The organism is Allocatenococcus thiocycli, assembly GCF_921292965.1.
Classification (GTDB): domain Bacteria; phylum Pseudomonadota; class Gammaproteobacteria; order Enterobacterales; family Vibrionaceae; genus Vibrio; species Vibrio natriegens.
Window position 1 is genome coordinate 1 of the sequence record NZ_CAKLCK010000047.1, and the last position, 115,343, is coordinate 115,343.

Below are 115,343 nucleotides of genomic sequence, written 5' to 3' on the forward strand. Positions count from 1 at the left end.
ATTAGATTTAAATATCATTCCTTATTCACACTATTACATACGCAGTTGACTACTAGAATTTCGGTTGCAGTACGAGTAAGCAATGTAATCAGGCTGAATACAATAGAGATAATATTAATAGATGTGCTCGATTGTTAAGCCGAAACAAAGGGAGTGAAGAAATGACTGACTATTACGGTACACCAGAAGCGGATGTAATCTCTGATTTCGAAGGTGGAGATGATCTGTTCGTTGGATATGACGGAGATGATGTTTTTGTTGGTGGCGGCGGCGATGACCTATTGATCGGCGGGGCTGGTAATGACCACTTGGTTGGTGGTGCAGGTAACGATGTTATCAGAGGTGGTACAGGTGATGACTACCTGTCTGGTGGCCATGGGGATGATATCCTTTATGGGTTGCAGGGCGATAACACGCTAAATGGTAGCACCGGCAACGACGTACTGGTTGCTGGCTCTGGTAACAACTTTATGGTTGGTGGGGAAGGCGATGACGTATTTGTATTCACCGATAATTATGATGGACACGGTGAGGCAAAAGTTGCTGACTTTACTATCGGTGAAGATCTGATTCGTATTAATAGCTGTTCAGTGAATGATTTCTCTGACTTGTGCTTTAGTTACGATAATGCGGGTAATGCAATCTTTACCGATGGCGCTGACTTAACGGTTAAGCTCGTTGGTATTACTGAGGCAGACATCACCACTCATGGTGCAGATTTATTTGTTTTCTAAACATTAAATAGGCAACCAATCCAGGCGTTAGGCAAAGTCGCCTAGCGCCTGCATTGTCGATTAAACGGAAGTTGTCGTGCAAAAAACAGTTTTCAAAGAGGTGCGTCAAAAGCTATTCACGCTTATAGGCTTGCTGGTTGGATTTAGCCTCTTCATCAACTTACTCATTCTTTCTATACCCTTGTACATGCTGCAAGTGTATAACCGTGTCCTCTCATCATACTCAATAGACACACTCGCTTTACTTAGCGTCATTGTCGTGGCGGCGCTTTTTACTATGTCTATTATTGATATCGCCCGTGCTCAGGTGAGTAAATCGTTTGGATACTGGATGGATACCAAACTGTCTGTGTTTATGCTCAAGCGCAGTATCCAATATCAGTCTCATACTGGCACAAGTTTTACTTCTCAAGTACTCAGAGATATTCAAAACATTAAAGGCTTTTTAAGCAGTCAAGCGCCTTATCCTCTGCTGGATGCCCCTTGGACGCCACTCTTTATCTTATTTGTTTATCTGTTACACCCTTTGTTGGGTCACATCGCATTAGTCGGGTCGATTGTGCTTTTGGGGCTGGGCATTCTCAATGAAGTTTTAGCCAGAAAAGTAATTCAAGAAAGTGAAGTGAAAGCGCTCTCCCAAATCAATGATGCCGAACTGGCAACACAAAACTCTAACTCGATCCTTGCGATGGGCATGATGAATGCGTTTTTAGAAAAATGGCAATCACGTATGACTCAGGTCAACTCGTTAGAAGAGAACGTGGCAGGAAAAACCATTTATATAAGTAACTTGTCCAAATTCGTGCGTAGCACATTACAAGTTTCGCTACTTGGTGGTGGAGCATGGTTGGTGATTCAACATGAAATTACCGCCGGAGCAATGATCGCCAGCTCTATTCTGATGAGCCGAGCGTTAGCGCCGATGGAACAAGCGATTGGCACGTGGCGGGGCGCGATGTCTGCCAGAAACTCCTATCAACGTTTAAAGGATATCGACGCTGTCATCAAGCTCGATGAGTCTGATATGCCATTACCTAAACCGCAAGGTAACTATGAACTCATCGGGCTCACTTACCGGCACTTTGGCGCAACTGAACCAGTACTTTCGGCGGTTTCATTGTCAATTCCCGCAGGTGTTTCGGTTGGCTTGATTGGCCCTTCCGGAACGGGTAAGTCGACATTAGCGCGGTTGATGCTCGGAAACATCAAACCTTCAGCAGGTAAGGTGACGTTAGATGGTATGGAGGTATCCACCTGGGCGGCGGAAGATCGCGGTTCTCATTTCGGATACCTGGCGCAAGAAGTCGAGTTATTCCCCGGGACCATCAGGGAGAATATCGCACGTTTTAAAGATGAAGACCCAGCCAAAGTGATTTGCGCTGCACAACTCGCCGGATGCCATGAGTTGATCCTCAAAAAGAACAAAGGCTATGACTTTGTTATCGGAGAACGTGGCCGTGGTTTATCCGGAGGTGAACGTCAAAGAATAGCACTTGCTCGGGCCATATATGGTGAGCCTTCTATTGTGGTATTTGATGAAGCTAATGCGAACCTAGATGGAGAAGGCGAGGCCGCATTTCAACGCCTGATAGCACATTTAAAACAGCAAGGAACGAGCATTATCGTGATCGCTCATAATGCGAGTACGCTAAGGCAGATGGATCGGCTACTTTATTTGTCGGATGGGAGAGTGAAGTTATACGGCGCTCGGGATGAAGTACTGAAACGCTTAATGGGTAAAGACAAAACGGATATACCGAGGGTGACAAATGAGCAATCAACTGCCAACAGTCAATAAACCATCCACCGACAGTGTTTATCGCTTTTCTCCCGAGCTCCAACTGAGTTTCAAAAAACCTATTCTGTTGGCGGTTATTGCCACTTGCGTTTTTTTGGGCGGTGTCGGTTTTTGGGCAGCAACAGCGAAACTGGAAAGTGCAGCCATCGCCTATGGGGATTTTTCGGTGCTGAGTAATCGACAAGCCATCCAACATTTAGAGGGCGGGATCATCGAAAAGCTGTTTGTTCAGGAAGGCGATTTGGTTCAAAAGGGTCAGCCATTGATTCAACTGTCCAAACATCAGGCAATGGCGAGATTAGACTCATTGAGCGGACAGTTTATTCACACTCTCGCTAAAGAGAATCGTCTGAGCGCAGAGTTGGATGAACTGCCTTCAATTGTATGGTCTGACGATCTTAACAATCTACCTCGTGTTGAAATCGTGCGAGAAGCACAGCTGGTGCAAAGTAAAATATTTGAAGCCAGACAGCGTTACTTTCAAAGTCAGCTAGGGATCATTGAACAAAGTATTTCCGGTGCAAATTTAGAACTGCAAAACCTTCAGCAAACTAAAGTGATTGAAAGAGAAAGATTAAACTTTATTGAGGAAGAGATTGCGAGTAATCAAGCCTTGGTACAGAAAGGCTTCTCCGGCAAGTCAACTTTGCTCCAGCTAAAGCGTCTCGCGGCCGAAGTGAGAAGTACGCTTAGTCAATTGGACCGACAATCTCTTACGGTGAATAAACGGCTAGAAGAAAACCAATCTCAGGTTGAAGAGTTAAAATTGGAACGGCTGAATGAAGTTGTTGAAGAGTTAAGAGACACCCAGAAAGAAATTGTCAGCATTCGAGAAGAGTACCGTTCTGCTCAGGACGTAGTAACCAGAACGTCTATCAATGCACCAATCTCAGGCCGTGTGGTCAATATGCAGGTTTTTACCGAAAGGGGGGTTATCGGTTCGGGAGAAACGCTGCTAGAACTGGTACCTCAAAATGACCAATTACTGGTAGAAGCGAGAGTGAATCCGCAGGATATCGATTTAGTGAACCCAGGCCAGCAAGCTCGTATCAGAGTAACCGCATTAAATGCGAGAAACTTAGCACCTCTGGACGGAACGGTTCTGACCATCTCTGCCGACAAGCTCACACAGCAAGATCGCGAAGATTTCTATCTGGCCAGAATTGCTGTTTCTCAAGATGACGTCGAAAAATACCATTTAACCTCGGGGATGAATGCAGAAGTACTTATTCTCTCTGAGCCGCGCACACCGCTGAGTTATCTCGTTAAACCTATCACAGATAGTATGAATAGAGCATTTCGAGAAGATTAAGTACCGCAAAAGACGTTTTGACTTCAAACTGGTTAGTATTCGGCCAGTCTGTTCCGAATCCTTGCTGTTTTTGTATCATTTAGAGAGGCTGAGTCGGACAAGTTGTAGATTTTTTTGCTATTGTTGCCTGCTCGAGAAAGATTTATCAGTAGTTCAATAGCAGGAAGTTGAGAATGGAAAAAGTGCAGTTGGTCGTCAGTTTTCTACTGGCCCATAAAATGCTGTTTACCACATTAATTCTTATTGCCGCGTGGTTAACGCGTCGGACCATTCTCTCTATGATTCGTGGTGATCACACGCTCCTTTCTGAGAAGCAGCGCAGTTGGATGTCGAGAACGAAAAATGGCACCTTTACCATCACGCTGTTGATTCTGTTCGTTCTTTGGCAGTCCGAAATCAGTGAGTTTGCATTAAGTGTGACTGCGATTGCGGTGGCGATAGTCGTGGCCTCAAAGGAGATCATTCTTTGTTTTACGGGGTCTATTCAGCGTGCCAGTTCACGCTCTTTTCGCGTGGGGGACTGGATAGAAGTCGGGAAATTATGTGGTGAAGTGATCGACCACAATATGATGGCTACCGTGATCCAAGAGATCGACCTTCATCATGGTCAGTATCATTACACCGGGAAAACGGCGACTTTACCAAACAGTATGTTTTTTACTTATCCGGTAAAGAATCTGAATTTTATGAAGCGGTATGTTTATCATAATTTCTCGGTAGTTGTGAGGGACTTTGTTAACTTATATCCACTCTTAACGCCATTAACAGAGAAAATTGACGAACATTGCAGTTACTTCAGCGACGTTGCACATCGTTATAACGCGATGATTGAAAAACACGCTGGTGTCGACCTGCCGGGCGCAGAGCCGCATATTCATATTTCTAGCAATGCGACTGGTGAGCAGATTGTTCACGTCATGATTTTTTGTCCAACGGATAAAGCGAATCACTTGGAACATTTGATTCGTCAAGATTTTATGGACCTTTATGAACAACGCTTCCCGGTAGAAACTCAATAGCTTTTTAAGCGCTGTTTACCAATAAAAACGAAAACAAAACCCGCTATTTTGATAGCGGGTTTTGTTTATTTAGTTGAACTTACTTTTAAGCATCAGGAATAAGAAGTAAGTACTACCTATAATTGCGACTAAAGTGCCGGCGGCGACTTGGCTAGGATAGATGGCTATCTGGCCCAGCCAATCAGCCCAAAGCATTAGTGTCGCACCAATTAAACTTCCGACCAGCAATTGCTCTTTTACCTTTCTGGCGCCCAGCATCATCGCCATGTGAGGAGCGACCAGACCAACAAAAGAAACGGGGCCGACTGTAGCCGTTGAAAATGCGCAAAGTAGGGCCACAATGGTCAGCATTATTGTATTGGCAACTGAAGGGTTAAGTCCTCTAGCATTAGAAAAGGCGCGGCCAATAGAAATGAGTGTTAACCAGCGTGAAATTGCGAATACACCGGCGAAAAGGATCATGACCGCGATGGTCAACATGACCGCCGTCTGGGAGGTAACACGATAAATCGAACCTGTTAACCACAGTAGGATCTTATAGCTTTCACCAGAGCCTTGAGCCAAAGCAAATTGAACTAACGCTTCTAGCAGAGCAGAAAGCGCAATACCCGACAATACGAAGTTCGAAGGGTTAAACTGGCTTCTTTTACCAATTAGAAGCAACAACAGCAAGACCGTCAAACTGCCTAAAAAAGCCACGCCCCAGTTGAATGACGCAAGCAATGATCCGGACATCACGCCAGTGATTATGATCGCAAATGTCGCACCAGAAGAAACACCGAGAATATCTGGGCTGGCTAACGGGTTATAGACAATACGCTGTAAAATGATTCCCGCAACCGAGAGCGCGATGCCGACAGCGAGCGCAGTAATCATGCGAGGCCAGCGCAGTTGCCATTGAAACTCTCCTGGTAGTGCAACTTGAATACCATTCGCTCCATGAGTAATCAGTGAGTAGACCAGCATTCCAGCAAAGCTCATGATGATTAAGCTCGCGACCGTGACTTTTGATAGCTGCGCTTTGCCCTGACTCATCGAAAGGTTGAGCTGATCCGTTGCGGTGAGCTTTTTACGAGTAAACCAAATTAAAGCAGGTGCTCCGATTGCGGCAGCTGCAACGCCACTCGGAATTGTTTCTTCCAGCCATAAGCTTAATGAGATGGCGAGTGAATCGGTAACAAGTAACAGCGTTGCACCCAATAACAGGCTACTTAACAGTTCGTCACGAGGCGTTCTTGCGCCCATCGCACGAGCAATATTCGGGGTCAGTAAACCAATAAAGCTGATGATGCCGACAGCGGTAATGGACACTGATACGAGCCAGATTCCCATGACCATTAAAGCGCCAAATGCTGGGAGTACGGCTAGCCCTCGTGCGGCAGCACCTTCCTGGCCGAGTTTTAAGAGTGTTAATATTCGCGGTGCAATCAGAACAATAATGAGTGCGATTGAAGAACGTGGTAGCAACCACTCAAACCATTCCCAACTGTATTGAGAGAGATCCCCGGCACCCCACATGAATATATTCTGCGCGAACTGAGCATTTAGGATGATAATCGCGGTCGCAACGGATCCAAGCAGTATGTTAATGACCATGCCTGATACCACGAGAGGTAAGCCGGTCATATTTCGAATACCCGCGATAGAAATGATCAATCCAAACGCGATAAGTGCGCCTGCCATTGCGGCTAAAGCGGAGTAATCTGCCACCCAATCTACAAACCAGATATTCACCACGACCAATGCTAGCCAGGCACCAGAGGAGGTGCCTAGTGTCAGAGGAGAGGTTAAGTGGTTCTGCGTTAGCTGTTGCATCAAACTGCCGGTTAGTCCAAGCATTGCACCGACGAGTAGGGTGATACATAGCCTCGGCAGTTGAGACTGAAGAAAGAAAACGTCACGAAACTCACTGGCGAGATCTGCTTGAATCAGTAGCCCCCACTGCGCGCCTAATGACAAGCTTGTGTCTAATTGCAGGCTAAAAATACTGAGCAACAGAATCAGTGCTAAGTAACCGATGTAATGTTTTATTCTCATTGTTCTGGTGCCAACTCAATTAAACTATCAGTGATGGCTTCAGCCATGTATTGTAAAGACATTGCCCCACCATATGCCCAAACGGCTCTGACTGAATTAACTCTGTGCTTTTTCACAAAAGGCATGGCTTGCCAAAGAGGGGAGTCCTTTAACTTGTCTTCTTGTGGAAACGGCTGCACATATAAGATGTAGCTGTCTTCAAGATTCTGCAGACGATTAATGCGATCTTGTTTCACGCCCCAAGCTTTAGGTGACTCATGTATCGGGTTGTTTAAGCCCAGGTGTTTAACCACGTAATCTGTGGTTGAGTTTTCCGTAGACAGAAACACCGTATTCGGCGTGGAAAAGCGCATGACGAGTACTTCAAGCGGATCGGGATAATGCTGGTGGAGACGTAAACGCATTTGTTCAAACGATTGATCTAAAGCGGTTAGTTTTTCTTCGACAAGATCTTGCTTATCCAACAGTTTTCCCAACGTACGAAAATGACGGATTGCCGTTTCAGCGGCCGCTTCGTTTTCTGAAAAGTTTGGCAGATAAATCACAGGCGCTATTTGAGACAATAATGGAATGAGATCCTGCTGTGGTGACGCAGCCAAAATGACATCAGGGTTCAAGCTGGCGATTTTTTCTAAATTCGGTTCAGCGCGAGTGCCAATATCTTCAATGGTTTCTGGCGCATAGGGATTGACTACCCACTGACGATAGCCCGATAAGTTCGGTGCAGCTATCGGCTCAACGTCTAGCGCAAGAACCTGCTCGAGTATATCCCAGTTTAATGCGACCACCCGTTGCGGTGTTTGCGCAAAAGAGTGACTGCCATAATCGTCACTAATGGTAATGGCAGCATGAGCTTGAGAAAGCATTCCCCCGACAATAATGGCAATGGCAGCAAGGCGCTGAAGTAAATGTCTGACTAAGCGCATACAACGGCTACCTTACGGCTGGCAAGGGTGTCTGCCGGAGTCGGATGATCGATCAGTGTGATTGGTGACTCATAGAGTTCCGACAAACGTGCTTCGTCGAGAAGCATGTCTGCTTTACCTTCAAAAGCGATTTGCCCTTTCTTTAGAGCAACGATGTGAGTGGCGTAGCGAAGCGCCAGATTCAAGTCATGCAAAATAACAATGATCCCGACATTCTCCGTCTTATTTAACTCTGACAGTAATGCCATCAACTGAAACTGATGGTGCACATCTAGCGCAGAAGTCGGTTCATCGAGAATCAAAATCGGTGATTGCTGAGCAAGCAACATGGATACCCAAGCGCGTTGACGCTCACCACCGGATAAATCATCTGCCAGAGCCTGAGCGAACGGCGTGACCCCTGTACGCTGCATCGCTTGAGAGATGATCTGTTTATCTTCCGCGTTCCAGCGACCGAGCGCCCCGCGCCATGGGAAACGCCCCAAACGAACCAATTCTTCTACCGTTAACCCTGCCGAAGCCGGAAGTTTTTGCGGCAAGTAGGCGATTTGTTTTGCCAGTTCTTTAGTTTTGAGAGATGAGAGGTTTTGACCGTTGAGCTCGACAGATCCTTTGTCTGGTGACATTTGCCCGGAAAGCAAGTTAACCAAGGTCGATTTCCCTGAGCCGTTATGCCCAAGCACCACGGTGAGTTCATTGGTTGGGATATTGAGTTGATCGATACCGAGGATTTGACGTCTACCTCGAACGATCTGAATATTAGATAGTTGAAACATGGATAGGTCCAAGATGATACTCCCCTCATCAGAGGGGAGTTGGAAGAACAATTACCAGCGGTAGTTAGCGTTTAGCATCACAGAGCGAGACTGACCGAAGTAACAGTAGTAATCGCAGCCAGAGATAAACTCTTTGTCCAGAATGTTGTTCACATTAAGCTGTGCCTGCCATTGTGAAGAAATGTCATAAGTCACAGATGCGTCCCAAAGTGTCACAGATGGAACCGTTAGATCCGAGCTCGCCGGGTTGTCTTTAGATTCATCCACGTAACGAACACCTGTTCCAACGTTCAGGCCAGGAATTAGGCGGTATGCGCTGTAATCTACCCACGCAGACGCCTGATGCTTAGGAATAAGCCCCGCTTGTTGGGTGCCCTTGCCGTAAGTCTCGTCAGTTTCTGCTTTAGTGTAGGTGTAGCTAGCCAGTAATTTAACGTCGTCAGTTAACTGAGCAGTACCTTCAACTTCGACACCAGTTGATGTCACTTCACCAGTCTGAGTTGCCACCCAAGTTGATGGGTTAGTTACCAGTGCATTTTTCTGCGTGATATCGAACCATGCGATGTTAACGAAGCCATCCATAAAGCTTGGTTCATATTTCACACCCACTTCAACTTGCTCACCCTCAAGTGGTTTGTAGAGCTTACCGGTTGCTGTGTCGATGGTGCTGATCACTTCAAACGATTGAGAGTAGTTGGCGTATGGAGAAAGGCCGTTGTCCGCAAGGTACATTAGGCCAGCGCTCAGAGACAGTTCGCCATCATCGCGAGACTCATTCTGATCGACGCTTGCACCTTTACCACTGTTTTCTGTTTTCACCCAATCGTAACGGGCGCCAACATTACCAATCCATTGTTCGTGGAATTTAAGTTGGTATTGCGAGTACATACTGGCCTGATACTTGTCGATCTCGCGCTTGATGTTGTCCGCGGAGTCCAGTGGTGTGTAGTTTCCGTAGCTTGGATTAAATGGGTTTACGGTACCAAATGAATAGTTGTCTTGTTCGTCACCCTTCGTGTTGTGATATTGCAGATCAACACCGACCAACACCGTGTGCTCGGCATTGTCCGTCATCCAGTTACCAACCGCATTGTTGTCGAAGGTGAAACTTTGGTTTTTGCCGTCACGGAATACAATTCCACGATAGTAAAGCGAGTCGTCGTTTAAATCCCAGCCTGGAGATGGCATGCTGTAAACGCTACGCAGGAAGAGCTCGTTAGAACCGTAGTTTGCGTTCTGCGAGAATGTCCAAGTGTCGTTTATATCGTGTTCAAGCAAGTAACCAAGTGAGATTTGAGTACGTTCATACTTGTCGTAATCTGGCTCACCTAAGTTAGTTGATGGATCGATCTTGCCGTATTCCGAGTCGACGAGCGTACCTGCAGCTGGGAAGAATGGGTTAGTTGGCACACCATCATCCTTTAGATAGGTCGCCATCAGGGTCAGCATGGTACGATCTGAAACATCGATTTCCAGGCTCGGAGCGATGTAGAAACGTTCATTTTCTGTATCGTCCAGTTCACCATCCTGACTGGTCATCAAGCCAACCAAGCGGTAACGCATCGTACCTGAATCATTAGCTTCGTCAGCAATGTCAAAGCCTATTGACTGATGATTGTTGTTGCCGACTTCAACCTTTACTTCACCTTGTGGTGTGAACGTTGGCTTTTTCTGAACGGCGTTTACTACGCCACCTGGTGCCGATTCACCGAATAGTATGGCTGATGGGCCTTTTACGACTTCAACGCTTTCCAAACCGTATGGTTCAACGAGCCAGGTGTAGTAGCCGTCACGGAACAAACGGTTGCCGTTCAAGTAAGTAGCTGCATCGAAGCCACGTACTTTAAACCAATCTGTGTCGTTATCAGCGCCATACGGCTGAGATGTGACACCTGATGTGTAGCGTAGCGCTTCATCTAGCTTTTGTGGTGCTCGAACGCGCAATTCATCTTCAGAGATAATGGAAACGCTGCGTGGTGTTTCTTTGGCTGGCGTTTCGACTTTAAGTGCTTGTGTGGTGACTGTGATGGTTTCCATCTCAGTTGAATCATCTTGTGCGTGTGCCATAAACGAAACCACTGCAGCGGGCGCGATAGCACAAACCAACGCTTTACGAACAGCGATGGCGAGAGAGTTATGATTTGTCATTAATACATTCCCGACAATTATTTTAAATAAAAAACTTAATTGTAATTATTATCATTTAAACTATTGTTTGCGTATTTTACTGACTTTTGCATCAAAAGATAGTAAAACGTCTGCAAATTTGATCGATCTAACCAAAGTAGTTGTTATGTTTAATTGGTTTGAAAAACTAACCCAACCGTTTCCCCTGCATGAAACCGAAAAGCCACCCAAGACCTTGTTTGGCTTTTGTCGTTTCTATACGCGTGGATTTGAAGTGCCGCTTATTATCATGGCGGTGTTTAGTGCGCTGATTGCGATCACTGAAGTCACCCTGTTGCGCTACATGGGTGAGCTAGTCGATATATTGTCTAACCAGGATCGTGCTACTTTCTGGCAAGATCAGGGCGATCAGATGTTGATGATGCTTTTCCTGGTTGTCGTCGTCATGCCGGCATTAGGCTTTGTACATTCGATGGTGATGCACCAAACACTGCTGGGTAACTACCCAATGTCGATTCGCTGGCTGATTCACCGTTATTTACTTAAGCAAGCAGTTGGTTTCTTCCAGCGAGATTTTGCAGGCCGTGTTGCAACAAAAGTGATGCAAAGTGCGTTGGCAGTTCGAGAAACGGTGATGAAGCTGCTGGATGTACTGGTCTACATCAGTGTCTATTTTGTGTCGATGATATGGATGATGGGTGAGGCAGACGGTTTGCTCATGCTACCTATCGTTATCTGGCTTGCATTGTATGTACTGATCCAGCTCTACTTCATTCCGAAAATGAAGCGCGTGGCGACTGAGCAGGCGGATGCGCGCTCTGTGATGACAGGACGTATTGTCGATTCTTACACCAACATCTCTACGGTTAAGTTGTTTGCCCATTCTCAGCGCGAACTTGAATATGCAGAAAGCAGCATGAAGCAGTTCTTGGTTACGGTATACCGTCAGATGCGAATGGTGACTTGCTTGCTGTTTAGTGTCGATGCGATCAACTACTTACTGCTGTTGTCTATTGGCGTGATTTCCGTTTATTTGTGGCTGGATGCGGCAGTAACGATTGGTGCGATTGCTATTGGTATCAGCATTGCGCTGCGTGTACAGGGCATGTCGAAATGGATCATGTGGGAAGTCAGTACCCTGTTTGAAAATATTGGTACCGTTGTAGATGGTATCAGCACGATTTCGAACGACGTTGAAGTGAAAGACGTACCGAATGCAAAGCCGTTGCAAATTCGACAAGGTGAAATCAGCTTCGATCACGTTGGTTTCAACTACAGCGAAGAAAAAGCCGTATTTGACAATCTGAACCTGACGATAAAACCGGGCGAGAAAGTCGGCATTGTTGGGCGTTCTGGTGCGGGTAAGTCAACATTGGTTAACTTGCTATTGCGTTTTTACGACGTGAATACCGGCAAAATCTGTATTGATGGACAGGACATCTCACAGGTAGAGCAAGAGTCTTTGCGTCAGCACATTGGAATGATCACTCAGGATACCTCTTTGCTGCACCGCTCAATCAAAGAAAACATTCTATATGGTGATCCAGCAGCCTCTATGGAATCCGTGATAGCCGCGGCAGAGAAGGCACATGCGCACGAATTTATCCAGACTCTGAAAGATGAGCAAGGTAATGTTGGCTACGATGTTGAAGTCGGTGAGCGTGGCGTAAAACTGTCTGGCGGTCAGCGTCAACGTGTCGCTATTGCGCGTGTACTTCTTAAAAATGCGCCGATTCTTATTATGGATGAAGCAACGTCTGCACTGGATTCTGAAGTGGAGTCTGCGATTCAAGAAAACCTTGAAGTATTGATGGAAGGGAAGACAGTGATTGCTATTGCTCACCGCTTATCGACTATCGCTGCGATGGACCGTTTAATCGTGATGGATGATGGTCAGGTTATCGAACAAGGCTCGCATCAGGAGCTTCTGCAACTTAACGGAGTTTATGCTCAGTTGTGGAAACACCAGACCGGTGGCTTTCTGACAGAGTAATATTGGGTGATGTGGAATCACATCAATCTCGTGGTTAAAAAGGGAAGCGCAGGCTTCCCTTTTTTATTCCAACAAACATGCAGTGGCACACTATATATCCCGCTGAGGTGGAGCAATTTATGATTCATCTCTATTTTTTATTATTTATAAATTGTCGTTTGACGATGGTTGTCCACAATGGCGGTTATCCACGTGCAACAGAAGATTGCCGGGAATAACAATAATTACAAAGCTGCCATACTGGAAGAAACATGAAAATCAAACCCCTCCCACCTTTAAATAGCCTAGTGGCGTTTGAAGCGTCGGCTCGACATTTGAGCTTTACGCTCGCAGCTGAAGAGCTCAATGTGACTCAAGGCGCAATCAGCCGACAAATTAGACAATTAGAAGAGTATTTAGGTAAAGCGATGTTCACCCGTGCCAATCGCAGCATCAACCTAACGCCGACAGGTCTGCAATATTATCAATCGATCAGTCAGTCTTTACTCGATATCGCGCAAATCACCGGAGAAGTGAAAAAGTGGCAAGGGGAGCAGAAAATTACCGTCGCTACGACCAATGCAATGGCTGCTCTGTGGCTATTGCCAAAAGTGGCGGAGTTTCAAAATGAGCATGATGATATCGATATACGAATTCTGGCGTCTGATAACGTACTGGATTTAAGACGCCTAGATTGCGATATCGCACTGTTTTACTGCAAAACACCACCCGCCGAAATGGAAGTGACAACGCTTTTCTCTGAAGAAGTTTTTCCGGTTTGTAGCCCACTGTATTTAGAAAAGATTGGTCAACCGACTGAGGCTGAAGAGATCTTTAATAAAACGCTTCTTTATCTCGAAGAGTCGCAAAGGGATTGGGTCAATTGGGAAGAGTGGTTTGCAGGCGTAAATTTACCGAATATTGTGCCTCGTAACCGAATGAACATTAATAACTACCCTATGTTGTTGCAAGCAGCTATTAATGGTCAGGGTATTGCCTTAGCTTGGGGCTCATTAGTTGATGACTATTTGCAAAGCGGTGCGTTGGTAAGGCCTGTCGAGCATGTTCTGGCAACACCATCGAATTTCTGTATGTTGGAGCCTAAAGACAGAGGCTTAATCCCAGCGAGTGTGAAACGCTTTCGCGGTTGGTTGTTGCAGCAATTGCCGGATGAAGTCGGTGATCGGGGATTAGCAGAAACAGTCGAATCGTCCAACTCTTAGACACAAAAAGTAATAGATATAAAAAGTGGGAGCATAACTCCCACTTTTTGTTTTCAGCCCTAAACCACCTACTTGAGTAGGTGGTTATCATTAAACCGGCTTTGCTACGTTAACGCTGGTTTCTGATCAAGCGTTGGATTTTTAGCAGCCGTTGAATCAGCGGTTATGGTTTGCTGAATCGCTGTCTTACTTTCTACAAGTGGCTCTACTGGTCCATCAAGCTTGGCTTCTTCCGGGTGGACGTGCTCTGGCAACATCGCCCATGGTTTCGGTTCACGTCGAATACTATGAAATAGCGTCAAACTCATTACCGCAATAAATATTGCAATTGGAAAGCCTGCAATGATTGACGCAGTTTGCATTGCTTTAAGTCCTCCTGCGTACAGCAGTACACCAGCTATCGCTGCGATCATTATTCCCCAAAGTACACGAATGGATTTGGGAGGTTCACTGTCACCTGCCGCATCTAAGGTACAAAGAACCAAAGTTCCTGAGTCAGCGGAGGTAATGAAGTAGGTACCCAGCAGCAAACACGCTAATACACTCAGTATTTTGCCAAACAGACCGGTATCCAGGTTATCGAACAACGTAAATAATGCGCGAGTGGTATCCGCTTTCGTTGCTTCGAGAATGACTCCGCCCGTAAATGTGTCTGGTGGCGTTTGGCCAGCTTCTTGAGCTGCAACCACTTGAGTTTCATACGCTACGCGAGCATCTTGCTCAACTTTCAGTGCGGCACCACCGAAAACTGAGATCCATAAGAAAGTGATTAGTGTTGGTACGATTAAAGCGCCACCTATCAGTTCACGGATCGTTCTTCCTTTAGAAATTCGCGCGATGAACATGCCAACAAATGGCGCCCAAGTCATCCACCATGGCCAGTAGTATGCTGTCCACCAGTTTTGCCAACCTGAGTCGTTTTGGGCGTCACTCCATAAGCTCATGCCAACAATATTTTGCACGTAAAGACCGGTGCTCTCTAAAAGTGTGTTCAGAATGTAGCGTGTTGGACCAATGTAAAGCACAACAAGTACCAGCAGCAAAGAGAGCAACATATTCCATTCAGAAAGACGACGAATTCCTTTACCGACGCCAGACAGGACTGAGGCAACCGCACAGGTACATAAAGAAACGATAATGATCAGTTGTGTGCCTAACCCGATATCTAAACCAAATGTTTGATTTAGCCCCGAGTTGATTTGAATCACGCCCATACCAAGGGTTTGGGAGATACCAAAGGCCGTAACTGCGACTGTAAGAATATCGACAGTATGGCCGATTGGACCATAAATACGGTTGCCAATAAGGGGGTACAGAATAGATCGTAAGGTAAACGGCAGATCTTTACGGTAAGAAAAGTAGGCCAAAGCAAGCGCAACAATAATAAAAACTGACCAAGGGTGTAGTCCCCAATGGAAGAAAGTCAGTTTCATCGATGTCGTGGCAGCCTCATTGGTTAAACCCTGCGTGAAAGGGTTGTCCGCGTAGTGCCACATTGGCTCAGCGACTGACCAGAAGATCAAACCAATCCCCATACCGCCAGAAAACAGCATAGATACCCATGACAGGTAACTGAACTCGGGCTTTTCGTCGTCTTTACCCAATCGAATATGCCCATAGCGGCTAATCATTAAATAGAGCAGAAAACCGACGACTAAAGAAACGAGTCCGATATAAAACCATTTCATATTCTGCAACAGAATACCGGAAATAGATTCGAAATATTGACCCGCTTGGTTAGCTAGAATGGCGCAGAAAAGTACAAAACCGATGACGATGATCTTAGATGCGATCGTCACAGTCGGATTGAGTCCTTTTAGTATCCCTGTTGTTGCTCTCATAGGCGTCCCTCACAGTGTTTTTTGTATGCAGCGTTATCGTTTGTTGTTTTATTGTTAATTTTTCTGGGAGATTAGAGAGAGCTATGCGTTGTTTCAACTGATTAATACTCATCAATTAATGATTTTTAGTCATGCCATTAATATTTGTGCAATTTTTAAAGATGCATTCTTGTTCCAGATCAATGCATGAATGATAAAAACTCATCCATACCCTCCAAAAAAGTCGTTTGTTTGTTGCTGGTTTGTTAATCAGAATCAGCTCCATTGACACAACACGATGTTGTCCGCAATGGATGCAACTCGACTTTCGGAGATAAGAATATGAGCAATGTCAACCAAACCCTAATTCCTGTTGAACTCGTCGATAAGGTTCTTAACCCAATCAGTGAAGCGACTGGGATGCCAAACGATGCCTACATAAATGAAGACTACTTTACGTTTGAACGTGATCAGGTATTTGGTAACACATGGGTATGTATTGGTTTTGCCTCTGACCTTCTTAAAGACGGTTACGTGATGCCGATAGACTTCATGAACCTGCCGCTGCTAATGATGAGAAATCGTCAGGGTGAAGTTCAGGTCTTTCATAATGTGTGTAGTCACCGTGGCATGAAGCTAGTACATGAGGCAGGTGAAGTGCAGGGCATGATTCGTTGTCCTTACCACTCATGGACTTACGATCTAGACGGTAACCTAAAAGGTACGCCACATATTGGCGGTATCGCACAGCACAAAGATGACCGCTTTAAGTGCGAGAAGCATGGGTTGAAGCCACTGCGTTCAGCAATTTGGATGGACATGGTGTTCGTAAACCTTTCAGGTGATGCGCCAAGTTTTGAAGAACATATCGCACCGCTAGAAGAACGTTGGAAGCCATTTTTAGGCGAAGACGGTATGGGTCTTTTGCGCCGTGTGAACATGGGCGGCAATCTAGAGATCGAAGTAAACAGTAACTGGAAGCTGGCAGTTGAAAACTACTGTGAAGCCTACCATTTGCCTTGGGTTCACCCGAGCTTGAACAGCTACTCGCGCCTGGAAGATCACTACAACATCATGTTTGAAGAGCGATTTGCAGGCCAAGGCAGCCTTGCTTACAACCTGTCGGATACCGCTGGTACGCATTTGCCTAAGTTCCCTAGCTGGCCAGAAGACAAACTTCGCCATGCAGAATACGTTGCACTATTCCCGAACGTATTGTTAGGCATTCAGGCTGATCACGCGTTTGCGATGATGATTGAACCAATCAGCGCTGGTAAGAGCATTGAGCATCTGCGTGTTTTCTATGTCGGTGATGAAGCAACCAAAGACGAATTTGCAGCTTGCCGTACTGCCACGGTTGAATCTTGGCGTGTGGTATTCGGCGAGGACATCGGTGCTGTTGAAGGTATGCAGCAAGGTCGTCACTCACCAGGGTTTGGTGGCGGTGTGTTTTCTCCAGAAATGGATATTCCAACTCACTTCTTCCAAACATGGTTAGCAAAACAAGTTAAATCGGCAATGGAGCAGTAGTATGACTCATTACCTAAATTACATTGATGGTGAGTGGTGTGACTCAGAGCAAACCCTCACGGTTATCAACCCAGGTACAGCGGAACCGTACGCGACGATAGCTGAAGCTAATATTGCTGACGCTGATCGTGCGATGGCAGCAGCTCGTCGAGTTGTGAATCAAGGGCTCCTTTCGGATGTTCGTCCAGCAGTAAGAACTGAGTGGATGCTAAAAGCGGCGGCGGCTATTCGTGAAATGGTCGATGAAGGCGGGTTAGTGGCGTGTCGTGAAAATGGCAAATCACTACAAGATGCGAAAGATGAGTTCATCGAATCGGCACGTTACTTCGAATACTACGCAGGCATGGCGGACAAACTAGAAGGTACTTCAATCCCACTGGGGAAAGATTATGTCGACTTCACTCAATATGTACCGTTTGGCGTAAGTGTACAGATAGTTCCTTGGAATTTTCCGGTATCCATTTGTGCGCGTTCGCTCGCGCCCGCTTTGGCTGCCGGAAACGCAGTAGTGATTAAATCGCCAGAGATTTCACCACTGGCAATGACCTTACTGATTAAAGCCATCGAAAAAGCCGGTTTTCCGAAAGGCACCATTAACTTGCTTTGTGGTAAAGGCTCAGTGATTGGTAGTCACTTAGTGCAGCACCAGGAGGTCGACCAAATCGTCTTTACTGGTTCGGTTCCAACTGGCCAGCGAATTCTAAAAGATTCGGCGCACAGAGCAACGCCATCGGTAATGGAACTGGGTGGTAAATCTGCGGCTATAGCGCTGAAAGATGTCAATCTGGACTTACTACTGAAAAGCGTTCAGGTCGGTATCTACTTTAATGCCGGTCAGGTTTGTTCGGCTATGTCTCGATTGCTGGTTCACAAAGACCGCTATGAAGAAGTGAAAGCCGCAGTGGTATCAATGGCTGAAGGACTTTCAATTGGTCAAGGCGAAAGCCAGCCTGATATCACACCGTTGGTTTCTGCTGATCAGCAAGCACGAGTGCTGGAAATGATCGAGCAAGCACGAGCAGATGGCGCGAACATCCTTACAGGTGGTTATGCCCCGGATTTGTCTGGCTACTTTGTCGCGCCGACAGTCATTGAAGCCACTCCAGACATGCGTATTGCGCAGGAAGAAGTGTTTGGTCCTGTACTGGTGATCATGCCATTTGAAACCGAGCAAGAAGCTGTGGCAATGGCCAATGGTACAGAGTTTGGCTTAGTTGCCGGCGTATTTGGTGAGAGCATGAACCAAACCTTGTGCGTTGCTCAACAGCTACGTGGCGGACAAGTGTTCATTAACGAGTGGTTTGCTGGTGGCATAGAAACCCCATTTGGCGGTGTTGGGCTGTCCGGTTTTGGACGAGAAAAAGGGCAAGAAGCGATTTATAGCTATGTCCATACGCGCAACATCGCTATTCGTTTGCAGCAATAGAGCGACGCTTAGCCGACGTGTAACAGATTTCTTCGCCTCACACCTTCTTGGATTTCAGACCACAAGATGGTGTGAGTGCGACGAAACTTTCACTTTTCTATGAGTAAGTAGTGAACAGGCACGGGAAATTGGAACAAGGTAGTTGGAGAAAAAGTGATGAAAAAGTGGCTCTGTATTATTTGTGGCTTAATTTACGATGAAGCACAAGGTTGGCCTGCTGATGGGATTGCTCCAGGAACGGCATGGGAAGATGTGCCGGATGATTGGTTATGCCCAGATTGCTTGGTTGGAAAGGCTGATTTCGAAATGATTGAAATCACGGGTGATGTGATTGAAGAAGAGGCTGTTGCGCCTGTTTTATCGGGTACGGGTTCAACGCCATTGGATCAACCACTTCCTCCTTCAGTGAGCCAGCCAGTCTTTTCGACGGATCCTATTGTCATTATTGGCAGTGGACATAGTGGTTATCAGTTGGCTTCGGCGCTTCGAGCTCAGTCTGCCAATGTTCCAATTACCGTCTTTACCTGTGACGATGGTGCTCTGTACAGTAAACCAGCGCTTTCGAATGCTCTGGCAATGGGCAAAAATGGTGATGCACTGCAAACGGAAAGTGCATTGGAGTGGGAGAATCGTTTAAATATTCGAGTTTACCCACATACCCGTGTCGAGCATATTGATCGCGCTAACTCAACATTACACACATCGATTGGTCAGTACCGTTATAGCCGTCTGGTGCTAGCGACGGGAGCATCACCTATTGAAATTCCTATTGAAGGTGACCGTTCGTACGTGGTTAGCGTCAATGATCTGGTTGATTACCGTCATTTTAGCTCTCAACTTCAAGGCAAAAAGCGCATCGCTATTCTGGGTGATGGCTTAATTGGCTGTGAGTTTGCTAACGACCTGATTGAAAGTGGTTTTGAAGTCAGTGTCATTGGTTTAGGGCAGTGGCCAATGGAGCGCATGATTCCACAGCCGTTGGGCGAATCACTACAAAATGCCCTAAGTGAACGTGGCGTACAGTGGTTACTGCAAGACAGCATTGCGAAAATTGAGCCAATGGCTGACACCAGCGCGGAACTCCACCTGACGAGCGGGAAAAAGATCACCGCGGACTTGATCCTGAGTGCTGTGGGGCTTAAACCTAATGTTTCTCTGGCTGAGCAAGCAGGGCTGGAAATTGGCCGCGGCATTAAAGTAAACCAATTTGCCCAGACAAGTGATGAAAACATTTACTCGTTAGGGGACTGTGTTGAAACCGAACAAGGCTGGCAGCCGTATATTGCGCCTATCAACCAAATGATTCCGTCTTTGGCGAAGAGCCTATTGGGTGAAATGACGCCTATCACGTTAACGCCAACACCAGTGATTGTGAAAACACCGATTCTTCCGTTAACCATCTTCCCTGTCTCACCTAATGCACAAGGACAGTGGCACATAGAAAAGCAAGGTGAGGAATTAACAGCAGCGTGTTACTCGGTGGAAGGTTCAATGATTGGATTTGCACTGCTAGGTAGAAAAGTCCAGTCTCTGCGCTCGCCTTGGCTCGAACAATTATCACTAAAACAATCTGCGGCGTAACGGAGGCCGACAATGATTCATTTACCAAACGATGATGCAACATGTGGCTGGTATCACGCGCTACCAAAAACGCCAGCAAAACCTTCGTTGCAAGGGAATATAAATGCAGATTACGTGGTATTGGGCGCTGGGTTTGCGGGCCTTGCGATGGCGAGACGTTTAGCTGAGCATGAACCTGATGCACGAATTCTCTTGATTGATGCGCAGCGCATAGGTCAGGGAGCCTCAGGGAGAAATTCTGGATTTGTGATCGACTTACCGCATAAGTTTTCTTTAGAGCATCCGGACCCAGCTCATAAGCAGAAGTTACTGGCGTTAAACCGTTCTGCGATCGGTCAATTAGATTGTTTGATCAGCAAATACAATATTGATTGCCAGTGGTCAGCAAAAGGTAAATATCAGGGCGCGGTTGGAGAAAGGGGCGAGGCTTATCTCGATCACTTTGAGCACTTGATGAAAGACTTGGGCGAACCGTATTTCCACGTGGATCGAGCAGAACTTGCAAAAGTACTCGGTACAAATTACTACAGCCGAGCCATTTACACTCCAGGTGGTTATTTAATGCAGCCAGCAGCTCTAGTTCACGGCTTGGGTGAGAGCTTGCCTGATAACGTAGAAGTGCTAGAAAACTCTCCTATTCGCCGCCTGAGTAAAGAGAATGACAATTGGGTGTTGCATGGCGATAAAGGCTCAGTTCGCACACCAGAATTGTTACTAGGAACCAGTATTTTTACTCGAGAGTTTGGCTACCTGAAAAATCGACTGCTTCCGGTGTGATGACGTTCGCGAGCTGGACACGTCCTCTGACGGACGCCGAAATGCAGCGTTATGGTGGTGAATTGAACTGGGGGCTGACTCCGGCTGATCATGCGGGGACGACGCTTCGTATGACAGCGGATCGCCGAATACTGATTCGTAATACTTACAAACATGTACCTAAGTATGGCTCAAGTGTCAGTGACAAAATGAGGCAGAGTATTCAAGAAGATCATCGTCAAGTGTTCTTGGCCCGTTATCCAGAACTTTCCGATGTACCTTTTACTCACACGTGGGGCGGCGTTTATGCCATCTCTCGAAACTTCACCAATTTCTTTGGTCAGCTCGACAAAGGGGTGTATGCCAGTGCTTGTGACAATGGCGTTGGGGCCGCATGGGGAACAATTTCCGGCACTTTACTTGCGGATTATGCAGTAGGGGCGACCTCCAAATTGCTGGATGACATTCAACAAGTAACCGGTATGCCTAGCCTGAATCCGCCAGAGCCGTTTTTGGGTATGGGAGTGAGGAGTCGTATTCAATTAGCTAAGTGGCAAAGCCGGAGTGAATTATGAAGCAAGTAAAACTCGTAGATAGCAAAACACTCGACTTCAACGTGCGCGGTGATACTCCCGGCATGGCTTATGTAGCAAGAGCTCTCAGCCCGGAGATTTCACCAAATATTGGTGTTGGTTTTGCTAAGTGGGAAGGCGCAGAAGTTGCGTGGACGGTACTTTATGATGAAGTGGTTTTCGTCATAGAAGGGTGTTTTGAACTGACCGCAAATGGAGAAACCCATTTTGTTCGCCCCGGACAGATGCTTTGGATTCCTGAAGGTACCGAGTTAGTTTATGGCGGACACGCGTTATTTGGTTATGTTGTACACCCGGGAAACTGGAAGGAACTGCACGGTATCGAATAAGACGATCAGAGGTTTGTAGGCATGACTTTTCCTGTTTTTAGGCTGCTAACCTGAGAACTAATGTTGAGTTTCGATTAAAAAGGGAAGCCTGAGCTTCCCTTAAATCTTTATATCACGCGAGGGCACAAGATTTTATTTGAATTCAAACTTGCCTTGCATGACTGCCCAGTGGCCAGGGAATGAACAGAAGAAAGAGTAGTCACCGCCCGCGGTCATTTTTTCTGTGCTGAACGTGATGCTTGTACTTTCTCCGCCACCAATGATGTCCGTGTGGGCATAAACTCGCTCGTCATCTGGCTTAACGTAGTTATTATCAGCGCCTGCATTCATGCCGTCGGTACCAACTGCCTGAATATTGGCTGTATCTGCAATAACAACGTTGTGACCCATTGACTGCGCCGGCATTTTACCAGTGTGGTTCAGAGTCAACGTTACTTCGCTACACGTTGCCGGGACACTCAGAGTTTTGGTAGAAAACTGCATCATATCGTTAGCATCCAGAGATACTTCACACTCGGCACTGGCTTGTGCGCCAAAGCTTACTCCAACAAGTGCAAAGGTTGCTGCTAATAAACGTAAAGACATATAACACTCTCCATTTTATATTTTTGGCTGACTGGTTTCATATGAACCAATAGTTCTCATTATCAACGAGTTAATAGCGTAAAACTGTGCTGTGAGCGGTACGTTGACACTTTGTTGCAAACTTATACTCATTCATCTCTATGATTGATCATATGACGCATTGCGAGTGGAAACTGCACAAAATAAGAGACAGATAAAAAATAGCAGGCGATTTGGTATTAAGCGAAAAATGAAAAAAGCTCAACCATTAGGCTGAGCTTATTGTGAAGAGCAGGTGTGTTATCGAGTTTGTTTCAATTCTTTCAGCACATCGTGTAGCGAAGGGACGATAGAATGACCGAATTGGCGTACTTCGTCACATGGCTCTACCAAATCTGGGATCTGATAAGTCGACATATTAGCGGCGACAGCGGCACGCACACCATTGTTTGAATCTTCAAAAGCCAGGCACTTAGTCGGTTCAACATTCAGTCTGTTGGCAGCAAGTAAGTAGATTTCCGGGTCAGGTTTACCATTGCTTACTTCACAGCCTGTCGTCAGGTTGTCGATATATTTGCTCAACCCTGCCAGTTCAAGTTTGATCTTAGCGACATCCTTAGCTGTCGATGTCGCAACGGCGATAGGCAAACTCTGCTCTTTCAGCCATTCTAGCAGTTCAACGACGCCCTCTTTTACAGGAATCGCCTGGTGCTTGACTACAGCGTTGTAACGGGTTCGCCATTCTTGATGCAGGCGGTCCAGATCATTTCCATAAGCTTTGCGGAAAATGGCTTCAATACCTGCGGCATTACGCCCAATGATTGACAGGTATACTTCCTTGTAAAAAGGAAGTTGTTGTACTTTGCAGGCTTCTTGGAACACGCGCATACAGACACGCTCAGTATCAAGAAGCAAACCGTCCATATCAAAAATAGCAGCGTGATAATTCATTACTTTGCCGGTTTGTTGAGTGATGGGGTATTCTGACATAAGTCACACTTTATTTCTCGCGAATTTAAACTGGTCGCGTGTTTACAGCATTGATTCTGTCCTTCAATCATGCAGTTTCCTTTGTGAAAATCAGAGATAAATTACGAGTAAAAAGCAGAATTCTTTAGTAGCATGTTACAAAAGATTTAAATTCAGTTGATTAGGGAAGCAGGCAATGGAAAAACAACGTGTAGCATTTATTGGTTTGGGTGTAATGGGCTACCCAATGGCAGGCTATTTAAGTAAAGCTGGCTACGAAACCAAAGTATACAACCGCACAAAAGCAAAAGCTGACCAGTGGGCAGAAGAATACAACGGTGTTGCCTGTGAAACACCTGCACAAGCGGCAGAAGGATGTGACATCGTATTTACTTGCGTAGGCAATGATGATGACGTTCGTAGTGTGGTTTATGGCGAAGAAGGGCTTCTGGTTGGTCTTAAGCCGGGCGCTGTATTAGTCGATCACACCACGACTTCCGCAGATTTGGCTGTCGAACTGGCGGACGCTTGCACTAAGGTTGGTAATCATTTTATCGATGCCCCAGTTTCTGGTGGTCAGGCGGGTGCTGAAAATGGTGTCCTAACCATCATGTGTGGCGGTAATTCGAATGTCTTTGAACAGGTTGCGCCTGCGATGGATGTCTACGCAAAACAAATTACGTTGCTGGGTGAGAATGGCCAGGGGCAACGATGCAAAATGGTCAATCAAATTTGTATTGCCGGTATACTGCAAGGCTTGAGTGAAGCTCTGCTACTGGCTCAAAAATCTGGTTTAGATATTGAACAAGTTGTCGAAACACTGAAACATGGTGCCGCTGGGTCATGGCAAATGGAAAACCGTGCCAAGACCATGGCGCAAGATAAATTCGACTTTGGCTTCGCGATTGACTGGATGCGCAAAGATCTAGGGTTCTGCCTTAAAGAAGCTGAGCGTGTTGGTTTGCAGCTTCCGTTAACCCAAATGGTTGATCAACAATACGCTGACCTACAGCTTGACGGTCTTGGGCGTATGGATACCTCGGTACTTATCAAAGCCGTGGCTAAAAGTTAGGGTCTGTTGACCTTTCGAGCTGATTTTTGCAGCAGTTTGTGGGTTCTTTATGCAAGGCAGAGGCTTTGAAATGTAGTTTACCTACCTGATAAGCCGATAACGTAGTAGAAAGGAGCCACAAACGCTGCCCGAAGGGTTCGGCTAAAAGCATTTTACTCTTTGTTGAGAGGTGTTTTGCTTAGAATTACTAGGCTACAAACCTCTCGCCACGATTAAAATGCTTTTGACTAGGCGTCCCCATCCGAACAAAATTTAACCACGAAAGGTTAACAGACCCTAGTAATAGATAAACAACTCTTGAGTATCGAAGAGCTTAAAGAAGTCGAAGCTAATCATACTTATCTCCTTACGAATTAGAGGTGCGTAATGCGCCTCTTTTTATTGGTATTAACTCAGGGCTTGTAGGGAAGATTATTATGGATAGATTCTGGTGGAAAGCGGATTGTACTTATTGAATTGATAGTCGGTGACTATGTTCCAAAACTGGATGAAATCAGAAAAGTACTACGTTGAACTGCTTGAATTTAAGAGTGAAATGGATGTTGATGCGTAAGGGTAGCCAGTTGCTAAAAACGAGTGCTTGATTCAGAGAGCAGTTGCTTTTGTGAGGCAGTGCGTTTCTGTGAACCAAGCATCTCGGTGATGATTGATTATGAGCCTGTTAGGTGTGTCGCTTACACCAAAAGGCCAAAGTTAAGCGTATTTGACTTCGAGCTGTTCTGCTTTCGAGAACCCCTCGTGAGTGGCAAGTTGGTTTCCATAACTTTCAATATTAGGGAAATGATTGCTCATGCCAAACTTATGTACCAATTCCACTATGAAAGACATCATGATGTCTGCTCCGGTTAAGCGCTCCTCTACCAGATAGGTTTTCTCTTCCAAAGCTTGCTCGAAGTAATTCAAAACACTCATGGTTTCTTTATCTGCGTAGCCTGATAAGAACTCTGTTTGAGTTGGTTCTTTGCTTACAAAGACTTTCAGCAATATTGGTAAAATCGCCGAGCTTTCAGCAAAGTGCATCCACTGCAAGTACTGCGTATGAGCTTTCGTTCCGCGTTCTGGAGCAAGTTGACCGTCGCCGTATTTTTCGATCAGATACTCTGTAATTGCGCCTGACTCAATGATGATTTCACCGTCATCTTCCAGAACTGGTGACTTGCCTAGTGGATGTACACTTTTAAGCTCTGGAGGAGCCAAAAAAGTCACTTTGTCACGTATATACGGTACGACTTCATAGCTCACATTGAGCTCTTCGAGTAACCAGATAATGCGTTTCGAGCGAGACTGATTGAGATGGTGAAGTTTAATCATTCTTTATCCTATATTTACAGAGGGTTGTTTACCTGAACAACAACTTTGCCGAAGTTTTTTCCTTCGAGCAGACCGATGAACGCATCAGGTGCATTTTCCAGGCCTTGTACGAGTTGTTCACGGTATTGGATCTTTCCTTCTGCCAACCACTGGTTCATGTCTTGCGCAAATTCATCGTAACGGTGTCCGTAGTCATCAAAAATGATGAATCCTTGAACTTTGATTCTCTTTGTCAGAATGTTAACCATCAGTAGTGGCAGGTGGTCTGTGCCTTGTGGAAGCTCGGTCGCATTGTATTGAGAAATCAAACCACATACAGGAATACGGGCGTTTGTATTAAGCAGCGGAAGTACCGCATCGAATACCTTGCCGCCTACGTTTTCGAAGTAGACATCGATGCCATTGTCACATGCATTTTTCAATTGTTGCGCGAAATCGTCGGCTTTATGATCAATACACTCATCGAAGCCCAACTCTTCTTTTGCATAGCGACATTTCTCTTCACCACCGGCAATACCGACTACGCGACAGCCTTTAAGTTTTGCAATTTGACCGACCGTTGAGCCAACGGGGCCGGTTGCCGAAGCAACGACGATAGTCTCCCCTGGTTTTGGCTGGCCGATATCAAGCAATCCCATGTATGCCGTAAAGCCAGGCATGCCTGCTACGCCTAGTGCATACGAAGGGTTTTGTGGATTTTTACCCAGCTTGATGACCATTTCACCGGTTGAAATCGCGTAGTCTTGCCAACCCACAGTGTAAGCGAGTACCCATTCACCCGCCTCGTAATCTGGGTGGTTTGATACTTCAACCTGACACACGGTTCCTGCAACCATTACGTCATCAATTGCAACTGGTTCTGCGTAAGATTCCGCATCACTCATACGACCACGCATATAAGGGTCTAGTGATAGGTAAACGGCTCTTAACAACATTTCACCATCTTTTGGTACTGGCTTTGCCACTTCTTCCAGTCTAAAGTTTTCAGTTGTTGGTGCGCCGTGTGGACGTGATGCAAGTACGATTCTGCGGTTAAGTGCGTCTGTCATGTTATTTTCACCTTAAATTAGACCGGTCGTCTAGTTTTTATTGCAAAATATCCCGCTCTGAGAGCGGGAAAGTATTTTGTGTCTGCAAAGGCTAGCCTTAAACAGACACTTATAGGGTTGTTCTCTTACTGCGTTGTTGAAGCCACTTACGATAAAGTGCGTGTGTTCTGCAATAGATCTTGAGTATAGGTCAGACTCTGCGTCAGTGCCGTCTGATCTTGATACAGCTTGTTGAGTAAGCTTGCACCATTCCAAAGGTAGTAGAGTTGCCTTGCTAACAAAGCACTGTCACCATTTGCAATTGATCCGTCTTGAATGCCAACATCAATACAGTCCGCGATGGCTTGAATTGATTTGTCGGCTCCACGACGTAGTGCAAGTCGCATTGGTTCGGAAAGGTCAGAAACTTCCGCGCTAAGTTTGACTAACAGACATTTGTTCGCATTACATACATCTTGTTCAACTTTGGCTAACTCTTCAAAGTAGCTCATCAGACGTTGGTATCCGTTGCGATTAGTATTGATAAAGAGCTCATCTAACTTGTGAAAGTAGCGATCGAAGTAAGCCTCAATCAAAGCCTCACCAAACTGCTCTTTGGATTTAAAGTAATGATAAAACGAGCCCTTTGGCACTGCTGCCGTTTTTAGAAGCTCGGAAAGTCCAACGCTCGTAAAGCCTCGGGTTACGATTAACTCGTATCCGACCTCGAGAATGTGTTGGCGTGTGTCGTTAGTCTTAGCGTTCATGGGACGTACTATAATTAAAATTAGACCAGTCGTCTAGTTTGTTTTGATCAACTCGTATTCAATAACGAAAAGTGTGTCAGTATCAGGGTAAATCTCCCTAATCAGCTGCTTTAACTTTGGTAACTCCATGGCTTCTTGTTCTGCGTGGAACTCGTTGATTTCATCAAAGTTAAGTGGATTTACCGATAGGATTTTGATGTCACAGACCTTGCGGTTAGTCTCTAAAGTAAAGACTTCCACTTCGGTATTTGGGATGTAGTGACTTTCTGACTTATCTCGTATCGTGATGGTTTTTTTGCCCGATGTGATCAAAGGGGTCAGAAATTCAAAAAAGGTGATGGTTGTTGGATGAGATGACATGCAGCACTCGCTTCTCAAGGTTATGTAAATGCATTATATAGCGATACCTGAATAACCTCGAGGTGCTTATTTCAGTGCACGTCGCTCATTAATCCTCAGTTGGCTAAAACCGACAGCTTAGTGATTTCGTATGCTAAGCCATACCTTAGCGGCAAAGTAACCAAGTAACATGCCGCTCCAATTGGTACTGAGATCCGCAACGCTGAATGTGCGGTTGGGGATAAAAAGCTGACTAAACTCTTCGAGTGAAATTATTAACAGCAGACACAGCAAAAGGCGAATTCCAAAAGCATCTGCTTTGATTGGTCTGGCATGGTGGGGAAATGCAAATACGGCACAGAGGCCAATCAGCAGACTGAAGGTAAAGTGGAGCGTCGTTGATCCGCCGACATAGTGCTCCATATTGAGATAAGTCACATGACTCAAATCAGAACTTTTCCACAGTGAAAGGCTAACGGTCAGTAGAGACACCAAGCCTAAAGTTATACGTGCAATTATCGATGACATAATTAACCCACTGGAAAGAAGCCTAAATAACGTTTAACAAAGTACAGTGCAGCAAGGTTCTGTATCGCCATTCCGATTGCCATAGCCCAAGCTGCGCCAATAACACCGTGAACGTGGCACAAGACGAGCAGCAGCAAAATCGAGATGGTTCCAGAGCCAATGGTGATGTATTTCATTGTTTTTTCATGTCCGCTCATTAAAAGCAGAAACCCGACCGAGCCAGTGGCAACGTTGACCAATTGACCGAGGGACAGCACCACAAGAAGAGGCGCGGCAGCGACAAACTCTTCGCCAAAAAAATTCAGTACAAATACAGGGTACAGTGTACAAATCAACACTGGAATTAATGCGGCTGCAATGTTCATTCGACAGGCCATCCGGCTCAAATTGCGTAATTTGTCCATCTCACCTTCTTTGTAAAGTGACGCAAACATTGGAGCGACGACAAAGTTAATAGTGATTAACACAAAGCCGATCAATAGTGAGGTCCGTTGGGCTGCGGCTAACAAGCCAATCTCTGAAGCGGAAATGAAGAACCCTGCGATGACGAGACTTCCCCACTGAAGAACGTTGTTAAATATGCTCCCAATCCAGACTTGTTTGGCTGAAGCCGTTAGTTGGAGATTAGGCGTTGACGTTGGTTTGCGAAATTGCCCCGATCTCACCCAGTTTGTTGTCGATGTCGTGGCAACAATCACGCATGTTAGCAGTAGAGCTGCCATGAGATAGTTGAGACTTTGCAGGCCAAACATGGCTAAAGCAGCAATGGCAAACACCATCAGCATACTCACACCCAATTGCAAAGCGAATAGCGAAGAGACCACTTTTTTGCTCGCTTGCAAGACTCGGCTATTGGTTTGTCCAAGTACTAAGAAAGGAACACAGAGTAACGCGAGTGCAACGGCTGGTAGTGGGGCATTGGTCTGATTGACTGTCTCGGGGAATAGATAGAATCCGGCAAAAATGACCAGTCCGGCCGGGACGCAAAATGCAAAGCTTCGGGATAACGCTGTTTTGTAATTATCGCTTTGTTGCTGAGCATTGTGACTGCTAAAGGCTATGGCGTTGTATCTCACCAAAGCCACGTCAAAGCCCAACTGAGAAATAATCGCGGTCAGTGATACCAGATTAAATAAGAAGAAAAACTGACCTGCTATCGAGGCATCTGTGGTTCGGGACACCATGACTGCAAGCAGAAATGCAAACAATGCGCTGAACACTCTGGTAAGCGCGGTTTTTAAGCCAAGCGAGAACAAGCTTTTTTGTTCGCTGGGCGCAGACAGTCTTTTTTGTTGAAAGGCGTGAAACATGTAATATCTCTAACGGTAGATGCTATTTAAAGCGAGACGCTGCTTTTCTTCACTGAATGTGTCGTTCAATTCAGTCGTGTATTGGCCAAAATCAATATCGTGATAATGGTTAATACAGTGGGTCAGCTGTTTTGCCATTTCTTGCGGCGTTTGCGCCAAAAATGGATAGTTCAGAGCTTCTGTCGCACCAATCTTGCGAATCACCATTGGGAGATGCAGCTTAGCGGCCTCGAGAATCGTTAGGGGCATGCCTTCCCAAGCGGCAGTGTGCAGATAAATATCCGACGCTTTTAATTGCTTCATAACGTCACTACGAGGAAGCATGCCAGTCACGTGTACGCCTTGGTCTTTTAAACGCTGTTCAAGCTCTTGGTCGCCACCACCAATCCAGGTGATCTCAAACTGACGATTGAGTGTCGCAACATCAAGGTGGGAAAGAGTATCAATCAGAAACTGAGGGTCTTTCTGAGGTGCGACCCGGCCAAGTACCACCAGTTTCAATGCGGCGGCTTTATCTCGGCTTTCGCGCTCTTCACTTTGATAAGATACGTAGTTATTAAGTAACTCAGCCTGCTTGGCGCCGATGCTGATGGCTAAGTCACATTCACGTTGGCTGCATCCCGCCACGATATCGATTCTATCTAACCGCAAGCGCTCTAACGTTTTATAGAGTTGTCGAGCAAAGCCTGAAATATCCTCCCGCTCAAATGCGTAGCAGTGGGGCGTGTAAACTAATCGTGCGTTGTTGAGTCGCAAAAAACGCCCCAAAAAGCCTGCTTTGCTCGAGTGTAGGTGAACAATATCTGGTTTGACTTCATCGATTGTTTTATTTGCATCTTTGATGAACTGCAGCAGTCCACCCTTTACCCATTGAACACGTGAAAATACATCGTGGTCGCTGTCATTGGTTAAATCATTTTCGCGAGCTCTGGCAACCAGAAAATGCTGATAAGGTTCATGACGGGAAGAGTGCGTGTAACTGTAAAGTGCCGTTTGAACACCACCACCAAAAGATTCGGTTATATGCAGTACTTTTTTCATGATGACTTGGTTCCCGGAGTTTGCTGCCATTTGGACTTAAAAGCGTCTCGCTCTTGAACTGAGTAAACATGTTGATAAAGCGGCAAGTCGTACATGTAGAACAACTTAGAAAAATCGTATTGCTGCTTAAAGTACTGATAGATGTTTGAATACCATTTGTTTTTCGCTTCGTTGCTATTCTTCAACTCAAAATTGTCGACATTCAAGAACTGGCCAATCTCTCGGTCTAGCGAGCTGAGCTTTTCGCACTTAATTAACAGTACTTCTGCCTGACTGTTGATAAAGGTAAAGAAAGGCTGGGTGTTATCAACCTTCTGGTCCAATACGTCGATGTTGAAGTTACGTTTCAGTTCGTTGTCGAACCAGTCGGCAAAATAGTTGAGGTTAATGTAGTTGTCGAAGCAGTGCTCCAAATGCTGGTAGGTCACGTCCATGTCGTTGTGGATCGCTTCGTTTTTTTTACCTTCGATAAACTGAAAATGAAGGTCCTGGAAAAAGCGAGACAATACAGTTGCGATAGGGTCACGCACTAAAGTGACGATTTTTATCTGTTCGCGTTTTTGCAGAATTCGTTTTCTTTGGTTAAGGACCAAACGGTAAATCGCACGGTTTTTGAAATCGAAGAATTTCTTCACATCGCGTTTGTTGTGATACATGTGGAACTCCTCATGATCATCAAAGGTATGGATGTGGTAACTGGGAATATTACGCTCTCCCAATGTGTGTTCAATGGAAGATGAGCCGACTTTGCCCATCTGGTAAACCAAGACAAAGTTGTCAGCTCGAAGCTCTCGGTTCTTTTCAAATTGTCGAGCGATTGAATATTTCATTGATCAAGTCCTTGATTATTAAAATTGGTGGCTTTAATTCCCGAACATGAAGGCATGCGGCTGGATTCATCCGTGCGTTTTATGCTGAGCATTACCGGTAGTAACAGGATTAAAATAATCGTGGTATTTACCGCAACGAAGCAGACCATAATGAGCGCGTACGCTGCGAGTAGCAGGCTTTTGCGGTTCTCATTTAAGCTATAGAAGCAAAATTTGATGAAAAAAAAGTATCCACCGAACAACAGCGCTATACCCAGTAACCCATACTCAATGGCGGTATCTAGAACAAAGTTATGGGTGTAAATCGCCAGCTCTTGATAGTTAAAGTAATTGACCATGATGCTAGGCAACATTTTGGCTCCCACACCTAAGATGGGATGCTGTTTCAGAATGTCGAAACCATTAGCGAGTAAAAGTTTTCGGTGCAAATTGGATACCCACCTCGCTTCACTCTGATTGGCAAACAAGATGTCTTCTTGGGTGAACTCTAGCTGATCGGCTAGCGTGTCGAAGCCCACATATGAAGTGATGGACACCGCAGCCAATGCCGCGAAACTTAGCGTCAGTAATATGGTCCAGGTATATGTTTCACTGACGGTTTTTCTCATCAAACTCTTAATGAAAAGCTGATCCAAAAGAAACAATAAACAAAAGCCAAGCAGGGCTTTGCGCTCTTGCGATAAAACCAGTAAGACCAGTGCTATCAGCATTAAAATATGGAAGGCGCGAATTTTGTCTCGATATAAATAGAGCAACGAGCAGAGCAGGCCAAAACCATACTTACTGACCCCAAGAAGCTTGAATCCACTTTGATAACCTTGGGCAAAATGCCAAGCGGCAACCAGACAGCAAATAACGAAGAGAATATAAGAAAAGTACACCATGACTCGTTCATCTTCGAAAGCTCCATAAGCGAACAGTAATCCGAGCAGACTAAGAATCGCTACCCACTGAACGGTTTCGGTAATGAGAGGCATCAAGGGCACACGATTAAGCAGACCGTTAATAAACACATAACCGGTGAACAGCAATACAAATCCGATGCACGGATGCAGGAGCTTGCGTGTTTTGCTTTCCATAACAACAAGCGCACTTAATCCCAGAGAGAGAAGACTTGCGACATCACTCGGCGCTAGCGCAATACTTCCAGCTTGAATTTTCACTGGCACAAAAAAGAGCGCTAGGGTAAACGCAGCCAGCAGAGGAATGTGATTACTTACTGGCATAGAGTTCATCATAAGCCTTGTAGTAGCTCTCTCTGAATTGTTCCAGAGTGAAAGATTTACAACGTTCGACAAAAAATTGGGTAGCCATTTCATAATGGGCTTGGCTACTGCAAATTATCTCAATCTTATCGGCTAATTCCTGTTCGTTTCCTAGTTCAAATAAGTAGGAGTCGTTACCAATCACTTCATCTAATCCCGGAACATTCGAGCCTAAAACGGGCAACCCTTCAGCCATCGCTTCCACGGCCGCCAGCCCAAAGCCTTCAATAATTGAAGATTGAACATACACATCAAGATTGGATAAAAAAGTCGGCACATCTGAGATGACACCATGCCAGTGCACACGGTGAGCGCAATTTAATTGTTGCGCTAAATCTTGCAGCTGTTGTTTTTTATCACCGTCACCCGCTAAATGAAGGTGGTAGTGTTCCGGTAATTTAGCGATAGCCTTTATGAGCGTCGGGTGATCTTTATAGCCATGAAGTCTGCCTGCCATCCCGATATTGATTGGGCTGTCTGGTTGAATTCTGCTATACGATTTGGCTTTTCTGGAGAAACGATTTAAGTCGACGCCATTGTAAATAACGTCGTAGCGATCCTTGTATCTCGGCAAGAACCTGACTAACTCTTCTCTTACTTTATTGGTGATACAAATCGTTTTCTGATGTTTTTGGTACATCAGATACTCCATAAACTTAAAGGCAGGGTAATCTCTGCGTCTATTCGTCGTATTGTGTTCGGTTTGTACCCGTTTCTTACCAATCGCCAGTAAAGCGACGTATATCGAAGGAAATAAATGGCTGTGGATCAGGTTTGGCCAGCGCAACAGCCTCCACTTTTCTTTTATCGACAGGGAAGGCCAGTAATAGAAACTGACCCCGTTTTCATTTAGCTGGGTCTCGAAGTCATTGTCTTTATTCAGAACCAGTATCTTTACTTCGTAGTGGGGCTTATGCTTAACAACAAGGTCAACCAGAAAGCGTTGTGCTCCCCCGTTGTTAGATAAGTCATTAATTATATGCAGTATCTTCATTTATCTACCAAGCTGTTTCTGTGTGTATTTGTTCTTGATGTTGTCAATTTCAGAGCTCGTAAAGAAATGCATAGCAAGCTTTGAAGAAAGCATGTCCTCAACAAACTCTGGTTTGAGTTGGTAAGAGCTCTTGAACTCAGTGGCAAGTGGCGAGTACCACTTGTTTTCCGATTGGTTGTCATGAGTCACTTGGATGTCTTGCTGCAAAAATTCACTGATCGCCTGCTGTGACTGGTCCAGTTTGTCGGTTCTAATCACCATCAAAGAGAAATTGCCCTTTTGATAGGTTTGATAACCAAGCTCATGATCAAACGGATGAATAAAAACATCTATTCCTGTGAGTGCTTTGATTTCGTTGTCAAACCACTCAAGCGGATAGTGATGATTCACATGCTCCTCAAACGCTTCATGAAGCAGTTGAGGACGCTCTGAACGTACGGCACTGTCATCTTTGAGGTATTTATCAGCGACCCAAAAAGGGAGTGATTGAAAGAGCATGGATATGTTTCTGCCAATAGGCTCTCTGACCAGCGAGATAATACGCACATGCTGTTTACGTTTTAGCATGTTGATCATAATGGCCCGTTTCAGTAGTCGCTTGACGTAGTTGGTTTTTGGTTTGTATAACTGTGCTCGCACAGGGGAGATCTGTTTTGACGCCGAAATGGACATCAGGTCATGCAGATGGATCGATCCCTCAATCGACTTTTCGAGTGCACTCGAACCCACTTTTCCCATTTGGTATATCAATACGGGCTGTTCCTGACGCTTCAGCGTTTGGTACCAAGACACTTGTTTAGTAGGCGTATTTGTGGACATATAACGCTTCCCCTTCCTTAGATTTTGCCTGTGTAATAAGCACGCCAAGAGATGGTACGGAATGTTGTAATTGTTTGGATAACGCAACGTTAACCAGTTGTGCCTTGGTTGACTCTGCACGAATAACGGTAATCAGGCCATTCGCATACTGACCCAAAATCAGAGCATCGCTCACTGACAGTAATGGTGGTGTGTCAATAATGATGCGGTCGTATTTTTCCTGAAGGTAATCCAATAGCTTCTTAAATCGTGCCGAGGCTAACAGTTCCTGCGGATTTGGCGGAATTAATCCTGCTGGCAAAACATCCAGCTTTGCTTCTTCCACTCTCACAATGCAGTCTTTAATGGCCGTATCCATCGTAAGTATGTTGGTTAATCCCGGTTGAGATTCGGCAATGTCGAACCTTTTGGCCAATGAAGGTTGGCGAAGGTCGCAGTCAATGATCAATACCTTTTCCATGGTAGAAAAAGACACGGCCATATTAATGCTGGTGGACGTTTTCCCTTCTTCCGGGATAGCAGAAGTAAAGGGCAGAACTTTCTGTTTTGCGTTGGTCAGTCTGAGTAACAGAGAGGTTCTGACGGAGCGACACGCTTCACTAAACAGTTTTTCATTCCTGTCTAAGTAAGCTGTGTAGCTGAGTCCACTTTTACGCAAGCGACGACTTTTGACGAGTGGGATAGTGCCCAAGCAGGTCACGCCTAGTTTTTCTTCAACATCCGATGCGGTTCTTATCACCTCACGCAATGTTTCTAAAATGATGACGAGCGCACAGGCAATCGCAAACCCGAATACTGTTGCAATAAGAACCAGCTTCATTCTCTGTGGCGCAACGGGAAACAGAGGAATAATGGCTTTATCTGTGAAACGAGCAGTGACATTTTTGTAGTCGCTGGTCGCACTGGTTTCCTTCTCTCGGTTTAAGAACGCTTCGTAAAGCGCTTTGTTGGATTCAACTTCTCGCTTGAGTTGTTCATAGCGCGCTTTTTGTGAACCCAATGATTGGAACTCTGTTTTTTTGCGATTTAACTCAGCACGCAACATGTCTTCCTGAGATTTTGCTGACAGTAAGTCTTGCTGCTTACTGAACGAAATCTCGCGAATTAGTTGTTGGGTTCTGGTTTGGATCGAATCTAATTGGGCTTTCGCCTGAATCATACGATCGTGCTTAGGTCCGTAACGCTGTGCCAGTTCGGACAAGTTCTTCTCCGCCTGAGCCTCCGAGAGTTTAAGATCACGGATCTGTACTTGGTTGGCGAACTCATCTATCGACAGCAGACTATCTAAGCTTTGCGATGATTTGCGTCTGAGAAGCTGAATCAAAGACTGCGCTTCAATACGGTTGTTAACAGCGGTGTTGAGTTTTCGGTTGAGCTCTTCCAGCTCATTGGCGTAAATTTCATCGATACCGTTGATATCAATCAGTCCCTCTTGCAATAAGAAGTCTTGCAGAGCCTGTTCTGAATCTCTCAAACGCTGTTCTAACTTTTGCGAGTTGTTGGTCAGCCAGGTTGCGGCATTTTGTGTTACGACTAATTTCGCTTCAAAGTTTGTGTCGATGTAGGCTTGACCCACCGCATTGGCGACTTGTGTTGCTAGTTTAGGATCCACCGATCGAAAACGGATTTTAACCATTTGCGTATTGCGGACAGGTTCTATTTCTAGCTTGTCTTTAAACGTTTGCAGTGCTCGATAATAGGTATCGGAATACTGCGCTGTTTCTGTTGGGTTTGGCGTAACGTTGAGTAAGTCTTGAACCAGTGGAATTGATTTTATGTTATCAATGGTTTGTTTTAGCCCACCTGTACTCGTGAACTCGGGATACTGAGTCAAGTTAAGGCCTTGGATAACCTTATCCGCGATGTGGTTCGACTGTAAAATCGCCACTTGAGTCTGGAAGTACTCTTTCTTGGTCGTATCCACGCCATAGACTTCTTCTATGGACAAAGCGCTTTTTTGCTCTTCTTGAATCAAAAGTGTCGCTGTTGCTTGGTAAATCGATGTTTTCGAGTAGATGTACCAGGTGCAGGCCAAAGAGAAAATTAAGGTAAAAGCAGCAATACTCAACCAGTTCTTTTTGAGCGTATTATAGTGATGACCAAAACGAATCAGTTCTACTTTGTTCATCGGGAAGGTGCTTGGGTGAGTTCCGTTCATTTGATTACCTGTCACTTAAAAGAAGCTTTGATCAATAAATACAATGTCACCAGGCTCAACATTCAGGTGCATATCGACATTTTCTACCGTTTTACCGCTCTTGTGTTTGGTGAGGTTAATTCCCTTGCGTGATGCTCTGTCAGTGAGCCCACCCGCAAGAGCGATCGCTTTTTCTATCGTCAGCCCAGGACGATATTCAAAACCTCCGGGTTTACGTACTTCGCCATTGACGTAGAAAAGGCGGAAGTTATTGATCGTAACCATGACTTTTGGATCTATCAGGTAATCGCCTTTAAGTCCGATTTCAATTTCATCTTTAATCTGTTTTGGCGTCTTCTGGATAGCCTTAATTCTGCCGAGATAAGGGTAATCAAAGTAGCCGTCAGACGTGATCTGTATGTTCAAAATCGACAAATCTTCTTCACCATAAACTTGTATCGAAATGGTATCCCCGGTATCAAGTAGGTAGTCTTGTTCATTCGTTGTAGCCGTGGCGAACGTGCTAAATAGCAATAAAACCAGGCTAATAAGCGTCGTTAATGGGTTCATTAAAAATCCTTTTTACAGCGAAAATTGAGTGCTTAGTGTCCAAACATTCTGTTGGAAGCTATAGCCTGTTCGGTCTGACGTTTTATCTTGGTATTGCCAGTTGGCCTGTAACAGAATCCAACGTTTGATTTGATAGTTGATGCCGGCAGACAGCGAGTAACGTTCGCTATCTCTTGAGTTGCTATCTCTTAAAGTAAGGCCCGAAAGCTCCCCGGTGTAGTCATCTTCTTGGTATAGGAACCCTAACTCTGTGGCGAGGTAGCTATTCCAGTCATGCTTAAAATCAATTCGATAGCGTGTTTGCAGGTTGTAGTCGCCATCTTGATCTGGATTCACCGCAGCTTGAGTTGTTTTTACTGTTATCAGCGTTTGCTCTTGAGGTGACCACTCAAAGCCGATATCCCAACTGAAGCCTTTAAAAGTTTCTCGCTCATTGCTATCAAAGTCTTTTATTTGGTAGCCAAGTCGAGCAATACCCTGTGTTTTTCCGGTTACTTCCCATTGTGCCCCGGTATAGTAAAAGCCCGCGGTATTGTCTCTGGATGCCATGGCTGGATTGCTGTGCTTATAATCGGTTTGAATTTGTCTGCTACCTATCAGCCAGTAAGTTCTTGGCGTTGCTCGCAAATAAAACTCAGCGTGAGCACTGGGTGCTCTAAAGTCGTTGTATTTTGTTTTCGCATTTGGTGCGAACGTTAAGCCGTCGTGATAGTTTTGGTAGGTTTTGTCGCTATAGTTAATACCGAACTCGAAACGTCCTTTGGCCCCCTCGGAACCAAAAATGTAATTGGTTTTTAGATCGTTACGGTGGAATCGAATCGGCGAGTCAACCGCGTCACCGTTGCCTTCTGTGATGTTCTCACCTCTCAATTCATGTTGGGCACGGAATTGATAATCGACGACCAGACGATTCCGGTGATTAAACTCAAAGAAATTGGTGAATTGAAACGTATGATCATCGTAATCATTACTGTCATCCGATGAGAAGCCCGATTTCAATTTGTACATAAGGTTAGCGCGATATTGATTTCGCTCTATTCGGGCCAGCAGGCTTGGCTCTACTCCCCAAGTATTAATGGACTTCGCGTTCTCTTCGTCTTTATTCACGTTGTCGTCGCCTTCATAAAAGGCTTTCACTTGCGGAATAAATTCAATACCTGAGCTGGTTGTATACGCCATTGGTTCTGCCAAAGTGAACATTGGCAAAAAGAGTAGCGAAATGATTGGAGTTGCCGTCTTCATCGTCTCTACCTTAATAAGCGTTAGCGCCGGTGAATCCTTTAAATACGGTCAGGAATATGATTTTTATATCCATCCATACCGACCATTGGTGGATGTATTCCAAATCAAACTCGACGCGTTTTTCCATTTTATCGAGGGTATCGGTTTCGCCTCGGTAACCGTTAATTTGAGCCCAGCCAGTAATGCCGGGTTTTACTTTATGTCGCAGCATGTAACGGTCGACGATTTGACGATACTCTTCGTTGTGGGCAACGGCGTGAGGACGCGGTCCTACGATGGACATGGTGCCTTGCAATACGTTAAAAAACTGCGGTAACTCGTCGAGTGATGTGCGGCGTAGAAACCCACCAAACGGGGTAATACGAGGGTCGTTTTTTGTTGCCTGTTTAATGTGGCTACCTTGATCCATGGTGGTCATGGAACGGAATTTCCAAACGGCAATTTTGCGACCATCCAAACCATAGCGGTGCTGCTTAAAGATGACTGGTCCTTTGGACGTTGTTTTGATGCCGATAGCTATCGCAATGAGTATTGGCGAGATTAAGAGCAAGATCAGACTTGAGAAAATGATATCTTCAAGACGTTTTATCCAGGATGAAACACCAGCGAAAGGCGTGTCGAAAACGCTGAGAGTCTGAACCTGCCCGATTTGATCCCAGCGAGAATGCAACAAGTTATAGGTAAAGAAATCTGGTATGAGGTATGTGTTCGCGGTGGTGTCAGAGAACTGATTAAGAAGCGATGCGATACGCTCATTCGCATGCATCGGCATCGCGATATAAACATAATCAACGTCGCCCTTTTTAGCGCGTTCTAGTGCTTGGTCAACAGGACCTTTTATTGGGTATTGGGAGTGAGGGAGTCTGTCGATGGAACGTTCGTCGTAGAAACCATCAAACAAGACACCATGCTCGGTATGAGATTGTATTTCGTTCGCTAGGGTAATACCGTGTGGGGTTTGGCCGATAATGATGGCTGTACGAGTGTTTAAACCCATTGTTCGCAAATACGCTAAGCCCGTGCGGAAGGCCAGTCTCCACGTTAAAAGTAAAAGCGGTGTAATGATCACCCAAAATCCTAAAATGCTGCGATCAAACAATGGATACACTTCAGAAAAATAAATAACCGCAAACAGCAATGCGACGGTTATCAGCCACGACATACAGGTGATGAGTGCTTGTGCTTTAAAGGAGCTGGTACGCCACGAGCGATAAAGGTTGCCGCTCTCAGCCATCAACAAAAATGAAATACCAGCGACAAATGAGAGTATGACGTAGTCCTTGTCCATTGTGGTATGCGTTCCTCTGAATACCAGAAACAGCATAAAGAAGACAATGACGGTAAGATCGGCGATGCGATATAAAAAAGCGAACTCTGCTTCATGAGAACGAATAAGTCCTTTGTATTTCATTACCTAGATTCCCTTCTGACACGCTACCGCCAATGGAGTTATTGTCCAGAGGTTGTGCCGTAAACGTTTTAATTAGTGAACAGATTTTTCAACGAACTTTTGTACTGCGAAAACACTTAAATTCGGTAGTAAGTTTAAAAATTTGTTGCGCAAAGGTAAGTGGAATTAAGAATGAAATTTAAACTTGGTGCTCAGCTTCTTATTTAAGATAAAGCTGGTACTTAGAAGCAAGGGATGAGTAAAAGTATGATGAAAGTAGACTGAAAATTTAGACTAAGGTTTATATAGCTAGTGGCCTAATGAACTAGCTTTTGAGCAGAAAAATAATGGATTAGTTGTGGTTATTTTTAATTAGACGTATTGCTATGAGTGGTTTTGATGAATATTTTTGCTTTATTAGGCTGGATATAAAAATCCCTCTCAAGTGAGGAGAGGGATTTTTAGTAATTAGAGGTGAATGAGTTATTCGACGTCTACGCCATTCTCTTTAAATAGGCGACGACATGCGCGACCATCGCTGTGGAATAGGTGACAACGGTGTGCCGGGATACCAATTTCCAATTTATCGCCAAGGTCGACAGCTAGCGTATCTGGTTGACGGAAAATAACGTCAGCATCTGCACCTTCAAGGTTTAGGTATACCTGAGTTTCGTTACCTAGCTTCTCAACAATCATCACTTCGCCGTGAATGCTTGCATCTGCTTCTGAAGCGGATAGTAAGTGCTCTGGACGGATACCCAAAGACATACGGTCACCGCGGTTAACGGTTGTGCCGTCAACAGGAATCCAGAATGATACGCCGTTAGATAGCTGAACTTTTACGCGTTCTGCTTCGGCTTCTTCAATAAATACACTCATGAAGTTCATTTTTGGAGAACCGATAAAGCCTGCAACGAAGCGGTTTTGTGGGTAATGGTATAGCTCTAGTGGCTTACCAACCTGAGAAACATAACCACCATCCAAAACGACGATCTTATCTGCCATTGTCATCGCTTCTACCTGGTCGTGCGTTACATAAATCATCGTACAACCCAGCTGGCGCTGTAGTTTAGTGATTTGAGAACGCATGTTTACACGTAGTGCCGCGTCAAGGTTAGACAGAGGCTCATCCAACAGGAATACGTTTGGCTGTGAAACCAGAGTTCGACCAATCGCTACACGTTGGCGTTGACCGCCTGAAAGTGCTTTAGGTTGACGTTCAAGCAGGTGACCTAACTGTAGGATTTCTGCTGCGTGTTCAACACGTTTGTCAATCTCAGCTTTGTCTGCTTTAGCCAGCTTAAGACCGAATGACATGTTGTCATAAAGGTTTAAGTGTGGGTATAGAGCATAAGACTGGAATACCATACCAACACCACGTTTGGATGGTTCAACGTCATTCATGCGCTCGTCACCAATATATAAATCACCTGAAGTAATGTCTTCTAGACCGGCAATACAACGTAGAAGGGTAGATTTACCACAACCTGATGGACCTACGAAAACAACGAATTCACCTTCGTTAATTTCCAGATCTACGTTTTTAGAAATCAATACGTCGCCATACGCTTTACAAACATTTTTTAACGTGACACTCGCCATGTAGCTCGTCCTCGATCAAATTTTTATTTTTCACCACTCATCATTATATGAATTATCTAGCGAGCAGTAACAGTAGGAATCGGTAAGTAAAGGTGGTTGATAAGAAAAGTAGGGTAGCACTTCAATAAATTGTCCTAAGAAGTGCTACCCGTCACAGCCAAGTACGAGTTTCTCTCCCCCACATTAATAGCGTTGTCTCCCCCGTGAAAAAATAACCACAAACAACACCAATCAATGACATTCCACTCGTATGGCAATGCAAAACCAGCCTATTTTCACCTAACTAATAGGTATAGCTGGGAAAGGGTTCTTACCATCCACTCTTGGATGGGTGCAGTTTCTAAGATTGTTCCTTTTGTCACATCCTCCTAATCGAAATAATTGTGGGGGGAGTAGACGGGGAGGAGTAAAAAAGGAGGAGTAATGAAGGAGTTGGGCGGAAATCACATTATCACACCACCTAAAGTTGAAGTGGATCACGACAAAAGCCCTTTTTGTGATTTGGGTCTCCTATGCTTGACGATATAGATCACGAAAATACGCCATAATTGATAGGGCGTAGGGATTAGGAGGATGAGACATACTGGATTATTTCAGATGATATATGTCGAAATACGGCTGAACCTCAATGGACTAGCCCTACATCAAAAATATAACAAAGGATACGAACATGAAAAAGTTAAGCGCTGTAGCACTAGGTACTCTTGTTGCTTTGGGGTCATTTGGTGCTCATGCTGCCATCGAAGAAGGACAACTAACTATCTGGATCAATGGCGACAAAGGTTACAACGGCCTTGCTGAAGTTGGTAAGAAGTTTGAAGAAGACACTGGTATTAAAGTAACAGTGGCTCACCCTGATGGCCTTCAAGATAGATTCCCACAAACAGCAGCGACTGGTGACGGTCCTGATATCGTATTCTGGGCTCACGACCGTTTTGGTGGTTACGCAGAAGCTGGTCTTTTGGCAGAAATCAAACCTTCTAAAGAAATTCAGGAAGGCATCGTTGATTTCGCATGGGATGCAGTGCGTTACGACGGCAAACTTATCGGCTACCCTGTAGCGGTTGAGTCTCTATCTCTAATCTACAACAAAGATCTTGTTCCTAACCCACCTAAGAGCTGGGAAGAAGTTGCAGAGCTTGACGCGAAACTTAAGAAAGACGGCAAATCTGCAATCATGTGGAACCTAAAAGAACCGTACTTCACGTGGCCACTAATGGCTGCTGATGGCGGTTACGCGTTCAAATACACTTCTGAAGGCTACGACGTTAAAGACGCTGGTATCGCTAAGCAAGGTGTGAAAGATTCTATGTCTTTCGTTAAAGGTCTTGTAGACAAAGGCGTAATTTCTGCAGATATGGATTACTCAGTATCTGAGTCTGCGTTTAACCAAGGTGAAACTGCGATGACTATCAACGGTCCGTGGTCTTGGGGCAACATCGAGAAGTCTGGCATCAACTACGGTGTGACTACACTACCTAAATTCCAAGGTCAGTCTTCTAAGCCATTCGTTGGTGTTCTAACAGCAGGTATCAGCACTGCGTCACCAAACAAAGACCTAGCGGTAGAATTCCTAGAAAACTACCTGCTAACTAACGACGGTCTGCGTAAAGTTAATGATGACAAGCCATTGGGCGCGGTAGCACTTAACTCATTCCAACGTGAGCTAGATTCTGATGCACGAATCGCGGCAACAATGGATAACGCAATGAACGGCGAAATCATGCCAAACATCCCTCAAATGAATGCATTCTGGGGTGCGGCTAAGAACGCAATCATCAACGTTGTTGACGGTCGTCAAACTGTAGATGCAGCGCTTGCTGATGCAGAAAAACAAATGACTAAATAATTCTGTAATACCTTTTTAAGGAGGGGGTAACTCCTCCTTACTTTTCTATACTTATTCTATATTCGCTAGCAGGTTCCCTATGCAGTCAGTTCAAGGTACAAAAGCTATGACAGCACCAGCAGCCAACCTTCCGAGCAGCAAAAAAGTGTTTATTAAATGGGCGCTTTTAGGCACAGTCGGCATTCTTAATGGTTACGCAACAATTCTTATGTATTCGCGCGGTGAGATTGCGTTTGCACTTCTTACGATTATTCTTACTGCTTTAGCACTGTACATTTTTGGTAGTAAAAAGACCTACGCTCACCGTTACATCTATCCTGGTATTGCAGGGATGATTTTGTTCATTCTTTTCCCATTGGCATATACCGTAGGTCTGGCATTTACTAACTACAGCGCGAAAAACCAGCTCTCTTTCGAGCGAGCCCAAACTGTACTTTTGGACAGGACGTATCAAAGTGGTGATAGCTATCCGTTCACGTTATACAAAACTGAACAGGGCCATCAAATTGTCATTGATAAAGATGGCGAGTTACTGGCTACGCCGACTTTCCAACTACAAGGTTTCTCTGCAACGGATTTAGATCTTGCGCCAATCCAAGAAGTGACTGGTGAGAAAGAGCAAATCAAAACCATCGTGAGTAATCGCGACGCACTAAGTAGTGTTGACCTTCATCTGCCAAGCGGTGATGACATCCGTATGAGCGGTCTGCGTAAGTTCGCAGCGGTTGTACCTTTGTACACGCTACAAGAGGATGGTGAGGCACTATTTAACAACCGTACTCAAGAAACCCTACTGCCAAACATGGAAACGGGTTACTACCAGCCGATTGATGAAAATGGTCAGTTTGTCGGCAGTACCGTATCACCGGGTTTCGTGGTTGGCATTGGTAGCCATAACTTTGAACGAGTTTGGAAAGATGACGGTATCAAAGAACCATTTATTAGCATCTTTATCTGGACGATTGTTTTCTCTGCACTAACCGTACTATTTACTCTAATCATCGGTTTGGTTCTGGCGAGTGTGGTTCAGTGGGAAGAGCTAAAAGGCCGCTCTGTTTACCGACTTCTACTTATTCTGCCTTATGCGGTTCCAGCGTTTATTTCTATCCTGATCTTTAAAGGTTTGTTTAACCAAAGCTTTGGTGAGATCAACATGCTACTTGAAGGTCTGTTTGGTATTAGCCCTGCTTGGTTCTCTGACCCATTCATGGCGAAAAGCATGATCTTGATTGTAAACACTTGGCTTGGTTTCCCTTACATGATGATTCTATGTATGGGTCTGCTTAAAGCGATTCCTGATGACCTTTATGAGGCTTCTGCTATCGATGGTGCGAACTTCGTGTCTAACTTTACGCGCATTACGTTGCCAATGATGCTTAAACCGCTAACACCACTGTTGATTGCAAGCTTTGCTTTTAACTTCAACAACTTCGTGCTTATCCAGTTGTTAACAGGTGGTGGTCCAAACATGATTGGTACTTCAGAGCCTGCAGGTTACACAGACCTATTGGTTAGCTACACCTACCGTATCGCATTCGAAGGTGCTGGTGGTCAAGACTTCGGTCTGGCAAGTGCGGTAGCAACACTTATCTTCCTGTTGGTTGGCGCGTTGGCTCTACTAAACCTACGTGTAACTAAAGTAGCTCAAGATTAAGGAGACATTATAATGGCAATGGTACAAGGCAAGTCATTAAAGTATCGTGTTTGGGCTACTCATATTGCAATGTGGGCGTTCTTGGCACTGATCATTTTCCCTTTGCTGATGATCATCGCGATCTCATTCCGTGAAGGTAACTTTGCAACGGGTAGTCTGATTCCTGATAACCCAACATTGGATCACTGGAAACTGGCTCTAGGTTTCTCTGTGACTAACGCAGATGGTACTGTTACACCACCTCCATTCCCGGTAATGACATGGCTATGGAACTCGGTAAAAGTAGGTGGTATCTCAGCGGTTCTGATTGTAGCGCTATCGACGACTTCTGCTTACGCGTTTGCTCGTATGAAGTTTAAAGGTAAGAACACCATCCTAAAAGCGATGATGATCTTCCAAATGTTCCCGGCAGTGTTGGCACTGGTTGCTCTATACGCTCTGTTCGACAAGCTTGGTCAGTACATTCCGTTCCTTGGTTTGAACACTCACGGTGGTTTGATCTTCGCTTACTTGGGTGGTATCGCCCTGCACGTTTGGACGATTAAAGGTTACTTTGAAAGTATCGATTCATCTCTGGAAGAAGCGGCAGCACTGGATGGTGCGACACCATGGCAAGCGTTCCGTTTGGTATTGCTTCCACTGTCAGTGCCAATCCTGGCTGTAGTATTTATCCTGTCGTTCATCATGGTAATCGGTGAAGTTCCTGTAGCGTCACTCCTACTTTCTGATGTAAACTCTTACACATTAGCAGTAGGTATGCAGCAATACCTATACCCACAGAACTACTTGTGGGGCGATTTCGCAGCTGCTGCAGTACTATCAGCAGTGCCAATCACTGCAGTATTCTTACTTGCTCAACGCTGGTTGGTTGGTGGCCTAACCGCTGGTGGTGTGAAAGGATAATCTCAACTGGTCTTTGAGATTGACAAGAATAACTAGAAAAGGGCGACCAAATGGTCGCCCTTATACTTAGCACTGATATTACACTTTTGGTTTGGCCGCCGATCAGTAATATCTTGCTTTTATTGGCGTTACGCATAGCTGGCTGTTAGCTTAGTTCCTTACGACACAATCACTAACAGTTCTTGTAACCATAACCTGAGTTCAGACTCAGGTTTTTTTATGTCTGTAAAATCAGATCTTTACGTATTTAAACCATCGTAGAATACGGTGATGATGTTTATTGCCAATAATGAGTAAATAGATATTGATGATGCAGGCCAAGACTATCGGCTTTGTAATGGATTACATAGAGCCTTGGAAATGGCCTGCGTAGCACTTCACATAAAAATATCGCGCAAAAGCGCTGGGGAGAGGGTTAGCTAGGCGGGTTAGCCGTCAAAACTCACGGCTGGAAGGCGCACATCCTACATACTGGAGCAAGGTATATAAGCTCTCTTGCTGCAGTGCGACACGACGAAAAAGGTTGGCAAAGGTTACGTCTCCACCAAAGCACGTTTGAATATAATGGTTAATTTCAGTCTCGCTGTAACCCTCGACATACATGGTTCTTACCCATTGATATTCGACCGCCTTCAAATTGGTCAGCGTTTCTTCACTTAAGGTGGTTTTTACAGTTCCCAAGATCCACACTCATTCATTTCCAAATTAGTGCAGGGATTTAAGCAAATCAAGGTGAAAGATTTATGACAAGGCAGGAGAGTGTGTGAAACAAATGGCAGAAGCATGACATTGCTTCACACAACAATTGGGGCTGCGGTTTTGAACGCTCGTTGTAGGTGGTTACTTGAGGTATTTAACGTGAGCTTCCATCTCTTCACCGATTTCTTTACGCATGTTCATCAACGCAATGGCGGAGCGCTCTAACGCTTTGTCCTCATCGGATTCAGGAATCCACTTAGGAATATCTGTTGGCTTGCCGTCTTCGTCTACCGCAACCATGATCACAATGCAGTGAGTGGTTAAACGGTTTTTCATTTCTTTGGGATCGCTCGCCTGTACATCAATGGCGATGTGCATCGAGGTGCGACCGGTGAAAATCACTTTTGCACTTACTTCAACTAGGTTACCCACATGGATCGGTGCAACAAATCGAATCCCACCCGCGTAAGCGGTAATACAGTATTTGCCACTCCAGGCGGCAGAGCAGGCATAAGCAGCTAAGTCTATCCATTTCATTACTGCGCCGCCGTGGACTTTACCACCAAAATTTACGTCGCCAGGTTCTGCTAAAAAGCGAAGGGTAATATCTCTTTGACCACTGCTCATCTGTTATTCCTTTGTGAATGTAAATACAACCATACATTGCAATAAAACAACTATACGTTGAATTAAAACACCCGTACCTTGCATTGTATAAAAAGTGTACCATACTTTTGAAAGTTTACTACAAGTGTGGATGTTTTATATGAAAAAACGAATCCTTAAAAACTCCAAAGTTAAGAACATTTCTCGTTTTGTTAGCTTGAAGACAGATTCTGTTCAAACAACTGAATCTGATCTTGAGTTTGATGCATGTTTTCATTTTGAATTCGCTCCACACGTAAAATCATTTGAAACACAGCCTCTGGGTTTTGAATATCGATTAAATGGGCGGTTACGTCGTTATACTCCTGATATGCTCTGTTATTTCAATGATGGCTATGCGACATATTATGAAGTGAAGCCTAAGTGGGTAACTGAACGGGATGAATTTAAGGAAAAATTTGATGCACAGAAACAACAAGCTATTGCTAACGGATATGACTTACTTGTTCTGACTGAAGATGATATTCAAATTTATCCTTTGCTCGACAATCTGAAGATCATTCATCGCTACGCTTGTTCTGATAGTCTCGATGATGTGCAGGTTAGACTTTTAAAATTGTTTCAAAAATACGGTGAAATGCGAATCTCGCAAGTATTAAACACCAGTCAGGGGCAAGCTGCTTCTATATTGCCTGCGCTTTATGATTTGATCGCAAAAAACATTCTAGAGTTTGATTGGCATTACCCAATCAGTCATGATTCTCTTGTCTGGAGAGTTTCATGAGTGACGACTTTGAAAATCTTCATGCTTTTGGCAGTTTTTTCCCTGAGAAACACTCGAATACTTCGGTGCCTAAGACATCAAAGGGCACGCGATTTGGGATTGAACTTCAAGACAGTTATCAAGATCTTTTTTCATTCGATGAAAAACGAAGAGATGAGGCAATCCATCGGTATAACATATTAGATTATCTTATTGAATTGCACGGCTCTAGTTTAACCTTAAAGAAAATATCAGGTTCGATGAAGGGTCTTGAAGATAAATTTCATCCAAATGTACCGTCTGCATCATCGATATATCGTTATTGGAGTACTTTTAAGAAATCTGGATTTTTACTTTCTTCGTTGATTCCTGGAGTAACGAGAGGTAATACAAAGCAACGAAAAACCTTGGAACTGGAAGAGTATATAGAGAGTGCTATAAAATCATATTTCTCGGAAGAGTCGCCAACAATTCAACAAGCCTTTACGTTATTAGAAACGGCAATAGATAGACATAATGAGTGTAATGACACCCAATTATCTTTTGAATATGAATCCTTTAGAAAAAGAATTGTTAAAAAAACAGATTATGAAAGGCTGCTAATTAAAAAAGGGAAAAAAGCCGCCGATACATACTACAAGAAAGTCGGACAACGACCGGAAACGACTCGAGTTTTGCAGCGTGTTGAAGCTGATCATACTCGCCTAGATTTGTTTGTGATTGATGATGCTCGTAAGCTTCCTCTTGGGCGCCCGTGGCTTACATTACTTTTTGATACTCATACTAAAAGTGTTGTTGGTTTCTATCTTGGGTTCGAGCCACCAAGTTATTTATCGGTTTCTCTAGCGCTAGAAAATGCGATTTTACCTAAGTATTACGTTAAAGAGTTATATCCAGAAGTAAAAGGGGAGTGGCCATGTTATGGCTTACCAGAACACCTTATTGTTGATAACGGTGCTGAGTTTAATAGTAAAGACTTTGTAACCGCCTGTAAAAACTTACGAATTAAGGTTAAAAAGAATCCCGTTAAAAAGCCTTGGCTGAAAGGATCTGTTGAACGGTATTTTCGAACTATCAACAATAAACTGCTTTCTGGGATTCCAGGTAAGAGCTTCAGTAATATCTTCGCTCGCGGCGATTATAATCCACAAAAAAATGCGATTATTACCCGTTCAGATTTGATGAAAGTTATCCATATTTGGCTTATCGATATATACCAATCTAGCCCTAATGGTTTGGAAAATAATATACCTAATCTTTCTTGGGCTGATGCTATGCGTAGTGCTCTTCCACCTCGCTCCTTTAATGGTTCAATAGATGAACTAAGGTTTAATCTTGGGAAAAATGTTGAGGTTTCTCTAGATAGAAACGGTATCCGCCTTAAAAAAACACTACGTTATTCAAGTTCATATCTTGCTCAGTATTTCGGAAAGCATACATATGATGGTAAGAGCATTAAGGTAAAAATAAAATATAATCCAATTTGTATGGGTGAAATATACGTTCTGGATGAAGATAAACACGAATTTTTTGCCGTAGAATCAGTGGATCCTGACTACGCTTATTCAGTGTCAGAGTGGTTTCACAAAGTGTGTTGCGATTATGCACGAAACCATATAAGGAATAACTATAGACATAATGATGTTATTAAAGCTTGGAGAGTGATATACGATATCATCGATGAAGCACTGCACCTATCTGGCAACGGTAAGCAGGCTAATATTGGGATTAGAGAAGCCTCTAAACTTGAAAGGGTGCGTGAGCATGCTGAGCGGACCAAGTCTCATCAAAAACCAGAGTTGCAGATGTCGAGTAATGACGATATTGATTGGGACGTTGAAGTGAATACTGATGGCTGGAAAATTGATTCGGTTCGAGGAACAAATAAGTGAATTATTCTGCGAAAGCACTCCACCAACAGGTGAAGAGTATTTTTATTAGTAATTCTCAGATAGATGAAATTCTCTCGGACATAGAGGAATGTCGAGAGGAGAGTGATGGTATATCGGAACCAGAATGTCTAATTGTTGTTGGTGATAGTGGGTCAGGCAAAACCACTATTATAGATAAATATTTAGCAGATAACCCTAGGATGGAAGCTAATGATGGTTCTATCATTCCCATTTTGTTCACTTCGTTACCCGCAAATGCCAATCCAGTTACCGCCTCGGAAAGGCTGTTATCTTCGATGGGAGATCCGTTAGCATTTAGTCATGGAAAAGATCCCGCCGAGTTGATGAAAATAGTCAACGATTTGCTTCGCGAGTGCAGAGTTGAGCTCATTATCATAGATGAGTTCCAGCATATGATTGACCGTAAAAGCAAAGATGTACTTCATAGCACTGCTGACTGGTTAAAGATGATAATCATTGATTCAAAAATACCTGTTGTACTTTTTGGAATGCCTTATTCAACCGAGATTTTGCGGGCCAACAATCAATTACGAGGGCGTTTTGAATCTCAACACCATTTAAAGCCATTCAGGGTCAAAGATACAAGTGAGCGAATCAGATACAGAACATTTCTGACGATGTTAGATGAAGCCTTACCCTTTTCAAAGAAATCTGGGTTGGCATCTGAAAACATAATGAAAAGGGTGTATGTTTTTTCCAAGGGAAACATGCGGTTGATTCGGCGCTTGATCAATAAAGCAGCTAAATTTGCTTTACTAGAAAATGCTCCGTGTATTTCTTTAAAGCATTTTTCACGCGCTGCTCCCAAAGTCAGTCGGGATGCTTGCGAATCATTTAACCCATTTGATGCAGATATCAAAAAACTAAGAATTACTGAACCACCAGAAGATGTTGGTTGGGAAAATTACCTTGCTGCAAAAGGAGATTGAGCACAATTAATTACCTTAAATCTGAAGGGCCTTTTGCAGTAAAGATTGTACCCTACTAAATCCCAACAAACGCCTCAATAACCCGCTCTCTAAAATGCCCCAAGGTGAATGACCTATAAGGCATAGGATTTTCGTTACCTATCTGCACACTTGTATCGCTGTTGTTCCATTTGAACTCCCCCGATGTTGCTGAGGTAGTGACATGAGGTGGGCTCGCTTGATGTAAATGTGCGCCTTCAATCTCTGCCTCCTCAGGCAGTTTTATATAAAGACACGAATCAGGAATATCTTGCTCGATTTCTTCAGAAAATTTCACAAGATTTTCTTCAGCAAGCGTGTACAGCCAAGCTTCTTGATTGTCGCCATCCGTGACTCTAAGTATTCGCCCTAATACCTGACGGAAATACAACTCCGTGCGAACATTACTCAAATGGCAGCAGACTTGAAGCCTTGGAATGTCAGTTCCCTCACTGATCATTCCAATGCTGATAATCCAAGGGGAGTGACCATTTTTGAATTGTTCAATAATCTTTTGAGCATCTGGGTCATGGTAAGAAACCATCACGCTGGGTTGCTTTAATTTTTCGTTCAAAATTGTTTGAATTTGTCTTGCGTGTGCCACCGATGCCGCAACGATCAGTCCACCCGCATTTTGGTTCGTTGTTCTAATTGAATTTAACTTTATTACTGATAGTCTGAGAATATGAATTAAAGCATCTGTATCTTGTAAGATACTGGAGTAACTAATCTTTTGTTCTTTAAATAATTCTTGAATCGAAGAATAAGATTTACTTTCTTCTGGGCTGGCATATTGCAACTGCTCGTTATCAACTAACACGAGTTTCGGCTTTCGACATACTCTGTCGGTGATAGCCTGCTTTAAAGTGTACTGATAATCGCAGATGATTTTTCCTTCCGGATTGCTATAAGAGCTCAGTGATATTGGTAAGCTATCTGAACGCCAAGGAGTTCCCGTCAGTGCCAAAGTATACTTGGACGCTTTCTGCACTTTTAAAATAATCTGCTCGCCCCAAGCATTGGCGTCAGAAAGAGTTTCACCTGAACAATGATGGATTTCATCGAATATAGCTAGGACTCGGTGCTTTGAGATAGTTTCCCAAAATTGGTCATCGATATATTGGATAGCTTGGTAGGTTAGTGATGTTCCTAATGAACCTAGAGAGCCATTGAACGAGCACTGCAATACACGAGAGAAAGTACTTGTAAACCCATTAGCCACATTTACTGAGGGAGAAAAGCAAACGATCAGATCAATCATATTGGAATCTAATAGTTGTTTGCTTAAATAGGCCGCCATTATCGTTTTACCAGCACCGGGGGTGGCCTGGGTAAGAAAATGTTTTTTGCCTGATGTGTATCTTTGTAGGATGTCTTCGATACAACTTCGTTGCCATTCTCTGAGCATCAGACTGCCTCCGACTGGAGTACTTCTATTGTTTTCGAGATGGCGGTGATCTGTCCAGTTAAAGTGGCTGAGTGTTGTGTTGATTCTTCATGCAGTTTACTTACTTTTTCTTTAGTCTGAGGGAACTGCGTCATAATCGATCGGTACTCGTCCATTTCAGCGATTAACATTACAAGTTCCGCATTAAGCCTACTTCTTGCTTTGTCCAACTCTTGTAAATAAGAGTTCGGTTTTTTCACGCATTCAGTTCCTGTTTTGTCGTGTGCTGATCCTTTGCAACTTGAAGTATTAAACTGTTCAAATAACTCGGTTTTATGAAACCGTTTATTACGGTTATTTCCTGAAGTCGTTAATATTCCTTGTTTTACCATCTTATTGAGCTGTTTAGATACAAACAGACGTACATGGTCTTTACTCTTTTCTTGCATTGTGGTGGCGAACAACAGATCTCGGATTTCAGAAATTCCAAATTCATTTTTGTTTTCTTTTTTCAATGAATCAATAATATAGGGGTGAATGGTAAAGCCTTGTGACACGGATGAACTCTCAGTGATGGGGTTGAACATGGAAAATAAAATGCGGATTATAGTCCGTGGAAATGCATGCATCAAGAATAGATAGTCTTTCTTTTTAATGTACGATTGAAATGAAAGACTTAGCGAAAAAATTTGGTCACAATGTTCGCTCTATGCGAAAAGACAAAGGTATTTCTCAGGATAAGTTAGCGTTAACCGCCGATATTGACCGTAGTTATGTGGGGCGAATAGAGCGTGGGGAAGTGAACATCACACTAGAAAAAGCCTACCAGTTAGCGGAAGTTCTTCGGTGTGACATTAGAGAGCTTTTACCATAATAAATATTGGTAGAAGCTCTCTAAGTCAGTTGGCTCAAACCACCTACCTGTTCGGCAGTATTCGCTTTTTGGCAGAGCCTGGAGATGTAAATTTGTTATCAGCTACTTTTCAGTAGTAATGAGGATTATAATCCTCATTTAATACCAAAGCAAACAGCTAAGAGTTTAGCTGTTTGGAGATGGTAATAGTATTGATTTTTTAAACTGATCCTCTCTACCTATGCGGCAGTTCACGGTTGCCAGACTGCGATATTCAGCTATAACCAATTATCAGCTACCTATGCGGCAGTTCACTATTACCAATTTAATAATAGTCCATAAATATCAGGTAGTTAATGTTTATTCTACTAATTTACCCTTTTAAACTTAATGATACATTATAGGCTTTAAAATCAATAGGTTATGAAGAGGGCTTAGAAGTAAGGTTAAATCAAAGGTACAACCTGTAATGAATTATCTGTATTGCCTAGCCCATAACTGCTAAACCTTCCTGTGCTTAAAGTATCTTCTAACTGTTCCATTTGTATATTTAGTCGGAACCCATTACCACCGCTACTATCTTCTTTAAGTGAGTGGTAACTATGGAATGCATGAGTCGTGCTTTTGGAATAATACGCTGGGTCAAATATTTCGCCACGCTCTAATGCTCTTCGTTCAAGTCGTTTTATTTCTCTTGCTTGGCCTGCTGATGTTGCTTTGTCTATAGATTGCTTACGCCTAAACAGAGCATAAGAACAATTGTCTGGGACGATTTGCGCTGTGGAGATGCTAAAGTACCCAAGTTTTGTCATTTGTGTGAAATACCGTCGTGACAGCACAAAATCCAGCTCCATTTTGTTGGTACTAATAAAAGTGATTTTATGTCCTACGGTTTCTTCTGCCCAAAGTGGAAACGAAACGCCAATGGATCTCGTTTGGTACTTGTAATTAAAACGATGTAATTCCTTTAGACATTTAGCCGCTATTACTTCATTGTTTCTATATTCAGGTAAGAATGTGATTGTCCGATAGTACCAATCCATGGCTTAGCTTCCTTTTCGTTGAAGTGGCGAGCCTTTAATTAGGTTTGCAATGATAAAATGCAGATCATTAATCGTTTCTTGAGAAAGTTCATCTGCAGCTTCAAGTTGGTCTACATACTCATCTGCTCTTTCCAAAAGTGTAAATATGTCTTTTCCTGTGTTTGGAAATCGATAGGAGTATACATCTTGCTTATGTACACCATAGTGACTTATACGTAATGGCTCTTCAGCATTAGGATACCAGTCGTCAATAGTGGCAATTGCTGCTCCAGTTTTATAACTGCCTAATATAGGACTTCGTACTCCGTCCACTTCAGTTGTTTGATAAATGCGACTTTTTTCTCCTTTGACCGAATTTTTGAAAGCTAGGCTTGGAAATAAAGGGTCACTTTTGGCATAGCGAAGTGTAGCACTGACTTCAAACTTACATAGACCGTTTGGTTGTGAAAAAGCGTCAGTAATTAACTTGATTAGTGCTCCCCAATGTTGATGCGCCTTGAAGTTGTTAGCGTCACCATAGTTTTTTCGAATGTCGTCGAAAGTGATAATAGCTTCTTCGTTATCCCAAGGCCATGGTTTCACGCTAATAGAAAAAGAGTAAGGAAGTTTTTTATTTTTCCAGAGCCATCTACCGTTACAAATGTTCATAAAATATCGAGTTGCTAGCTCTTCCCAACCAATCTTTTGTTCATATAGCTTCACAAGTTTAATAAGGGTGCTTTTGACTTTAGGATCGGAGCATATAAAAGGTTTTTGATGACTTGAAACAAATGAAACAGAAAATTCGCATTCGATACTCTCGGCTCCGTGAGGCACACAGCAATAGTCTAATTCATGGATATTTCCTAGCGCTAATGAATATTCAGTGACCTTTTCATCTATTTCACCATTATCTTTGTAAGCTGACGTGAAGCCTTCTTTCATACCCAACTGTTTATTTGCCGAATATGTCAGTGGCTTTTTTCTACCTTCAGGCCAGATCACATGGAACGTAACATGGGTAGGTTCGATAGAGCGTTCATAGGATAGCTGAGTCGGTAGTCTCATTGTATACACTCCTCGGTAGTAAAATTGAGCCTTGCGTCGAATAGTGATATTGCCAAAAGTATTGGTCGGGATTTGTATTTTCACTAATTGCGAATAATTTTATGACACCAAGTATGGTTTCGGCGAAAGCGTGTTTGTAGCTGCGAAGTGAGTAACGTTTTTCACTTGGAAGTTCTAACAGGTGGTAACCAATGCAGTTGACGGTTTGCATTTTGTTTTCTTTTAATTCAGTAATGATATCTTGAACACTATGTAAGGTTGTTTCGTTATTCAGGCTAAGCCATCTACCAGTTTCAAAGGGGATCGTCTTTATGGCATCATCTAAGCTCATGCTTCTTCCCAAGCGTTCGATATCGGAAATAGCAACTGTTACGTTTCCTCTCGCTAGTCTTCTTGGTAGCAAGCTCATGAACTCTCGTGGTGTTATTTGAGAATAATTGTTGCATTGAAGAATCAAGCTGAGGGTGAAATCGCATTGCCAGTCATCTCGCGTCGCAGGCGCTGTGATGCCATTTTTGGTATTGAGAGCCCACTCTCTTGTTAATCCTCGGTTTTCTACGTGTATGCTATGAATGCATACGGAAAAGCTATCTATTTTAAAGTTGGGAATAACTGTTTTTAGGTTTCTCTCAAAAGCATGCACGAACCCATAAAATGCCATCATTGAGGGGAGTCCAATGCTCATCGGTGAATTCATGGCAGATGCGCCTGAGATTCGTAGGTTTGTTAATAGCAAATAGTTTTCGTTAGAATTTTCTAGCTCTGAAAGTTGTTGAGAATATGACGATTGAATGATGGAGCCGATGCTAGTGTAGACTAACTGAGTTAAGTTGGGATCATATGCGTAACGACTGGCAAATTTGGTTTTGGCTAAATCTGCATTGAAACGTTCTGTTAATTTCCTTTTATTTAAGTTTTCTTGTCCGGCAGTAATGCTACTTACCCATTTGGAAATCATCGTCTTTACGTCTTCGATAACAAATTTTTTTCTTGTCGAAAGTTCAGTTGGTGACATTACCCACTGAGATGATTCGATGTATTCTCGCATCGCTTTCAACGAAGATTTCGTTAGCCATTGCTGGGTATCTGTTGAATGATGGTGTTTGTACTTTGCTATTGGAGGTAAAGAATGAATCATTCTAAAATTACCGCCGCAGCTCATTGCAAGAGTTCCCATGTTTGTCGCTCGGCTAAACCGGGTAATAGCAGAAAACCGATAGTGTCCTCTAAGTGCTTCATAACAATCATTTTGCATCGATTGAGACGCTACTGGTGATAATGAAATATATGAGTTGTTGTTATCCGGAAGAGAAATTTGTGGCAGGTAATTTCTAACTAGCGAAGTATTAATTTCCAACGGAGGAACAAGTGCTAGCTCTTTTGATATGTATTTGGCTGTTTTAACGTAACATCCGAGCTTTCTTAGGACATTCCAAAGAGGATGTTCAATATCAGCAAGTAATTGCCCTAAGCAATGAATATGGCCATCCCATATAAATTTGCTCGTTAAAAAACAGGATTTATTCACTTGGCTAGAGTCATTGGCATAAGCCCAGTTATCGGTGGGCAGCTTGCTTGAAGATAGCAAGAAAGGTGGCAGGTGCCCGATAGGTAAAGCTCGAATAATCCCACTTGCTCTAATGTCAGGGAACTTGGGATTATGACTTTGGCGATATTTAACAGTACTTAAACAGCTTGCCCACCATTTCTCGTCTCTAAGCTTTTCTTTACATTTGTTTCTATCAAGTAGGTCTTTTTGTTTAAGGACCTTATCTGTTAGGTTTACTAGTATGGTTATGGCTTCGAGAGGAGTATTTGTTATGTCTATGGGGCGAGAAAGTGGTCGGAATGCTCTCCGTAAATCCCTATTGAGGTCGTCTGTATCATTTTCTATTATTTCTGCCAGTGTCGTCATTCACCACCTCGACACATAGAAAGAACGATTGAACTCATCAGTTTGAAATTCTGAAAGCCAAAGACAATAAATATCACCTAAGTAAAAGGCGTAATCAGTAACGGCTAACACATCTCGATTTCCAAGACGAAAATTTGGGATGAGTATACGTTGTTCGACCATGGAAGTAATTTGCTCCCGGGAACAGTTCAGTACTATACATGCTTCAAGTGTATTTAGTCGCAGGTTGGCGAGCTTGCCGTTGTCGTTCCACAAATTCATTTCTAAATATTGGAAGAGCTCTTTCAATATAATATTCGAACGAAAATTTCGGTCAGGAAGCTGAATTGAGCTGAACAGAATTCTGCCAAGAATATCTTTCACTCTTAGCTCCGCTTGGCTAAGAACGGCGTATTCGAAATTGAATTCTATTTCTCTTTCAATCAACTCATGAAAGGAGCCAGGCCACTGTTCCCAAAAGTCTGTGAACTCACCAAAATTACTAGTTTGAGATGAGTCGGATACTTTTGACCACCAATGAATAAACCCCCATCTGAAACTAAAAGGGACAATTGGTAATGGTTTAACATCAGCTCCTGATAACCAAGAAGCTACTGTGAGCATTTTTGAACCATTACTTTCTTGGCTCTTCTCCGCTTTCATGAGTCAAACAACATCAATGAACCTATCATAATCACATGATTTATAATGCTTATTTTTATTATAAGTTTGTAGTGTATTTTGTCGTCTTTGTATTCCTCGTTGTTTTGCTTTAAAGGTCAGTGTGTCGAATCTTGTTCAATAGAAGAAGTGTCCCAATCAGTTTTCGTTCGTTGCCGTCGAGACCGAAGATATAAGGTCAAAGATCCAATCACAGGTGCAACCTGCACCGTAGACCACTATGTCAAAAGACGACTTCAGGATCTGCCTGTTAGCGGACGGCCATGCACGATAGAAGTTGAACTGGCTAAAACCAGAGATAAAGACGGAAGACGGCTAATTGAAGATACTGACTATGTCTCTAAAGGAGGTCGCTATACCGCTCGCTTTTGCAAGTTTATCAGTGGATTATGCCGCCACATGAGCATACATGCCGTGTCTCAGCATTTAGGTATTCGGTGGGAAACAGTCAAAAACATCGATAGAGAATACTTGCGTTCAAGCCTGCCAGCTTTAGAACCCGAGAAACTAAAGAACTTACTCCACATTGGCGTTGATGAAGTAGCTAGAGCTAAACGACACGATTATATGACCGTCGTTTACGACCTTGTTTCTGGTCATTTAATTTGGGTAGAACATGGACGAAAAGCAGAAGTCCTTATCTCATTTTTCGAGCAACTATCAGAGGAAACAAAGGCTGGAATTAAAGCGGTATCAATGGATATGGGGCAAGCTTACCAATCAGCGGTAAGAAAAATGTTACCTCATGCAGACATCGTTTTTGACCGATTCCATGTGATGCAAAACTACTGCATTTTAATCAGAAAAGAGAGAGCGAAAGCTTTTAGGATTGGCTCGCACGATGAGAAAAGGATGCTTAAAGGCACACTCTTCCTCCTACTGAAAAATGCACAGAAATTGGATGACAAGCAGTCTGACAGACTCGACGATTTACTTGAGAGTAACAAGACGTTGTGCGTGATTTATATGCTAAAAGAGCAGCTACAAGCGATATGGGATGAGCCTTGTTACGAGACCATGACAGCCGCTCTTGAAGCTTGGTGCCGTCTAGCAAAGTCAACTCGGATAATGTCACTAAGCAGCTTTGCAGACTCAATATTAGAAAGAAAAGTAGGTATCTGTAACTACGCAAAATACAAGCTGACCAACGCTCGGGTTGAGGCTGGCAATGTATCTATAGGGTTACTCAGACGAAGAGCCAGAGGAGTAAGAGATACAGATTATTTTAAGTTGAAGATCAGACAAACATCGGTTCCTGATACCCACTCAACTTTTTACCCAAATATCAAGCTCACCTAAGCGGAGAAGAACCCTTTCTTGAGGTGAAGATACGAGTTCACCACATTCAGGGCAGACTCCGGACAAGCCCGCATAACGATAATCATAGGGTGCCCCGCAGGCGCAGTGACTAACCAGCTTAATACTATGTTCGTGACAATACTCATATCCGGAAAAGTGCCATCGGTAACTCGCATACCCCTTTTTTTGCAGACAAGTAGGGCAACATGGTACTGAGTCTTTGCGTAAAAGCGAACGTGGAATTACCTCAGCACCACGTATTAGAGCGGTCGTTGACGGAGAAAACTTCATTTGGTTTCTGTTTAACGCGATACCCAGTAGATTTGTTGGTTCGTTAAATGTTAGCTGACTGAGTTTATGTAATGCGTGTGTTCGCGAGCTTGAATGTTTGTTGGATGAGTAAGGGTTGATATGACAGATATCTGTGGGAAATGTCTGGAACTTCGTTGTGTCTAGATCTAAAAGGTAACGCTTAACGGCTACTAAAAAACGATAAACATCACTATAACCATTTCTGTTGGCTACACGAATAAAAAAGCTTTCAAGGCTTTCGTCTGAATAAGGTTTTGGACGTTGTAAAAGCATCAATTGAACCAATTAAATTATTCAATTTTAATATAGTTCAAAAATAGGATTATGAGATATTTTTATCATATTTTAGTAGGTTAGTTGAATAACCACTGAATAGCCACCGAGTCAGTAGATACTAGTTAGTCTTATCTTCGATTCAACTAGGTATTACTCAAACTGATGGCATTACTCATGTGCTCTTGATTAAGAACACTTAATATTAGACCTCAATATCCTCACGTTCTACAGCACAACAAAAGTCTTGCCAATCCTCAAGATAGATATAGATGGAGTGGCAAACAGTTTTACCAACCATGTATTTATTTAGTGCATCCAATAATTCTACAGGCAGCGTACTAGGATCAACAACTGGATATGGTATGCCTTCCAGTCTGAATGTTTCTAGTTTTGGTATGTTGTTCATCATTAAAACCCTAGTTGTTATAAGCTCAGTCAGAAGTTCGATTTTCTATCAGCCCCGGAATGACGCGAATTGTCGACATTTCTTTAAGTGTATATCAAGGATGGTAAGCCTGTAACACCTGTAAATCACTACTGTCCAGGTTCAAGCTAACTGACGCTACAGCCGACATTTGTCAGCACAGTATCGCTTGGTGATCACATGTCAGCACAGTATCGGCTGACACGAGTCTACCCCAAAATTGCTTTTGGTAAGTTGTGGTAAACGATTTACCACAACTTACCACAATTTGAGATTTTGGTGAAAAATCCACCAAAGGGCGTGTCAGGCCGATCTGTTCACAGTTGGCAGTTCACAGTTGGCACTTTGTGATTACCAAGGGAGCCTGACGGGATAAATCCCAAGCGACTTTGTCGTTCATCTTTAAGTCTAGCCTAAAGGCTAGACTTCTTTATTTAATGCCGTTGAGCGCTGTATTCTCAGCTCTCTGGTATTCAGTACCTCGCGCTTCCAGATATTTCGTATCGTGCAACTGCTGACAGTGATGTTGTACTCCTTCTTTAGCATGGTTCTCAACTGTACTGAGGTTTGATACGGATTGTTTAAGGTCAGCTCGATAATTTTGTGTTCGGTTTCTTCAGGTATGCTGTTTTTGCTGCGGTGCAGCGGTTTGTTAATGCGCTTAAGGCCAAGGATGCCTTCCTCGGCTAATACCTTTTGATAGTTGTAGATACTTCGGCGCGAGCAACCAGTGAGCCGAGCGGCTTCCGTCGCATTACCCAGGCGGTCGGCAAGCTCGATGACATCCAACTTGCGCTGGACTTCCATCCCATACTCACTCGCTCTTGGTGGCTCTTCTAACTCGGTAATATGCAGTTTTCGGTGACCAAAATAGGCTGAGAATGCACCATCGAACTGACAGCGTATTTCCAGTTTCTGATTGACGATGGAGTGCCTTATGGGCGAGTCGATGAGATACATTTTATTGTTATAACTGAAGGTATGATCTCGGCGAACCTTGCGATATTCCTTGTGAACACAGACCGTATCAAGGTTGATGTGTTCAGGTACAACCTTGAACGCTGAACTCGGGTTCTTCGCCTGCACCGCGATTTTCTGTTGCCAGTACAGTGGAATGAATTGGTTTTGAAGATACTCGTTGGCGCTTTGAATATCGGTAATATGATGCAGCCGAAGCTCTGGAACCAGCCTGTCTTGGAACGTATCGAATGCCCGTTCGACCCGTCCTTTGCCTTGGGGCGAATTCGCAAAGATGATTTCGATCCCTAGCTCTTCACAAGCGCGTTGCATCTGAGAGAAGTTACTGCCTTTTGGACCACCGAATATACCCGCTCTATCGACGTAGAGCGTCTTAAACAGCCCACGCTTTTCGATATACGCCTTCATGACTTTCATACAGCCTTCCGTGGTTTCGGAAGGGAAGAACTCGGCATGGATATCACTGGTCGCATCGTCGATGATGGCAATCAAGCATGAGCGATGCTCACCAAACCATTGATGCGGACTGCCGTCCATTTGCAGCATCAGTCCAGGCTGCTCCATTCGTTCCCTGTACTTTCTTACTCGGCTACGACGACGCTTGGCTCGCTTCACATGGTGGATAGCGTGCGCCCACTTTCGCAAAGTTTCCCGCTTGATGGTCAAGCCTTCGTTGACCGTGAGCAACTCGGCCAGATGCTGCAAATTGAAATCGAAGTACTTAGTTTGGATCAGTTGCTGAACCTGTCTTTTCAGTGAATCAGGGGTTTTATTGACAGGCTCACGACCTTTATTGCCATGGACAACAAAGCGTATGCCTTCACGGCGGTAGCGGTGGAGATAACGCTCTATCGTACGACGGGATTTATTGAGGAGTTTGGAAGCACTGTGAATGCTGATCTTACCTTGAGTGACTTTAGCGATCACATCAACAGTAAGCTGGGAGCGAGAGTCCATGATGATCATCCTTACTAACCCCTGAATGGTGATTTGACCTATTCAAAGGGTTAGGTATAGAAATGGATCCGTCATTTTCCCTTGGTAATTAGTTCACCGACAAAATCGGTTGGTAGTTAAGGTACGACAGAATCGCTTGGTGATCACAAGTCAGCTTGATCTGAGCTGACTCATTTGTGCCCCATTCCTTGCCAGTAACCTTCTACCTCACAAATAACAGTGAGGTGGTTTGACCTACTTCTTCTAATCAGCATAGTGTCTATGAAAGTGGGGTCTTACCAACTTAGCCTACTAGTTCGAATAGGCCGTCTTATTTCTATTTTTTAACCTACCGAAGAAACGTGTTCTCTGTTAGAGTCACCGCCAACTACGCTATTGAATAAAGACACCCACAGATCGCATGTCATTGATGGATTTTTATTCACCCTTAGAACTCATTTTAGGAATCCCTAGTGACTAACAACGAAATTTTACGTCGTATCCAACACGCGTTAAACCTTAAAAACGCGCAGATAATGAAAGCTTTCGGGCAGGCCGAAGTCACTGTGGCTCACGATAAAGTGGCAAACTGGTTAAAAGATGAAAGCGACAAATCTTGCGTTAAGATGAAGGATCAAGAGTTAGCGGTATTCTTAAATGGCTTTATTAATCTCAAGCGAGAAAAAAAGACGGCGAGCAACCTAAGCCAGAAGTCACGTTGACCAACAACATGATTCTCATGAAGCTGCGCATTGCGCTAGACATGAAAGCGGAAGATGTGTTGGACGTATTAGAAGTGGTTGGTATTAGTTTAAGTAAATACGAAATTGGTGCGTATTTCCGCAAGCCAAACAACAAAAACTACAAACAGTGTGAAGACCAACTGCTGTGCGACTTCTTAAATGGTGTGCAGTTTACCAATCGTCCCGATTCTGAAGAGTTTACTGGGTAATTTTTATCTCGAAACGAACGTGGTAATTGATTAAAAAAGCGAGAACCATTTCATTTGGCTACTCGCTTTTATCATGCTAAAGACCGATATTAGAGCTTCACAATCACGTCTACTCTTTGTCTTTCTTCAGTAGATACCTATCAAACCACGCTGAAATCTGGTCGGCTTTTAGAATCAAGACACACACCGCCCCCTATGACCCTACCAAGCTAAACCCAAGCTAAAACCTTAAGCCAGTTAGGGGCCATAAGTCTGGTCAATATGTTCCAGACATCTTGTAGTGATTAACTAAAACTGGCCACGTATATAAAGTTTTTCCATACTTTTGGTCATGCGTGCAGAGTCACGACTGACGCCTTTGGTAACACGAATTTGCCCCTTTGTGTTTTATAGCAGTTCAGTGAAGTAGAAGTGATAACGTCATTTTGGCCTATATTTTCTAATGTAAGATTATTATTGAAATACATGACAAGTATCTTATGGAAAACTCGCGTTGAGTTCCGAGATATACCTGCAGTAAATTTATCGCAATCAAGCCCAATTGTAAGTTCAATTACATGTACATTGATCAATGTTGCACTAGAAGCAATTCTTGAGAGAAAGTGGAATGCGAGTTAGCTTTTCGAGTGTGTTTAAACTCGTATTTAATTGTTCTTAGGTTTTCGGTCTCTTGATAAAACAAGTCGCTGAACCACTTGCAAGTAGTTTGCCTTCACTATTACGAATAGTCCCTTCGGCAACTCCTAGAGAGCGGGATATATGTGTCACTTTTGCTTCGGCGATAAGCTTTTCATTGATGGGTACTCACTACCAAGTCAACTGTACCATAGCTAACTCCGGCTTCGAGCATGCTATGTACGGCGCAACCTGTGACTGAATCCAGTACGGTTGCCGCGAAACCTCCATGTACTCCACCCATAGGATTACAATGTTGTTCTGTGGCACAACACCCCAACAAAACAGAACCCTGGGAGACTTCCAGGTTAAACATTCCCATCGTGTCAAAAATACTCGGAGGCGGGATGTCTCCGGTAATTATTGCGCTTAAGTGCTCCAAGCCTGTGAGTTGAGATATATTCATGTTTCTTCCTTTTTAGATATTAATATGCGCGGTGACTTAACGAGTTGTGTTGCCTAACGAATTTTTGTAAAGCCACAAGATGTAGCCGATAAAGAATGAGATTGAGCAACGAAACCAAGAAAGAGGGAGCGTGGTCACAGTTCGTTCATGCCTCTAACCCCGTTTTAGTGACCATAACGATGAAACAAGTAGAGCCACACCGAACCACTGGGTCAATGTAAAAGAGTGGTCAAAATAGACCCAATCAACGAGCAGTGCTGCGCCTGGATAAATAAATTGAAGTACGGCAATACGACTAGTTGGAAGTTTACTCATACCTGAATAGATGAGTGTAAAAGCTAGCCCACTATGTATTACCCCAAGGCTTATTAACCAAAACCAAGCGGTTTCGATAATTGGTGATGCGTTTAATGCAAAGCTCCAACTTGTTACAAACGCACTGACTAGGCACTGCCACCAGGCAAAAGTCATTGGTGATATCTGAGAGTTACTTTTCGCTATCAGTGTTGCGATTGCATACAGCACTGACCCCACCATACAAAGTCCTATACCCAACAAAAAACGCTCATCTGTTTTTAGGTTTAAATCATCGAAAACTCCAGTGGCGAGAGTCAATCCGACCAATGCCGCTATAAGTACTATCACCGTGCTTCTATTGATGTTCTCTCTGAACATGACAGCACTTAATAGAATCAGCCAAAAAGGTTGCAAATGGTAAACCAGCGTCGCCAACCCTACAGAGATATAGTTGAGGGATAGAAAATAGAGCCACCAGATACTCGCCATTAATGTCCCCGTTACAGATACCGCTAAGAGGCTTTTTGGTGATACTTTTAATTCTTTAAGGTTTCTATGGAAACCCATCCATATCCCAAGCGCGATACAACCAAATAAACTACGAAAGAACACAGTGGTTACAGGGAGTTGCCCCGCGTTAAAGACAAAAATCCCAATAGTTCCCAATAACAAGCCTCCAATGATCATTTGCATTGAATGTGACTCTGTACTTTTGGAAAAGGCGATCATGTTCATAAAGTTATCTAGTGAGTGAAAAGGAGTATCGATAGCTTAAGGTTGCTATTTGAATTAATTAAGCGAATATAATAAATTCATAATATTCGATAATCGAATATACAAAACCATGAGATCAAGAGACCTTCAAATTGACTGGCTGAAATCATTTGTGGCGACAGTGGACGCGGGTTCAATATCTGGTGCTACGAGGCTGGTTCATCGTTCACAATCCGCTGTTAGTTTACAAATACAAAAATTGGAAGCGGCAATTGGTAGTCCAGTCCTTTTGCGAGATTCACGCGGCATATTACTAACATCAACGGGAAACGAGCTTCTGGTTTATGCTCGTAAAATCCTAAGACTTCATTCTGAGGCATTGGAGGTGACCAGAGGCGATGAAATCCGAGGTCAAATCCGTATCGGAGTTCCGGAAGATTATGCTCAAGCTTATTTATCACCTGTCATAAGGGCGTTCTCTTTGCACTATCCAAATGTCGAGGTATTACTGACCTGTGAGCCATCGGCATTATTGATAGAACAAATAGAATCGGGGAGGCTTGATCTGGCTGTGACAACCGTGCAAGGACTAGATAAAGGAATCTATCTCTTCAACGAAGCGGTTCACTGGGTTGCGTCTGAAGCGTACGGCACATGGAATAAAGATCCAATGCCAATTGCGGCACATGATGAAGGCAGCCACATTAGAAACGTGGTATTAGATATGCTCGATAAGTGTGGAAGGCGCTACAAGATTGTTTACCAAAGCCCGAGTACAGCAGGGCAAATCGTGGCGGCAACGAGCGGAATCGCGGTAGCTGTTCTCACCGAATGCAGTCTCACTCCTGAGTTGAAAGTCTTGGGCGAAAAGGAAGGGCTTCCCATGCTTCCCTCTATGAAAGTCGAGATAATCCGCAGAAAAGGGTCAGAAAACATAGCCTCAATTGATGCTATGTATAATGAAATTATCGGAGCACTACAAGCTGAACTGCACCATTAATATTGGACAAACCATAAATTATTTTGCCATACCTTAAGTAATTTTCGGCTATTTCTTGCTTAGTGAATCTGTTGAAGCCTCTTTTATCATAGGTTCGTGCTTTGTTATCGTTGGAATCCTGCTGGTAAGTTGTTATGGATGGATTGCTAACCGAAGGGAACTCAGCAAAACTTCCGTGTATAAGTGATCCTCTGTTTGTATGTTATTGGAGAGTTATCTGAACAATAAGGTATATGTACTAAAGATCACGGTAGATTGGTGAAATTAAAAATAAACTGACACTCTGAGCAACTAGACTTCTTGAGCTTACCAAGCTCCTGCAAGTGATGTATGAGTGTCAGTTCTTGCATAAATTTTCAAATTTTATGTCATACATATATTCCTGATGTTTAAAAGAATACTCCCTCTCCTGTGAAATTGTTTCCATATGTTCATTGCCCTTTTGGGAGAGATTACTTCTGTGTTATCCAGAATCTCAATTGAAACCAATCACAAGTATTTAGTAGCCGGAAATTTACGTGACTTCTCAAGGTCACTCGGTACCTAATACACAGACACTCGCTTTGGGAATCACTACGAGGATTGAAGAAGCGACTTTGTCAACTTACATATTACCAGGGGAAGTGATGAAACTATTTTCTCGTAAGAAAGTTTCTTACTCCGCTTTGTAGCCTTAAATATTGTTGCTACAAAAATGCCAACTTAAGGTTGTTTCTGGCTATATCAACATATGGTTGTATTTTAAGTAATCTACTGTTGTCAGCGCCGATGTAAAAATGACCCACTAACGCCGATTTAAAATTGACCCACCTGAGTCAAACTATCCGTTCGTAACATGGACAAAGCGGCGGATTATGATCAATCAGGAGCAACTAGTGGAAATACACGTTTTACATCAGCAAGGGTGCAGCATCCGCCGTATCGCAAAGGAGCTGGGGATCTCAAGGAATACCGTTCGTACTTATCTGCGAGATAGAAGCAAAGCACCCGTGTACCCCGAGCGTCAATCCCGACCAACTAAACTTCAGCCCTACCATGACTACTTGTGTACGCGGATTGAAGCCGCAAAGCCTTATTGGATACCCGCAACCGTCTTACTACGTGAGTTAAAATCACTTGGTTATGAAGGCGGTATAACGATGCTTAAGGAGTACATCAAACAGTACAAACCAAGTACGCCTGTCGACCCTGTCGTTCGGTTCGAGACATTGCCAGGTGAGCAGATGCAAGTGGACTTTACGACCATCACCCATTACGGAGTCCGTGTTAAAGCCTTCGTGGCAACGCTTGGTTATAGCAGAGCGACGTTCGTTCGCTTTAGTGAACGAGAGCGCCAAGAAGACTGGATAGAAGGTCTTGAAGAAGCGTTTGAATACTTCGGTGGCGTCCCCAAAGAAGTTCTGTTCGATAATGCGAAAGCCATCATGATAGAGCGTGATGCATACGGTGAAGGTGAGCACCGCTGGAACCCTGCACTGCTCACCGCAGCCAAGAAGTACAATTTTAAACCGAGAGCCTGTCGTCCATATCGCGCAAAGACCAAAGGAAAAGTGGAGCGATTTAACTCCTACTTGAAGAATAGTTTCGTCACTCCTCTTGCGGCGACACTCAAGCAACACGGACTTAAAATCACCGTCGATGTTCTTAATGGACATATCGGCGCATGGCTAGAAACCGTCGCTCACCAACGAACTCATGGTACGACAGGTGCAAAGCCTCAGGTTCTCTTAGATGAAGAGCGCTTTACACTTCAGTCGCTACCATCGCCGACACGCCCAGTCACACCACTAACAATAAGCGATAGTGTGATGCCACTTGAGAGCTTCCAGCACCCACTCTCGACGTATGATGCGTTGTTGGAGGTACGACCATGAACCTTCAAATGAGTCGTATCGAGGCTGCCTGTGCAACGCTGAAGTTACAAGCTATCGGTCAGGAGTGGCCGAGACTGGCAGAAGCAGCCAACAGTCGTGAACTGAGTCTAGCCGATTACTTAGAGTCACTTCTGAACGCTGAACTGGAAGCGCGAGCAGAACGCACAAGAGCCACACTGACTAAGTTCGCCAGCTTCCCAATGGAAAAAACGTTCGATGACTATGACTTCAAGTTCGCAACGGGTGCCCCAAGAAAACAGCTCAAGGAGTTAACAGGGTTAGCCTTCATTGAGCGAAAGGAAAACGTGGTATTACTCGGCCCAAGTGGCGTTGGTAAGAGCCACCTTGCAGTGAGCCTTGGCCAAATAGCGGTTCAAAAGGGCCTAAAGACACGGTTCATCACCGCAGCAGACTTGATGCTTCAGCTATCTACAGCAAAAGCTCAGGGTAAGCTTGAAAGCTACTTGAGACGAAGTGTACTCGCACCTAAGCTACTTATCGTCGATGAAATCGGCTACTTACCGTTCGGCAGAGAAGAGGCCAACTTGTTCTTTAACGTCATCGCCAAACGTTATGAGCAAGGCAGCATTATCGTGACCAGTAATTTGCCGTTCTCTCAATGGTCAAATGCGTTCGCCGATGATACAACGTTGACGGCGGCATTACTCGATAGACTTCTTCATCACTCGCACATTGTACAAATCAGCGGTGAAAGCTATCGATTAAGAGGAAAGAAAGCGGCTGGAACCATACCAGCGGTTCTAGAAAGTCTATCTGAAGGCAAAAGTTAATTGTATGGGTGGGTCAATTTTACTTCGGCGATAACGTCGATAAGTGGGTCAATTTTAAACTGGCGTTGACACTGTATAGAATGGAGCAGTAAATATCACGTCGTATTGCCTAATTTATTTTATTTAGTCGTATTTAATATGCTAGTTAAACTGGGCGAAATGAACTCTGTTACATGCTAATAATGGCATTTTATTGTCAATTGGATTCAGTTGACTTTCTATTAATAAATATAAGATCAAGGCTCATCACTCATCACTCATCACTCATTACTTATCACTCATTACTTCTTCACTTGTATTGCTTACGAAACTGACTAGGAGATATGCCAAAGGTGCGGCTGAATCTATGGGTGAAATTGTACGGATCTTTATAGCCGACTCGATTTGCAATCGCCGCTATTGGCCAGTCACTGTAACGCAACAACTCTTGTGCTTTATTCATCCGCATTGCAATCAGTTTTGCCTGGGGAGACACACCATAAATTGTGCGACATATTCTTCCAAGCTGTTCTTCGCTGATAAAGCACTGTTTGGCAATATCGCTAATTTTCCATGTTTGATGAAGTTGCGACTCTACGGTATTAAAAATAGCTTGTACTCGGATCGTAGAGGTCGTGCTTTCCGTTTTTCCAGTATCTAAGTATCGAACTAATTCGGTCATGAGTAGTTGGCGAAAGGCTGGACGGCCACCAATTTCAGCGTTTAATAGGCTTGAAATAGACCATACTTGCTCACTGGAATCAAAAGGAATGATGTGTTTGTTTAGCATTATTAGTGGATGCCATCGCTCTGTCGGCTTTAGTAGGAACCAAGTCATCTTCCAGGGACGAGTCTTTGATCCGCACTAGCAGTTTTGGACACTGAGTTAAGTGAGTACAATCACTAACGAGGTGAACTATGACAAACAAGAAGAAACGTATTATCCATTCTCCTGAATTTAAAGCCGAAACTCTGAAGCTAGCAGAGAACGTGGGAGTCGCTGCGGCAGCAAGACAGCTCTCCTTACATGAATCTCAGATCTACGCTTGGCGCAAGACTGTAAAGAAAGACACCACAACCAGTCAGCGAGAACAAGAGCTAGCCGCTGAAGTAGCCAAGCTTAAAAGGCAGTTGGCAGAACAAGCAGAAGAGCTAGATATCGTAAAAAAGGCCGCCACCTACTTCGCGAAAAATCTAAAGTAGATTGCTATGAATTCATGCTCGAACACCTGCTGTGCTTCAGTGTTGTCCGCATGGCTAAGGTGTTCAGGGTTTCTCGAAGTGGGTTTTATTATTGGATTAAGCATCGCCACAAGGCTATTCAACGCGAAGCAACTCGCCAAGAACTTGATACAAAGGTTAAAGATGCTTTTGACAACAGTAAGGGGAGAGATGGTTCAAGGCGCATCCAGAAAGAACTGTCTGAGAACGGTGATAGCCATGATGTTAAAACCATTGCAGCCAGCATGAAGCGTCAGGATTTAACGCCGAAAGCGGCACGCAAGTTTAAGTGTACAACGGACAGCAAGCATAAGATGCCTGTAGCTCCGAACTTGCTAGCTCAGGACTTTAATGCAACGGCCCCGAATCAGAAATGGGCGGGAGATATCACGTATCTTGCCACAAGCGAAGGCTGGCTGTATTTGGCTGTGATCATTGACCTTTACTCACGACAAGTAATCGGCTGGTCGATGGATACGAGGATGACGGCAACACTGGTCTGCGATGCATTATCAATGGCTCTGTTCCGTCGAGGCTTCCCAGAGGAAGTTATTGTTCATAGTGATCGTGGTAGCCAGTATTGCTCGAAAGATTATCGAGACCTCATAACTGCTTATAATCTAAAACAAAGTATGAGTAGGAAAGGAAACTGCTGGGACAATGCTTGTGTTGAGAGCTTCTTCCATTCGATGAAAGTAGAAGCGATTCAATACGAACCGATAATGACCAGAGATGAGATGCGCCAAACGGTCTTCGAGTACATAGAGGTTGATTATAATCGGACGAGAAGGCACAGTGCTCTTGGGTATCTAAGCCCAGTTAACTTTGAACAGCAAAATGTCGCTTAATGAAGTGTCCAGTCTGGCTGGAGCAGATCATCTTATCAAGCAATTCGAACCGAAAAGGCATGCCAGCAGGCAGTATGGTAGCTGTGTTACTGTGAATGGTGTAGATTCCGTGTTCTGTAATTAGAGATCCTTCGCCTTCAGTTGTCACAAGCATAGTGTGTACATTCTCACCTTGTCGTTCGACCTCATAGCTTTTACTCAATTGCGCTATCCCAGCCATAAAAATATCGTACTTGCTCAATTCAGGTATAGAAGATTGAGTCAAATACCGCTCTTTACATTGATCGGAAAGGTGGACGTGATCTCTCCAGTCTCGAGTGATAGTTTTATCTCGGATGTCGGATTTGAACAGGTTTTTACTATTTTGGCACATGTATTAATTCTATCTTCATTATTATATTAATCACCATTAAATTGTCCGATATTTAGACGAGTGATAATGATGCTATACAAGTTAAATTTAAATAAAAACATTAAATTAATAGAGGTCATTAGGCTGGCTTTTCCTGTCGCATTACAAAGTGCTTTGGTAGCCGTTTTAGCTTTGGCTGACGTCTTAATGGTAAGTGATTTTGGACAGGAAGCAACAGCTGCTGTGGGAATTGCCTCGAAATGGCACTTTGTGGCCATAATGGTCATGGCTGGACTTGCTACCGCAAATGGAACGTTAGTGGCACAGTATTGGGGTAAAGAAGATAAAGCTAAAGCAAAGAGCATAACGTTTATAGCGATCCGTTTCGGGTTGTTGGTCATGGTACCAACAACGCTAATTCTCACTCTAGGCTCTAATTGGCTAATGAGGCTACAAACCAGTGACTTAATAGTTATTACATTAGGTTCAGATTACTTGTGGTATGCACTGCCTCTACTCATACTCACTCATATTGTAATTGTTGTTGAGTCTACGTTACGTTCGAGCGGTGATGCTATTACTCCTCTTATAATCGGAAGTATTACCATTATTTTGAATATTGTACTCAATTACTGGTTGATAAAAGGTGGGTTGGGAGTACCTGCTATGGGAGTCGCGGGAGCTGCTTTAGCTACGACAATAAGCCGTATCGTCCAACTTATCTTAATCTATGCGATTCTTGCATTTCGCAGTCATTGGTTGCTTTGTAGCAATTATGGTGAAGTGTCCGTGGGAAAATTTCGTGGTTTGGCGGTTCCACTTGCGTTGAACTCGATACTTTGGGCACTGGGAACGATGAGCTATCAGATGATATTCGGGCATATGGGTACGACAGAACTCGCGGTATTTAGTTTACTAAGTCCGTTTGAATCTCTTTGCTACTCCTTGTTTTTCGGCTTATCAGTCGCTTGTTCAGTGATCATTGGTAACATGCTCGGACGGCAAGAGTTTGAAGACGCACTATCTACGTCAGCCGATTTCATAAAATATGTCATGGTTTTGGGGGTGACATGTGGTTTCTTACTTTATCTAATCAAGGATACAGTGATCGAATTGCTTGGATTGAATCAGCCAGATTTGTTAAGTATCGCTTCCCCTGCGCTTACAATACTTTCTGTTGCAATAACTTTGCGTATGACCAATATGATCATAATTAACGGATCATTAAGGGCTGGAGGAGATAATCAGTTTTGCTTGAAAATGGACTTATTTGCGATGTGGGTCATAGGTATACCACTTTGTGCTTTAGCTGCGTATGCCTTTGGCTTTGGTTTTACAACAGTGTTCGCAATGATGTTGGTCGAAGAGTTGATTAAGCTAGCTTTATGCGGTTGGCGATACCAGCAACAGAGATGGCTCAATGATCTTACATAATCTCTACTAATAGTTCATTTATCGTAACGTTTCGGTAGTGTGGTTTTCATGATTTCAAACGTTCTTATTAACATGTAATTTTAGAAGTGGGCGTGGTTTGATCACAGTTATTTTATATTTATTGTAATGTTTATTGATCAGTTTCACATAAAGGGTAGCTTTTCAGGAACGCTCATTGATTTGCAAAAATCGTAACGTTAAGATTTTTGCCAGATTCGAAATATAAGCCTTAAAATTAGAAGTATCTGATATCGGGCGTTGATGGAGTACCTATGTTTGATTTAACGTTGAAACAGCAGCAAAGGATGATCGTTTTTGCGTTCTTAGCAATACCGTTAACCTTGCTGTTTACTTTCTCTTATTATCCAGCGAGCCAACTTTTCTATATGAGTGTGACTGACTGGGATGGCTATGCTCCGGTTAAGAATTTTATCGGACTGGACAATTACACTTATCTATGGGAAGAGCCTGACCAACTTAATCCGCTGCTTGTTACACTTTACTATTTCGCTGGTGCTGTAATCCAATTAACTTTATCGCTATGGTTTGCTGTATTGGTTAACTCTAAACTAGCGGGTCGAAATCTATTTAAAACACTTTTGTTTATACCGTTTGTGCTTAATGCGGTTGCTGCTTCTATGGTATTCCAAATCTTTTATCAAGTAGATGGTGCGTTAGACAGCTTTCTTATTGCCGTGGGGTTGGATTCGTGGATCAAGCCTTGGTTGATGGATGGTGATGTGGTTAACTGGGCGTTAGTTGCTGCTTCTATATGGCGTTATTTAGGTTTTAACTTGATTCTATTTTTTGGTGTTCTTCAATCTATTCCCCAAGACCAGTACGAAGCCGCCCGAATTGAGGGTGCAAATGAATGGCAGCAATTTAGATTCATTACTCTACCCTCAATTAAATTAGTTATCGGTCTTCAGGTCTTACTGGCATTTGTTGGTTCTCTGTCAGTATTCGAAATACCAATGATCATTACTAAAGGGGCGAATGGAACAAAAACGTTTGTAATGGCAACCTTAGAAACTGCATTTAACTTCAACGATTTTGGTCTAGCATCTGCTATGGCGGTGCTACTATTGATGATTGTTGTTCTGTTTATGATTTTGCAAAAAGTTCTGTTTAAAGAGGAGAAATAGACATGTCAGAGCAACATTTGGCTCTTAGCCTTGAAGAGCAGGAACAACTAAAACGTGTGCAACGCTCAGAGAAACAGATAAAAAAAGCGCGTCTAAAGAAAAATCTGTCAAATCCGTCATGGGTATTTTGGAGTGGATTTAAGTATTTAACTTTAGCGGTTGCAGCGTTAGCGGTATTGGTACCTCCTTACTCAGTTTTGATGGCTTCGTTTAAAACACTAGACGAATATTACAATACTAGTAAAGTGGGTTTGCCAGAAAGCTTTGCCAACCTTAGTAACTATATAAAGGTGTTCACTGACGGTAATCTAGGCTTAGCTTTTATGAATACTGGGACAATTTTGCTTATTTCCCTGTTCTTTACCATTATATTTGGTACACAGGTTGCTTACGTTCTATCGAGATTCGAATTTCGTGGTAAGAAACTAGTATTGCTAGCCTATATCATCGCGATGGTAATCCCGGCAGTTACGACTCAAGTTGCTACCTTTGAAGTTATAAAGTCGTTAGGGTTTATTAACAATAAAGCTTCGGTAATTTTGCTCTACATTGGTGCTGACGTTGTGATGATTTATGTATTCCTTCAGTTTATGAAAGGTATACCTGAAGAGTTAGATGAAGCGGCCAAGATGGAGGGGGCATCGTACTTCTTAATTTATAGAAAAATTATATTGCCGTTACTTAAGCCAGCGATAGCTACGATTGTTATTTTACGTACTATCTTCATTTATAACGATTTCTATTTCCCATTGTTATACCTACCAGATGCATCGCAAGTGACGGTATCTACGGCTTTATACAAGTTTACTTCAGTATTTGGTACTGAATGGACAACAATATCAGCGGGTATTGTGATCATATTAATTCCATCTATTGTGATATTCCTAAGTTTGCAAAAACAAATATACGCTGGTGTGACCAATGGAGCTGTAAAAGGTTAATTATGGAAAAGCAATCACCGCTTATCATCGCTTGTTACTGGTTGTCCCGAGCCGTGGGTATGCACGTATTGTGGTTAGGTCTAACGTTAATTGGTGGACTTATTCTAGGTGTTTTCCCAGCCACTGTTGTTGTTGCAACGATGACCAGGCGCTACTTAAACAAGCAACATTCAATATGTCTGAAAGACGTATGGAAAGAATACAAAGCGGTGTTTGTACGTAGTAATAAATTAGGTTGGGTTATTGCCTTGCCTATGTTTTCTCTGGGTTGGTATGCCCATTGGCTGATTGTCTCAGGGACTGACTGGTTAGCTGTTGTAGGCATTAGTATATTGCCAATCATAATCATGGCTGCGTTTTTTCTCTATGTTTGCCTGATTCAAATCAGTTTGTACGAAGCCAAAACATTGAAACAAGATGTAGTCGTCACTCTCCGACTTATACACATTTATCGAAGGGCGCTGGTAATCACATTGGCTGTTGCAGTTGTCAGTATGTTTATTGCTTTCATACTTCCGATAGTGTTTATCTTGTTTGGATTCGTACCTGTAGTGATTTGTAATATCACATTGCTTTGGCATGCCAATGAAGATTTTCAATTAGACCAGATTTAATACATTTTGGAGACGAGAATGTCTGAATTACACCAGTTTAAGGCAGCGTTAAAGCAAGAAGCGCAAGATATCTTAAAATATTGGTTGACGCTTAAAGATACTGAGAACGGTGGTTTTTACTGTTATGCTGATTTTGATGGGAATGTGGATCAGGGGTACGATAAATCGGTGCTACTGCACTCACGTATACTTTGGACGTTTTCTCATGCTTACCGAGTTCTTGGCGAAGCAAAGTATTTAGAAGCTGCCAGACATTGTTTTAATTATATGTTAGACCACGCTGTTGACGAAATTCATGGTGGCGTGTTTTGGATGCTGGATAAAAATGGTAACGTTACGGATTCGCAGAAACACGTATACAACCAAGGATTTGCCATTTACGCTTTTAGTGAATATTACTTGGCGTCCGCAGATAATGATGCATTAATGCATGCAAAACAGTTGTTTACCTTAATAGAGTCGCATGCCTACGATGCAGAGTTCGGGGGTTACCTTGAGGCTTTTGATTGTGAGTGGAAAGCGATTCCAAACCATTTGGTGTGTGATACATCTGAGGGAGTACTCGCTGAAAAATCGATGAATACGCATTTACATATTCTCGAAGCCTATACTACTCTGCACCAAGCATGGCCTGATGAAGAGGTGCAGCAACAGTTACATTCATTGACTGAGTTAATGATTGACGTAGTCGTTGATAGTACACGTCATTTTGGCTTGTTCTTTACTCGCGATTGGCAATGTGTCTCGAATGATATTTCATACGGACACGATATAGAGGGTACTTGGTTGCTGGACGCAGCCGCTGGTGAACTGACTGACCGAACACTCGCTAACCAAGTATTTTCTTTGACTTCAGACATGGCGTTAGTGACCTTAAATGAAGGGCTTGAGCGTGATGGTGCAGTGTTCAACGAATTAAGGGATGGCTATTTGCTAGACTCTGAACGTATTTGGTGGGTTCAGGCCGAAGCAATGGTTGGTTTCTTTAATGCGTACCAAAAAACACCGCAAGAAGATTTGTTTAAAGCCGCGCAGGATTGTTGGAATATTGTGTTACATCAGTTGAAAGACAACGAGAGAGGTGAGTGGTATTGGAAAGTGGATCGCAAAGGTAGCCCATGTATTTCCAAGCCTAAAATTGAACCTTGGAAATGTCCTTACCACAACGGAAGAGCTTGCTTAGAAGTATTCCAACGCATAGCACCAATGGAAAGCCCATCGGTAGAACTCGAAAATCAAACTTACACAAAGCACTAAATTGAGGATGTCATAATGCATGCAGTAGAAGTAAAAAAACTCAATAAATCGTTTGGCAAGACCGTCATCCTTAATGACATCGATCTAGAAATGGAAGCTGGTGGATTCACGGTATTGCTTGGTCCATCCGGTTGCGGTAAATCGACGTTACTGCGTCTAATTGCGGGACTGGAAGATGTCACTTCTGGTCAAGTGATTATCGGCGACAAAGATGTGACGCTTGCCGATCCAAAAGATCGTGATATCGCGATGGTATTCCAGTCGTACGCACTATTTCCTCATATGACTGTGAAAGAAAATATTGGCTTTGGTATGAAGATCAACAAAAAGCCAGAAGCTGACATTGAGGAAAGAGTTAAGAAGGTTGCGACGCTATTGCAGATCGGTCATTTATTAGATCGCACTCCTGCACAATTATCAGGTGGTCAGCGTCAGCGTGTTGCGATTGGCCGAGCATTAATGCGAGAACCAAAGGTTTTCCTATTTGATGAGCCTTTGTCGAATCTTGATGCAAAACTACGTGGTGAAATGCGTTTGGAGTTGAAAAAACTTCACAGTCAGCTTGATTCGACGATCATCTATGTAACTCATGACCAAATCGAAGCGATGACGCTTGCAACAAAAATCGTGCTCCTAAACAAGGGTATTCCACAGCAAATAGGCACGCCTTACGAAATATACAATCAACCTGCAAATGTATTTGTCGCGAAGTTTGTTGGTTCACCACAGATCAATTTACTTAAAGGGGTACTACATAAAGAAGATGGTACTTGGGGTGTTCTGATCGACAATGTTTGGATACCAGTAAACAACTATCAATTTGAAACTACTCCAACTGAGGGCAGAAAAATTTTGTTTGGTATTCGCCCGGAGCATGTAAGTCAGTCTCCTCTCAATAGTCATTATGAACTTTCATTGTCAGTAAATGCTTTTGAAATGACAGGTGCAGAGACGTTAGCTGAGTTTGATATGAAAGGCCAGCCATTACGAGCTAAGCTTGATGCTAACGTAACAATCATTAATGGCGATAAAATGGGTTTACATCTGAATTTGGCAAATGTTTCATTGTTCTGTGCAGCAACAGAAGAGCGAATTTAACAAAAATTGTGCTTATCCTCTTAAAAACAGGCATCTATGCCTGTTTTTTTTTTAAATAGCGGTTTAGTTCCTTGAGCAATGAAGGCGATGATGAGAAACTTTCCATAACGTTACGAATAAAGATTAACTGAAAAGATCACAGTATGTCGAAAGCAACATTAAAGACCATTGCCGAGTACACGGGACTATCTGTAACCACTGTATCTCGTGCTCTTAAAGATGGGGATGATGTAAAACAACCCACCAAAGAGAAAGTTAAAGCCGCTGCTGAGAAGTTAGGTTACCGACCTAATTTATCCGGACTCGGACTGCGAACGGGTATTAATTATAATATTTGTGCGATTTTACCGGTTACAAAGCCTGGTGATATAGTCGGTGATGTCGGTACGTTAGCACTTATCAGCGGGCTTACTGCCGGTTTGGAAGGGACGCCGTTTCACCTTACAGTATTACCTCTTGAGCCCGAGCAAGATCCGTTAGAGCCAGTTAAGTACGCGGTAGAAAATAATCTCGCTGGTGGCATCATTTTCAATTTAACCCAAACACAAGATGAGCGCGTTACTTATCTACATGAACAAAAGATACCTTTTGTGACTTTTGGGCAAACGGAAATGTCGGTAGAGCATTCTTTTGTTGATATAGATAATTACGATATAGGTTATCGTGCAGCTAGCTATTTGTACAGTAAAGGTCGAAAGAACATTCGATTGGTGAGTTCGTCGCATATTTACACATACTGTTGGCATAAGTTTTACGGCGTTAAGCGTGCTTCGATGGAATATGGCGCTAACTTTTCGAAAGACACGGATATTATCTTTGATACTGAAGTGAAAAATTATCGAACATATGCTAAAGAAATGATGGAAAGTGATGTAGCTCCTGATGGCATAATCTGTGGCTCGGAAATCAGCGCATGTGGCATGATCGCAGGTGTGCAAGATGCAGGGAAAGTCATTGGCAAAGATGTAGATATCATTGCCGTCGAAACGTGCGATTTACCAAGCTTTTTTACCCCTCCGATCCCAGGACTACGACAAGATATGCATAGTGTTGGTAAAAAACTATCCAGTTTCATTGTGAAATGTGTTGAGGGGGCGGATGCGACAAAGCTTCAATACATCGAGAAAACTACATTACATGAACGTTAAAGCTCTCCGAAGTCGCCATTCTCATTCGTATCGTTATTAGCAAAAGCCAAGCTCAAAGCTTGGCTTTTTTATTATATTAAAACGCAAGTCTCATCACACTTATGTATCAAGAACATCACTATTTCTTGAAATTAGCTCGTTAAAATACAAAAATGGTAACGTTACGATTTTGGGGGTGTTATGAAAACAACTACAACTGCTTTTAAAGCATACGATATCAGGGGACGACTACCTGAGGAGTTAAATGAGACGATTGCATACCGAATTGGTAGAGCCTATGTGCGTCACACAAAAGCCAGTAAAGTCGCTGTGGGCTACGATATTCGTTTGAGCAGTGAATCTTTGGCTACACAGTTACGCTATGGAATTATCGACGAAGGCGCTGAGGTGGTAGACCTTGGCTTAGTCGGCACTGAAGAGGTTTACTTTGCCACATCCCATTTGGGACTTGATGGTGGAATTATGGTGACGGCGAGCCACAATCCTAAAGAATATAATGGGATGAAATTAGTTCGCGAACAAGCTAAACCTATCAGTGGTGATACAGGGTTGAATGACATTAAGCTATTGGTGAGTGAGTCGAATCTTGTTCCATCGAATGATCGTGATTTGTATACACGAAAATCGCAACGTTACGATATAAGCGAGGAGTACACTCACCACCTATTAAGCTATATAGATAAAGCTAATTTGCGGCCACTTCGCATTGTAGTTAACGCTGGCAATGGCGCGGCAGGACATATGGTTGATAATTTAGAACCAAGCTTGCCGTTTGAGTTCATCAAGGTTCATCACAACCCTGATGGGCATTTCCCCAATGGAATTCCAAACCCATTGTTGCCAGAGAACCGTCAAGCAACGATTGATGCAGTTAAGCAGCACAAAGCGGACTTTGGTGTGGCTTGGGATGGTGACGTTGACCGCTGCTTCTTGTTTGATGAGCATGGTGAATTCATCGAAGGCTATTACATCGTTGGTATGTTGGCGCAAGCGTTTTTGAACAAGCAGCCTGGTGCAAAGATTATTCACGATCCTCGTTTAACTTGGAACACGATCGAAACTGTAGAATCAGCGGGAGGTATTCCCATCCAATCCAAAACGGGTCATGCCTTTATCAAAGAGCGGATGCGTGAAGAGGATGCGGTTTATGGTGGGGAAATGAGTGCTCACCACTACTTCCGTGATTTCGCTTACTGTGACTCGGGGATGTTGCCTTGGCTATTGATCGCGGAACTGGTTTCAGATAGCGGTCTGAGCTTGTCACAATTTGTGGCCAAAGCACAAAAACACTACCCAATTTCTGGCGAGATTAATCGTCATGTTAATAATGCAGAACAAGCCGTGCGCAATGTTTGGGATGCATTTGTTGAGACTGCTGTTGTTACTGATATGACTGACGGTATCAGTATGGAATTTGATGAATGGCGATTTAACTTGCGTTCATCTAATACCGAGCCAGTTGTGAGACTCAATGTCGAGTCTCGTGGTAATCAAGCGTTAGTAGAAGAGAAGACAAAGCAGATACTAGCTCTGCTAGAAAACTAATTTAGAGGAGACGAGTAGGGAGCTAAGCCCCTATTCGTATCAAAACAATTTGTCCTTAGTAAAAAGTATTAGGACTCAATCAATTGGAGTAAAACATGTCTGTAAAAATTATTGGTGATTCGATCCCAAACATGCCTTGGCAAGAGCGCCCAACAGGTGAAGAAGGTGTGATGTGGAGACACAGTGAAAACCCAATCATTGGTTGGAATCCTTTCCCAGCAGCGGCTCGTGTCTATAACTCTGCAGTGGTTCCTTTTGAAGGTGCATTTATCGGCGTGTTCCGCTGCGATTATAAAAATGGACGTCCACATCTGCATGTCGGTCGCTCACAGAATGCACTGGATTGGGAATTTGATAATCAACCAATTGAGTGGAAAGATAAGCAAGGTAACGATTTCCAACCGACATACGCTTATGACCCTCGTGTAGTTAAAATTGATGATACCTATTATGTTACTTGGTGTACTGATGACCATGGCGCGACACTTGGTTGTGGTATGACAAAAGACTTTAAAACCTTTACACGATTAGAGAATGCGTGTGTGCCATTTAACCGTAATGGTGTTCTTTTCCCTCGTAAGATAAATGGGCAATTTTTGATGCTTAACCGCCCATCTGACTCAGGCCATACACCATTTGGTGATATTTTCTTAAGCCATTCTAATGATATGGAATATTGGGGCAAGCATCGTCACGTTATGGGTAAAGGTGGTAATGGCTGGTGGCAAGGTACCAAAATTGGTGCTGGCCCAATTCCAATCGAAACAAGTGAAGGTTGGTTAATGATTTACCATGGTGTTTCAGGTACTTGTAATGGTTATGTATATAGCTTTGGTGCTGCGTTACTGGATATCAACGAGCCATGGAAAGTACTGTACCGTACACGTGACTACATTTTGACTCCAGAGAAGGAGTATGAAACGACTGGTTTTGTTCCGAATGTCGCTTTCCCATGTGCAGCTCTTGCTGATGCTGAAACTGGTCGAATTGCTGTGTATTACGGTGCTGCTGACACTTATTCAGCGGTTGCCTATACAACGATTGATGACATTATGCACGAATTAAAAACAAAGTCTGAAGTGTTTTAATAATAAATCGTAACGTTATTTTTTTAACCTGCTTTATAAGCGCTCTAGTTATTTATAAATAACTAGAGCTCAAAGGAAACAAATATGTCTATTTATAAGACGAGATTAGAAGCGCTAAAAAAAGAATTTGCGCAGAACACTCAATATAAAAATCCTCCAGTTTTGCCAGGAAACGGCATTTTTTGTCGTCACGAAAAGCCGGTCTTAACTGCTGGACATGCACCACTTGCGTGGCGTTATGACCTTAATCCAGAGTCTAACCCATACTTAATGGAAAGGTTGGGTATTAACGCAGTTCTAAACCCTGGTGCTATCGAGCTAAATGGAAAATTCTACTTAGTGGCTAGAGTTGAAGGCGATGACAGAAAGTCGTTCTTCGCGGTAGCTGAATCAGAAAATGGCGTAGATGGATTTCAGTTTTGGCAAGGGCCTTGTGAAATTCCAGAGACTGATGTGCCTGATACTAATGTGTATGACATGCGTTTGGTCAAACACGAAGATGGCTATATCTACGGATTATTTTGTACAGAAAGGAAAGATCCTAATGCAGCACCAGGTGATGAGTCAGCGGCTGTTGCTCAATGTGGGATTGTCCGTACTACCGATCTTAAACACTGGGAACGTTTACCTGATTTAAAAACTCGCTCAGCTCAGCAGAGAAACGTAGTTCTGCATCCTGAGTTTGTTGACGGCAAGTATGCGCTTTACACTCGTCCACAAGATAGTTTTATTGAAGCAGGTAAAGGTGGTGGAATCGGTATGGGCTTTACCGATTCAATGGAAAACCCTGTGGTAGACGCAGAGCAAGTAATTGATCCGAAAACCTATCACACCATCAAAGAATCTAAAAATGGCCAAGGCCCTGCACCTATCAAAACAAAAAAAGGTTGGCTTCATATTGCCCACGGGGTTCGTATGACAGCGGCAGGACTACGTTATGTGCTTTACTCTTTTATGACAGAGCTAGACAACCCAGCTAAAGTGACTCACCGACCAAGTGGGTATTTCTTAGCTCCTGAAGGTGAGGAGCGTGTTGGTGATGTATCTAACGTCGTATTTTCCAATGGTTTGATTGCTCGCGAGAATGGTGAAGTGTTTATTTACTACGCTTCGTCAGATACTCGTTGTCATGTTCTGACAACAACGGTAGATCAATTGGTCGATTACGTAATAAACACGCCGGAAGATCCATTGACTTCTGCAGCGTGCGTTCAGCAACGTTTGACATTGATTAGAAAAAACCAAGAGTTCTTATAAATCCAATTTAGGGAGGGAGATCCCTCCCGCTAATTACATTAATGTGATCAAAGTTTTGCTTTATAAATAAACTGTGATCATCAGCAATAAACAATATTGGCGCAAAGCCAAAATTTTTAATCCAATTCCCATTTACGATTTAAAACTTATTAGAAAATTATTTTTGGTGATCAAAATCGTAACGTTATCATTTTTTGGTTTGATACATTAGGGATGAAATGAACGGAGCCTTATATAGCAGTGGTTGTGGCTTTTATAAGGAATATTAACTCTTACTTTAACGATAAGAAGAAGCGCTATGGAACTACATAAATTAACGAAAAGCATCTTACTTGGCCTAATTGCTGTCTCTGCACCAACAATGGCACTGGAAACATCTGCTGAACTACATGGGTATTTGAAGTCTGGGCTGTTGGTTAATTCCGACGGTACTCGTTCAAACTCTGTGGGTTTATTTACTAACTACGGTAAGTTCCGTTTAGGTAACGAACAAAATACCAAAGTTGAACTGCTGCCAACAGTCAAGTTTGCTACCGACGAAGGCACGTGGGCTAAATTTAGAGCTAACCTGACTCACGAAACAACATGCACTGCTGACTGGAATTGTGTTGATGGTGATGGTCACGATATTCAGTTTCGTGAAGGTTACGTTGAAATGGGTGGCTTCGACTTTGCTCAAGGCGTTACGTTCTGGGCTGGTAAACGTTACAACACGTATAACACTTCTAATCACCAATATGACTGGGAATACATTCAATATAACGGTACTGGCGGCGGTGTAGACAATGTTGATGTTGGTATCGCAAAGATGGATTTAGGCTTCTATGCATTCATGCCAAGTGACCGCAATGGAGAAGCGCCAGTAGATACTTCTAAGCAAGGCTATCCAGAAGACTTATCTGTAAACCTGATTTTCAAAGAGATGTTCGGTACTGGTTTGGCACTCCAATTCGTAGGTCATACGATGGAGGAACATCCGTGGCATCAAGGTGCTGCAACAGATGGACTTGGATTGGCAGCAGCTTACAATTTCGACGGTTTTTATGGCGTAGCTAATGGCTATTCTCGTATCACACTTCAATATGGTGAAGGGCTAGCCGCCGGCGATTCGCTAGGTAAAAACGGATGGGGCTTCGCAAACTCAGAAGATACTAAGTCTACACGTATTGTATTTGATGGCTTAGTAAACTTAAGCGAAAACTGGGAAATGTCGACCTTTGCTTTCTACCAAACAGACTCTGATTATGCACCATGGAGTGATTGGTCAAACTCTGCAACCAAGGGATATGACCGTGACATTTATGCTATCGGTGTGCGCCCGCATCACCAAATCACCAAAAACTTCGCTATGCAATACGAAGTTGGCTATGAAAATGCGAACGAGAAAAAAACTGATGGTGCAGATGGTGGCCTGATTAAGGCAACAATTGCTCCAACTTTAACTCTAGAAAGTGGTTTTTGGGCTCGTCCGCAGCTTCGTGCTTTTGTTACATACGCAAAATGGGATGACGAAGTGCAAAGCCGCGTTGATTCTGGTTATACGCGCGATGGTCAAACTGACACGTTGAACTTTGGTGTTCAAGCTGAACTTTGGTTCTAACAGGGACCCCCTTATTTATCCTGATGTCCTTATATGGAGAGAGCTTTGCTCTCTCCTTTTTCCCGTTTGACTAGAGAAAGCTATGAAAGTCGTTACTCAGATTATTCTAGCGTTTGTATGCGTGTTGACCATCTTCACATTGACTAACGTTTTTACTGTTTACCGTTCTTCCGACGCTAAAGATATTCTTGCTAGTAATATTAGAAGTTCACTGCTGCTAACGGAAAAAGCCAGTGAACTAAAACAGAAGCAACAAGCATTGGGTCGCTATGTTTCGGACCTAGTATCCGCGAGAAATGAACAGGCAGTAGATTCTACGTACGGTAAAGTTCAACATTACTTAAAATCGTTTTCTCAAGAAATTGATGACAGTAACTTAACTGATATCCTCGTTCCTGAAGATGTATCGTTGTTATTGGCTAAGCTGGAAGCCAATGTTTCTGCAATACGAAAAAATAAAGATCATTCTATACGGCTTAGGCATCAGTTAAATAATGAAAAGCAAGAGATGGACAATCTCTCAGCATCATTGAGTATTTCACTGAAGCGGGTGCTAGGTAAATTATCTAACGATGACGATTTCCATAAGAAAGACGTAGAAGCCTATTTAGAAAAACACAACGCAGCGATGGTTGTCTTAAGCCAAGCCTTATTCGCCAATGAGTTAGATAAAGTTATATCTTTCTCAGAGCAGATAAACTTCCTTGAACCAACCTTACGTGAAGAACAGTCATATCTGCTTGATGAAATCCCTTTACTAAATAGCGAAAAGGACTATCTAGATGTAAGTGAGCGCTTAAATCAAGGGCTTTTCTCTGAGCAAAGTTTAATAACAACTAAGACTGAATTACTACGACTATCGAAAAACTTGAATCAGCTTCGAGACGATTATAGTTATTTCGACAATCAACTAACTCAGCAATTGTCAGACGTTAACCGCTATGTTGGAGGTGTAAGCCAGGAACTACAGTCTAATGTTAACCATCTACTCGATAGTATTATAGGCATCCAGTTAATCATGCTGGGAGTGTCTGGTGTGGTACTGATTGTCGCAGGTATTATTCTAACACGTAAGATAAAACAGCCAATTAACTATACATTGTCGGTGTTAGATGAACTTGTAAAAGGCAATTATGCGCAAAGTGTAAAAGTGACGGGTTGGAGCTCGGAGTTTACAACACTTACCAGTCAGATCCACAGAGTGATGTCCTATAATCGGGCGCTAATAGAGCAAGTAAAGTCCAACAATGTAAGTATTCAATGCCAGAGTAAAACTAACTCTGAGGATATTAGTGCAGTTTGTAATTCTGCGCGTAAACAAACACTTTCTTTGCACTCAATATCAGCTGCTGCTGAGGAATTGGCGAGTATTAGCCAAGAGACGCAGCAAGCCATTTTAAAAACGAACGAACATACAAACGACATTCATGACTTAGTCAGTGTAGCTCTGGACTATGTTGGCCAAACTGTGTCTGGGAATGATGAATTGGGTAACTTACTCATCCAAAGCTCCAGCACAATTGCTGATGTTGAAATAAGAACACGAGATATCAGCAACATTATTAAAGTAATTGAAGACATCGCTCGTCAAACCAATCTCTTAGCATTAAATGCCGCTATCGAAGCCGCTAGGGCGGGTGAGCTCGGTCGTGGATTTGCCGTTGTTTCTGATGAGGTCAGTGCGTTGGCAGAACAGACTGCCCATGCGACTCATAAAATTCAGGATCTTATTGATAATCTAAATCAAGCTAGTGCTGTCGCAGTTGCCCATATGTCGACTTGTACATCGCAGATGCAAAGTAATACAGGCCACTTAGGTAAAACAAAATCAGCGATCAGCGAGATTAACGAACATGTATCCGCGCTAGCTGAAGAAACAGATGTAGTAACTCTATCTGCGAATGAGCAATTGCAGTCTTGCCAACACATATCTTCTTCTGTCACTTCGAATGTCATCGGCCTAGATACAAGTATTCAATCCTTAGAAGCTGTGAACGTTCGTAGCCAGAAACTGTTCGCATTGACGGACAAGCAACAATCTGAACTAAGCAAATTTAAAACAAAATTAATAACTTAAAAGTACCGGCAGCAGTTGGTAAGAGAGACCTTTGGTAGGAGTGTAAGATGATCGAAATAAAAAGTGCAGTTAAAAAATATGATTGGGGCGGAGTTCATTACTTACCACTTTTATTAGGAATGGACCAGGTAAACGAACCGATTGCAGAGTTGTGGCTTGGAGATCATTTGTTAGGGTCATCAACCTTAGTTGATGGTTCTACGTTGACCGCTTGGATTCAAGCAGAACCTGAGTACCGTTTAGGCAAGACTCAAGTACAGAGATATGGTAGTCGTTTACCTTATCTACTTAAAGTATTGGATGTTAAAGAGCCGTTATCAATTCAGGTTCATCCTACTATTGAGCAGGCAAAACGCGGTTATGCACGAGAGAATGCAATGAACAAAAGTTCGGATAAACGCAGTTATAAAGACGATAACCACAAACCGGAGCTGATGTTAGCGTTGTCTGATTTTTATCTGTTACATGGGTTCCGTAACGTTACGGAAGCCGAGGTGGAGCTAAGAAGACACAAGTCATTGATACCGCTCGCTGAGTTATATCAAGAGTTAGGTATTAAAGGCTTTGTTGCATCTATCTTTTCGCTGTCCCAATCGGACTTAGTAAACTTGCTTTGTCCGTTAATTAATGAGCATAAAGGTGCATATTGTCAAAATGAAATAACAAAGTCGGAGTCTTTATTCTGGTTTATGCGAGCTGTGGACAGAATTGAGCGAGAAGGAATGAATCTTGACGCTGGCCTTATTATGATATTTATCATGAACTTGATGTATGTTCCAAAAGGAAGCGTAGTATTTCAAGGGGCAGGCGTTCCACATGCTTATCTTGAAGGACAAAATATTGAACTGATGGCGAACTCGGATAATGTGGTTCGTTGCGGTTTGACGCCTAAACATGTAGACATTGACGAACTGTTAGCTATTACAGATTTCTCACCGGTAATACCTATGACTGTCGAACCTCAGAAGAATGACGACGGTAGTTTTGAATATGTGGTACCTGTCGATGACTTCCGCCTGCGCGAATACCATTTAACAGCTGGTCAGTCACTTACTACTCCTACTTATGAGGGAGCATGTATTTGGTTTGTATTAAGTGGCGAAGTAAAACTCAGCAACCAGCAGCATTATTCTGGGCCTGGCAGTGCATTTTATCAGCGACCTGGCGAAGTGAATGTAATCAATGCGACTTCTGATGTAATGCTATATAGAGCGTCTGCTGTACTTTAAAGGATCGTTTATAACCAAGCTGAAGTAACTGATCGCTTAGAATTATTACATAGGGGTGAGTGGTTCAATATATTTAGGTGCCAGCGAAAAACTATAAAGGGATAATGTAAGGTTATCCCTTGTATTTTATCTCTTTTAATATGTGTTTTTTGTACGGGATTAAGGTTTACTTATCATGCTGATGTCATCGATATAAACTTTTACGTTGTTTGCCGCATCTGTTTGGTCACTTGCGTAGAGTTGTAAGCCAACTTCTTGAATCTCTGTAAGCGCTTGAGCAGGAGACCAGCTAAAAAGTGTCCACTCTTCCGGTGCAACATTTATCCACTCACTTTCGCTCCATTGCCAACTATCGCCTGTTTTTGCGTACAACTTTCCGCCACTATAGCCCGAAGATGCTGCCTCTGCGGTTATATAAACCCATATATTTATGCTTGTTAATTCTGAGGTATCAAGTGATGAAGATGGAAGGTGTAGATAGCTCTTTTTTTCTCCTGGTTGGTCGTTAATAGCTAAGCTTAACGCATTACTACTTGAATGACCGTTAGTAGAGGTAACACTCAACTGAATATCACCCGATGTCTCTGATACTGCGATAAACCCTTCGGGTATATCACCAGTTTCAAAATCGAAGCGAGCACTGCTATCAGATGGTTCGGAGGCCTTACTTAGTGCGCGGACGCAGTTTAAAACGGATTCGTTGTACTCGTTGTTCCATTGCCAAGAGATGCCGCCAGCATAATTATTATCGTTTAATCTTATACAGAGCTGTTCCTCTGCAACTGGGTCATTAAAATAGTTGAACTCAGCAGGCTTATAAGCATTTTTATCAGCGAAGAATTCGCCAATAACGATAGGTTTGTTTAACTCCCAATAGCTCGCCTTATGGTAGAAGGGAGACCAGGCACCATTTTTACCTAGGTCATCGTAATAATGGGGAGCATAAAAATCTAACGGTGCTTCTGAGCCACCAAGTACAATCATATTCTCATCAGAATAATAGTTAGTACCACCAAATCCATCGGTATTGAACATCCCCAGTGATTTTGGCCCAGTTGTAACTAGGACTTGTTTATTTAGTTGATGAGCTTTTTCGTGTATCGCGTTACTGAAAACTGCAGTTGTGGTATGTATATCGTTAAGGTTTGGAATCAAAGAAGGTTCTAGACCTTCTCGTTCAATGAACCAAGACTCTGTCATATTCTCAGGCTCATTAAATAAATCAATAGCGATAAGTGCAGGGTGGCCAGCCACCCTATCTAAAAGAGGAGATATAAAATTATTAATATAGCTTTGACGAACATCTTCATTATTTAGCAGGGAATAGTTTGCCTGTACTATAGCACTACTCATATTTAATTGTGATTGAGCCAGCATATCAAATGACCAAAGGCAAGGCATGATATAGATACCTTTAGCCTGAGCTAGGTCAAGGGCGCGTTCAATGTCATCAATTATTTGTGTTTGTTCAGTTGCTGGAGCGATAGCGGTATGCTGCTCATTCCAAACAGGACTTTGACTACCATTAACATGTATCCACCAACGTATGGTGTTCCCTCCCGCCTCTTTAACTTGATCTAGAAGCGTATTTAACGCGCTTTCATTTATTCCGTTTCCGAAATCATTTGCATAATCCAACCACGCAACGTTAACTCCATTTAGATAAACCTCATTATCTTGATAAGAAATGGCGGTACTACTTATGCCGTTGCCAGATGGCGAAATATAATCCGTCGGATCACCGTCAGAACTTCCATTACAACCTATGAGATTAGTTGTGATCAAAGCTAAAGCTATAGCTGAGGCTAAGCTGCTAGTTCTATACATATTGTCTTTCCTTGTAGTGGTGTAGAGTTCGTAATGCTTAGGTTCTTTTTAATTGATTTCTAGCGGTAAGTATTTGGAGTCACTCAAATCAACATGCGGTGAGTGCAGAGCCTAACCTCTATCTGAGGTTAGGCGTTTGCTATTTGAAGAGTGGCTGAATGTAAAAAGGTCAAGGGAACCTCTTTGTATATGAATATCAATAGACTGGTTTGAGAAATTCGATGTTATCAATATAAACCGAACCATCTAACTCAAACTTGTCGCCAACAATACAGAGAAATATATCCGGCAATTTAGTTGAAATGTCACCTAGTTCGATTTCAACTGTTTGTTTGTAGAATGACTTACCATTTAGCGTAACTGTTTCTAAATCTTTTACTGCGACTCGATGTTTGTCGGTGTCTAGTTTTACCCACCCGTCACCTAAGGCAGCATAGGGTCTTAATCCACCTTTATTGTTTGCATTTGTTGGAACGTAGAGGTCATATCTCATTTTGGTATGCTGTCCGAAGTCTGGAATAGACATATTTCGAAGCTTCAGTTCCTCCCAGTCATTTTTACCAGACCAAACCACGTTGAGTTTAAGCATCTTACTGCCAAGATCATCAGTTACCTCAAGAGCAGGATTTTTCCAACTAGCTTGCCAAGTCCCTTCTTTTTCCCATCCAGACGCAGAACCATTTTCAAAGTCGTATTGGGTTCCTATTTCGTAACCTTTTATTGGTCTGTCCACTACGATTTTGACTTTTTGAGTTTTGCGCTCTCCTTTTTCGAAGTTTGCGACAGCGATTAGTGAGTGTTCACCGTAACCCACATTAGATGAATCTAAAGTCGTTTCGTAATATCCATCCCCATCAATATCAGTCATTTCCATTGTTTGGTTGATTTTTGGTACTCGAAGTTGAATCGATTCCAGATTATTGCCATTTGTCGTGAAAGGGTAGGCACTTACTTTGAAATTTGCGTTTGAAACTTTCATGCCATCGATTGGGTAAGTGATATATACCGTATCTTCTTCGCTGTATTTCATTCCACGCATTTGGCGAGAATGATTAGTGAGAATCTGGGCTGTCGTACCACCGTCGTTTAAAATTCTGAAGCCATCGTAATCAGGGTAGAGATTGTCCTTCTGATTTGGCTCGTAGCCTGTCAGAATCCAGAACATACTTCCGGCTAAGCCTTCTTCGTAAGCCGTTTGAGTCCACTTTTTATAGATAAAATCACGATTCTGCGGCTCATTTTTTCCAATACCATACTCTTCAAGAACCGCTGGCTTGTTAGCAGCCTGTGCTGCTGCTGCGTGGTCTTGGATCCACTTTGTTCCCCATTGCTCTGCGTCGTGTTTTCCCCAATGCTCTGGATAGAGGTGGAAGGTGCCATAGCTAATATTCGGTAGAGTGATAATGCGTTCCCAGTCTACGCCTTCATTACCGTTATATGTCCAATCTTCTTCGCCGCTTCTTGTAAAGAATCCCTCACTGCCTAATGCGATTAACTGGTTTGGTGCTAACGAGCGAACGTAATCGCTCATCTCTTTAGTCCATTGGTATAGCAGATCACCACTGGTGTCTGATTGAGCTCTCGGTTCATTCGCCAGTTCCCAAGTCATGATCGCTGTTTCATCTTTGTTTGCGATACCTGTGTACTGGTTTTTGTGTTCGATAAGGTGTTTTACGTAGCTCTTATAAGCGTCTTTAATCTCTTTGCTACGATAAAAATCGTCATGATGTGTTCCATTAAACCAATCAACGTATTGTTGCATTCCGCCAAAATCACCCCAGTTATTGGTCATGGCAATCACAACGCGAATACCCCGCTTTTTCGCTTCTGCAATGGTAAAGTCCAGCCTTTCAAGCGCGCTATTTACATTATTTGGTGCCGTATACACGTATGGCTTTGCTTGCATGGTATGCTCGTGGCTGACACCTTCCATAAAACCCCATACACGTATAGAGTTAAGCCCCATTGCTTTTGCATCATCCAACACAGCGGTGATCATGTCGTTTGACCTGTAGTGCATGTAGTAGTTATTGGTTCCTGCAAAACGGTATGTCTGACCATTTAAGGTAAGTTGCGTGCCTTCTTGAACGACAAAGCTGTCCATTGAATCCAAGAGAAAAGGCTGCTCGGTAGAGTGATTCACTTGTGTTGAATTACAGGCTGATAAACCTAGAGCGAATGGTAGGGCGTAATAGATCGCTTTCATATTCAGGGTGTCCTTTTTTGTGTTTTTTATGTCCAATCCATTGTGTATTAAATAATCCAACTAGATAATGGTAACGTTTCGATTTTGTGTTTTAGTGCAAGGTTATTGTATAAATGTGATTAGTATCACTTTAACTTAATATGATATTTTTTGTTGATTAAAATACTTTAAGAAATTGATACTGAAGGTTTTATTTGGTTTTTAATTGCTTTCTGTTTAAATGTTACAGTGATTGTTATCACGTTCATGGTAATCTTAATTGTCAATTTAAAACCGTAACGTTATTATTTTGGTGCTGAAACAAAAATGCCTAGATATCACTGGGGTTAATACGGAGAAGAAGAATGAAAAAATTTGTACCTGCGATTTCAAAGACACTCATTGCCGGATCGATTTTATTTGGTCTTTATGGCGTGGCTAATGCTGCGGTAACCGATGGGATTAAGGTTGATCAAGTTAAAGGTGAGATTACTTTTTATACCAATCGAACAGATCTACTAGAGGCTGGTGTATACGATAGATATGAAGCGGAGTTTAAGAAACTTTATCCGAACGTTTCGAAAGTGAATGTGTTCGCATTTGCGGATTACCAAGGTGGTATTCGACCACGAATGAACACAGGTGATTATGGTGATTTGCTATTAATTCTTCCTTCAGTGCCATCAGAACAGTATGGAAACTTTTACGAACCACTAAACGATATTTACTCGGGTGATGAAGTTTACTTCTTTGATGCTTGGGAAAATGATGGGAAATCCTATGGTGTGTCCATGGGTAACTCAGTGGAAGGGTTAGTTTATAACAAAGAAGTACTCGCATCGGCAGGTGTAGAAGTTCCAATTAAAACCTTATCTGGTTTCTTCGAGGCGGCTAAGAAGATCAAGGAAAATGGCCAGATTCCACTTTATATTAACTTTGGCGCCCAGTGGCCACTTCAGCAATGGGATAAATTTCCATTAGTTGTCGAAGGTAGTGATGATGTGTATGAGAAAATGTTGGAGCAAGACAAGCCGTTTTCAGGTGATACTGCCTACAATACGTCACTTAGTGTTCTTAAGAGATTAATTGACGAAGGTCTCACAGAAAAAGATCTGATGACTAACTCCTGGGAAGACTCTAAAAATGCAATTGCGAAAGGTGATGCAGCTATGTATTACTTAGGGAATTGGGTTATTCCTCAAGTCATTGAACGTGGCGCGAATTCTGAGAATATCGGATTTATGCCAATCCCAGCAGACGACTCCGGCGTTTTAAAAGCGCAAATGAATCATGATTGGGCGTATGCCGTTAGCCATCACTCAAAAAACAAAGAAACAGCTAAAGCTTACTTGAAGTTCCTTATTGAAGAATCGGATTTTGACAAAATTGCTGGCTTTATCCCAACTTTGAAATCCAAGCAACCTTCGTTAGCACAGCTTAATGAATATATGAGCTACGAGCCTATTGTAATTCAAACACCGGTGTCTTCATCTACGTTTATTGAGGTTAACAACCGCTCTAAAATTGACTTCTACGCTGGTGGTTACATCCAAGATGTAATGACATCACGTAACTTCGAAGAAGCTCTTGAAAAATTAGACTCTCGCTGGAATCGAGCCAAAAAACGCGTAATGAAGTAAAACCTTATACGACTGCGAGCTTTTTTATAATTTCATTCTTAGCAGAAAATAGCACTTACTGCTTTTGGGGCCTGAGTTTTAACGGGGGAGGCCCCACCTTTTTTTCTAAGATATATTGGAACGCAGCGGACCAGTGTTGTGTTCGACTTTCCATGAAATGTTAGGGAGTTAACTGCCTAGTTAACTATACACCTAAACGCCTAAGTCCAATCCAACTAACTATCCACACAACTCTCCCAAATTTAATTCGTTCTAAGCTAAAGAATATGTTCATCCGTTATATTTTTAAAGACGACTTTTGCTTCTTTGTATATATTGCCATTTGATTAGTGGTTTTGTATCATTTTTTAGTGACAGCTCGGTGTTAGTTAGTGAATTGGTCATGCAGCAAATTATTTCTACCGTTAGAGTATAACCTTGTTTGTTACGACATTCTTATGAATAGCCCAGTTACACGAAGCTCTATCATTAGGGGAGCTGTTAGAAAAAGAGTAACTATCTGAAAAATAACGGTATTCACGTAATGGTATTACATCGGGCTTTCGGCTTCCAATTTCAACTGCTTTAAATGATAAAATTAAGAGGCGTACTTCTTCAACTCATGAGGGTAAACTCTCATTCCATTTGAGGTATTTTCGTATACGGATAACTCTCGGATATATGACCAAACAAGCGGATCTGTTCTCGTTTGTCGAGCTAGACGCATGATCACAACATCGATGTCTCGACCTGCATAGTCCTTTTCAGATACAAACAACTCTTTTATTGCTGGTAGCATAGTTCACTCCTTGTGAAATTAAATTACATTAATATGTTTTTAATCTAGATTGGATCGCATTAATTGTCAATTTAGCCTTTTAAATTTAATTTAAATTTCAAAGTGGTAATAAAGTTACAATGATGGAAAGGTTAGATATAGGTTTTCCTGTTTTAGGCGGAGAGTTTTTAGGGTATTGGCTTTTGGTGTTTAATAAGTAGAGTAGAGACTGATTCGGTACCTCTGCGTTTGATTTGAAAATTTGTAGCCTATAAGAAAGACGCCCATGAGCATTTTGACTTGCAATCTACACGCGATAGTTAGCTAAGGTTTGGGGTTGGGAGAGTTTTAAAAAAAGGGCCCTTCGGGGGGAAGGGCTCTTGGGGGCAGGAGCTTAAGGTTTTAAGCTTCTATCAGAGTTGATGCGTTGCGCATCGCTTCTTTAGTCGAGCATTCAATTACTTTTGCATTTTTGAAGCGGAAAGCATCTTTCACTTGAATGTCGTGAGCAAGTATCACCAGTTTCGCGTTGGCAATATCTAAATCAGATATACGGTTCTGAATGCCGTTCTGACCTTGAGTTTCTACTTTGATCTTGAATCCAGCCTTCGCACCTGCTTTTTCTAGTGCTTTTGCTGCCATGAATGTGTGTGCGACACCTGATGGACAACAAGTAACCGCAACGATGTCGTATTCGCCTTCACCAGTTGATTGTGTTGCATGAATTTGAGCAGGAGCAGCTTGCTCTATGATCATTTCAAGCTCTTCTTCCACAACTGGTTTCCAGAATCCGACGATGAGTGCTGTCGTTAGGGAGCCTAGCGCGATACCTACAACGTACATTGGGATGTTACTCGAAACTGGTGCTGTGATTAAGCCACCCCAGGGCGCATGAAGTAGTACGTTAGTTAAAAAACCGAATACACAGCCAACGATACCACCTGCAACAATTGAAGGAAGCACGCGTAAAGGATCGTTTGCTGCGAATGGAATAGCGCCCTCAGAGATTCCTATTGAGCCCATGATGGCTGCTGCTTTACCTGCTTCTTGCTCTTGTTTAGTGAACTTCTTTTTGAATAGGAACGTAGCTAGTGCCATACCAAGTGGTGGCGTACAGATAGCAATACCCACCCCACCCATTAACCAAGGCTGGGTGTCAACTTGGGTTTGAGCGAATAGCGTTGCTACTTTGTTTATTGGGCCGCCCATATCGAAAGCAGTCATGCCTCCAAGAATCGACCCTAAAACCACTTTAGATGCTCCAGCCATGGATGCAAGGAACTCGTTCATCGAAGCCATGAATATTTTTATTGGCTCACCTATTCCCCACAAAACGACACCCGCAGAAATGAGCGTGCCTACCAGAGGGTAGATAAAGTAAGCACCAAGTGCAGTCATGTTGGCCGAAAGAGGGATCCTTTTGAGTTGGTATACTACGCCACCCGCGATGAATCCCGCAACGATACAGCCTAGAAATCCACCCCCCATGTCTGCCATGATACCGGAAGAAATCATCGCTGGAGCAAGCGCAGGTTTGTCTGCAATCGAATAACCGATGAAACCACCAAGAATGATTGGGAATAATACCAACCCTTTAATTCCGATATTTGAAATATCTGATAGCAGACCGTCATCCGGAACTGCACCTTTACCTGATGCCATTACTGCTAAAGCCAGTAGTACACCGCCTGCAACAATAAAAGGGAGCATGTGAGAGGTCCCAAATAAAAGGTGGCCTTTCAATGTACTCAGAAGTTTTTTTAAATCGCCATTGCTTGTATCTTGAACTGTTATAGTACTCATGATTTCACGCCTTATGGATTAATTAAAATGTCTAATTTTTGATGTTTTTCTTTCTCATGGTGAATATTTTTAACTAACTATTTGTTAATTTTTCTGAATGATTTTTGTAGGACTTGAATATGATGTTCAGTACTGTTATTTGAAGCCACTATCATTTAGAGGGCAGTTGGCTTGGTGCCTTTTTCAACTACATAAGCGATGCTTAGAGCTTTACGTGAGTTTAAGCCTATTAAAAATGCTACTACTGCTCACTATTGTTATCAAATAATACATGAGATAAATCTTTAAAAATCTTTAAAAATCCTTATTATCTTTTTATTTAAAGGTTTTATTTATTAAACCGACGTTAGTTAGTTTTGTAATTGTTTTTAATTTATTGGTACTGAACTAATGTATTAAATTTAATTAATGTTTCACTTTTCTTAAATAGTAAAAAACACACAAATACTGTACTTTTGTAACACCTATTCTGAAATGTGATTTATATCCTTTTTGTGAAAGATGCACCTACGAAGCTAGAGGATATTTCTCGTGTAAAACGACAATATTAAAAAATTAGTTTTTGTAAAAATGTATACTTGATTGAATTTTTTAGATTTCAAGGTAAAGGCTGAACGTCGATGAGGGTGTGGCGGGAGTAAGGTTAAATGAAAAAACCAGTAACATAATTACTGGTTAAAAAATACTATGGTGCTTTCTATTGCTACCTCCTAGATATTAACAATAAGCACGGGCCACACGTCCTTCACTATTCATTGTGTAGTGTTCTGCATAAGCAGGGATGAATACTGATTCTCCCATTTTCACCCTGCAGGTTTCGCCACTCTTATGGGTCAGCAGTAAATCAGAGTCCAATGGCAGTAAAATTTCGGCTGTTTGAACATCAAGAACTCGCTGATTTGAACGCGGTATGATCGCAAAGTTAAAGTCATCGACTGGAATTGGGTATTCTAATATTTCATTCTTTTCATCTGGTTCTAGTAATAGAGTAGAGAACGGCTTTTCTTCAAATCTAGTACAAGAAATGAGCTCGTTAACGTCGATGTATTTTGGTGTTAAACCGGCTCGTAGTACATTGTCCGAATTTGCCATTATTTCCAGACCAGTACCTTTTAAATAAGCGTGAGGTGTTTCTGCGCTCAGGAACATTGCTTCTCCCGGCAGTAAGGTAATTACGTTCAATATGAGAGGTGAAAATAAGCCGATATCATCAGGATATTGGGTTTCCAGTTCTAAGATGACGTTAAATATTTCTGAATCTGTAATACGAGCTTTAAGTAGTAACATGGTCAATGCCATTTCTTTTTGCTCACCTTCAAGAGACAACAAACCTGCGAAAAAAGTTTTTAGTCCTTCAGAGTTTTGGTTTTTGACTAAATAAGCTAATAACCGGTTTAGCTCGGGTATAGCGAGGCTGGAGAAGTTTTTAATGATTTCGGAAATGGGACGAAATCCGTTCATTGCTTGATAATCAGTTAGTGCGTAAACGAGTTCTGGCTTGTGATTAGGATCTTTGTAGTTACGATTTTTAGCGTTCAAAGGGATGTCTTTTTTTTCCTCTTTAGAGAATCCTTGTTCAGCTTGAGACTTGTTTGGGTGTACCTGAATAGATAACGCTTTTTCGGCAGCAAGCACTTTGAATAGGTACGGTAGTTCCCCGAAACGCGTCGCGACTTCTTTGCTTAAAAAAGCATTCATATCGCTTGCGATTAATGAAGAAAGTTTAGTTTCCTCGCCGTTTACCGTCACCATAGAACAACCATTTGTATGAGCGCCCATCCAAATCTCGGCTTGAGGCTTGCCGGTTGGGTTGGCAACTGCAAACAATTGGCTAATGGAAGTTGTACTCCCCCAAGCGTACTCTTGAATCATATTGTTCATTAGTAAGAATTTAGGACGTGCGGTTTGGACTTTAATCTTTCGAGTATCGGACAACGTTAAGTCAGACATAGTTTTTTACCTCGGATGAAAATTCTGGCCTGAGGATTACTCAGACCAGGAGAGAAGAGATAAGGGAGGTTAAGCTGATGCTGCGATCAGTTTGGCTTTGCGGATCTTCTTAAGGGCAACACATGTAACAGCGGTAACTGTTGCGCCTGCAGCCATACAAAATAGTGCGAGCAATGGGTGATTCATCGCGCCAAGCAAAGCAACAACTGGTCCACCATGAGCTACGCTATTAGTGATTCCGAATGAGAAGGCCATTACTGCCGCTACGATTGAGCCAAGTATGTTTGCAGGAATCACAGACATAGGATCTTGAGCCGCGAATGGGATTGCACCTTCTGATATGCCTACGAGGCCCATAGCTCCAGCCGCTTTGCCAGTCTCAAGCTCTGATGGTTCGAACAGTTCTAACTTTCGTCCTAAACCAGTCGCGATTGCCATACCTAACGGTGCCACAGGAATCGCACATGCCATTGCGCCCATAAACTGAGTTTGACCACTAGCAATCATGCCGACGGAAAAGAGGAATGCGACTTTGTTAAATGGCCCGCCCATATCAAATCCAGCCATACCACCTAGTACGATGCCCAGTAGAACAACGTTACCCGTACTTAAGCTGGTAAGCAGTGCGGTTAAACCATCCATAAGGCTAGCGATTGGAGCGCCGATAACAAAAATAAAGAGGCCTGCGATAAACAAAGATCCTGTGATTGGTGCGATCATGATTGGCACCAACGGTTGGACAAACTTGTGGTAATTAATTGATGTAATCCACTTCACAAAGTAACCGACAAGAAGACCTGCGATGATGGCACCAATGAAGCCAGTACCTGCGTCTGCACCGTAAAAAGAACCGTTATTTGCAATCCAACCACCAATTAAGCCTGGAGCAAGTGCTGGACGGTCAGCGATTGCGTAAGCTATATAACCAGCGAGGATAGGTATCATCAGTGTAAAGGCGACTACTCCGACTTCTAAGATCTGGTTCCACATACTGCCTTCTGGGATAGCCATGCCTGTTTCGCTTGGTTCACCACCTATAGCCAAAGCAAGTGCTATCAACAAGCCGCCAGTCACAACAAATGGGATCATATGTGAGACGCCATTCATCAAGTATCGGTATAAATCAGAACGAGCTTGAGAAGCCTTAGTTGCAGCAGATACTTTAGAATTGCTACCCGCTTCATCATCGTATTGAGGTGATTCTAACGCCTCTCTAATCACTCCTTGTGCATCGCGGATAGGGGCTTTAACGTTTGTCTTTACAACGCGCTTACCTGCAAACCTACTCATATCTACTTGCTTATCACACGCAACAACAATGGCATCGGCACGTTCGATTTCTTCTACTGTAGGCGAGTTTTTGACACCAATAGAACCGTTAGTTTCTACCTTTATTTCATATCCCATTGCCGCAGCACCCTTCTCCAGTGCTTCTGCTGCTAGATACGTGTGCGCCACGCCCGCAGGACAACCTGTGACGCCAATGATGAATCCCTGATCTGCTTGAATTGCCGCTTGTGGTTCATCTTCTTTCGCAAGAAGAAGGTCCAGTGCTTCCTTGTTTGTTGACGTATTTAGAAATGCTTCTATAAATCCATCTTCGATGAGCTTGGAGGAAAGTTCCGCAAGCACTTCAATGTGATGATTATCGCCACCGTCAGGTGAAGCGATCATGAAGAATAATTTAGAAGGCAATCCATCTTCAGCGCCATATTCAACCCCTGATTTGCTCACACCTATTACAACTGCTGGTTCAATTACAGCAGCACTCTTGGCATGTGGAATAGCAACACCATCTTCAAAACCGGTATTACCTAGCGCTTCGCGAGCATGAATATCTTCTAGAAATCTTTCGTTATCAGAAATACGTCCTTGGGAATGTAAAATAGAAACTAGTTCTTTAAAAACTTCTTCTTTTGAAGTTGCTTTAAGGTCTAGTTTTATTAAGTCTTCATTTATTAATTTGGTGATCATTTTTGAACCCCTATGAATATAGTTTTTATTTCAGAGGTATTTTGAAACTATCGAGAAGAAGACTGTAGTGAAGAAAAAATGCATTTACTGGACTATTGTAACTGACTAATTGTAGTGTGATTTAGATCGTCATATCTTTAATTTTTATTGTACAAGTTTGACCTGGCTTTCTTTCCTTTAAGGCAGGTGGTTCCCAGGCTTTAGCCTTTGTCTTTTGAGGGTTGCACGATTTCAACTTTGCCTTTTAACTGGACAATTGATTCGATTGCTGGATTATTGTAACCTTGTTTTCGAAATGTGATTTTTATCAATAGCACAAAAGTCCAGTATGGTTTATATCTAGGTTAAGTAATGTAAGAGGCAATTTGTTGGGTATATGAAAATGATTTTCCATGATTTAATTACTGCTGTATTAAATGAAAGAGAACCGTTTCATAGTATTTGGTTTGCTGGTGATTTTCATACTCCACCCCAATTTAGCTATCAAGTTAACTTTCCTCGTTTAGAATTGGTTCTAGATGGAAACTATATTAATGAAATGGAAAGTCATAACAGGAAAATTACTCTCATAACTGCTAATAAAGGTGACGCTATTTTTATTCCGCCAAACTGTTGGAATAAACCAGATTGGGATACTGATTGTTCAGTATTAAGTATTCTGTTTGGTCGGCGCCAATTAGGTTTGAGCTTAGTTAGTAAACGGAAAGGTGAAGATAGTTTCTACGATATTCAAAAGTACAGTATTCAGACTCGGTCAGGATTTGCGATTGATAACATTCTCGAAGCACTCAGCGCTTTAGCTCGTGAAAATACGAAAAAGCCAATGGATGAGTTATTGTTACAAGCATTACTGCAGTACGCCAAAACTATGTTGGATGCTCCAGAAGAAAAGCCGTGTCACAATCGCGTTCAAGATCTCTACCAGGGAATTTGTATCTACATTCAAGAGAACTTTCATCGCCCTATAACTCGGGACAGTATTGCAGAGAGGTTCAGTATTTCGGCTAATCATCTGTCCCGCTTATTTCGTCAGCAAGGGCACATGACATTGGCGGACTACATCACTTGGGTAAGAGTTGACCGTGCCAAGTTTATGTTGAAAAAATACAACTTTAAGCTAGGTGAGGTATCACTTCGTTGTGGATTTAAAGATGTAAATTATTTCTGCCGCGTGTTTAAGAATCGTACTGGCAGGACACCAACGGAATATCGAGGGTCTGTCTAATCATATAGTGGCATTACCTAAATTAATTAGGTGAAAAGTCTCGATGTGGCATACATCAGAAGCGCTTGTAATTCGATGCTACTCTTGGTGAGTAGTAAACGTTCTGCCATTCTATCGTTGAGCAAGTTTCTTGTGAGGTTAGTCGCCGCTACTATTTGGTCGCGAGTTGGCTTATCGGGAATTACCAGTGCTATAGCCATGTCGACGTTTCCTAGTTTTGACTCCCAGTTCATTGGAGTTTCGTTTGATATTACTGCAATAGATATATGCTCGATTCCAGAAAACATAACATGAGGCAAGGCTATTCCCGGTGCAACGCAAGTTGACGAACGTTCCTCGCGTTTTATGAATGCAAGGATAAGTTCGTCTGGATGAGCAGGATGAATTAACTGAGCTAATCCTTTTAAGCACTCAAACTTTGTAAGTTCAGTATGAGCCTTTGCATAATGCCATTGAATTTCACAAGGTGGACAGAGTTGCGGTAAGCGTTTTGCCAATTTGCTAGAGAATTCATAATTTATATTAGAGCCAACTAGTGTGAACTGTTCTGCAATGATGTCTTTAATCACGAAACACGCCAGTTCTGCATCAATACCAATAGCGGTTATCTGACACAAATCGCCTTGCTGTAAACCAACTTGAAACACGGCCAGCGACTTAGTCAAATTAGCGCTGCGATTTTGCGTGATGTTAATGATGTGTAAGGCACTTTTGAATTTTTTTGCAACCCGACTCAATGGTTGTGCAACGTAAGCACTCGCATTCGTGTTGTTGACGAAGAATGTAATTTGGTACTCGTTCATTAGGCCAATTAATCTCGGCAGTGGAGAAGGAACACTTTGTCCACATTGAGTAATACATCTTCGATTGGTATTTGAATGTGATTGGTCCCCTTAAAGCGGGCAGGTTGTTCAATCTCAATATCTGACACAATTAGCACACGATCAGCTTGAGCTATGTCGTGAGGGGTAAGTAGATTCTCTATTCCCATTGCACCTTGAGTTTCGACCTTAATTTGCACGTTGTGCTTAGCAGCAGCTTTTGTTAATTCATCTGCAGCCATGTAAGTATGAGCGATGCCAGTAGGGCATGCTGTTACCGCAACTATTTTCATGTTTTTCCCATTCTCTTTTTTGCGAATATTAACATAGCCACAGTTGGTTGAATTGATTTAAGTTGGATAAACGAAAGAGTCCTATCACAGTTTACGTCTTATGTTACATTAATCCAGTTAATGCCCCTTTAGTCCTATATATCCTGATCTTGTAACTAACTAATCTAATACTCAGTGTACTACGTGTAACTTGTAAAAATGGTATTCGAACACGTAGTGTGCCGAAAACGACTTAAGGTGCTGTATCGACAACTCTCTTCGTTATATATTTGATCGCGAATACTGCAAGGTAAAATAATGGACATTACAAACCTTATAGAGCTGGAAACGATTTGTTTAGAACTAAAAGCTCAAACCAAAGAACAAGTTCTTGAAGAGCTTGCCTGTATGTTAGAAGCTGCAGGTAAGTTGAATAACAAAAGACTGTTTTTATCTGACGTTTGGAAGCGAGAAGAGATCGGAAACACTGGGTTTGACGATGGTATTGCTATTCCACATGCTAAAAGTAACGCAGTCTCAAAGCCAGCAGTCGCCGTAGGAATTAGTCGAACAGGTATTGACTATGGTTCAGAAGACGGAGAGTTATCAGATGTGTTTTTTATGCTTGCTTCACCTGACGGTGATGCACATCAGCACATAGAAGTTCTGGCACAGATATCTACGAAAATCATTGAAGATGATTTTGTAGAAAAACTAAAATCTGCTGAATCGCGAGAAGAAGTATATGAGATGCTCACCGATACTCAATCTCAATCAGAATCTTCTCAACTAAAGTCATTCGAACCTGTTTATGAACCTTTAAGCCCCTGGGCATATAAGCTAGGGAGAATTAAAGAGCACCTGTTGTTTGGCACTTCACACATGATCCCATTCATCGTCGCCGGAGGCGTATTGTTGTCTCTATCTGTCATGATCTCTGGACACGCGGCAGTGCCACAAGAGGGCATACTAGCTGATGTTGCTCAGATGGGGATTGCTGGCCTGACGCTGTTTAATGCTGTACTTGGCGCTTACATCGCTTATTCAATTGCTGACAAGCCAGGCCTTGCTCCTGGGATGATAGGGTCTTGGATCGCAGTAAGTCTTTACAATACTGGTTTTTTGGGAGCAATAGTTGTTGGTTTTATTGCGGGCTTTGTTGTTTGGTTGTTAAAGAAAATTCAATTGCCAGATAGCATGAGTTCAGTTGGCTCTATATTCATATATCCGTTAGTAGGTACGTTTGTCACTTGCGGCACAGTAATGTGGGTAATTGGATCACCGATAGCTATCGCAATGACAGCAATGAATGATGTTCTTACTGGAATGGCGGGATCCGGAAAGATAATGCTCGGGACGCTATTAGGAGCTATGACGGCATTTGATATGGGAGGCCCGATTAACAAAGTGGCAACGTTGTTTGCTCAGACACAAGTTAACACGCAACCCTGGCTGATGGGGGGCGTCGGAATTGCGATTTGCACTCCTCCGCTCGGAATGGCTCTCGCTACTTTCTTATCACCAAGTAAATTCAAAAGGGATGAGCGAGAGGCTGGTAAAGCTGCTGGTATCATGGGAATAATAGGTATTAGTGAAGGAGCGATACCTTTTGCTGCCGCTGACCCTGCTCGCGTCTTACCTGCTATTGTAGCTGGTGGTATTGTTGGTAACGTGATTGGTTTTATATTTCATGTTGCGAATCATGCTCCGTGGGGTGGATGGATCGTATTGCCAGTAGTTGATGGAAAAATTGGTTACATCATCGGAACAATTGCTGGGTCATTGACGACCGCTCTTGTTGTTATTGCGTTGAAGAAGAAAGTGACAGAAGACGAAAGTGATTTTAGTCGTTCTTTGGCGTGTTTTTCTGTCCAAGGCGAAGGTGAAGCTGATGTTTTGGCTGTGACGTCTTGTCCTTCTGGCGTAGCTCATACATTTCTGGCCGCTAAGTCTTTAGAGAAAGCAGCATATGCTCTTAAAGTTAAAATTAAGATTGAGACACAAGGAGCGAACGGTGTAATCAATCGAATTACACAAAAAGATATCGAGAAAGCGAAGTTTGTTATATTTGCTCATGATGTTGCGATTAAAGAGCCCGAACGTTTCCAAAAGCTCAAAGTGATAGACGTTAGTACCAAAGATGCGATTCTGAATGCAACTGCGTTACTGCAGTCGAAAAGAGTTTAAGAATTAAAATTAAATTGAATAATAACGAGTTAAAGACAGAGGATATAAAATCGTAATTTAGAGTAGATTCTTAATGGAAACAGCCTTAAGGAAGTATTTCACACTATAGATGATATGATTTTTGCACTTCAAGCTAAACTATTTTCCAACGTTTAACTGCCCTTCGGTAATTACTAACATCGAAGAACTGCATTTTCTTTGCAATTTGGACATCATCCAACTTCTTCATTTCTTGCAGATAAATGGCGTGTTGGCGATTTATCTCTCCCAAAAGTGAGCGGTAGGTACTACCGTGATTTTTGAGTCTTCTTTTCAGGGTCGCAGGGCTCATATTCATCATTTCAGACAGATCATTGAGAGATGGAACCTGCAGATGATCTTGTCGAAGTTGATCACGGATAAAACTCAGCAAGCCACAAGGTCGTGGGGACGTTGTTTGTTGAGCGACCTTGTAAAGTGTTGAAGATCGATCCGATATGGTTAATTCCAGACATTCTTTGGGAAGGTGCATTGAAGCCATTGACTGCCTGAATTCCACTTTGCCCCAGTAAACATCGTACTGCTCCTGCCAGCATGGGGCGCTCCAGTCTACTTTTACAGACCAGGGGAGATTTTGATCTGCGCGCCAATTGGTGACAGAAATAATGGATGTAAAGACATACTCAATTAACCACCGACGGTAAGTGATGCGCGCCCCGGAACTCAATGAACTGGCTTCACCAAAAGGATCTTCTTCAAATAAGTAGAGACCTGTTTCATCCACGCGTTCCCGAAGTTTGAGCAGCGGAAAGTAAATCTCAGAATAAGCCACGAAATTTCCAATCAATTCTCTGACCGTTGCTGCATGGACGATAAGGTGACTCGAATCTGAAAAAGCGCCGGGAATAAGCTGTTGTCCAGACAGAAAACTCAAGTCGGGAAACTGCTCCAGTTTGGTCATATTATGAATCAGGCGAGCAAGTTGGGTGGGGCTCACCATTAAATCACGCTCAATCAAGTCTTGGTAAAAGATGCCTGTATTTCGTAGCGCGTAGTGCATATTGACCCCTCTGTTGCTGAGCAGATCAAGCAACAAAGCGATATGGTGTCTTGCAGGCACTACTTTATCATTTCGCTCAGTCCATTGCGGTACCAGAGCATGACTTGCTTTCACGCTGATACCTTTAGGTGCTTTGTACGTGGTTAAAGGGTTTCATGGAGTCCTGAATCAGTTTTTGAGCGGACTGCGGTGTATGGGCAGGTTCATGGCTTTGGGTCAGGCTCCATTGCCAATCAAGTTCAATGAAACCGCCGGAATCCAGATAGAAGACAAAACTATTCAGTAACCCTTCTAAATGCCGGGCGAATTGTGATGCCTCACTTTCATTACAATTTTCCATCAGAATCAGATAACGGTATGCAGCGCAATGACACACTAAGTCATCACTTCGGGCCGTGATAAATAACAGTTCTGAGATTGAGATAGTTAACCTACTTACTTCATTCAGCGATAAGGAGTGAATGAGTTGGCGTTCATTGACTAAACGAATAGCTAACAGAAAAGTGGTCTCGTTATGCGTGGGGATCTGCTTGGTACGGGTTAAAGCCTGGTGCAGATGGCGAACATCAGGAAGGCGATAATGCTCAGCATGAATGGGCGTTCTTGGATTGAGCTTGCGTCGTTGAGAAATATAATTATTGATGACCAAAAGCTCTTTGCGCCATTGCCAGAAAGCATACGTCACTATGCCTAAGCCAATGAACATACATTCCATTAAGTTACCGACAATTGTATAAGACTCAAGCCTGATAAATTCGTCGATGAAATCTTGAGACAGGGATAGCAAAATACAGATAAAGCCAAACGAAAAATAGTTGGTAATCTTTCCCGGAGCTCGGGTTGAGAGGATAACGAGCACCCACACCAGTACCATGATGGTCGAAGAACCTTCGCCGATAATGTCTAGCCAGTCTAATTGAGATTGCGGTTTTACATACCCATTGACGTAGTTAAAAGCGAACAGAGCAGTGAGAGACATAACCAGTATCACTAGCCAAAATCGGTGGCAGCGGAGTCCGTAAAAGATATCGAAGAGTCGGTAATTGAATTGTGTAATTAGGTTTTTTATTTTCATTCGAGAGTGTGCAGGTCAGTAAAATACGCTTTTTAAGCGTGCAGATTGATAAAAGTCCAAAAAGCTCAGGTGACCTATCTTCCCATATCAATGTGACAAATTATTGATAGAAGCAGTAAGACATTACGTAGTGTTATTCTTAGTCCGAAAAGCTCATTAGTTTGGATTTTTGTTGTAACTCATTGATATTAAGTTATAAATGTATTTTCTGTCATAAATCTTTCACGCGTTCCACCTAGATTCTCTCCTGACTTAAATACATGGAGAGAAAAATGCGTCGTTCAATACTGAGTTCAATCATCGTTGCTGCACTGCTAAGTGGCTGTGACTTGGAAAATACCGAAACCGTTTATGTCGAAGCTCAGAGTGCTGGTGCAATAGAAGCTGAGGTGTTAACAACATCAGCAACCGCTAATACCAGTTACGACGATATCGGTGATTCAGCATACTGGATTAATAGTGACAACCGTGAAAACAGCCTATTGTTTGTCACGCTGGAAGGTGATGGACTTGCTGTCTATAACCCATCGGGCGTAGAGATAGAAAAGCTAGAAGGGCTGGAGATCACCGGGGCGGATATCCGGTACGATATCAGTGATGATAACGGTGAATCGGTTGATTTACTCGCTCTGGCACTACCCGATGACAACAGTTTTGTCTTTTATTCAATTGGTCACGAGGATGGTGTAGTTCTTGACGAGATTGGTACGCTTTCGACAGAGTATTCTGCCGAAGGAGTTTGTCTGCATAAAAATACAACCAATGGCGAGCTGTTGCTCACGGGCGTTACTGAAGACGGCGTGGCACTGCAGTACAAATTAAAGTACGAAAATGGCGAGATCAAAAGTGTTCTGACCGATGATAATGGCACACCTATCGCAGTACGTGAGCTCGATGTGGGTGGTGAGTTAAGTGCTTGTATTGTCGATGATGAAACCGCGACCTTGTACGTTGCCGAACAAGATGTTGGCGTTTGGGCTTATGGAGCGGATCCTGAAGATATTAACTCTCGACGCATGGTCGATGGTATTGAGCCTCTGGGCAGCCTGCAAGAAATAGAAGCTTTAGACCTTTTGTACATGGCTGACGGTAAGGGTTATCTGGTCGTTGGTGATGAAGGCAAAGGAATGATGCTGTATCGCCGTGATGACTGGCAACTTGCTGCCAATATCCATCTAGACGGCGTTGCTGAGATTAAATCGCTTAGCATTGCAGATGATGGTCTTTGGGTAGCGAATTCAGAAGCCGGTGAGCCGGTTTACGAGAAGCTAAGCTATGAAACGCTTAATCAAGCAAATTCGATGAGTGATACTCAAATCTCTCAGGTACTGAGCCCAGAAAACCTAAGCTCAACGGGTATTGCATTGGTTAAAGTAGTCAGTGAAACCGATCCTGTGGACGATGATGGCGATGCGGCAGATGATCCCGCATTTTGGCTCAATCAAAGCGCGCCGGAGAACAGCCTAATTATTGCGACCAATAAGCAGGGTGGTTTAATGGCTTACGACCTGAATGGTGCAGAACTTCAATATCTCAATGAAGGGGAGCCAAACAATGTCGATATTATCCAGTCTGTGACGGATACAAATGGTGGTAGCTTTGCATTAGCAGCGGCGAGCAATCGTGAATTTAATACCATCGCGCTGTACAAAATCCAAGAACCGACGGAGAGCCAGAATCCGATTGTAGCTCTGGATGTAGTAGGTGAGAACACACATCAAGAGGTGGCACAGCTCAAATCTGAACTTAACGAAGTGTATGGTTTGTGTACTTATCAATCTTCAGACGGTACGCCATATGTGTTTGTTAACGGCAAGAGCGGAGATATTGAACAGTGGCGTTTGACAGTTCAGGAAGCCGGCATTGAAGGTCGTATTGTTCGTCGACTCAAAGTCGATAGCCAACCAGAAGGCTGTGTTGTCGATGCTACAACGGCAACACTGTATGTTGGAGAAGAAGATGTTGGTGTGTGGAAGTTCTCGGCCGATGAATCTGCGGCAACTGACGGTGAGATGGTCATTGAAGTGGATGGAAAGCAACTTGTTGCTGACGCAGAAGGCATCACCATCTACAACAACGGCATAGTGAACTATTTGATTGTGTCGAGTCAGGGCAATCACACTTACGCGGTATACAACATTGATGAAGCTTATCAATACGCTGGTAGTTTCGCGTTGGTGGCGGACGACGAGAATGGTTTGGATGGAGCTAGCGAGACGGATGGGATTCACGCAGTTTCAAGCTCGGTAGGTGATCGATTCCCTAATGGATTTTTCATTGCTCAGGATGGCTTCAACGTTAATGCTGGTTATGAGTATGAAAATCAGAACTTTAAGATTGCAGACTGGAATGCAATTCAGTCTGCACTTGAAAAGTAATTTTTAACAAAATTGTATTTAACGTTTGTGCTAGCCATATTTTATGGCTAGCAATTTTTGCGTTTGGTGACGTTGTCGTTAGCACTTATTTGGTGCATCTCGTCTTTCATCATGCGCGGCTCAAAATAGATCGCTTCAATAGGCGAAATTTGTCTAGGAGATCGGTGGCGGTCCAACCGCTCACAAGCCTTTGCTCCAAAATGGCTTTTGGTAAGTTGTGGTAAACGAATTACCACAACTTACCACAAATTAATAATTTGGTGAAAAAACCATCAAAAGCATATCAGGTCGTTGTGATTACCAAGGGAGCCTGACACGAATCTGCCCCGAAATGAGCTAGGTTAATGCCACTTTGTTCAATGTACCTTCGCGCTTTCCCTATTTAAAGGGCTCTTCTCCGCTTTCATGAGTCAAACAACATCAATGAACCTATCATAATCACATGATTTATAATGCTTATTTTTATTATAAGTTTGTAGTGTATTTTGTCGTCTTTGTATTCCTCGTTGTTTTGCTTTAAAGGTCAGTGTGTCGAATCTTGTTCAATAGAAGAAGTGTCCCAATCAGTTTTCGTTCGTTGCCGTCGAGACCGAAGATATAAGGTCAAAGATCCAATCACAGGTGCAACCTGCACCGTAGACCACTATGTCAAAAGACGACTTCAGGATCTGCCTGTTAGCGGACGGCCATGCACGATAGAAGTTGAACTGGCTAAAACCAGAGATAAAGACGGAAGACGGCTAATTGAAGATACTGACTATGTCTCTAAAGGAGGTCGCTATACCGCTCGCTTTTGCAAGTTTATCAGTGGATTATGCCGCCACATGAGCATACATGCCGTGTCTCAGCATTTAGGTATTCGGTGGGAAACAGTCAAAAACATCGATAGAGAATACTTGCGTTCAAGCCTGCCAGCTTTAGAACCCGAGAAACTAAAGAACTTACTCCACATTGGCGTTGATGAAGTAGCTAGAGCTAAACGACACGATTATATGACCGTCGTTTACGACCTTGTTTCTGGTCATTTAATTTGGGTAGAACATGGACGAAAAGCAGAAGTCCTTATCTCATTTTTCGAGCAACTATCAGAGGAAACAAAGGCTGGAATTAAAGCGGTATCAATGGATATGGGGCAAGCTTACCAATCAGCGGTAAGAAAAATGTTACCTCATGCAGACATCGTTTTTGACCGATTCCATGTGATGCAAAACTACTGCATTTTAATCAGAAAAGAGAGAGCGAAAGCTTTTAGGATTGGCTCGCACGATGAGAAAAGGATGCTTAAAGGCACACTCTTCCTCCTACTGAAAAATGCACAGAAATTGGATGACAAGCAGTCTGACAGACTCGACGATTTACTTGAGAGTAACAAGACGTTGTGCGTGATTTATATGCTAAAAGAGCAGCTACAAGCGATATGGGATGAGCCTTGTTACGAGACCATGACAGCCGCTCTTGAAGCTTGGTGCCGTCTAGCAAAGTCAACTCGGATAATGTCACTAAGCAGCTTTGCAGACTCAATATTAGAAAGAAAAGTAGGTATCTGTAACTACGCAAAATACAAGCTGACCAACGCTCGGGTTGAGGCTGGCAATGTATCTATAGGGTTACTCAGACGAAGAGCCAGAGGAGTAAGAGATACAGATTATTTTAAGTTGAAGATCAGACAAACATCGGTTCCTGATACCCACTCAACTTTTTACCCAAATATCAAGCTCACCTAAGCGGAGAAGAACCTTTAAAGTAATCTGATAACTACTCTTTGGGTTTCAGAAGTTCACGCTTTTCGATTAAAAAATCCATTAACACGCGGATTTTTTTAGGCATGTTCTCTCGTGAAGGTATGTATAAATAAAACCCCGGAAACTCTTTACACCAAGGTGCTAGAACTCGAGCTAGCCTTCCTTCACTTATGTGCTTTTCCACCCACAAATCAATATGTTTCACTAAACCCACACCCTGTATAGCGGCCTTTAACATACTATAGTCATCATTAAAAATAGCATTGCCTTTAGGCTCGAAAACGACGGTGTGTTTTTCAACATCAGGAGAGGTTAGCGACCAATGGTCGATTGTTCCGCTCGAGGTAAAACGATAAGCAAGGCAATTGTGATCTTCTAAATCATCAGGAGTCTGAGGTAGTCCATTTCGCTTAAAGTATTCAGGAGAGCCCACTATTGCCGTTGTTAACGGTGGGGTAATAGGAACCGCGACCATATGTTCATCCAAGCTTATTCCTAAGCGAATGCCAGCATCAACGCCTTCTGCAACGATGTTAGAGAATCCATCATCCATGATTAACTCTAAGCGTATTTTTGGATAGAGAGTGAGGAACTCGCCAAGGTGAGGTTCAATAAGAAGCCGAGCTGCGGTTCTCGAAACGCTTATACGAATTAATCCAGAAGGTTCTAGATGGGATTCGTTCAGCTCATTAACGACTTGTTCAATGCTAGTCAACGACGGCTGCAAAATATCAAGCAGACGTTGGCCTTCTTCCGTCAACGACATGCTTCTGGTTGTTCGATTAATTAACCGAACTTGTAGCTGTTGTTCTAACGCTTTCAGGTGTTGTGATAAGGCGGCACGGGTTATCCCCATTTCTGAGGCCGCTTTAGTGAAACTGCGATGGCGAGCAATATGTGCAAACCATGTCAGTGATGAAAGTAAAGAAGGTTCTATTCGCATTTGTTAAGTATAACTAAACAGTCATGTAGGTAAAACGATATTTATCCGAAACAGTCTGTTGGCTAATATTACATCGAAGCTTAGGTCAGCCTGAGATGAACAGTTAACCTCTAACGGAGAATGTCGCTATGTCTAAAGTCACTTTCAAAAATCTAAACGGTCAAGGTATCGAGATTTCGGCGGTTATCAACTTCCCTAAAGATTTTGACGCAAGTAAACAATATGCAGCCGTTGTTGTTTCGCACCCAGGTGGCGGCGTGAAAGAGCAAACCGCAGGCTTATACGCGAGTAAACTTGCGGAAAACGGCTTAATCGCTATTGCTTTTGACCGTTCATACCAAGGAGAAAGCACGGGTCAACCTCGTCAAATGGAAAACCCTTATATAAGTACTGAAGACGTGAGTGCAGTCGTCGACTACCTAACAACTCTAGAGTACGTCGATAACGACAAAATTGGCGTGATGGGTATTTGTGCCGGTGCGGGTTACAGCGCAAACGCTGCTATTAATGACCGTCGTATTAAGGCGCTGGGTATGGTTAGCGCAGTAAATATCGGCCAAATGTTCCGTAATGGTTGGGACAATTCGGTTAACGATGCTGACGCCCTTGGTTACTTAGAGTTTGGGTCGAATGCACGTACAACTGACGCTAATGGCTCTGAATTCGCAATCATTCCTCTAGCTCCGATGCGTGAAGAAGATGCACCAAACGCAGAACTGCGAGAAGCATGGGAATATTACCACACACCACGTTGTGAACATCCAAATGCTCCGGGTTTTGCTCTAACCCGTAACTTAAACCAGATCATTACTTACGATGCGTACCACAAAGCGGAAGCATTTTTGACTCAACCAATCCTTGCTGTCGTTGGTAGTGACGCAGGCAGTAAGTGGATGAGTGATGACCTGATGGATCGAGCTGCGAGTTTAGATAAAACCTTGTATATCATTGATGGTGCAAACCATATGTCGCTTTATGATGTTGCCGAATACGTCGATGACGCAGTATCCCAACTCGCATCTTTCTTCCAACGCACTCTTTAATATTCCCCAATGAAAGGCTCAATAGCTTTGAGCCTTTCTACTCTCAAGGCTTTTTACTCTCAAGGTATGGATTATGAACATGCAAAAAATCACTTTCAGAAATGCTGATATGGCTTGGGATATGTCTGCATTAGTTTTATTCCCAGAAGGCTTTAATGAATCAAAACGCTACCCAACAATGATAAGCGTTCATCCTTTTGGTAGCTGTAAAGAACAAACATCCAGCGCTGTCTATGGTAAGGCTCTTGCTGAGTTAGGTTATGTCGTGATCGCATTTGATGCGAGCTTCCAAGGAGAATCGGGGGGATTGCCTCGTTACGTAGAAGATCCAAGTCAACGTGTTGAAGATATCAGTCGCGTTATCGACTATGCAGTGACTTTACCTTATGTCGATGAGAATAGAATTGGTGGACTAGGTATCTGCGGCGGTGGTGGTTACATCATCAATTCAGCCCTAACCGAAAAGCGCTTGAAAGCTGTCGTAGGTATTACGCCTGTCAACTTAGGCCGCTTGTTCCGTGAAGGTTTTAGTATGTACGACCCTATCGCCAACCTGGAAGCTATGGCTGCACAGCGAACAGCCGAAGCGCGTGGCTCAGAATTGCAAATCAATGAACTTCTTCCTCCAAGTGTTGAATTTGCAAAAGAAAATGGATTAACAGAACGAGACGTGTTCGAAGCTACCGAATACTATAAAACGCCACGTGGACAAACCGAAGGTGGAGCAACACGTATGTTGTTCTCACATGCACAGAAAACGCTAAGCTGGGATGCCTTTGCGTTCGCAGAAACGTTATTGACTCAGCCTGTTATGGCCGTGGTTGGTCAAAAAATAGGGGCGTTTGGTGCATATCGCGATGGACAAGAAATTTATGGTCGCTCTGTTCAATCACAAGACCGACAACTGGTTAATCTAGAAAACTGGTCTCACTATGAACTGTATGACCATCCTGAAGCAGTAAGTATGACTATGGACAAGGTTTCTGCATTCCTTGAAAAGCACCTAAAGTGATCCAATAAGTTTGAAGCGTTTTGTATGGTTACAAAGCGCTTCTTTTTTAACTCCGTAAGATTTAGTTTGAAGTGGGTAGGCCAGTAATATGACACGCTGGATAATTGTAATTGCAGTACTCGCTATTGTAGCGGTCTTCACTGTTGCTTTTGTGGTAACGCGAGTCGAAAACTCTCAGTTTTCAAAAAATAAGTTATTAACGCAAGTTGGTTCTCGTCGCGTAGCGACTCAATCTAAAGTTGCTGTAGTTGTATTTTCTCGCTCTGGAAGTACTGGTGTGCTAGCAAACCATATAGCAGATAAAAAGAATGGACATCTCTACGAGATTACAGCAGATGACTATGATCTTGGCATTCCGGGGTGGATAAGTGCGCTAAAGGATGCTCGCAACAATATTGCTGATATCAGTCCAGAAATTCTTGACCTATCAACTTATGAAACGATTTATTTAGGCTCGCCTATCTGGTTATACAGCCCAGCACCACCAATATGGCAGTTTGCTAAAAATAGCGATTTCACAGGTAAAGGTGTTGTCCTATTCAATACATTTAACAGCAAGTTTGAAGAGAGTTTCATCAGAGACTTTGAATCATTAGTTCGCTCCAAAGGCGCGGTTAGCTTTAAACATCAATATGTGAACCGTGGACGTATGGGCAATCAGATTTCAATTCGGGAAATGCTAAACAACTTTGATAAGTTGGAGTGACGCTTATTAGCGTCAAGATAGTCAGATAGCGTAAAACAACATGTCTTACCTTATCAGGAATAATCCGTTATTTACTAAATTAGCAATACCTATAACAAACTTCTGTCCAAAAACGAGTTACAGAGCCACTTTCGCTTGTGTGATCACCAAGCGATTCTGTCGTACCTTAATTACCAAGCGACTTTTTCGACTTGCACATTACTAGGGGCAGTGATGGCACTATTTTCTTGTAAGAAAGTTTCTTACTGCGCTTTGATACCTTGAATATTACTGTCACAAAAAAATCAATGTATGGCTGTATTAGGCAACATCGACGTATGGTTGTATTTAATATAACGAATTGATTTATCGAGGCTAATAGGAATTAAGGTATGACTGTATTAACAGTGAATTTGTTGTTACAACCATACCTTGAAAAAATGATCGACACCACTAGTTTTAGACACCAAGTTAAGAGCCTACAATTCACATAAAAAAGCAGGCCCGGAGTTTGACCGCAGTGCCTGCTTTTTAGTGCTAGGTAAACGTCTTTATTCGCTTGGAACCATAGTCTTTTTGTATTGACTCAACTCGACTTTTATTTGAGCCATAACGTCTAAAGCAGCATCAAAATTATAAGCTGATACAGCGTCAGACAGAACGTGACTTAGTTCAGGATTAAGCTTTTCAAAACAGGACTTATGCTTGGAGTAATAATACTCAGACTCTAAGTCGCACTCTTCAAGAAGCGCTGTCAGGTGGTTCACTTTAGACTCAAACTCCTCAACTGATTTGATATCACACTCGTGTTGAAGATGCGTGGTATCAACAAGCACAGGTTCTGGAAGCTCTGTGTACTTAGGAATTACTGATATACCGGAGTGGTCAATATCGAGTTTGATGGTAAACCAGAAATTGCTCCCTTTATCTAGCTCACTGTCGACACCAACATGACCGCCCATTAACTCTGCGAAGTGCTTAGAAATCGCAAGGCCAAGGCCAGTACCTCCGTATTTTCTGGTCGTTGAGGCGTCTGCCTGCT

Annotated in this window: 94 protein-coding genes and 2 pseudogenes (1 of these 96 running past the window's edge); 47 read left to right on the top strand and 49 right to left on the bottom strand. The window is 43.0% G+C overall.

All coding sequences use genetic code 11. The features are described from left to right. Positions 1-161: 161 nt before the first annotated feature. The 4 genes from L9Q40_RS19420 (at position 162) to L9Q40_RS19435 (ending at position 4,863) form a co-directional block, all read left to right on the top strand. Positions 162-734, top strand: coding sequence for a calcium-binding protein (locus L9Q40_RS19420; RefSeq protein WP_498794264.1), 573 nt, complete (start codon positions 162-164; stop codon positions 732-734). Positions 735-810: 76 nt separating this feature from the next. Continuing rightward, positions 811-2,532 (top strand): type I secretion system permease/ATPase, encoded by a 1,722-nt coding sequence (locus L9Q40_RS19425; protein ID WP_498794265.1) that lies wholly within the window; start codon positions 811-813, stop codon positions 2,530-2,532. Continuing rightward, complete coding sequence (locus L9Q40_RS19430; protein ID WP_498794266.1) at positions 2,504-3,844, top strand: HlyD family type I secretion periplasmic adaptor subunit; 1,341 nt, start codon at positions 2,504-2,506, stop codon at positions 3,842-3,844. Before L9Q40_RS19425 ends, L9Q40_RS19430 begins: the two co-directional genes overlap by 29 nt. A gap of 173 nt (positions 3,845-4,017) precedes the next feature. Then, positions 4,018-4,863, top strand: coding sequence for a mechanosensitive ion channel family protein (locus L9Q40_RS19435; RefSeq protein WP_014234896.1), 846 nt, complete (start codon positions 4,018-4,020; stop codon positions 4,861-4,863). 69 nt (positions 4,864-4,932) lie between these two features. Here L9Q40_RS19435 and fhuB read toward each other — a convergent pair whose 3' ends face one another. The 4 genes from fhuB to L9Q40_RS19455 are packed head-to-tail and all read right to left on the bottom strand — an operon-like array spanning position 4,933 to position 10,750. Continuing rightward, complete coding sequence (gene fhuB, locus L9Q40_RS19440) at positions 4,933-6,900, bottom strand: Fe(3+)-hydroxamate ABC transporter permease FhuB (protein WP_498794267.1); 1,968 nt, start codon at positions 6,898-6,900, stop codon at positions 4,933-4,935. Continuing rightward, a complete protein-coding gene (locus L9Q40_RS19445) occupies positions 6,897-7,826 on the bottom strand; it encodes an iron-siderophore ABC transporter substrate-binding protein (protein ID WP_498794268.1) in 930 nt (309 codons plus the stop codon). Before L9Q40_RS19445 ends, fhuB begins: the two co-directional genes overlap by 4 nt. Beyond that, on the bottom strand, positions 7,817-8,602 hold the full coding sequence (locus L9Q40_RS19450; RefSeq protein WP_498794269.1) for an ABC transporter ATP-binding protein: 786 nt from the start codon (positions 8,600-8,602) through the stop codon (positions 7,817-7,819). Before L9Q40_RS19450 ends, L9Q40_RS19445 begins: the two co-directional genes overlap by 10 nt. Positions 8,603-8,653: 51 nt before the next feature. Continuing rightward, positions 8,654-10,750, bottom strand: coding sequence for a TonB-dependent siderophore receptor (locus L9Q40_RS19455; RefSeq protein ID WP_498794270.1), 2,097 nt, complete (start codon positions 10,748-10,750; stop codon positions 8,654-8,656). 145 nt (positions 10,751-10,895) lie between these two features. Between L9Q40_RS19455 and L9Q40_RS19460 the strand changes: the two genes are divergently transcribed. After that, on the top strand, positions 10,896-12,722 hold the full coding sequence (locus L9Q40_RS19460; RefSeq protein WP_498794271.1) for an ABC transporter ATP-binding protein: 1,827 nt from the start codon (positions 10,896-10,898) through the stop codon (positions 12,720-12,722). Between the two features lie 251 nt (positions 12,723-12,973). Continuing rightward, positions 12,974-13,924, top strand: a complete 951-nt coding sequence (locus tag L9Q40_RS19465; RefSeq protein WP_118120921.1) for a LysR substrate-binding domain-containing protein — start codon at positions 12,974-12,976, stop codon at positions 13,922-13,924. Positions 13,925-14,028: 104 nt separating this feature from the next. Here the strand turns inward: L9Q40_RS19465 and L9Q40_RS19470 are convergent, their stop codons facing one another. Then, the gene (locus tag L9Q40_RS19470) at positions 14,029-15,765 is read right to left on the bottom strand and encodes a BCCT family transporter (protein WP_498794272.1); all 1,737 of its coding nucleotides are present in this window, start codon (positions 15,763-15,765) and stop codon (positions 14,029-14,031) included. Positions 15,766-16,086: 321 nt separating this feature from the next. On the opposite strand from L9Q40_RS19470, the gene L9Q40_RS19475 reads away from it, so the two are divergent. From L9Q40_RS19475 to L9Q40_RS19500, 6 genes are all read left to right on the top strand, one after another. Continuing rightward, complete coding sequence (locus L9Q40_RS19475; protein ID WP_498794273.1) at positions 16,087-17,274, top strand: aromatic ring-hydroxylating oxygenase subunit alpha; 1,188 nt, start codon at positions 16,087-16,089, stop codon at positions 17,272-17,274. A 1-nt stretch (position 17,275) separates the two neighbouring features. After that, complete coding sequence (locus L9Q40_RS19480) at positions 17,276-18,700, top strand: aldehyde dehydrogenase family protein (protein WP_498794274.1); 1,425 nt, start codon at positions 17,276-17,278, stop codon at positions 18,698-18,700. Positions 18,701-18,856: 156 nt separating this feature from the next. Continuing rightward, a complete protein-coding gene (locus L9Q40_RS19485; RefSeq protein ID WP_498794275.1) occupies positions 18,857-20,281 on the top strand; it encodes an FAD-dependent oxidoreductase in 1,425 nt (474 codons plus the stop codon). Positions 20,282-20,293: 12 nt separating this feature from the next. Continuing rightward, on the top strand, positions 20,294-21,058 hold the full coding sequence (locus L9Q40_RS19490; protein WP_498794276.1) for an NAD(P)/FAD-dependent oxidoreductase: 765 nt from the start codon (positions 20,294-20,296) through the stop codon (positions 21,056-21,058). After that, entirely contained in the window at positions 21,058-21,612 is a 555-nt protein-coding gene (locus L9Q40_RS19495) for an FAD-dependent oxidoreductase (protein ID WP_498794277.1), read from the top strand. The genes L9Q40_RS19490 and L9Q40_RS19495 overlap by 1 nt, the downstream gene beginning before the upstream one ends. After that, positions 21,609-21,959: a EutQ-related cupin domain-containing protein gene (locus tag L9Q40_RS19500; protein WP_014234884.1), complete on the top strand. Its 351-nt coding sequence runs from the start codon at positions 21,609-21,611 to the stop codon at positions 21,957-21,959. The genes L9Q40_RS19495 and L9Q40_RS19500 overlap by 4 nt, the downstream gene beginning before the upstream one ends. A 132-nt stretch (positions 21,960-22,091) precedes the next feature. Here the strand turns inward: L9Q40_RS19500 and azu are convergent, their stop codons facing one another. Further along, entirely contained in the window at positions 22,092-22,544 is a 453-nt protein-coding gene (gene azu, locus L9Q40_RS19505; protein ID WP_498794278.1) for an azurin, read from the bottom strand. A 279-nt stretch (positions 22,545-22,823) separates the two neighbouring features. Next, positions 22,824-23,474 (bottom strand): HAD family hydrolase, encoded by a 651-nt coding sequence (locus tag L9Q40_RS19510; protein WP_498794365.1) that lies wholly within the window; start codon positions 23,472-23,474, stop codon positions 22,824-22,826. A 214-nt stretch (positions 23,475-23,688) separates the two neighbouring features. On the opposite strand from L9Q40_RS19510, the gene L9Q40_RS19515 reads away from it, so the two are divergent. Then, entirely contained in the window at positions 23,689-24,564 is an 876-nt protein-coding gene (locus tag L9Q40_RS19515; protein ID WP_498794279.1) for an NAD(P)-dependent oxidoreductase, read from the top strand. Positions 24,565-25,257: 693 nt separating this feature from the next. Here the strand turns inward: L9Q40_RS19515 and L9Q40_RS19520 are convergent. The 16 genes from L9Q40_RS19520 to malK form a co-directional block, all read right to left on the bottom strand. After that, positions 25,258-25,875 carry a glutathione S-transferase family protein gene (locus tag L9Q40_RS19520; RefSeq protein WP_239946663.1) on the bottom strand — a complete coding sequence of 206 codons (618 nt, stop codon included), beginning with the start codon at positions 25,873-25,875 and terminating at the stop codon, positions 25,258-25,260. A gap of 14 nt (positions 25,876-25,889) precedes the next feature. Further along, the gene (curA, locus tag L9Q40_RS19525; RefSeq protein WP_422835037.1) at positions 25,890-26,924 is read right to left on the bottom strand and encodes an NADPH-dependent curcumin/dihydrocurcumin reductase; all 1,035 of its coding nucleotides are present in this window, start codon (positions 26,922-26,924) and stop codon (positions 25,890-25,892) included. Between the two features lie 146 nt (positions 26,925-27,070). After that, positions 27,071-27,670, bottom strand: a complete 600-nt coding sequence (locus L9Q40_RS19530) for a TetR/AcrR family transcriptional regulator (protein ID WP_498794280.1) — start codon at positions 27,668-27,670, stop codon at positions 27,071-27,073. A 33-nt stretch (positions 27,671-27,703) separates the two neighbouring features. Further along, positions 27,704-28,030, bottom strand: coding sequence for a N(4)-acetylcytidine aminohydrolase (yqfB, locus tag L9Q40_RS19535; protein ID WP_065298141.1), 327 nt, complete (start codon positions 28,028-28,030; stop codon positions 27,704-27,706). 117 nt (positions 28,031-28,147) lie between these two features. Continuing rightward, on the bottom strand, positions 28,148-28,537 hold the full coding sequence (locus tag L9Q40_RS19540) for a VanZ family protein (RefSeq protein WP_498794281.1): 390 nt from the start codon (positions 28,535-28,537) through the stop codon (positions 28,148-28,150). 2 nt (positions 28,538-28,539) lie between these two features. After that, positions 28,540-29,847 carry an oligosaccharide flippase family protein gene (locus L9Q40_RS19545; protein ID WP_498794282.1) on the bottom strand — a complete coding sequence of 436 codons (1,308 nt, stop codon included), beginning with the start codon at positions 29,845-29,847 and terminating at the stop codon, positions 28,540-28,542. A gap of 9 nt (positions 29,848-29,856) precedes the next feature. Then, on the bottom strand, positions 29,857-30,888 hold the full coding sequence (locus tag L9Q40_RS19550; protein WP_498794283.1) for a glycosyltransferase: 1,032 nt from the start codon (positions 30,886-30,888) through the stop codon (positions 29,857-29,859). Continuing rightward, entirely contained in the window at positions 30,885-31,718 is an 834-nt protein-coding gene (locus L9Q40_RS19555; protein ID WP_329354149.1) for a putative capsular polysaccharide synthesis family protein, read from the bottom strand. The genes L9Q40_RS19550 and L9Q40_RS19555 overlap by 4 nt, the downstream gene beginning before the upstream one ends. Then, on the bottom strand, positions 31,715-32,953 hold the full coding sequence (locus L9Q40_RS19560; protein WP_498794284.1) for an O-antigen ligase family protein: 1,239 nt from the start codon (positions 32,951-32,953) through the stop codon (positions 31,715-31,717). The genes L9Q40_RS19555 and L9Q40_RS19560 overlap by 4 nt, the downstream gene beginning before the upstream one ends. Next, positions 32,931-33,977, bottom strand: coding sequence for a glycosyltransferase (locus L9Q40_RS19565; RefSeq protein WP_498794285.1), 1,047 nt, complete (start codon positions 33,975-33,977; stop codon positions 32,931-32,933). Before L9Q40_RS19565 ends, L9Q40_RS19560 begins: the two co-directional genes overlap by 23 nt. After that, positions 33,978-34,796 carry a putative capsular polysaccharide synthesis family protein gene (locus L9Q40_RS19570; RefSeq protein ID WP_020335425.1) on the bottom strand — a complete coding sequence of 273 codons (819 nt, stop codon included), beginning with the start codon at positions 34,794-34,796 and terminating at the stop codon, positions 33,978-33,980. Next, entirely contained in the window at positions 34,774-36,954 is a 2,181-nt protein-coding gene (locus L9Q40_RS19575; RefSeq protein ID WP_498794286.1) for a GumC family protein, read from the bottom strand. Before L9Q40_RS19575 ends, L9Q40_RS19570 begins: the two co-directional genes overlap by 23 nt. A 15-nt stretch (positions 36,955-36,969) precedes the next feature. Continuing rightward, on the bottom strand, positions 36,970-37,503 hold the full coding sequence (locus tag L9Q40_RS19580) for a polysaccharide biosynthesis/export family protein (protein WP_498794287.1): 534 nt from the start codon (positions 37,501-37,503) through the stop codon (positions 36,970-36,972). A gap of 12 nt (positions 37,504-37,515) precedes the next feature. Then, positions 37,516-38,745, bottom strand: coding sequence for an outer membrane beta-barrel protein (locus L9Q40_RS19585; protein WP_498794288.1), 1,230 nt, complete (start codon positions 38,743-38,745; stop codon positions 37,516-37,518). A gap of 10 nt (positions 38,746-38,755) precedes the next feature. Next, the gene (locus L9Q40_RS19590; RefSeq protein WP_498794289.1) at positions 38,756-40,156 is read right to left on the bottom strand and encodes an undecaprenyl-phosphate glucose phosphotransferase; all 1,401 of its coding nucleotides are present in this window, start codon (positions 40,154-40,156) and stop codon (positions 38,756-38,758) included. Between the two features lie 462 nt (positions 40,157-40,618). Then, complete coding sequence (malK, locus tag L9Q40_RS19595) at positions 40,619-41,737, bottom strand: maltose/maltodextrin ABC transporter ATP-binding protein MalK (RefSeq protein WP_014234865.1); 1,119 nt, start codon at positions 41,735-41,737, stop codon at positions 40,619-40,621. Positions 41,738-42,407: 670 nt separating this feature from the next. On the opposite strand from malK, the gene malE reads away from it, so the two are divergent. The 3 genes from malE (at position 42,408) to malG (ending at position 46,143) form a co-directional block, all read left to right on the top strand. Next, positions 42,408-43,586 carry a maltose/maltodextrin ABC transporter substrate-binding protein MalE gene (malE, locus tag L9Q40_RS19600; protein WP_014234864.1) on the top strand — a complete coding sequence of 393 codons (1,179 nt, stop codon included), beginning with the start codon at positions 42,408-42,410 and terminating at the stop codon, positions 43,584-43,586. A gap of 79 nt (positions 43,587-43,665) precedes the next feature. Then, complete coding sequence (gene malF / locus L9Q40_RS19605; protein WP_014234863.1) at positions 43,666-45,240, top strand: maltose ABC transporter permease MalF; 1,575 nt, start codon at positions 43,666-43,668, stop codon at positions 45,238-45,240. A 12-nt stretch (positions 45,241-45,252) separates the two neighbouring features. Next, positions 45,253-46,143, top strand: a complete 891-nt coding sequence (malG, locus tag L9Q40_RS19610; protein WP_014234862.1) for a maltose ABC transporter permease MalG — start codon at positions 45,253-45,255, stop codon at positions 46,141-46,143. Between the two features lie 435 nt (positions 46,144-46,578). Here the strand turns inward: malG and L9Q40_RS19615 are convergent, their stop codons facing one another. Further along, on the bottom strand, positions 46,579-46,833 hold the full coding sequence (locus tag L9Q40_RS19615; RefSeq protein ID WP_498794290.1) for a hypothetical protein: 255 nt from the start codon (positions 46,831-46,833) through the stop codon (positions 46,579-46,581). 150 nt (positions 46,834-46,983) lie between these two features. Next, positions 46,984-47,469, bottom strand: a complete 486-nt coding sequence (locus L9Q40_RS19620) for an acyl-CoA thioesterase (RefSeq protein WP_498794291.1) — start codon at positions 47,467-47,469, stop codon at positions 46,984-46,986. Positions 47,470-47,608: 139 nt separating this feature from the next. Between L9Q40_RS19620 and L9Q40_RS19625 the strand changes: the two genes are divergently transcribed. From L9Q40_RS19625 to L9Q40_RS19635, 3 genes are read left to right on the top strand one after another with little or no spacing between them, the layout of a single operon-like run. Beyond that, positions 47,609-48,232 carry a TnsA endonuclease N-terminal domain-containing protein gene (locus tag L9Q40_RS19625; protein ID WP_317589811.1) on the top strand — a complete coding sequence of 208 codons (624 nt, stop codon included), beginning with the start codon at positions 47,609-47,611 and terminating at the stop codon, positions 48,230-48,232. Beyond that, on the top strand, positions 48,229-50,103 hold the full coding sequence (locus tag L9Q40_RS19630) for a TnsB C-terminal domain-containing protein (protein WP_498794292.1): 1,875 nt from the start codon (positions 48,229-48,231) through the stop codon (positions 50,101-50,103). The genes L9Q40_RS19625 and L9Q40_RS19630 overlap by 4 nt, the downstream gene beginning before the upstream one ends. After that, complete coding sequence (locus L9Q40_RS19635; protein WP_498794293.1) at positions 50,100-51,053, top strand: TniB family NTP-binding protein; 954 nt, start codon at positions 50,100-50,102, stop codon at positions 51,051-51,053. The genes L9Q40_RS19630 and L9Q40_RS19635 overlap by 4 nt, the downstream gene beginning before the upstream one ends. Positions 51,054-51,108: 55 nt before the next feature. On the opposite strand, the gene L9Q40_RS19640 is transcribed toward L9Q40_RS19635, so the two are convergent. Both L9Q40_RS19640 and L9Q40_RS19645 read right to left on the bottom strand, forming a co-directional pair. Then, entirely contained in the window at positions 51,109-52,479 is a 1,371-nt protein-coding gene (locus L9Q40_RS19640) for a DEAD/DEAH box helicase (protein WP_498794294.1), read from the bottom strand. Next, complete coding sequence (locus L9Q40_RS19645; RefSeq protein ID WP_498794295.1) at positions 52,479-53,015, bottom strand: VspR family transcription factor; 537 nt, start codon at positions 53,013-53,015, stop codon at positions 52,479-52,481. Before L9Q40_RS19645 ends, L9Q40_RS19640 begins: the two co-directional genes overlap by 1 nt. A gap of 110 nt (positions 53,016-53,125) precedes the next feature. Between L9Q40_RS19645 and L9Q40_RS19650 the strand changes: the two genes are divergently transcribed. Next, positions 53,126-53,332, top strand: coding sequence for a helix-turn-helix domain-containing protein (locus tag L9Q40_RS19650; protein ID WP_065298156.1), 207 nt, complete (start codon positions 53,126-53,128; stop codon positions 53,330-53,332). 425 nt (positions 53,333-53,757) lie between these two features. Here the strand turns inward: L9Q40_RS19650 and cas6f are convergent, their stop codons facing one another. Genes cas6f through L9Q40_RS19670 form a run of 4 tightly spaced genes read right to left on the bottom strand, consistent with a single transcriptional unit; the run spans position 53,758 to position 57,958 of the window. Further along, positions 53,758-54,354 (bottom strand): type I-F CRISPR-associated endoribonuclease Cas6/Csy4, encoded by a 597-nt coding sequence (cas6f, locus tag L9Q40_RS19655; RefSeq protein WP_498794296.1) that lies wholly within the window; start codon positions 54,352-54,354, stop codon positions 53,758-53,760. A gap of 3 nt (positions 54,355-54,357) precedes the next feature. After that, positions 54,358-55,401 (bottom strand): type I-F CRISPR-associated protein Csy3, encoded by a 1,044-nt coding sequence (gene csy3, locus L9Q40_RS19660; RefSeq protein WP_317591869.1) that lies wholly within the window; start codon positions 55,399-55,401, stop codon positions 54,358-54,360. Then, entirely contained in the window at positions 55,373-57,316 is a 1,944-nt protein-coding gene (locus L9Q40_RS19665; protein WP_498794297.1) for a type I-F CRISPR-associated protein Csy2, read from the bottom strand. The genes csy3 and L9Q40_RS19665 overlap by 29 nt, the downstream gene beginning before the upstream one ends. Further along, positions 57,317-57,958, bottom strand: a complete 642-nt coding sequence (locus L9Q40_RS19670) for a hypothetical protein (RefSeq protein ID WP_498794298.1) — start codon at positions 57,956-57,958, stop codon at positions 57,317-57,319. A gap of 78 nt (positions 57,959-58,036) precedes the next feature. Here L9Q40_RS19670 and L9Q40_RS19675 point away from each other — a divergent pair, with 78 nt between their 5' ends. Further along, positions 58,037-59,275, top strand: coding sequence for an ISL3 family transposase (locus L9Q40_RS19675; RefSeq protein ID WP_498791601.1), 1,239 nt, complete (start codon positions 58,037-58,039; stop codon positions 59,273-59,275). A 15-nt stretch (positions 59,276-59,290) separates the two neighbouring features. On the opposite strand, the pseudogene L9Q40_RS19680 reads toward L9Q40_RS19675, so the two are convergent. The 3 genes and pseudogenes from L9Q40_RS19680 to L9Q40_RS19690 all read right to left on the bottom strand — a co-directional run. Then, a pseudogene (locus L9Q40_RS19680) lies at positions 59,291-59,860 on the bottom strand (TniQ family protein); the annotation flags it as partial. Positions 59,861-60,065: 205 nt separating this feature from the next. Beyond that, positions 60,066-60,269 carry a hypothetical protein gene (locus tag L9Q40_RS19685; protein ID WP_498794299.1) on the bottom strand — a complete coding sequence of 68 codons (204 nt, stop codon included), beginning with the start codon at positions 60,267-60,269 and terminating at the stop codon, positions 60,066-60,068. A 438-nt stretch (positions 60,270-60,707) separates the two neighbouring features. Then, on the bottom strand, positions 60,708-62,231 hold the full coding sequence (locus L9Q40_RS19690; RefSeq protein ID WP_498794300.1) for an ISNCY family transposase: 1,524 nt from the start codon (positions 62,229-62,231) through the stop codon (positions 60,708-60,710). A gap of 443 nt (positions 62,232-62,674) precedes the next feature. Between L9Q40_RS19690 and L9Q40_RS19695 the strand changes: the two are divergent. Continuing rightward, a pseudogene (locus L9Q40_RS19695) lies at positions 62,675-63,153 on the top strand (YehS family protein). A gap of 1,234 nt (positions 63,154-64,387) precedes the next feature. Here L9Q40_RS19695 and L9Q40_RS19700 read toward each other — a convergent pair. Beyond that, positions 64,388-65,266: a DMT family transporter gene (locus tag L9Q40_RS19700; RefSeq protein WP_498794301.1), complete on the bottom strand. Its 879-nt coding sequence runs from the start codon at positions 65,264-65,266 to the stop codon at positions 64,388-64,390. A 109-nt stretch (positions 65,267-65,375) separates the two neighbouring features. On the opposite strand from L9Q40_RS19700, the gene L9Q40_RS19705 reads away from it, so the two are divergent. The 3 genes from L9Q40_RS19705 to istB all read left to right on the top strand — a co-directional run bounded on the left by L9Q40_RS19705 (position 65,376) and on the right by istB (position 68,910). Next, complete coding sequence (locus L9Q40_RS19705; RefSeq protein WP_498794302.1) at positions 65,376-66,245, top strand: LysR substrate-binding domain-containing protein; 870 nt, start codon at positions 65,376-65,378, stop codon at positions 66,243-66,245. A gap of 854 nt (positions 66,246-67,099) precedes the next feature. Further along, positions 67,100-68,119, top strand: a complete 1,020-nt coding sequence (gene istA, locus L9Q40_RS19710; RefSeq protein WP_050935650.1) for an IS21 family transposase — start codon at positions 67,100-67,102, stop codon at positions 68,117-68,119. Next, positions 68,116-68,910: an IS21-like element helper ATPase IstB gene (gene istB / locus L9Q40_RS19715; RefSeq protein ID WP_050935648.1), complete on the top strand. Its 795-nt coding sequence runs from the start codon at positions 68,116-68,118 to the stop codon at positions 68,908-68,910. Before istA ends, istB begins: the two co-directional genes overlap by 4 nt. 289 nt (positions 68,911-69,199) lie before the next feature. Here the strand turns inward: istB and L9Q40_RS19720 are convergent, their stop codons facing one another. After that, on the bottom strand, positions 69,200-69,679 hold the full coding sequence (locus L9Q40_RS19720) for a helix-turn-helix transcriptional regulator (RefSeq protein ID WP_498794303.1): 480 nt from the start codon (positions 69,677-69,679) through the stop codon (positions 69,200-69,202). A gap of 128 nt (positions 69,680-69,807) precedes the next feature. Here L9Q40_RS19720 and L9Q40_RS19725 point away from each other — a divergent pair. Further along, a protein-coding gene (locus L9Q40_RS19725) for an IS3 family transposase (protein WP_140369639.1) occupies positions 69,808-70,958 on the top strand; the annotation gives its coding sequence in 2 pieces (ribosomal slippage) (positions 69,808-70,051 and positions 70,051-70,958; 1,152 coding nt in all). On the opposite strand, the gene L9Q40_RS19730 is transcribed toward L9Q40_RS19725, so the two are convergent. After that, positions 70,930-71,331: a hypothetical protein gene (locus tag L9Q40_RS19730; protein ID WP_498794304.1), complete on the bottom strand. Its 402-nt coding sequence runs from the start codon at positions 71,329-71,331 to the stop codon at positions 70,930-70,932. The two genes, L9Q40_RS19725 and L9Q40_RS19730, sit on opposite strands and share 29 nt — an antisense overlap. Positions 71,332-71,397: 66 nt before the next feature. Here L9Q40_RS19730 and L9Q40_RS19735 point away from each other — a divergent pair, with 66 nt between their 5' ends. The 13 genes from L9Q40_RS19735 to manA (L9Q40_RS19795) all read left to right on the top strand — a co-directional run bounded on the left by L9Q40_RS19735 (position 71,398) and on the right by manA (L9Q40_RS19795) (position 87,743). After that, the gene (locus L9Q40_RS19735; protein ID WP_498794305.1) at positions 71,398-72,744 is read left to right on the top strand and encodes an MATE family efflux transporter; all 1,347 of its coding nucleotides are present in this window, start codon (positions 71,398-71,400) and stop codon (positions 72,742-72,744) included. A 272-nt stretch (positions 72,745-73,016) separates the two neighbouring features. After that, on the top strand, positions 73,017-73,889 hold the full coding sequence (locus tag L9Q40_RS19740; protein WP_065301457.1) for a carbohydrate ABC transporter permease: 873 nt from the start codon (positions 73,017-73,019) through the stop codon (positions 73,887-73,889). A 2-nt stretch (positions 73,890-73,891) separates the two neighbouring features. Further along, positions 73,892-74,830: a carbohydrate ABC transporter permease gene (locus L9Q40_RS19745; RefSeq protein ID WP_065301456.1), complete on the top strand. Its 939-nt coding sequence runs from the start codon at positions 73,892-73,894 to the stop codon at positions 74,828-74,830. A 2-nt stretch (positions 74,831-74,832) separates the two neighbouring features. Next, a complete protein-coding gene (locus L9Q40_RS19750) occupies positions 74,833-75,444 on the top strand; it encodes a DUF624 domain-containing protein (RefSeq protein ID WP_065301455.1) in 612 nt (203 codons plus the stop codon). A gap of 18 nt (positions 75,445-75,462) precedes the next feature. Next, a complete protein-coding gene (locus L9Q40_RS19755) occupies positions 75,463-76,701 on the top strand; it encodes an AGE family epimerase/isomerase (RefSeq protein ID WP_498794306.1) in 1,239 nt (412 codons plus the stop codon). Positions 76,702-76,716: 15 nt separating this feature from the next. Then, positions 76,717-77,799, top strand: coding sequence for an ABC transporter ATP-binding protein (locus tag L9Q40_RS19760; RefSeq protein ID WP_444493051.1), 1,083 nt, complete (start codon positions 76,717-76,719; stop codon positions 77,797-77,799). A gap of 143 nt (positions 77,800-77,942) precedes the next feature. After that, positions 77,943-78,947, top strand: a complete 1,005-nt coding sequence (locus L9Q40_RS19765; protein WP_065301452.1) for a LacI family DNA-binding transcriptional regulator — start codon at positions 77,943-77,945, stop codon at positions 78,945-78,947. Positions 78,948-79,127: 180 nt separating this feature from the next. Next, positions 79,128-80,492 (top strand): phosphohexomutase domain-containing protein, encoded by a 1,365-nt coding sequence (locus L9Q40_RS19770; RefSeq protein ID WP_065301451.1) that lies wholly within the window; start codon positions 79,128-79,130, stop codon positions 80,490-80,492. Between the two features lie 95 nt (positions 80,493-80,587). Next, entirely contained in the window at positions 80,588-81,580 is a 993-nt protein-coding gene (locus tag L9Q40_RS19775) for a glycoside hydrolase family 130 protein (RefSeq protein ID WP_065301450.1), read from the top strand. An 84-nt stretch (positions 81,581-81,664) separates the two neighbouring features. Next, positions 81,665-82,837 (top strand): glycoside hydrolase family 130 protein, encoded by a 1,173-nt coding sequence (locus tag L9Q40_RS19780; protein WP_498794307.1) that lies wholly within the window; start codon positions 81,665-81,667, stop codon positions 82,835-82,837. A 298-nt stretch (positions 82,838-83,135) separates the two neighbouring features. Next, positions 83,136-84,437, top strand: coding sequence for a carbohydrate porin (locus tag L9Q40_RS19785; protein WP_065301448.1), 1,302 nt, complete (start codon positions 83,136-83,138; stop codon positions 84,435-84,437). 82 nt (positions 84,438-84,519) lie between these two features. Beyond that, a complete protein-coding gene (locus L9Q40_RS19790) occupies positions 84,520-86,514 on the top strand; it encodes a methyl-accepting chemotaxis protein (protein ID WP_498794308.1) in 1,995 nt (664 codons plus the stop codon). A 47-nt stretch (positions 86,515-86,561) separates the two neighbouring features. After that, positions 86,562-87,743: a mannose-6-phosphate isomerase, class I gene (manA, locus tag L9Q40_RS19795; protein WP_498794309.1), complete on the top strand. Its 1,182-nt coding sequence runs from the start codon at positions 86,562-86,564 to the stop codon at positions 87,741-87,743. 159 nt (positions 87,744-87,902) lie between these two features. Here manA (L9Q40_RS19795) and L9Q40_RS19800 read toward each other — a convergent pair whose 3' ends face one another. Next, on the bottom strand, positions 87,903-89,570 hold the full coding sequence (locus L9Q40_RS19800) for a glycoside hydrolase 5 family protein (RefSeq protein ID WP_498794310.1): 1,668 nt from the start codon (positions 89,568-89,570) through the stop codon (positions 87,903-87,905). A gap of 196 nt (positions 89,571-89,766) precedes the next feature. Then, positions 89,767-91,776 carry a cellulase family glycosylhydrolase gene (locus tag L9Q40_RS19805; protein ID WP_498794311.1) on the bottom strand — a complete coding sequence of 670 codons (2,010 nt, stop codon included), beginning with the start codon at positions 91,774-91,776 and terminating at the stop codon, positions 89,767-89,769. Between the two features lie 344 nt (positions 91,777-92,120). On the opposite strand from L9Q40_RS19805, the gene L9Q40_RS19810 reads away from it, so the two are divergent. Further along, on the top strand, positions 92,121-93,395 hold the full coding sequence (locus tag L9Q40_RS19810; RefSeq protein WP_498794312.1) for an ABC transporter substrate-binding protein: 1,275 nt from the start codon (positions 92,121-92,123) through the stop codon (positions 93,393-93,395). A 577-nt stretch (positions 93,396-93,972) separates the two neighbouring features. Here the strand turns inward: L9Q40_RS19810 and L9Q40_RS19815 are convergent. The 4 genes from L9Q40_RS19815 to L9Q40_RS19830 form a co-directional block, all read right to left on the bottom strand. Further along, on the bottom strand, positions 93,973-94,173 hold the full coding sequence (locus L9Q40_RS19815; RefSeq protein WP_065301442.1) for a hypothetical protein: 201 nt from the start codon (positions 94,171-94,173) through the stop codon (positions 93,973-93,975). A 381-nt stretch (positions 94,174-94,554) separates the two neighbouring features. After that, the gene (locus L9Q40_RS19820) at positions 94,555-95,955 is read right to left on the bottom strand and encodes a PTS fructose transporter subunit IIBC (RefSeq protein WP_498794313.1); all 1,401 of its coding nucleotides are present in this window, start codon (positions 95,953-95,955) and stop codon (positions 94,555-94,557) included. Positions 95,956-96,672: 717 nt separating this feature from the next. Further along, the gene (gene manA, locus L9Q40_RS19825) at positions 96,673-97,905 is read right to left on the bottom strand and encodes a mannose-6-phosphate isomerase, class I (protein ID WP_065301440.1); all 1,233 of its coding nucleotides are present in this window, start codon (positions 97,903-97,905) and stop codon (positions 96,673-96,675) included. Between the two features lie 69 nt (positions 97,906-97,974). After that, a complete protein-coding gene (locus L9Q40_RS19830) occupies positions 97,975-99,879 on the bottom strand; it encodes a PTS fructose transporter subunit IIABC (RefSeq protein ID WP_444493039.1) in 1,905 nt (634 codons plus the stop codon). 382 nt (positions 99,880-100,261) lie between these two features. Here L9Q40_RS19830 and L9Q40_RS19835 point away from each other — a divergent pair, with 382 nt between their 5' ends. Then, positions 100,262-101,104, top strand: coding sequence for a helix-turn-helix transcriptional regulator (locus L9Q40_RS19835; RefSeq protein WP_065301438.1), 843 nt, complete (start codon positions 100,262-100,264; stop codon positions 101,102-101,104). Positions 101,105-101,130: 26 nt separating this feature from the next. Here L9Q40_RS19835 and L9Q40_RS19840 read toward each other — a convergent pair whose 3' ends face one another. Together L9Q40_RS19840 and L9Q40_RS19845 are read right to left on the bottom strand one after the other, a co-directional pair. Continuing rightward, positions 101,131-101,907: a PTS sugar transporter subunit IIA gene (locus L9Q40_RS19840; protein ID WP_065301437.1), complete on the bottom strand. Its 777-nt coding sequence runs from the start codon at positions 101,905-101,907 to the stop codon at positions 101,131-101,133. 8 nt (positions 101,908-101,915) lie between these two features. Then, positions 101,916-102,218: a PTS fructose transporter subunit IIB gene (locus L9Q40_RS19845; protein ID WP_065301436.1), complete on the bottom strand. Its 303-nt coding sequence runs from the start codon at positions 102,216-102,218 to the stop codon at positions 101,916-101,918. 297 nt (positions 102,219-102,515) lie between these two features. Between L9Q40_RS19845 and L9Q40_RS19850 the strand changes: the two genes are divergently transcribed. Then, positions 102,516-104,384, top strand: coding sequence for a fructose-specific PTS transporter subunit EIIC (locus L9Q40_RS19850; RefSeq protein ID WP_498794314.1), 1,869 nt, complete (start codon positions 102,516-102,518; stop codon positions 104,382-104,384). 133 nt (positions 104,385-104,517) lie between these two features. Here the strand turns inward: L9Q40_RS19850 and L9Q40_RS19855 are convergent, their stop codons facing one another. Continuing rightward, entirely contained in the window at positions 104,518-105,537 is a 1,020-nt protein-coding gene (locus L9Q40_RS19855; RefSeq protein ID WP_065301434.1) for an AraC family transcriptional regulator ligand-binding domain-containing protein, read from the bottom strand. Between the two features lie 10 nt (positions 105,538-105,547). Beyond that, a complete protein-coding gene (locus L9Q40_RS19860) occupies positions 105,548-106,402 on the bottom strand; it encodes a hypothetical protein (protein ID WP_498794315.1) in 855 nt (284 codons plus the stop codon). A 368-nt stretch (positions 106,403-106,770) separates the two neighbouring features. On the opposite strand from L9Q40_RS19860, the gene L9Q40_RS19865 reads away from it, so the two are divergent. Together L9Q40_RS19865 and L9Q40_RS19870 are read left to right on the top strand one after the other, a co-directional pair. Continuing rightward, positions 106,771-108,876 carry a phytase gene (locus L9Q40_RS19865; protein ID WP_498794316.1) on the top strand — a complete coding sequence of 702 codons (2,106 nt, stop codon included), beginning with the start codon at positions 106,771-106,773 and terminating at the stop codon, positions 108,874-108,876. Positions 108,877-109,361: 485 nt separating this feature from the next. Further along, positions 109,362-110,600 (top strand): ISL3 family transposase, encoded by a 1,239-nt coding sequence (locus L9Q40_RS19870; protein WP_498791601.1) that lies wholly within the window; start codon positions 109,362-109,364, stop codon positions 110,598-110,600. 31 nt (positions 110,601-110,631) lie between these two features. Here L9Q40_RS19870 and L9Q40_RS19875 read toward each other — a convergent pair whose 3' ends face one another. Then, on the bottom strand, positions 110,632-111,561 hold the full coding sequence (locus tag L9Q40_RS19875; RefSeq protein ID WP_498794317.1) for a LysR family transcriptional regulator: 930 nt from the start codon (positions 111,559-111,561) through the stop codon (positions 110,632-110,634). Positions 111,562-111,689: 128 nt separating this feature from the next. On the opposite strand from L9Q40_RS19875, the gene L9Q40_RS19880 reads away from it, so the two are divergent. The 3 genes from L9Q40_RS19880 to L9Q40_RS19890 all read left to right on the top strand — a co-directional run bounded on the left by L9Q40_RS19880 (position 111,690) and on the right by L9Q40_RS19890 (position 114,322). Further along, the gene (locus L9Q40_RS19880; RefSeq protein ID WP_498794318.1) at positions 111,690-112,604 is read left to right on the top strand and encodes an alpha/beta hydrolase; all 915 of its coding nucleotides are present in this window, start codon (positions 111,690-111,692) and stop codon (positions 112,602-112,604) included. Positions 112,605-112,677: 73 nt separating this feature from the next. Next, on the top strand, positions 112,678-113,616 hold the full coding sequence (locus tag L9Q40_RS19885; RefSeq protein ID WP_498794319.1) for an alpha/beta hydrolase: 939 nt from the start codon (positions 112,678-112,680) through the stop codon (positions 113,614-113,616). A gap of 88 nt (positions 113,617-113,704) precedes the next feature. Beyond that, positions 113,705-114,322 (top strand): flavodoxin family protein, encoded by a 618-nt coding sequence (locus L9Q40_RS19890; RefSeq protein WP_498794320.1) that lies wholly within the window; start codon positions 113,705-113,707, stop codon positions 114,320-114,322. A gap of 530 nt (positions 114,323-114,852) precedes the next feature. On the opposite strand, the gene L9Q40_RS19895 is transcribed toward L9Q40_RS19890, so the two are convergent. After that, on the bottom strand, positions 114,853-115,343 hold the final stretch of the coding sequence (locus L9Q40_RS19895; protein ID WP_498794321.1) for an ATP-binding protein. It continues 1,939 nt past the right edge of the window; 491 of the gene's 2,430 nt are visible here — the last part of the coding sequence; the start codon falls outside the window, past its right edge; its stop codon occupies positions 114,853-114,855.

Coding starts and splice junctions, on each gene's coding strand:
- L9Q40_RS19590 (WP_498794289.1), bottom strand. CDS start 40,156: ATGAAATACAAAGGACTTATTCGTTCTCATGAAGCAGAGTTCGCTTTT.
- L9Q40_RS19475 (WP_498794273.1), top strand. CDS start 16,087: ATGAGCAATGTCAACCAAACCCTAATTCCTGTTGAACTCGTCGATAAG.
- L9Q40_RS19670 (WP_498794298.1), bottom strand. CDS start 57,958: ATGAAAGCGGAGAAGAGCCAAGAAAGTAATGGTTCAAAAATGCTCACA.
- yqfB (WP_065298141.1), bottom strand. CDS start 28,030: ATGTCATCTCATCCAACAACCATCACCTTTTTTGAATTTCTGACCCCT.
- L9Q40_RS19625 (WP_317589811.1), top strand. CDS start 47,609: ATGAAAAAACGAATCCTTAAAAACTCCAAAGTTAAGAACATTTCTCGT.
- fhuB (WP_498794267.1), bottom strand. CDS start 6,900: ATGAGAATAAAACATTACATCGGTTACTTAGCACTGATTCTGTTGCTC.
- L9Q40_RS19720 (WP_498794303.1), bottom strand. CDS start 69,679: ATGCTAAACAAACACATCATTCCTTTTGATTCCAGTGAGCAAGTATGG.
- L9Q40_RS19540 (WP_498794281.1), bottom strand. CDS start 28,537: ATGTCATCGATAATTGCACGTATAACTTTAGGCTTGGTGTCTCTACTG.
- L9Q40_RS19490 (WP_498794276.1), top strand. CDS start 20,294: ATGATTCATTTACCAAACGATGATGCAACATGTGGCTGGTATCACGCG.
- L9Q40_RS19780 (WP_498794307.1), top strand. CDS start 81,665: ATGTCTATTTATAAGACGAGATTAGAAGCGCTAAAAAAAGAATTTGCG.
- L9Q40_RS19515 (WP_498794279.1), top strand. CDS start 23,689: ATGGAAAAACAACGTGTAGCATTTATTGGTTTGGGTGTAATGGGCTAC.
- L9Q40_RS19500 (WP_014234884.1), top strand. CDS start 21,609: ATGAAGCAAGTAAAACTCGTAGATAGCAAAACACTCGACTTCAACGTG.
- malG (WP_014234862.1), top strand. CDS start 45,253: ATGGCAATGGTACAAGGCAAGTCATTAAAGTATCGTGTTTGGGCTACT.
- L9Q40_RS19570 (WP_020335425.1), bottom strand. CDS start 34,796: ATGTCCACAAATACGCCTACTAAACAAGTGTCTTGGTACCAAACGCTG.
- L9Q40_RS19750 (WP_065301455.1), top strand. CDS start 74,833: ATGGAAAAGCAATCACCGCTTATCATCGCTTGTTACTGGTTGTCCCGA.
- L9Q40_RS19435 (WP_014234896.1), top strand. CDS start 4,018: ATGGAAAAAGTGCAGTTGGTCGTCAGTTTTCTACTGGCCCATAAAATG.
- L9Q40_RS19730 (WP_498794304.1), bottom strand. CDS start 71,331: ATGTGCCAAAATAGTAAAAACCTGTTCAAATCCGACATCCGAGATAAA.
- L9Q40_RS19430 (WP_498794266.1), top strand. CDS start 2,504: ATGAGCAATCAACTGCCAACAGTCAATAAACCATCCACCGACAGTGTT.
- L9Q40_RS19860 (WP_498794315.1), bottom strand. CDS start 106,402: ATGTCTCTCACTGCTCTGTTCGCTTTTAACTACGTCAATGGGTATGTA.
- L9Q40_RS19735 (WP_498794305.1), top strand. CDS start 71,398: ATGATGCTATACAAGTTAAATTTAAATAAAAACATTAAATTAATAGAG.
- L9Q40_RS19510 (WP_498794365.1), bottom strand. CDS start 23,474: ATGAATTATCACGCTGCTATTTTTGATATGGACGGTTTGCTTCTTGAT.
- L9Q40_RS19450 (WP_498794269.1), bottom strand. CDS start 8,602: ATGTTTCAACTATCTAATATTCAGATCGTTCGAGGTAGACGTCAAATC.
- L9Q40_RS19875 (WP_498794317.1), bottom strand. CDS start 111,561: ATGCGAATAGAACCTTCTTTACTTTCATCACTGACATGGTTTGCACAT.
- L9Q40_RS19810 (WP_498794312.1), top strand. CDS start 92,121: ATGAAAAAATTTGTACCTGCGATTTCAAAGACACTCATTGCCGGATCG.
- malF (WP_014234863.1), top strand. CDS start 43,666: ATGCAGTCAGTTCAAGGTACAAAAGCTATGACAGCACCAGCAGCCAAC.
- L9Q40_RS19640 (WP_498794294.1), bottom strand. CDS start 52,479: ATGCTCAGAGAATGGCAACGAAGTTGTATCGAAGACATCCTACAAAGA.
- malK (WP_014234865.1), bottom strand. CDS start 41,737: ATGGCGAGTGTCACGTTAAAAAATGTTTGTAAAGCGTATGGCGACGTA.
- manA (WP_498794309.1), top strand. CDS start 86,562: ATGATCGAAATAAAAAGTGCAGTTAAAAAATATGATTGGGGCGGAGTT.
- L9Q40_RS19685 (WP_498794299.1), bottom strand. CDS start 60,269: ATGAACAACATACCAAAACTAGAAACATTCAGACTGGAAGGCATACCA.
- L9Q40_RS19565 (WP_498794285.1), bottom strand. CDS start 33,977: ATGAAGATACTGCATATAATTAATGACTTATCTAACAACGGGGGAGCA.
- istB (WP_050935648.1), top strand. CDS start 68,116: ATGAACCTTCAAATGAGTCGTATCGAGGCTGCCTGTGCAACGCTGAAG.
- L9Q40_RS19815 (WP_065301442.1), bottom strand. CDS start 94,173: ATGCTACCAGCAATAAAAGAGTTGTTTGTATCTGAAAAGGACTATGCA.
- L9Q40_RS19420 (WP_498794264.1), top strand. CDS start 162: ATGACTGACTATTACGGTACACCAGAAGCGGATGTAATCTCTGATTTC.
- L9Q40_RS19700 (WP_498794301.1), bottom strand. CDS start 65,266: ATGAACATGATCGCCTTTTCCAAAAGTACAGAGTCACATTCAATGCAA.
- istA (WP_050935650.1), top strand. CDS start 67,100: ATGATCAATCAGGAGCAACTAGTGGAAATACACGTTTTACATCAGCAA.
- L9Q40_RS19585 (WP_498794288.1), bottom strand. CDS start 38,745: ATGAAGACGGCAACTCCAATCATTTCGCTACTCTTTTTGCCAATGTTC.
- L9Q40_RS19665 (WP_498794297.1), bottom strand. CDS start 57,316: ATGACGACACTGGCAGAAATAATAGAAAATGATACAGACGACCTCAAT.
- L9Q40_RS19760 (WP_444493051.1), top strand. CDS start 76,717: ATGCATGCAGTAGAAGTAAAAAAACTCAATAAATCGTTTGGCAAGACC.
- L9Q40_RS19845 (WP_065301436.1), bottom strand. CDS start 102,218: ATGAAAATAGTTGCGGTAACAGCATGCCCTACTGGCATCGCTCATACT.
- manA (WP_065301440.1), bottom strand. CDS start 97,905: ATGTCTGACTTAACGTTGTCCGATACTCGAAAGATTAAAGTCCAAACC.
- L9Q40_RS19755 (WP_498794306.1), top strand. CDS start 75,463: ATGTCTGAATTACACCAGTTTAAGGCAGCGTTAAAGCAAGAAGCGCAA.
- L9Q40_RS19745 (WP_065301456.1), top strand. CDS start 73,892: ATGTCAGAGCAACATTTGGCTCTTAGCCTTGAAGAGCAGGAACAACTA.
- L9Q40_RS19880 (WP_498794318.1), top strand. CDS start 111,690: ATGTCTAAAGTCACTTTCAAAAATCTAAACGGTCAAGGTATCGAGATT.
- L9Q40_RS19485 (WP_498794275.1), top strand. CDS start 18,857: ATGAAAAAGTGGCTCTGTATTATTTGTGGCTTAATTTACGATGAAGCA.
- L9Q40_RS19790 (WP_498794308.1), top strand. CDS start 84,520: ATGAAAGTCGTTACTCAGATTATTCTAGCGTTTGTATGCGTGTTGACC.
- L9Q40_RS19865 (WP_498794316.1), top strand. CDS start 106,771: ATGCGTCGTTCAATACTGAGTTCAATCATCGTTGCTGCACTGCTAAGT.
- L9Q40_RS19885 (WP_498794319.1), top strand. CDS start 112,678: ATGAACATGCAAAAAATCACTTTCAGAAATGCTGATATGGCTTGGGAT.
- L9Q40_RS19650 (WP_065298156.1), top strand. CDS start 53,126: ATGAAAGACTTAGCGAAAAAATTTGGTCACAATGTTCGCTCTATGCGA.
- L9Q40_RS19765 (WP_065301452.1), top strand. CDS start 77,943: ATGTCGAAAGCAACATTAAAGACCATTGCCGAGTACACGGGACTATCT.
- L9Q40_RS19705 (WP_498794302.1), top strand. CDS start 65,376: ATGAGATCAAGAGACCTTCAAATTGACTGGCTGAAATCATTTGTGGCG.
- L9Q40_RS19770 (WP_065301451.1), top strand. CDS start 79,128: ATGAAAACAACTACAACTGCTTTTAAAGCATACGATATCAGGGGACGA.
- L9Q40_RS19550 (WP_498794283.1), bottom strand. CDS start 30,888: ATGAAAAAAGTACTGCATATAACCGAATCTTTTGGTGGTGGTGTTCAA.
- L9Q40_RS19455 (WP_498794270.1), bottom strand. CDS start 10,750: ATGACAAATCATAACTCTCTCGCCATCGCTGTTCGTAAAGCGTTGGTT.
- L9Q40_RS19580 (WP_498794287.1), bottom strand. CDS start 37,503: ATGAACCCATTAACGACGCTTATTAGCCTGGTTTTATTGCTATTTAGC.
- L9Q40_RS19740 (WP_065301457.1), top strand. CDS start 73,017: ATGTTTGATTTAACGTTGAAACAGCAGCAAAGGATGATCGTTTTTGCG.
- azu (WP_498794278.1), bottom strand. CDS start 22,544: ATGTCTTTACGTTTATTAGCAGCAACCTTTGCACTTGTTGGAGTAAGC.
- L9Q40_RS19555 (WP_329354149.1), bottom strand. CDS start 31,718: ATGAAATATTCAATCGCTCGACAATTTGAAAAGAACCGAGAGCTTCGA.
- L9Q40_RS19470 (WP_498794272.1), bottom strand. CDS start 15,765: ATGAGAGCAACAACAGGGATACTAAAAGGACTCAATCCGACTGTGACG.
- L9Q40_RS19890 (WP_498794320.1), top strand. CDS start 113,705: ATGACACGCTGGATAATTGTAATTGCAGTACTCGCTATTGTAGCGGTC.
- L9Q40_RS19530 (WP_498794280.1), bottom strand. CDS start 27,670: ATGAACGCTAAGACTAACGACACACGCCAACACATTCTCGAGGTCGGA.
- L9Q40_RS19785 (WP_065301448.1), top strand. CDS start 83,136: ATGGAACTACATAAATTAACGAAAAGCATCTTACTTGGCCTAATTGCT.
- malE (WP_014234864.1), top strand. CDS start 42,408: ATGAAAAAGTTAAGCGCTGTAGCACTAGGTACTCTTGTTGCTTTGGGG.
- L9Q40_RS19830 (WP_444493039.1), bottom strand. CDS start 99,879: ATGATCACCAAATTAATAAATGAAGACTTAATAAAACTAGACCTTAAA.
- L9Q40_RS19835 (WP_065301438.1), top strand. CDS start 100,262: ATGATTTTCCATGATTTAATTACTGCTGTATTAAATGAAAGAGAACCG.
- L9Q40_RS19850 (WP_498794314.1), top strand. CDS start 102,516: ATGGACATTACAAACCTTATAGAGCTGGAAACGATTTGTTTAGAACTA.
- L9Q40_RS19480 (WP_498794274.1), top strand. CDS start 17,276: ATGACTCATTACCTAAATTACATTGATGGTGAGTGGTGTGACTCAGAG.
- L9Q40_RS19620 (WP_498794291.1), bottom strand. CDS start 47,469: ATGAGCAGTGGTCAAAGAGATATTACCCTTCGCTTTTTAGCAGAACCT.
- L9Q40_RS19805 (WP_498794311.1), bottom strand. CDS start 91,776: ATGAAAGCGATCTATTACGCCCTACCATTCGCTCTAGGTTTATCAGCC.
- curA (WP_422835037.1), bottom strand. CDS start 26,924: ATGACAGACGCACTTAACCGCAGAATCGTACTTGCATCACGTCCACAC.
- L9Q40_RS19840 (WP_065301437.1), bottom strand. CDS start 101,907: ATGAACGAGTACCAAATTACATTCTTCGTCAACAACACGAATGCGAGT.
- L9Q40_RS19445 (WP_498794268.1), bottom strand. CDS start 7,826: ATGCGCTTAGTCAGACATTTACTTCAGCGCCTTGCTGCCATTGCCATT.
- L9Q40_RS19520 (WP_239946663.1), bottom strand. CDS start 25,875: ATGATTAAACTTCACCATCTCAATCAGTCTCGCTCGAAACGCATTATC.
- L9Q40_RS19775 (WP_065301450.1), top strand. CDS start 80,588: ATGTCTGTAAAAATTATTGGTGATTCGATCCCAAACATGCCTTGGCAA.
- L9Q40_RS19460 (WP_498794271.1), top strand. CDS start 10,896: ATGTTTAATTGGTTTGAAAAACTAACCCAACCGTTTCCCCTGCATGAA.
- L9Q40_RS19545 (WP_498794282.1), bottom strand. CDS start 29,847: ATGTTTCACGCCTTTCAACAAAAAAGACTGTCTGCGCCCAGCGAACAA.
- L9Q40_RS19465 (WP_118120921.1), top strand. CDS start 12,974: ATGAAAATCAAACCCCTCCCACCTTTAAATAGCCTAGTGGCGTTTGAA.
- L9Q40_RS19560 (WP_498794284.1), bottom strand. CDS start 32,953: ATGAACTCTATGCCAGTAAGTAATCACATTCCTCTGCTGGCTGCGTTT.
- L9Q40_RS19495 (WP_498794277.1), top strand. CDS start 21,058: ATGACGTTCGCGAGCTGGACACGTCCTCTGACGGACGCCGAAATGCAG.
- L9Q40_RS19630 (WP_498794292.1), top strand. CDS start 48,229: ATGAGTGACGACTTTGAAAATCTTCATGCTTTTGGCAGTTTTTTCCCT.
- L9Q40_RS19575 (WP_498794286.1), bottom strand. CDS start 36,954: ATGAACGGAACTCACCCAAGCACCTTCCCGATGAACAAAGTAGAACTG.
- L9Q40_RS19800 (WP_498794310.1), bottom strand. CDS start 89,570: ATGTATAGAACTAGCAGCTTAGCCTCAGCTATAGCTTTAGCTTTGATC.
- csy3 (WP_317591869.1), bottom strand. CDS start 55,401: ATGAGACTACCGACTCAGCTATCCTATGAACGCTCTATCGAACCTACC.
- L9Q40_RS19820 (WP_498794313.1), bottom strand. CDS start 95,955: ATGAGTACTATAACAGTTCAAGATACAAGCAATGGCGATTTAAAAAAA.
- L9Q40_RS19690 (WP_498794300.1), bottom strand. CDS start 62,231: ATGATCATCATGGACTCTCGCTCCCAGCTTACTGTTGATGTGATCGCT.
- cas6f (WP_498794296.1), bottom strand. CDS start 54,354: ATGGATTGGTACTATCGGACAATCACATTCTTACCTGAATATAGAAAC.